Source organism: Gimesia alba (genome assembly GCF_007744675.1).
Lineage (GTDB): Bacteria > Planctomycetota > Planctomycetia > Planctomycetales > Planctomycetaceae > Gimesia > Gimesia alba.
This window is the reverse complement of sequence record NZ_CP036269.1, coordinates 922745-1005000: the sequence shown is the minus strand read 5'-3', so window position 1 is coordinate 1005000 and position 82256 is coordinate 922745. Positions and strand designations below refer to the sequence as shown.

At 51.3% G+C, this 82256-nt stretch carries 76 protein-coding genes (1 of these 76 cut by a window edge); 37 read left to right on the top strand and 39 right to left on the bottom strand.

What is annotated here, in order from left to right; translation table 11 throughout:
* Nucleotides 1-281 precede the first annotated feature (281 nt).
* From Pan241w_RS03860 to Pan241w_RS03840, 5 genes are all read left to right on the top strand, one after another.
* Nucleotides 282-1541 (top strand): PQQ-binding-like beta-propeller repeat protein, encoded by a 1260-nt coding sequence (locus tag Pan241w_RS03860; protein ID WP_232107348.1) that lies wholly within the window; start codon nt 282-284, stop codon nt 1539-1541.
* Nucleotides 1542-1688: 147 nt separating this feature from the next.
* Nucleotides 1689-2150 (top strand): ribose 5-phosphate isomerase B, encoded by a 462-nt coding sequence (rpiB, locus tag Pan241w_RS03855; protein ID WP_145211222.1) that lies wholly within the window; start codon nt 1689-1691, stop codon nt 2148-2150.
* A gap of 198 nt (nt 2151-2348) precedes the next feature.
* Nucleotides 2349-4592 (top strand): PSD1 and planctomycete cytochrome C domain-containing protein, encoded by a 2244-nt coding sequence (locus Pan241w_RS03850; RefSeq protein ID WP_145211219.1) that lies wholly within the window; start codon nt 2349-2351, stop codon nt 4590-4592.
* An 8-nt stretch (nt 4593-4600) separates the two neighbouring features.
* Nucleotides 4601-6064, top strand: coding sequence for a DUF1501 domain-containing protein (locus Pan241w_RS03845; RefSeq protein WP_145211216.1), 1464 nt, complete (start codon nt 4601-4603; stop codon nt 6062-6064).
* A 42-nt stretch (nt 6065-6106) separates the two neighbouring features.
* Nucleotides 6107-7294, top strand: a complete 1188-nt coding sequence (locus tag Pan241w_RS03840; RefSeq protein WP_145211213.1) for an ROK family transcriptional regulator — start codon at nt 6107-6109, stop codon at nt 7292-7294.
* 15 nt (nt 7295-7309) lie between these two features.
* On the opposite strand, the gene Pan241w_RS03835 is transcribed toward Pan241w_RS03840, so the two are convergent.
* From Pan241w_RS03835 to Pan241w_RS03825, 3 genes are all read right to left on the bottom strand, one after another.
* The gene (locus Pan241w_RS03835; protein ID WP_145211210.1) at nt 7310-7765 is read right to left on the bottom strand and encodes a transthyretin-like family protein; all 456 of its coding nucleotides are present in this window, start codon (nt 7763-7765) and stop codon (nt 7310-7312) included.
* A 109-nt stretch (nt 7766-7874) separates the two neighbouring features.
* Complete coding sequence (locus Pan241w_RS03830) at nt 7875-8819, bottom strand: DUF1559 domain-containing protein (protein WP_145211206.1); 945 nt, start codon at nt 8817-8819, stop codon at nt 7875-7877.
* Between the two features lie 466 nt (nt 8820-9285).
* Nucleotides 9286-10815, bottom strand: a complete 1530-nt coding sequence (locus tag Pan241w_RS03825; RefSeq protein WP_145211203.1) for a N,N-dimethylformamidase beta subunit family domain-containing protein — start codon at nt 10813-10815, stop codon at nt 9286-9288.
* A 323-nt stretch (nt 10816-11138) separates the two neighbouring features.
* Between Pan241w_RS03825 and Pan241w_RS03820 the strand changes: the two genes are divergently transcribed.
* The 4 genes from Pan241w_RS03820 to Pan241w_RS03805 all read left to right on the top strand — a co-directional run bounded on the left by Pan241w_RS03820 (nt 11139) and on the right by Pan241w_RS03805 (nt 15503).
* Nucleotides 11139-12416 (top strand): M20 metallopeptidase family protein, encoded by a 1278-nt coding sequence (locus Pan241w_RS03820; protein ID WP_198000311.1) that lies wholly within the window; start codon nt 11139-11141, stop codon nt 12414-12416.
* 4 nt (nt 12417-12420) lie between these two features.
* The gene (locus Pan241w_RS03815; RefSeq protein ID WP_145211199.1) at nt 12421-13536 is read left to right on the top strand and encodes a carboxylate-amine ligase; all 1116 of its coding nucleotides are present in this window, start codon (nt 12421-12423) and stop codon (nt 13534-13536) included.
* 76 nt (nt 13537-13612) lie between these two features.
* Nucleotides 13613-14989, top strand: coding sequence for an excinuclease ABC subunit UvrC (locus Pan241w_RS03810; protein ID WP_145211196.1), 1377 nt, complete (start codon nt 13613-13615; stop codon nt 14987-14989).
* The gene (locus Pan241w_RS03805) at nt 14982-15503 is read left to right on the top strand and encodes a hypothetical protein (protein WP_145211193.1); all 522 of its coding nucleotides are present in this window, start codon (nt 14982-14984) and stop codon (nt 15501-15503) included. The genes Pan241w_RS03810 and Pan241w_RS03805 overlap by 8 nt, the downstream gene beginning before the upstream one ends.
* A 71-nt stretch (nt 15504-15574) precedes the next feature.
* Here the strand turns inward: Pan241w_RS03805 and Pan241w_RS03800 are convergent, their stop codons facing one another.
* The 3 genes from Pan241w_RS03800 to Pan241w_RS03790 all read right to left on the bottom strand — a co-directional run bounded on the left by Pan241w_RS03800 (nt 15575) and on the right by Pan241w_RS03790 (nt 18105).
* Nucleotides 15575-15826, bottom strand: a complete 252-nt coding sequence (locus Pan241w_RS03800) for a hypothetical protein (protein ID WP_145211190.1) — start codon at nt 15824-15826, stop codon at nt 15575-15577.
* A 43-nt stretch (nt 15827-15869) separates the two neighbouring features.
* A complete protein-coding gene (locus Pan241w_RS03795; protein WP_145211187.1) occupies nt 15870-17585 on the bottom strand; it encodes a hypothetical protein in 1716 nt (571 codons plus the stop codon).
* 70 nt (nt 17586-17655) lie between these two features.
* Nucleotides 17656-18105, bottom strand: coding sequence for a sll1863 family stress response protein (locus Pan241w_RS03790; RefSeq protein WP_145211184.1), 450 nt, complete (start codon nt 18103-18105; stop codon nt 17656-17658).
* A gap of 301 nt (nt 18106-18406) precedes the next feature.
* On the opposite strand from Pan241w_RS03790, the gene Pan241w_RS03785 reads away from it, so the two are divergent.
* Entirely contained in the window at nt 18407-19834 is a 1428-nt protein-coding gene (locus Pan241w_RS03785; RefSeq protein ID WP_145211180.1) for a sulfatase, read from the top strand.
* A gap of 177 nt (nt 19835-20011) precedes the next feature.
* Here the strand turns inward: Pan241w_RS03785 and Pan241w_RS03780 are convergent, their stop codons facing one another.
* Entirely contained in the window at nt 20012-21136 is a 1125-nt protein-coding gene (locus tag Pan241w_RS03780) for a hypothetical protein (protein ID WP_145211176.1), read from the bottom strand.
* Between the two features lie 131 nt (nt 21137-21267).
* Here Pan241w_RS03780 and Pan241w_RS03775 point away from each other — a divergent pair, with 131 nt between their 5' ends.
* The 3 genes from Pan241w_RS03775 to Pan241w_RS03765 all read left to right on the top strand — a co-directional run bounded on the left by Pan241w_RS03775 (nt 21268) and on the right by Pan241w_RS03765 (nt 26571).
* Nucleotides 21268-22275 (top strand): endonuclease/exonuclease/phosphatase family protein, encoded by a 1008-nt coding sequence (locus Pan241w_RS03775; RefSeq protein WP_145211173.1) that lies wholly within the window; start codon nt 21268-21270, stop codon nt 22273-22275.
* Nucleotides 22276-23208: 933 nt separating this feature from the next.
* The gene (locus tag Pan241w_RS03770) at nt 23209-25323 is read left to right on the top strand and encodes a glutamine synthetase III family protein (protein WP_390621035.1); all 2115 of its coding nucleotides are present in this window, start codon (nt 23209-23211) and stop codon (nt 25321-25323) included.
* 126 nt (nt 25324-25449) lie between these two features.
* Nucleotides 25450-26571, top strand: coding sequence for a potassium channel family protein (locus tag Pan241w_RS03765; protein ID WP_145211168.1), 1122 nt, complete (start codon nt 25450-25452; stop codon nt 26569-26571).
* 21 nt (nt 26572-26592) lie between these two features.
* On the opposite strand, the gene Pan241w_RS03760 is transcribed toward Pan241w_RS03765, so the two are convergent.
* The 3 genes from Pan241w_RS03760 to Pan241w_RS03750 all read right to left on the bottom strand — a co-directional run bounded on the left by Pan241w_RS03760 (nt 26593) and on the right by Pan241w_RS03750 (nt 29361).
* Nucleotides 26593-26814, bottom strand: a complete 222-nt coding sequence (locus Pan241w_RS03760) for a hypothetical protein (RefSeq protein ID WP_145211166.1) — start codon at nt 26812-26814, stop codon at nt 26593-26595.
* Nucleotides 26815-26911: 97 nt separating this feature from the next.
* Nucleotides 26912-28099, bottom strand: coding sequence for an NAD(P)-dependent oxidoreductase (locus tag Pan241w_RS03755; protein ID WP_145211163.1), 1188 nt, complete (start codon nt 28097-28099; stop codon nt 26912-26914).
* Nucleotides 28100-28107: 8 nt separating this feature from the next.
* Nucleotides 28108-29361: a glycosyltransferase gene (locus Pan241w_RS03750; protein WP_145211160.1), complete on the bottom strand. Its 1254-nt coding sequence runs from the start codon at nt 29359-29361 to the stop codon at nt 28108-28110.
* Between the two features lie 528 nt (nt 29362-29889).
* On the opposite strand from Pan241w_RS03750, the gene Pan241w_RS03745 reads away from it, so the two are divergent.
* Complete coding sequence (locus Pan241w_RS03745) at nt 29890-30645, top strand: acetolactate decarboxylase (RefSeq protein ID WP_145211157.1); 756 nt, start codon at nt 29890-29892, stop codon at nt 30643-30645.
* A 41-nt stretch (nt 30646-30686) separates the two neighbouring features.
* Here the strand turns inward: Pan241w_RS03745 and Pan241w_RS03740 are convergent, their stop codons facing one another.
* Entirely contained in the window at nt 30687-31214 is a 528-nt protein-coding gene (locus tag Pan241w_RS03740) for an SMI1/KNR4 family protein (protein ID WP_145211154.1), read from the bottom strand.
* A 298-nt stretch (nt 31215-31512) separates the two neighbouring features.
* Between Pan241w_RS03740 and Pan241w_RS29975 the strand changes: the two genes are divergently transcribed.
* Nucleotides 31513-32601: a bifunctional transcriptional activator/DNA repair enzyme AdaA gene (locus tag Pan241w_RS29975; protein ID WP_145211150.1), complete on the top strand. Its 1089-nt coding sequence runs from the start codon at nt 31513-31515 to the stop codon at nt 32599-32601.
* An 86-nt stretch (nt 32602-32687) separates the two neighbouring features.
* Here the strand turns inward: Pan241w_RS29975 and Pan241w_RS03730 are convergent, their stop codons facing one another.
* Entirely contained in the window at nt 32688-33230 is a 543-nt protein-coding gene (locus Pan241w_RS03730) for a DUF1572 family protein (protein WP_145211146.1), read from the bottom strand.
* A 346-nt stretch (nt 33231-33576) separates the two neighbouring features.
* On the opposite strand from Pan241w_RS03730, the gene Pan241w_RS03725 reads away from it, so the two are divergent.
* Together Pan241w_RS03725 and Pan241w_RS03720 are read left to right on the top strand one after the other, a co-directional pair.
* A complete protein-coding gene (locus tag Pan241w_RS03725; RefSeq protein ID WP_145211143.1) occupies nt 33577-34122 on the top strand; it encodes a sigma-70 family RNA polymerase sigma factor in 546 nt (181 codons plus the stop codon).
* Nucleotides 34122-35831 (top strand): hypothetical protein, encoded by a 1710-nt coding sequence (locus Pan241w_RS03720; RefSeq protein WP_145211140.1) that lies wholly within the window; start codon nt 34122-34124, stop codon nt 35829-35831. The genes Pan241w_RS03725 and Pan241w_RS03720 overlap by 1 nt, the downstream gene beginning before the upstream one ends.
* Nucleotides 35832-36157: 326 nt before the next feature.
* Here Pan241w_RS03720 and Pan241w_RS03715 read toward each other — a convergent pair whose 3' ends face one another.
* The 3 genes from Pan241w_RS03715 to Pan241w_RS03705 form a co-directional block, all read right to left on the bottom strand.
* Complete coding sequence (locus Pan241w_RS03715) at nt 36158-37414, bottom strand: RNA polymerase sigma factor (RefSeq protein ID WP_145211137.1); 1257 nt, start codon at nt 37412-37414, stop codon at nt 36158-36160.
* A complete protein-coding gene (locus tag Pan241w_RS03710; RefSeq protein WP_145211134.1) occupies nt 37411-37767 on the bottom strand; it encodes a YciI family protein in 357 nt (118 codons plus the stop codon). The genes Pan241w_RS03715 and Pan241w_RS03710 overlap by 4 nt, the downstream gene beginning before the upstream one ends.
* Nucleotides 37768-37889: 122 nt before the next feature.
* A complete protein-coding gene (locus tag Pan241w_RS03705; protein ID WP_198000310.1) occupies nt 37890-38246 on the bottom strand; it encodes a YciI family protein in 357 nt (118 codons plus the stop codon).
* Between the two features lie 336 nt (nt 38247-38582).
* On the opposite strand from Pan241w_RS03705, the gene Pan241w_RS03700 reads away from it, so the two are divergent.
* Entirely contained in the window at nt 38583-39131 is a 549-nt protein-coding gene (locus Pan241w_RS03700; protein WP_145211128.1) for a DUF6939 family protein, read from the top strand.
* 24 nt (nt 39132-39155) lie between these two features.
* Here Pan241w_RS03700 and Pan241w_RS03695 read toward each other — a convergent pair whose 3' ends face one another.
* Nucleotides 39156-40271: a peptidase associated/transthyretin-like domain-containing protein gene (locus Pan241w_RS03695; RefSeq protein WP_145211125.1), complete on the bottom strand. Its 1116-nt coding sequence runs from the start codon at nt 40269-40271 to the stop codon at nt 39156-39158.
* Nucleotides 40272-40457: 186 nt separating this feature from the next.
* On the bottom strand, nt 40458-40919 hold the full coding sequence (locus Pan241w_RS03690; RefSeq protein WP_145211122.1) for a hypothetical protein: 462 nt from the start codon (nt 40917-40919) through the stop codon (nt 40458-40460).
* Between the two features lie 215 nt (nt 40920-41134).
* Here Pan241w_RS03690 and Pan241w_RS03685 point away from each other — a divergent pair, with 215 nt between their 5' ends.
* Entirely contained in the window at nt 41135-42604 is a 1470-nt protein-coding gene (locus tag Pan241w_RS03685; protein WP_232107347.1) for a hypothetical protein, read from the top strand.
* 273 nt (nt 42605-42877) lie between these two features.
* Here the strand turns inward: Pan241w_RS03685 and Pan241w_RS03680 are convergent, their stop codons facing one another.
* The 9 genes from Pan241w_RS03680 to Pan241w_RS03640 form a co-directional block, all read right to left on the bottom strand.
* Complete coding sequence (locus Pan241w_RS03680; protein ID WP_145211119.1) at nt 42878-43396, bottom strand: hypothetical protein; 519 nt, start codon at nt 43394-43396, stop codon at nt 42878-42880.
* 68 nt (nt 43397-43464) lie between these two features.
* Nucleotides 43465-44829 carry a hypothetical protein gene (locus Pan241w_RS03675; protein WP_145211116.1) on the bottom strand — a complete coding sequence of 455 codons (1365 nt, stop codon included), beginning with the start codon at nt 44827-44829 and terminating at the stop codon, nt 43465-43467.
* Between the two features lie 252 nt (nt 44830-45081).
* Nucleotides 45082-45312 (bottom strand): hypothetical protein, encoded by a 231-nt coding sequence (locus Pan241w_RS03670; protein WP_145211113.1) that lies wholly within the window; start codon nt 45310-45312, stop codon nt 45082-45084.
* Nucleotides 45313-45343: 31 nt separating this feature from the next.
* The gene (locus Pan241w_RS03665; protein ID WP_145211110.1) at nt 45344-46174 is read right to left on the bottom strand and encodes a tetratricopeptide repeat protein; all 831 of its coding nucleotides are present in this window, start codon (nt 46172-46174) and stop codon (nt 45344-45346) included.
* A gap of 191 nt (nt 46175-46365) precedes the next feature.
* Nucleotides 46366-46905, bottom strand: coding sequence for a hypothetical protein (locus Pan241w_RS03660; protein ID WP_145211107.1), 540 nt, complete (start codon nt 46903-46905; stop codon nt 46366-46368).
* Nucleotides 46906-46956: 51 nt separating this feature from the next.
* Entirely contained in the window at nt 46957-48720 is a 1764-nt protein-coding gene (locus Pan241w_RS03655; RefSeq protein ID WP_145211104.1) for an ATP-dependent nuclease, read from the bottom strand.
* 39 nt (nt 48721-48759) lie between these two features.
* Nucleotides 48760-50124 carry a hypothetical protein gene (locus Pan241w_RS03650; RefSeq protein WP_145211101.1) on the bottom strand — a complete coding sequence of 455 codons (1365 nt, stop codon included), beginning with the start codon at nt 50122-50124 and terminating at the stop codon, nt 48760-48762.
* 31 nt (nt 50125-50155) lie between these two features.
* Complete coding sequence (locus Pan241w_RS03645; RefSeq protein WP_145211098.1) at nt 50156-50443, bottom strand: putative periplasmic lipoprotein; 288 nt, start codon at nt 50441-50443, stop codon at nt 50156-50158.
* A gap of 720 nt (nt 50444-51163) precedes the next feature.
* The gene (locus tag Pan241w_RS03640) at nt 51164-52159 is read right to left on the bottom strand and encodes a sugar phosphate isomerase/epimerase family protein (RefSeq protein ID WP_145211095.1); all 996 of its coding nucleotides are present in this window, start codon (nt 52157-52159) and stop codon (nt 51164-51166) included.
* 245 nt (nt 52160-52404) lie between these two features.
* On the opposite strand from Pan241w_RS03640, the gene purE reads away from it, so the two are divergent.
* Nucleotides 52405-52899, top strand: a complete 495-nt coding sequence (gene purE, locus Pan241w_RS03635) for a 5-(carboxyamino)imidazole ribonucleotide mutase (protein ID WP_145211092.1) — start codon at nt 52405-52407, stop codon at nt 52897-52899.
* A complete protein-coding gene (locus tag Pan241w_RS03630; RefSeq protein WP_145211089.1) occupies nt 52896-54035 on the top strand; it encodes a 5-(carboxyamino)imidazole ribonucleotide synthase in 1140 nt (379 codons plus the stop codon). The genes purE and Pan241w_RS03630 overlap by 4 nt, the downstream gene beginning before the upstream one ends.
* Before the next feature lie 15 nt (nt 54036-54050).
* On the opposite strand, the gene Pan241w_RS03625 is transcribed toward Pan241w_RS03630, so the two are convergent.
* Nucleotides 54051-54731: a 7-carboxy-7-deazaguanine synthase QueE gene (locus Pan241w_RS03625; protein WP_145211086.1), complete on the bottom strand. Its 681-nt coding sequence runs from the start codon at nt 54729-54731 to the stop codon at nt 54051-54053.
* Nucleotides 54732-54891: 160 nt separating this feature from the next.
* Here Pan241w_RS03625 and rph point away from each other — a divergent pair, with 160 nt between their 5' ends.
* The 4 genes from rph (at nt 54892) to Pan241w_RS03605 (ending at nt 58172) form a co-directional block, all read left to right on the top strand.
* A complete protein-coding gene (rph, locus tag Pan241w_RS03620; RefSeq protein ID WP_145211083.1) occupies nt 54892-55632 on the top strand; it encodes a ribonuclease PH in 741 nt (246 codons plus the stop codon).
* Nucleotides 55633-55691: 59 nt separating this feature from the next.
* The gene (locus Pan241w_RS03615; protein ID WP_145211080.1) at nt 55692-56333 is read left to right on the top strand and encodes a DUF6985 domain-containing protein; all 642 of its coding nucleotides are present in this window, start codon (nt 55692-55694) and stop codon (nt 56331-56333) included.
* A gap of 88 nt (nt 56334-56421) precedes the next feature.
* Nucleotides 56422-57366 carry a DUF1963 domain-containing protein gene (locus Pan241w_RS03610; RefSeq protein ID WP_145211077.1) on the top strand — a complete coding sequence of 315 codons (945 nt, stop codon included), beginning with the start codon at nt 56422-56424 and terminating at the stop codon, nt 57364-57366.
* Nucleotides 57367-57530: 164 nt separating this feature from the next.
* Nucleotides 57531-58172 (top strand): hypothetical protein, encoded by a 642-nt coding sequence (locus tag Pan241w_RS03605; protein ID WP_145211074.1) that lies wholly within the window; start codon nt 57531-57533, stop codon nt 58170-58172.
* 353 nt (nt 58173-58525) lie between these two features.
* Here the strand turns inward: Pan241w_RS03605 and Pan241w_RS03600 are convergent, their stop codons facing one another.
* Both Pan241w_RS03600 and Pan241w_RS03595 read right to left on the bottom strand, forming a co-directional pair.
* Complete coding sequence (locus tag Pan241w_RS03600; protein WP_145211071.1) at nt 58526-58933, bottom strand: globin; 408 nt, start codon at nt 58931-58933, stop codon at nt 58526-58528.
* 141 nt (nt 58934-59074) lie between these two features.
* The gene (locus Pan241w_RS03595; protein ID WP_145211069.1) at nt 59075-59611 is read right to left on the bottom strand and encodes a DinB family protein; all 537 of its coding nucleotides are present in this window, start codon (nt 59609-59611) and stop codon (nt 59075-59077) included.
* 282 nt (nt 59612-59893) lie between these two features.
* Here Pan241w_RS03595 and Pan241w_RS03590 point away from each other — a divergent pair, with 282 nt between their 5' ends.
* Together Pan241w_RS03590 and Pan241w_RS03585 are read left to right on the top strand one after the other, a co-directional pair.
* Entirely contained in the window at nt 59894-60301 is a 408-nt protein-coding gene (locus tag Pan241w_RS03590) for a hypothetical protein (protein WP_145211066.1), read from the top strand.
* A gap of 67 nt (nt 60302-60368) precedes the next feature.
* Nucleotides 60369-61148, top strand: coding sequence for an ATP-grasp domain-containing protein (locus Pan241w_RS03585; RefSeq protein WP_145211064.1), 780 nt, complete (start codon nt 60369-60371; stop codon nt 61146-61148).
* 76 nt (nt 61149-61224) lie between these two features.
* Here the strand turns inward: Pan241w_RS03585 and Pan241w_RS03580 are convergent, their stop codons facing one another.
* Nucleotides 61225-61614: a hypothetical protein gene (locus Pan241w_RS03580; RefSeq protein ID WP_145211062.1), complete on the bottom strand. Its 390-nt coding sequence runs from the start codon at nt 61612-61614 to the stop codon at nt 61225-61227.
* 264 nt (nt 61615-61878) lie between these two features.
* Here Pan241w_RS03580 and Pan241w_RS29970 point away from each other — a divergent pair, with 264 nt between their 5' ends.
* Both Pan241w_RS29970 and Pan241w_RS03570 read left to right on the top strand, forming a co-directional pair.
* Entirely contained in the window at nt 61879-62877 is a 999-nt protein-coding gene (locus Pan241w_RS29970) for a toll/interleukin-1 receptor domain-containing protein (RefSeq protein ID WP_315940504.1), read from the top strand.
* A gap of 148 nt (nt 62878-63025) precedes the next feature.
* Nucleotides 63026-63604, top strand: a complete 579-nt coding sequence (locus tag Pan241w_RS03570) for a peroxiredoxin family protein (RefSeq protein WP_145211058.1) — start codon at nt 63026-63028, stop codon at nt 63602-63604.
* Nucleotides 63605-64066: 462 nt separating this feature from the next.
* Here the strand turns inward: Pan241w_RS03570 and Pan241w_RS03565 are convergent, their stop codons facing one another.
* The 6 genes from Pan241w_RS03565 to Pan241w_RS03540 all read right to left on the bottom strand — a co-directional run bounded on the left by Pan241w_RS03565 (nt 64067) and on the right by Pan241w_RS03540 (nt 69610).
* Nucleotides 64067-65452: a sodium/glutamate symporter gene (locus Pan241w_RS03565; RefSeq protein WP_145211056.1), complete on the bottom strand. Its 1386-nt coding sequence runs from the start codon at nt 65450-65452 to the stop codon at nt 64067-64069.
* Between the two features lie 348 nt (nt 65453-65800).
* Nucleotides 65801-66190 (bottom strand): hypothetical protein, encoded by a 390-nt coding sequence (locus Pan241w_RS03560; RefSeq protein ID WP_145211054.1) that lies wholly within the window; start codon nt 66188-66190, stop codon nt 65801-65803.
* A gap of 198 nt (nt 66191-66388) precedes the next feature.
* A complete protein-coding gene (locus Pan241w_RS03555) occupies nt 66389-68059 on the bottom strand; it encodes an FAD-dependent oxidoreductase (RefSeq protein WP_145211051.1) in 1671 nt (556 codons plus the stop codon).
* A gap of 117 nt (nt 68060-68176) precedes the next feature.
* A complete protein-coding gene (locus Pan241w_RS03550) occupies nt 68177-68653 on the bottom strand; it encodes a DUF1569 domain-containing protein (protein WP_145211047.1) in 477 nt (158 codons plus the stop codon).
* A 288-nt stretch (nt 68654-68941) separates the two neighbouring features.
* Nucleotides 68942-69325, bottom strand: a complete 384-nt coding sequence (locus Pan241w_RS03545; protein WP_145211044.1) for a gamma-glutamylcyclotransferase family protein — start codon at nt 69323-69325, stop codon at nt 68942-68944.
* Between the two features lie 9 nt (nt 69326-69334).
* The gene (locus Pan241w_RS03540; RefSeq protein ID WP_198000308.1) at nt 69335-69610 is read right to left on the bottom strand and encodes a TfoX/Sxy family protein; all 276 of its coding nucleotides are present in this window, start codon (nt 69608-69610) and stop codon (nt 69335-69337) included.
* Nucleotides 69611-69745: 135 nt separating this feature from the next.
* Between Pan241w_RS03540 and Pan241w_RS03535 the strand changes: the two genes are divergently transcribed.
* The 6 genes from Pan241w_RS03535 (at nt 69746) to Pan241w_RS03510 (ending at nt 75920) form a co-directional block, all read left to right on the top strand.
* Nucleotides 69746-70189 carry a hypothetical protein gene (locus tag Pan241w_RS03535; protein ID WP_145211041.1) on the top strand — a complete coding sequence of 148 codons (444 nt, stop codon included), beginning with the start codon at nt 69746-69748 and terminating at the stop codon, nt 70187-70189.
* Nucleotides 70189-71190: a hypothetical protein gene (locus tag Pan241w_RS03530; protein WP_145211038.1), complete on the top strand. Its 1002-nt coding sequence runs from the start codon at nt 70189-70191 to the stop codon at nt 71188-71190. The genes Pan241w_RS03535 and Pan241w_RS03530 overlap by 1 nt, the downstream gene beginning before the upstream one ends.
* Before the next feature lie 31 nt (nt 71191-71221).
* Nucleotides 71222-72022, top strand: a complete 801-nt coding sequence (locus Pan241w_RS03525) for a hypothetical protein (protein WP_145211036.1) — start codon at nt 71222-71224, stop codon at nt 72020-72022.
* On the top strand, nt 72019-72351 hold the full coding sequence (locus Pan241w_RS03520; RefSeq protein ID WP_198000307.1) for an NADH-quinone oxidoreductase subunit K: 333 nt from the start codon (nt 72019-72021) through the stop codon (nt 72349-72351). Before Pan241w_RS03525 ends, Pan241w_RS03520 begins: the two co-directional genes overlap by 4 nt.
* The gene (locus Pan241w_RS03515) at nt 72344-74230 is read left to right on the top strand and encodes a NuoL/Nad5 family protein (protein ID WP_145211030.1); all 1887 of its coding nucleotides are present in this window, start codon (nt 72344-72346) and stop codon (nt 74228-74230) included. The genes Pan241w_RS03520 and Pan241w_RS03515 overlap by 8 nt, the downstream gene beginning before the upstream one ends.
* Nucleotides 74231-74294: 64 nt before the next feature.
* The gene (locus Pan241w_RS03510; protein ID WP_145211028.1) at nt 74295-75920 is read left to right on the top strand and encodes a proton-conducting transporter membrane subunit; all 1626 of its coding nucleotides are present in this window, start codon (nt 74295-74297) and stop codon (nt 75918-75920) included.
* Here Pan241w_RS03510 and Pan241w_RS03505 read toward each other — a convergent pair whose 3' ends face one another.
* Nucleotides 75921-78515, bottom strand: a complete 2595-nt coding sequence (locus Pan241w_RS03505; protein ID WP_145211025.1) for a carboxylesterase family protein — start codon at nt 78513-78515, stop codon at nt 75921-75923. It abuts the gene before it with no gap.
* A gap of 276 nt (nt 78516-78791) precedes the next feature.
* On the opposite strand from Pan241w_RS03505, the gene Pan241w_RS03500 reads away from it, so the two are divergent.
* Complete coding sequence (locus Pan241w_RS03500) at nt 78792-79778, top strand: YHYH protein (RefSeq protein ID WP_232107346.1); 987 nt, start codon at nt 78792-78794, stop codon at nt 79776-79778.
* Between the two features lie 123 nt (nt 79779-79901).
* On the opposite strand, the gene Pan241w_RS03495 is transcribed toward Pan241w_RS03500, so the two are convergent.
* Together Pan241w_RS03495 and lgt are read right to left on the bottom strand one after the other, a co-directional pair.
* Nucleotides 79902-80486: an RNA polymerase sigma factor gene (locus tag Pan241w_RS03495; RefSeq protein WP_232107345.1), complete on the bottom strand. Its 585-nt coding sequence runs from the start codon at nt 80484-80486 to the stop codon at nt 79902-79904.
* 313 nt (nt 80487-80799) lie between these two features.
* Entirely contained in the window at nt 80800-81648 is an 849-nt protein-coding gene (lgt, locus tag Pan241w_RS03490; protein WP_198000306.1) for a prolipoprotein diacylglyceryl transferase, read from the bottom strand.
* A gap of 327 nt (nt 81649-81975) precedes the next feature.
* Here lgt and Pan241w_RS03485 point away from each other — a divergent pair, with 327 nt between their 5' ends.
* A protein-coding gene (locus Pan241w_RS03485) for a hypothetical protein (protein ID WP_145211022.1) crosses the window boundary here: on the top strand, nt 81976-82256 show its 5' end (the start). The gene runs 1216 nt beyond the window's last position; 281 of the gene's 1497 nt are visible here — the first part of the coding sequence; it begins with the start codon at nt 81976-81978; the stop codon falls past the right edge of the window.

Sequence of the window (82256 nt, the reverse complement as noted above, 5' to 3'; positions counted from 1 at the left end):
TCATTGATTTAAAACCTGTGTGCGAACGATTTTCGCTCACCGGAAATAAATCAGGTTCGTTAATCATATCCGTCCCTCCCAAAGAGTCAATGAACTAGGTTATGAAAAATTTGAATTCCCGGTTAAATCTTTTTTGGGATCACAATATCTTGTAATACAGACTGTTGTGATAGGCTCGAATACTTGTCAGACTCTTTCTATTCTGACAAAATTAACTCATCACCAAAAGCGTTTTAAACAAAAGTACAGATCCACCGCCTCAAACAGGAGGGCTTGCTGAAGTGAGCGTTTTCAAAATTACCAGCCTTTGCGTTCTATCAGTTGTTACTTATCTGTCATCACATCAATTGATGGCCGAGGAATGGTTTGAGTTTCGTGGACCAACCGGCCAAGGTCATTCCACAATCAAATCTCTGCCGACCGTGTGGAGCCCGACCGAGCATGTTCTTTGGAAAACGGATATCCCCGGCGTAGGCTGGTCATCTCCGATTGTGGTTGGCGACAAGGTCTATGTGACCACTGCGGTTCCCACAAGCGAGGATAAACTACCAGAGCAATCATTGCGCGTGGTTTGCCTGAATCTGGAGACAGGCGATATTCTGTGGGACAAAGAGGTCTTTCAGGAAACTAAAGAGACCGCACAACGGATTCATAAAAAGAACAGCCACGCCAGCCCGACACCGATTTCCGATGGCAAAGTGATCTACGTGCATTTTGGTACGTTTGGCACCGCCTGTCTGACACTGGACGGCAAAGAAGTCTGGAAAACGGACGAACTCAAATACGAAATGCAGCACGGCAATGGGGGCTCACCCATTATTGTTGATGATAAGCTGGTCATTATCTGTGACGGGAAAGGCTCCAATTTCATCGCCGCCCTGAACCGCAATACGGGCAAGATCGAATGGAAAGTCGACCGCAATGTAGAAGGCCGTAAAAAGTTTTCCTTCGGCACCCCTTTATTGATCACCGTGAATGGAGAAAAACAAATTGTGGCACCGGGCACCGATGTCATTTCCGGCCATTCTCCTAAGGACGGCAAAGAGATCTGGCACCTGAATTACACGGGTTACTCCGTGATTCCTCGCCCGGTCTTCAGTCATGGATTGATTTTCGTCACCACCAGTTATGACCGCCCTTCACTGCTGGCGATTCGTCCGGACGGCAAAGGGGATGTGACCGACACGCACCTGGCCTGGTCGAACAAAAGCCAGATTCCGCACACCCCCTCATTACTCGTTGTGGGTGATGAACTGTATGCGGTCAGTGACAAAGGGATCGCGCAGTGCTTCGATGCCAAAACAGGAGAACTCATCTGGAAAGAACGCGTGGGCGGCAACTACTCTGCTTCCCCCTTGTATGCGGATGGCAAGATTTATTTCCAGAGCGAAGAAGGCGAAACCACGATTATCGAAGCTGGCAAGAAATACAAAGAGATCGGCCGCAATCATTTGAAAGAACCGACACTGGCCTCGTATGCGGTCGCCGGCGATACCCTGTTGATTCGCACGAAAACACAACTCTATCGAATCGGAAAATAAGAACATCCTGTTCCGATCCCATTACTATTTAATGCGATTCTGAGTGCCATGCTGACTCTGTTTGGGGCTTGCTGCCTGAACCGGGTCAGCAGCAGAGGCACTCCAAGCGCAACCATTAATTTGAATCCACTCTAGAATTTGAAACGAATGACTTCACCAGCTCCTTCAGAACAACCTGTCAAAAAAATCGTGATTGCTTCAGACCATGCCGGTTATCGATACAAACGCCGGATCATTGAGTATCTCACAAAAGAAGGCTATCAGGTGGAAGACTTCGGCACTGATTCAACTGAATCAGTGGATTACCCGGACTTTATCTTCCCGGCGGCAAAAGCAGTCGCAGCCGGAGAATTCGATCGCGGGATTGTGCTGGGAGGGTCCGGAAACGGCGAAGCGATCGCCGCCAATCGGATCAAGGGCATTCGCTGTGCGGTCTGCTGGAATGAGAAGTCAGCCCGCCTGGCGCGGATGCATAATGACGCCAACATGATCTCGATGGGCGAACGGATGGTTTCCATGCACGATGTCTATGAAATCATCGACATCTGGCTGACCACCCCCTTCGAAGGGGGACGGCACGTCAGACGAATTGAGAAACTGGATCAGTAAGCGGATCGAAATCGGGAACATCCACCCGAAACACATATCCTGTTTTAAAATTTACACTTACAACAACAATCTCACACTAGACTAATCGCAGAGTCAGAAGCACTCTTTTGTAAACACCGTTGACTAAAAAAGAAAACACGGTAAGCTAGAAGCGATTTTCAGACCATTTGTGTTCTTCAGCATTCGAAAGCACACACAATGACTTACCAGCTTCTGTTCCCATTGCTGTTAACTGGTTTCCTGTCTCTTTGCATGACTCAGACAGGTGAAACGGCTGAGCGCCCGCCCGATTTCGAAACGGAAATCGTGCCGTTGCTGATTAATCGCTGCGTCGAATGCCATCAGGAACAGAATAAATCGGGAAGCTTGTCTCTGGTGACCCGCGCGGGTTTCATTAAAGGAGGCGACTCCGGTACCGCCGTCGATTTGAAATCGCCGCTGGAAAGCCATTTGCTCGAGCGCGTTGTGGATGGCGAGATGCCACCGGAGAAACAAGGACGACCGCAAAAGCTGCCTGACCACGAAATCAAACTGCTGGAACGCTGGGTTTCCGCAGGTTTACCGTGGCCTGAAAGTCGCAAGATTGATCTGTTCGAGCGAACCACAAACATGCGTGCGGGGCGGGACTGGTGGTCTTTACAACCGATCAAACGTCCTATCGTTCCAACGCTCAAAACAGAATCACAGCCAGCGAACCCGATTGATGCCTTTATTCTCAAACGGCTGGAAGAAAAACAGATCGCGCCGGCCCCTCTCGCTGACAAACGAACGCGTTTGCGACGATTGTACTACGACGTCACAGGACTGCCACCCACACTAGAGCAGATCACGCAATTTGAAAACGACCCGTCGCCCGATGCCTGGGAACGACGGATTGACGCATTACTGGCGTCTCCTCAATACGGCGAACGTTGGGCACGTTACTGGTTGGATCTGGTCCGCTATGCGGACACCAGTGGTTACGAGCGCGATCAGGAAAAGCCGTTCGCCTGGAAATATCGCGACTGGGTGGTTGACGCGTTCAATTCTGATTTGCCTTATGATCGTTTTATCCTCGAACAAATCGCAGGCGACGAACTACCGGACCGCAGCAAAAGTTCGGTAATCGCCACCGGCTTTCTGCGATTGGGAACTTGGAATGATGAACCCAATGATCCGCTCGATTATCAATACGATCGGCTGGAAGATCTGGTACATACAACGTCGTCCGCTTTTCTGGGCATGACTGTGAAATGTGCGCGGTGCCATTCACATAAGTTCGATCCGATCACGCAGGAAGACTATTACCGGATGGCGTCTGCATTCTGGGCCGGTCCCATTGCAGCCGGCGATCGGAAACTGCTGGGGGGACCGAAGCCCGAGCAGCTGGGTTTCCCGGATGTGCTGGGATGGACCGACTTGAGTTCGTCCCCTGCTCCCTTGCATGTTCTGAAAAATGGAGAGCGGGAACATCCGCTGCAGGCCGTCACGCCGGCCTCGCTTTCGATGCTTCCGAAACTCGAACGTCCTTTCACTTCCCAACCCAAAGACGCCGCCACCACACATCGCCGACTGCAACTGGCCCGCTGGATCACAAATCCAAACCAGCCCCTGACAGCGCGGGTATTTGTCAATCGCTTGTGGATGCATCATTTTGGTGAAGGCATCGTCCGTTCGCCGAACAATTTCGGGTTCCTGGCCGACCCGCCGACGCATCCGGAATTACTCGACTGGCTCGCGGCTGAGTTCCAGTCGGGAGGCAGAACAGTCAAACGCATGCACAAACTGATTCTGATGTCGCGCACCTGGCAGCAGTCGTCACTGCATCCCCAGGCGGAAGAATATCAATCCCGAGATGCGGGAAATCGACTCTGGTGGCGGGCAGAACGCCGGCGTCTCGATGCAGAGGCGTTGCGCGATTCCATGCTGGCGCGAACGGGTGAACTGGATCTGCGCCGCGGAGGCCCCGGCTTCCGTCCGACAATCAGTGCCGCAGCACTGGAAGGGCTTTCAACCAAATCTAAAGCCTGGCAGGCCTCTCCCCCGGAGGAACAGAACCGGCGCAGTCTTTATACGTATTCCAAACGGGGTCTGCTGCCGCCGATGATGACGACCTTTGATTTATGCGACTCGACTCAGTCGTGCGGAAAGCGTGATGTGACAACGGTTCCGACACAATCGCTGGCGATGCTGAATAATGAATTTGTGCATGCGCGCAGTGAAACTCTGGCCCGGGAAATCAGTCAGGCAACCAGCGAACCGGGGGAACAGGTTCGACAATTGTGGGAACGCGTTTTTGCCCGACCGCCGGCGGCGGAAGAAGAGACGCTGGCGGTACGACATCTTGCCGTTCAGGCGGCCCATTTTCAAAAATCACAACAGCCGACAACACCTGAAGTACTCGCGCTGGCTTCACTCTGTCATGTATTGTTTAACTCGAACGAATTCCTGTATCTAGATTGAGGCGTGTCATGATGAATCAACGGCGTTTCCCTTGTGGCAACTCGCGTCGCGAGTTTGTATGGGAAATGGGAGCCGGCTTTGCGGGACTGGCGCTGACAAGCCTGCTCTCGAAAGACGGCTTTTTCGCGCAACAGGCGATCGCAGAAGAACCGCCGCAATCACTCAATCCGACTGCACCGAAAGAGCCCCAACTGAAACCGCGGGCCAAGGCGTGCATCTTTCTGATGATGAACGGCGCGCCTTCGCAGGTGGATACATTCGATTATAAACCGGAACTGGAAAAGTACGCGGGAAAGCAACTGCCGGCGGACAAGAAATTCATCAATTCCGGCGGTCGAAAAATGGGCTATCTGACGCCGGCCTGGCGCAAGTTTCGTCCGGGTGGTGAAAGCGGTTTACTGGTCTCCGACTATTTCCCCGAGGTGCGCAAGCATGCGGATAAGCTGTGCGTGTTGAACTCATGCCATACTGACAGCCATGCTCACGGCTCCGCGCTGGTCGCGATGAATACAGGGAAAACATTAATCGGCCGCCCTTCACTGGGAAGCTGGTGCGTGTATGGTCTGGGAACAGAAAATGAGAGTCTTCCCGGTTACGTCGTCATGCTGGATAAGCGCGGCGGCCCGATCAGCGGACAGCCCAACTGGTCGAGCGGTTTCATGCCGGCAACGTATGCGGGAACCCTGTTTCGCCCGGTCGGGGATCCGATTCTTGACTTAAAAGGCCCGAAGCATATCTCACCGGCGGCCCAGCGCGAACAGCTCGACCTATTGGCAAGCATCAACCAGCGACACCTGGATGCCCGACCCGGCGGTCAAGAACTCGCCGCACGCATTAACAGTTACGAGCTTGCCTACCGCATGCAGACCGCCACTCCGGATGCCGTCGATCTGACACAGGAAACCGAGCAGACGTTGAAGATGTATGGCATTGGCGAGAAACCAACCGACGAGTACGGCCGTAACTGTCTGATCGCACGTCGACTTGTGGAACGGGGAGTGCGGTTTATACAACTTTATTCCGGTGGCGGCCATCTTGAAGAAACCTGGGATGCCCATGAAAGTATCGAGAAGAATCATGGACGACATGCGGGGGAAGTTGATCAGCCGATTGCCGCATTGCTGACTGATCTGGAACAGCGCGGCCTGCTGGACGAGACCCTGGTCGTCTGGGGCGGCGAGTTTGGTCGAATGCCGTTCAGTGAAGGAAAAAATGCGCCCGGTCGGAATCATAATCCGTACGGTTTCAGCATGTGGCTGGCGGGAGGCGGGGTCAAAGGAGGAACCACATACGGCGAAACAGACGAATTCGGTTTCGAAGCAGTACAGAATAAGGTGCATCTTCATGATCTACATGCTACTATTCTGCAAATGATGGGGCTGGACCATGAACGCCTGACATATTTTCATCAGGGCCGTGATGAAAGTTTAACAGACGTCGGCGGTCATGTGATCCATGATATTCTTGTCTGAAATCACATTTGACAATTTGAGACTTATTTTCAGAGGAACTCCATGAGAACACTGGTCTCTTCACAACCACAGATTCTGAGCCAGATGAATGAGCGGATGGTGTTACGCGTTCTGCGGTCAAACGGTCCCAGTTCCCGTGCTGAAGTCAAGCGCCTGTCGGGTGTCACGGCCCCCACCGTCTCCAAAGCAGTCTCTTCTCTATTGAAATCCGGCATGCTGGAGGAGTTTGATGAAGCAGCAACCTCGCGCGGGCGTCCTGCGAAAAAACTGCGCCTGGCAGAAGAAACCGCACAGGTGATCGGGCTGGTGATCGATACGCCGACATGTACTCTCGTCGCAACCGGACTGGATGGGCAGATTCGAGAGCAGAAACAGATCGAATTCAAAACCCCCGAGACCTATGAAGCGTTGCTCGATAAGGTGAGTGAAGAAATCAGCAAACTCAAATCGAACAATGGTGTGCGCACCTGGGGCGTGGGTATCAGCCTGCCTGGTCTGCAGGATTCGCGCGAAGGGCGTTCGATCCTGTCGCCCAATGTGCCGATTACGAATGGTCAATACGTCAGGAAAGACTTGTCGGAACGGACCGGCTTAGAATGTGTGGTGCTGCAAGAAACCGATGCGCTCTGTCTCGCGGAACGACACGCTGGTCTGGCAAGTGACATTGATGACTTCGCGATGCTGGATGCGAGCACGGGGATCGGCCTGGGTATATTTATCGAAGGCCGTCTGTTTAGAGGAAGCAGCGGCCTGGCAGGGGAAATTGGCCATTTGCCGATGGTCCCGGATGGCGTGCAGTGCGGGTGTGGCCGAATCGGTTGCCTGGAAACCGTCGCCAGCGACACCGCACTGGCACGGCTGGTTTCGAAACGGATTGGACGCGATCTCGACATTCATCAGATTCTGGAACTCGTTCAAGCCGGCGATTTAAATGTCACTGATGATTTAAACAATGTCTGCAGTCAGCTCACGTTTGCACTCGCAACCGTGATCAATTTGTTCAATCCACAAGTACTCTTCGTGCACAGCTACATGTTCGATATGGACTCCTCACTGTTGGATCGTCTGATCGAGAACACAGAAGCCAAGGCGCTCACTTCTTCATTTCGTGACTGCCGCATCGAGCGTGCTCGCAGCAGTAAGCAGGCAGGAGCAATTGCGGGAATCATCGAACATTTGACCGATTCTCGAATCTCGGAATCGAACCCACACTTCCTTAAAGTTTTATAACAGTGCTTCGCATGCCTACGGTTTGCTTTTGAGATCAAACTCAAATGTGGTGTGATTCGCATCCACCGTGGCTTCGAGCGTCGACTTTTTATTGTACTGTTCGGGAATTTTGATTTGTGGCTGGTTTGCTGTGCTACCTTCTCCTTCCGATTCTTCATCCGGATTTTCCGCATCCGTTTTGACCTGAATGCGGACGATTTTATCCCCCGGTAAACAGCCGGACTTTTCGGTGTTGAACATCAGCGTGAAGGCGCCATTTTCATCTGTCACACCAGAGGAAAATGTGCCATCGGGCGCTTCAAAAGCAACGGTTGCCCCGGATAACGGCTGGCCATCGAGAGTGACATTCCCTGAGACATCGAGCAGATCGAGTTTACTGTAGTCGGCATTAATCGAACCACCACAGCCGGCAGACAGAATCAACAGAGACAGGGATAAAACGCAGCGGGGAGAAAAAACGGATAATTTCATGCTCATACACTTTCAGCAAAAAAACGACTCACGCAAACAACTGCCATGCAATGAAGCGATGGCAGTTGTTTTGAATTTGAGACCAACCTGAGACAGAGGTTCGGAGTTCTTACGGTGTCACCACTTCGCGTCCAAAGCGGGTTGATAATCCCTGGTACACGGTTTGATCGATATTCTCGGAGATAAAGTGGACCGAACCATCGGCGTAGGCAATATGGCCTCCCCCCACGTGCCAGCTACCGTAAGAAAGCTCCATGATATGACCACTGGCAGAAGGATCAGTGCGGCGGGCATTCATTTTGGCATAAGCGGAGCCGACAAACTCGGTGAACTCGGTTCCTCCGGTGCCGTTATTACAGCCACAAGGATCGGTTTGCGGCGAGCCGATCACCCAGTGATCCATTGATTGACCATCTTTACCGAATTCAATATCCGTTTGCGCTTCACACAACATGAAAGTATTGGAAGTCCCGTCCTTGATATCACGCAACGTGACGCTGCTGCAGGCATAAAACAAGCCGTTCTGAATCACTTCTTCGAGCGACTTCGTCCCTGATACTTTTGTCGAAGCATCATCAGAAGTGGATTCCGATCCGGAATTTCCCAGGTAACTTGCGGTAGCACGATCAGGGATATTATTGAAGCTGTAATGTTTTTTAATGGGTGAACTGGGGCAGAACAGCACTGGAATATGAGTCGCCGCGGCATCGGTATTCGCAGAACCGGAATCCCAGTTGCCATTGCCGGATTCCTGAAAGATCAGAGTATTATAAACATTGGCTTGATCAATCATTGGCAGAATCATCGCACTCCAGGAAGCGCCGCGCTGATCCCAGCCAAAGGGGAGCACGCCGTGCAGGTCATGGTAGTTGTGCATGCCGATGGCAATCTGTTTCAGATTATTCTTACACTGTGATCGCCGGGCGGCTTCTCTGGCCTGCTGGACGGCGGGTAGCAGCAGTGCAATCAATATGGCAATAATCGCGATCACGACCAGCAGTTCGATCAATGTAAAACCGGAACGTCGCTTCGACTGGTTGTCTGTAAACAACATTATGTTTCCTTATGAGATAAAAAAGGAACGAGGTAGAACGCAAAGAAATTAGCCTCACCGTTCTGGTGAAAGCAGGTACGTTTCAAAAACGGTGTGTGAAACGTGCTCCTTTATACAATCCCATTTCGAAGTTTTAATGAAGTGATCGTAAATAAGGGGGAAGAGGTGGTCTGAAATTTTTCGTTTTTTTTTCAGACGGATCGGGGAGAGTTCAATCATCCCTCTCCGGAAACGGGGAGATGTGAATTGCAACTGAAACAGAAACATAAAGCGCCGGTCAAAACCATAGCGGGAGAATCTCACCGACCATCCTGACGCCGCCGTCTCTCCCTTTCCTCTCAAAAAGTTTTACAAAAACAGCCCATTAAGAAGTTTTCGTGAATTCATTTTGAAGATCTCAACAAAAAACGCCCCCCTGAAACAGGAGGGCGTTTTGATCGTTTGGAACGTCAAGTGCAACGTGACATCAGGAAATGGCACGCCGCATAATGTTATGCGTGATCTGCTGCACGCGCTCATCGGGGCCATGCGGCCGCGACCAGTGAGACCAGGGTAGCATGTGCCCGGGGGGACTGGCCAGATCCTGACACCAGAAGATGGTGGAGGCATTGAACACGAAGTTATCTTTCGGTCCGGGATAGATGGTCGCCGTCCACTGTTGTGGATTCACGCCGCCCTGTAGCGCCGTTCCTTTCGCCACGACTTCCAGACCGGGAATATCTTTGGGGGGATCGCCGTGATATTCCCAGCCGATCAAACCGGGAATCGAGTCTCCCTTTTTCATACCCGTGTTTTCAAAGATCCAGTGATCGGGCAACTCACAAACCCAGTCGCCGCCACCGTTGACCGGGTCGACATTACGGGAGCCCATCAGATAACCTTCATCCGGCCCCCGGAATGGAAATGGACCGTTATCCCGTTCGCGGTCTTCGGCGTATTTGTACTTGCCGCCATAGGGTCCGCCACGAAACATGATGCGCTTTGGTCGTCCGTCGGTGCTGTCGAGCAGCGGCGTCACCCAGCAAACCGAGTTACCGGAGAAGAACAATAGATTGACACCCGCATCGCGCATCTTCACAACCGATTCATACTGTTTGATGTCCCAGTATTCATCGTGACCGACCGAGAGGAATGATTTGCATTTCAAGCCGTGATCGGGCGTGACCATGTCACTGTTGGAGCAATAGGTCACATCATAGCCGTGCTTTTCCAGCCAGTAGGCAAACGGAAATTCAAAGCAGAGCCATTCCCCCGAACCGATCGATTGCGGGTTTTCATAAATCTGTGCGTACTTGGCGTACGGGCGATCAAAGCTGACGTCGGCCCAAGGTCCCTGATTGCCTTTGGGGTGCGTGTAAACCGAATAGTTGCTCGGCCACTTGTTGTAAGCCTGCCAGGTATTGTCGGAACATTGAAACAGAATATCCGCGGGCCGATCATCTTTGACAATGAACACCACATAACTCTGCCAGTAGCCATAGCCAGTTTTGTCTTTGAGCGTGGAAAGACGCCCGAGATAAACGCCACTCGGCCAGTCGTCTGGAATCGTCAGTGTGACCGCAGAGTCCCAATGGCATTCATGCAAATTTTTCTTGCCCGGCTTGGGAACGGGCTGCGCTTTACCTTGCAGAGGACCGATGGTTTTCATCAGGCGGGCACCACGCCCACCATAATAACCGGTGCGAAAGATTTCGATCTTGAATTCCTGCTCAGGACGCGTGGAGACTTTAATATCAATCGTATCGCCGGCAGCCACACTCTGTTTGGAACAATAGCCTTCAATCTTGGGAGAACGAAAACCAGCACGTTTATCAAGCTGCACGCGCGTCAGTTGCCAGTCAGTGGCGCCTTCTTTCAAGTTTTCGCGATGGATTAAATCCGGGTCCGCCTTGGCAGCATGTGCGTCTTCCAGAGAAAGGTTCCCTGCCAGTGACGCCAGCGACGTCGCCACGGCTCCTTTTAACAATTTGCGACGATCCGAGTTCATCTCTTTCATGGTGCCAGTTCCTATACTCAAAGGTGTCTAAGATGAGTGAACAATCTTCTGCTGTTTTGATCTGTTCTCTTTTTCTGCTGAACTCTCTAGAACGCGCCCATTTAATGATCGCATCCTTCGTGCTAATATACTCGATCCAAAAGGCCATGGAGACGCCATAAGAAACCTGGCCACAGGTTAGTTTATACGTTATCTCTCCATGATAACCTTAACTTTATTAAAATAATAAGTATAATTAAAGGATTTCCATAACAGTCTCTGATGAAATAGACTGTCGCGATGACGGTCTTTATTCATCATGGCTACCGCACCCGGAGTTGTCAGTGGCATCATTTTCGCTTGATCAGACAGAAATCAGGGCCTGCTATCAGGCGCTCTCAAAACAACTGGAACAGGAACTCAGCGAGCTGGAACCAGCGCTGATCGACATTCGGCGGACCCTGCATAAAAATCCGGAAGTCAGCGGCGAAGAAAAACAGACATCCCAATTCATCTGTAAAACCTTACGTGAAAACGGGTTAACGCCCCAGCTAATGCAGAACGAAATCGGTGTCATCGCCGACCTGACATTGGGAACGCCGGCCCCCGACGCCCCTTTGATTGCCATTCGCGCCGACATCGACGCCCTGCGGATTACCGATCAGAAAGAAGTGGACTACTGCTCGCACAATCCGGGAGTCGGACATCTGTGTGGGCACGATGCCCATACTGCGATCGCATTAGGCGCCGCCCTAAGCTCCCGCCGTTTCACTGAAATCTTCGAATCCGAGTGGCCCGATCAGGGGCTGCGGTTGCGATTCATCTTTCAACCGGCGGAAGAAATCTGCATGGGTGCCCGCTGGATGGTGGAACAGGGGGCGCTGGAAAATGTGGCGGCAATCATCGGCCTGCATATGGACCCCGAAATCGCAGCCGGGACGGCGAATATCCGCTACGGTGTGATGACGGCGTTCTGTGACGAAGTTCATTTTGAGATCCACGGCCTCGGCGCCCACGCGGCTCGCCCTCATCACGGCAATGATCCGATTACCACCGCCGCCCAGTTGATCTCCAGCCTGTACCAGAATCTGCCGCGCGCAATCGATTCGCGGATGCCGGCCGTATTTACCATTGGACAAATCACCTCAGGTCAGGCGCCGAATGTGATTCCCGAAACTGCCGTCCTCAAAGGATCACTGCGGTCTACCAACGACCATGCCCGCGATGTACTGCACCGACGCATTGATGATATTGCCGAGGGCATCGCCAAGAGTACGGGAACGCGAATCGAAACGCTGTTTAAATCTCCCCTGCCCGCGGTCGTCAATGACACGACGATTTCGGCAGCACTGGAACAGGCATCGCGCGATGTGCTTGGCTCCGAGCAGGTGGGACTCATCGATCAGCCCAGCATGGGGGGCGAAGACTTTTCGATTTACCTGCAAACGACTCCCGGTTCCATGCTGCGACTGGGTTGTGCGAAACCGGGTCAGAAGACGGCCTTTTTGCATTCGCCTTTCTTCGACATCGACGAACGCGTTTTGGCACTCGGCAGTCGCATTCTGCTGCAGACCGCATTATTGCTTTCACTGAATCCACAACTCATCAAAAAAGGGTGTTAGTCATATGGGAACAATTTCTTTCGCAAGAAATGATTACCCGACTCTGGGCGTGGAGCTGGAATTACAGCTGGTCGATGCCGAAACCTTTGCGCTCTCGAACTCGATCACAGATCTATTGGCAGGCCTTTCCGAAGAGATGCAAAAGTCCGTCAAACCGGAGCTGATGCAAAGTTATCTGGAAATCAATACGGGCGTCTGTCGTACCGTTGGCGATGTCCGCCGGGACCTGACCGCCAAACTGAAAGCGGTGACCGAAGTCACCGACAAGCTGGGCCTGAAACTGTTCTGGGCTGCGACCCACCCCTTCTCTTCGTGGCGCGATCAGCAAATCACCGTCAACGAACGCTACTACGAACTCGTCGACCTGATGCAGGATGTCGCCCGCCGTCTGGTCACATTCGGCTTACACATTCATGTCGGCGTCGATTCCGGCGATAAAGCCGTCATGGTCTGTGACCGCATGCTGCGCTACCTGCCGCTGCTGCTCTCGCTCTCTTCAAACTCTCCCTTCTGGGAAGGACGCAATACCGGCCTGCATTCGAACCGTTCGAAAATCATGGAAGGGCTGCCCACCGCAGGGTTGCCCCCCACCATGCGGAACTGGAGCGAATACACGTGGCTCATCAACCACCTGATCAGTACCGGCTTCATTAATACCATTCGCGAAATCTGGTGGGACATTCGCCCGCATCATAATTTCGGCACCGTAGAGATTCGCGTCTGCGATATGCCTGCCAATCTGGAACAGGTGCTCTCGTTAACTGCGTTCGTACAATGTCTCGTTAAATGCATCTCTGATGAAATCGATGAAGGCGCGTATCAACTGCAGCATCACCCAATGATGGTGCAACAGAATAAATGGCGGGCCACCCGCTACGGCATCGACGCCAGTCTGGTCAACAGCGACAGCTATCAACTCTATTCGGTCATCGACTCGACGAAACATCTGGTCGATCTGGTTGCCCCCATGTCGGAACGGCTGGAGTGTACAGACGAGTTAAACCGCATCTACGATCTGATCCATCATTCCGGAGCGAAACGGCAGCTGGAGATTATGGAGGCCACCAATGACAAACGGGAAGTCGTCAAACAGATGATTGAAGAAAATAACATCTTCTGATTTCACCCTGTCCCCTCTATAATTCAGTATCCCAGCGAATGAAACTCTAGTCGCGTTTTTTCAGGAATCTGATTCCGTGTCTGAAACGGGGCCTCTGCCCAACGATGATTCTTCCACGTCCGAACCGACGACTCCGTCGAACGAGGAAACTGCGCAGACACCCCAGGAAAAAGTCCGCACGTTTCCGACCACGCCGGGCGTCTATCTGATGAAAGACGCACAGGCCCGTGTGATCTACGTGGGTAAAGCCGTGAATCTGAAAAGCCGTGCGTCCAGCTATTTCACACAGGCGGCTGCCGTCGAACGCCGCACTGCCGAACTGGTCACGGAAATCGCCGACATTGATTTTCTGGAAACGGAAACCGAAGTCGACGCCCTGCTCCTCGAAGCCCGGCTGATTAAAGACATCCGCCCCCGCTTCAATTCAGAACTTAAAGACGACAAAACATTTCCCTATCTCGAAATCACGACCCGCGAAGATTTCCCCCGCGTGGAATTCACCCGCAAGCCGCACAGCAAGGGAACGAAACTCTACGGTCCCTTCACCAACGCGAAACAGCTCCGCGGCACGATCACCGTGCTGCAGAAAATTTTCCGCTTCCGCAATTGTTCGCTGGACATCGAAGAGGGGGACGAAAAGTGGCGCTGGTTCCGCCCCTGCCTCTTGCACAGCATCAATCAATGCACGGCTCCCTGTAATTTACGGATCAGCAAAGAAGACTATCGCAAGGACATCAACAAGCTGAAACTATTTCTGGACGGCAAGAAGGATCGGCTGCTCAACGAAATGAAAAAGGAGATGCAGGCGGCTTCGGAAGCCAAACTCTACGAGAAGGCGGCCCGACTGCGGGATGAGATCCAGTTGCTCGACAGTCTGAATCTCCGCGGCAATCTCGAAGACCATGCGCAGCCCGAAGTGTTTTATATCGATCCGAAAAAAGGGATGCAGGGGTTAAAGAAAGTCTTCGGGCTCCCCGAACTGCCGCGACGCATCGAAGGGGTCGACATTGCACACCTGCAGGGGGGTGAGACAGTCGCCAGCCTAGTGCAATTCATCGACGGCCTCCCCTTCAAGCATGGCTACAAGCGGTTCAAAATCCGCACGGTCAAAGGCATCGACGATTTCGCCTCAATCCGCGAAGTTGTCAGCCGCCGCATCCGGCGCCTGCATCAGGAAGGGGAAAGTTTCCCCGACATCCTGCTGATCGACGGCGGCAAAGGCCAGCTCAACGCCGCCATGACCGCCATGCGCGAACTGGGCGTCGAGCCCCCGTTTACAATCTCGCTGGCGAAACGGGAAGAAGAAGTCTTCGTCCCCGGCGAACCCGAACCCCGCCGCCTGAGCCGCCACTCCTACGGCTTAAGACTCCTGCAATACGTCCGCGACGAATCGCACCGGTTTGCCCAGCACTACCACCATCTGCTGCGAAAGAAATCGCACTTTGATGAGTGAGGAAAAAAGCCATCTGAGAGAAATAATCCGTCACATGAAAAACAGTAAAATTGTAAAACGCATTGTGATTTTAGCTTTGATGGGCCTCACTATCTTGCTGTTCTTTTTACTTTTATCAATTTCACACTTAAAGCAATCGCATCTTGTAATTGACTCTAAATATAAAAAAGAACTTGATGCACTGGCAACAATCGGAGCTGGTTGGACGAATGAACCGACTCAGAATTCTATGCTTGAGAGAGATAGATTACATACTCTTTTTTCCTCTTCCGACTTTTATTATGTCGGTTGGTCATATGATCGGAATCATGCTGGGAGATCTCTTAAAGGTTTGCCCAGTGAATCAGTTCAATCATATCGATTTATTTACTCGGAAAATGACAAAGGAGATCGGCTTTATTATGCTAAGTCCTCTGATGGTGTTAGATTATATTACTATAGAATACATCTACCAGATGCCAAAGTTGCAAAATACTTCACTGTGATGATTCGAAGAGATCGGGTAAAGAAGTGACTCAGACCTATGCCTTTTTAATCCGTGGATTTAACATTTCGTGTTCTCATTATTATTCACAGAGATTTTATTTACAAATCTGGCCATTCTAAAGTGTCTCCATCCAGCATCAGTGCTAATTTATCATGACATCCCAACGCTTTCTCCAGTACTTTGACAAAATACAGCAGATCGAAAGAAGAATTTGGCACTTCACCTGCAATCGCAGCAAATATCAATTTGCTAAAAGTGAACGAGACCAGTGACCAGGTCTTTAGATCCCTCTCTCTGAGTTCATTCAAAAATTCTTGCGCCTCGTCATAATTGAATAAAATATCTTGCATAGCGCGACTTTCTTAACAATGAGGGCTCAAAAGCTGGAAATTGTTATTTCTGATTGAGCACCTGCAGCAGGCGTGTGTCCCAGTCAGAACGTGAGCTTTGTTTCCCTTCCGTATACCCTTCACAATATTCGATAAAGCATTCGACACTATTGTAGCGAGGGGCTGACTGGCATAAGTTCAGCCAGGTGGCTCCCACTGATAATAAGGCACATCCTCTGCCTGCAGCGAAACCGGCTCCTCGGGCGAGGGTATTCAAGTCGGAACATTTGCGATACATGGTCAAAATCTGTTTGCCGTTTATCTCAGACTGTGCGGTCGTCGCCCAGAGCATACCGATTTCGTATTGCCCAAAAAGATACTTTTCGAATGTGTTTAGCGAAATTTCTTCATACTTTTTCAACCATTTAGGATCGATTGCAGCATCACTGAGCAGTTGACTCCAGTCTGATATGTCCGTGTGGTGAATAGTAAGAACGTTGTGGTAAGTTCCATCGATATCCGGATCAATCGAGAGAATCCGTTCCAGGAGTTTCTGCTGCAGTTTAGAGTCGTTTACGCGTTTGGCAGCCCGAAAGGCTGAATAATAAAGACAGCGGAGATCTTCGGCCATGTTTTCATCTTCTTCCCTTTTGAAACTGTAGAGCCGATCGCTCTGTTCCAGCAGACTGCGAGATGCCAGCTGCAGCAATTTTCGATCGGCGCGCAGCCGGGCAGTTTCCAGAGAGAGCAGTACACAAAAACGCCAGAGTTCGCTTTCCGGTTCCTGCAGCAGTTTGCTTAAGGCTTCCGGACTCTTTTGGTAAGTCTGGGTTCGCAACAAATTCAAACACGAATTCACACCAGCAACAAAATGATGTAATTTCGGAGCGGCTTTGTGACTCTCGGGTAAGAGCAAGAGGGAACTGTTTCTTACCATTTCCGGGTCTGTCAGAAAACCTGATTGCCACAACATCAAGGCCATTGATTCATCTTTTTTTGCCAACAAATCAATTCCCGTATTAAAAGCAGAAGTCCAACCTCGACGAATACATGACAGTCCGAACATCAATTCGACTTGTAGAGAAAGCGTACACAGCTCAGGCGGACGCTGATCCACAGGCACAAGTGTAAGCATGGCTAAAGTACACTGCGCCACTTCTGATTTGACAGGGTGATATAATAAAATATAGAATTTATCCGGCGGATATGACGTTTCTAAAAGCTGCAAAGCCTGCGGTGCCAACTCAATCGCGACCGGGACCAGGTTGTTCAATTCAGCTTCGCGATTTTCGCTTCTGAGAGCTTGATTATACCGGGCGGCGAATCGCATGAGTGACACCATGGACTGATCCAGCGGCTGTACAGGTTTCGTTTCCTGCGCCAACAGCTGTGTGATCAATCTCTCCGGCGGTGATTCCCCATGCCCTGCGAGGGAGGCCAGCTTTTGAGAGAGTGACAGACCGGACTCTTGCGCATAGCTCAGACCTGCCCAGTAAAGGCCATTTTCCCAACAGATCGATAGTCTGTTTTTTGCTTCGACTGGATTCTTTGCTGGCCAGTATTCTAGCTCTTTTTCCAATCTTAATCTTGCAAGGGCCTCTAAAACCTGTTTCCGTCGAAATGCAGGTACCTTCTCGCCCGTTCCAGTCTTTTCATTGAGTAAAGAACGTGCCAGTTGAAACAGAACTTCTTCACCAGCCTGCCCAACAGTCGGAACATTAAGTACAAAAAATACAATCAGGATCAGGGTTAGTGTTCTTCGGTGAATATGAAATTTCATAAAACGTTTTCCCTGATAATGACCTCATGAGTCAATCAGATTCTATCAAGCCAACACGTCTTCCCTCAACTTATTCTTTCACTTCTTCCGCCGTCTTATCGTAGGCTTGTTTTAAGTTAGTCCAGGCGATGTCCAGATCTCGCTTCAGGCCGTCCCAGGCGTCTGCTGATGACTTGTTGAATTCTTCCAGTTGCTGACTCATCTGGTCTCGATTCTGCTTGAGATTCTTCAGCCGCTCATTCCATTTTGTTTTGGCATCCTCTTTCAGCTTGTCACCTTTGGCCTCCAGTTCGGCGATTTTTTTATTCAGATCATCCAGCTTCTGGTTAATCTGTCTGGCGTACTCATCCCGTTTTTCTTTCGTGAATTCTTTTGTCGTATCAACGGCTTCGCCGATTTCTTTTTTCACATCTTCACTCGTCACCTTCTTTTCACTTGAAACCGGTGCCGGTGAATTTTGATTCTCACACGCGACCAGTAACAAACTCAGGCTCAAGAAACAGGGAGTCAAATTTCGCATGCTGTTCTCCTTTGTGTTTTCAACAGATCATTCGTAGCTCAATGCATTCGCCCATGATAACATTTCAACTCTATCAGCACGCAAAACACATACCAATCCTGCTACCACGGCTTGCGCAAAGGGCTTATGGTTTACCAGGGATTGAGAACCGGTTTCTGATCATGCAGACTGATGGCTGAGCAGTCAATACGGCTCCATGATCGAGGGGACCCTCGATTCCCGGGAAACGTTACGATAGAATACAGATTCGTGATCAACATAACTTAATCTCATTCATACTATATCAACTAAGGAGTTCCCGATGCAGCGCTTGGCCGGGAAAGTGTTCTGGTTTGTTCTGATTCTACTGGCCGTGCCAAAGGTTGTGACCGCGGCGCCGCTGAATGTCGTGTATATCATCGTCGATGATCTCGGAGCACATGATCTGGCCTGTTATGGCAATTCGCTGCATCAGACGCCACACATCGATCGGCTGGCGAATCAGAGTATGAAGTTCACCCAGGCCTACGCGGCTTCGCCGGTCTGCAGTCCGACGCGGGCGTCGCTGATGACCGGCAAGAACCCGGCCCGGCTCAAGATGACGGTCTGGCACGAACAGGCCAAGTCACAGCGCAAAACAAAGCGGCCGCTGATCGAGGGCAAATCGCTGCCGAACCTTTCGCACGACGAGACCACCATCGCCGAACGCCTGCACCGGGCGGGTTACCGGACGCTGCATGTCGGCAAATGGCATCTGGGGGAAGCGGGCTTTTACCCCGAGAGTCACGGCTTCGACGTCAACATCGGCGGCACACTCTGGGGCGCACCGCAGACCTTCTTTTATCCCTTCTCCGGATCGAAGCATTACGGAAACGAATTTCGCTATGTGCCAGGTCTGCTGGAGCGGAGTGAGAAGGACGACTACCTGACCGATCGGCTGACCGACGAAGCGATCCGCTTGTTGAAGTCTTCCACAGAGAAACCCTTTTTTCTGAACATGGCGTTTCATACCGTGCATACCCCCATCGAAGGCAAGCCGGCGGTGGTGCAGGCGTACGAGAAAAAAATTCAGCCGGACTCCCCCTGGCAGAACGCCGAGTACGCGGCGATGGTGGCCAGCCTGGATGAAAACGTGGGACGGATCTTACGCACGCTGGACGAACTGAAACTCGCCAACAAAACCGCCGTGATCCTGATGTCGGATAACGGGGGCTTCATCAACAAGTACAACGGAAAAACCGTCACCAGCAATCATCCGCTCCGTTCGGGGAAAGGGTCACTCTACGAAGGGGGCATCCGCATTCCTCTGTTGATCAAGTGGCCGGGCGTGACGACAGCGGGAACCGTCTCCGCCGAGCCGGTAGTGACGTCCGACCTGTATCCGACGCTGATCGACCTCCTGCAACTGGAAGCAGATCAGGGACAGAACCAGCGGGACGGCGTCTCATTGAAGCCACTGCTGACCGGTTCCCAAAAGAAATTAGCGCGCGACCGGCTGCATTTTCATTACCCGCATTATTATCCAACGACAACACCTGCCAGCGCGATTCGAGCTGGCAACTGGAAGCTGATTCATTACTACGAAGACGGCCGGAATGAATTGTATGATCTCAGCCAGGATCCCGCCGAAACGACCGATGTCTCAAAACAGAACCCCGCGCAGGCACAACAGTTGTGGGACGACCTACACGGCTGGTTAAAATCGGTGGATGCAAGTTTTCCACAGGAGAATCCGGATCGACGGAAGTGAGACGTAAGGGTTAAACCAGGATGGGGTGTTAAAAGGTGTCAGCTGCCACACGATGTAGAAAAACACCAAGGAACAAACGATCTGCAAATTCGTAGCTCTTATCAAAGTAACCAGCCACATCGATCCTGCCAGTCTGGCTCAATGCTGCTCGCACCCGAGATACCAGGAACCTTAATATTAAGGTTTTAACACTCTTTTAAAACCTTCCCCCTTGATAATCGAGGGACGGCGATGGTAGCGAAGCACGTTGACCAGTTCAAAGAAACTGTTGTGTTGTTCGATTAAGCCGGCTTCTCCATTAAACCCCGCAGCAAGTCCTCGATTTCTCATCAATTCCACAACGCGCATTTCCCAGACTTCGGTTTCCTCAGGATCGGGTACAGCAGGTTTAAATGGCATAACTCCATAACTGGAAATTGTATCCCACCGATGGTTGATAATCACGCTTTTGTCCAATTCCTGCCCGTCGATATGGGTCACATAGAAGCGATGGAATCGACGAATCCGTTGTCCGATGGTTGCTCGTTCTCTTTTCCACACACCACGGATTGTGGAGTATTCGCCCAGTGGCTTTCCCAGTTTGCCGATGATTTGATAGCGGTCGCGCAGATCGTAAAAGCCAATGTCAATTAGTACCTTATCCCGGTTTTCGCCAGTTTGATCGGAAGCAGGATTGATACTTGATTCTGCGGCCCTGCTTTCTGAGAACGTTGAATTTTCTAACTTTTCTTTGACTTCATTCTGTTTTAGAACTTTTGCCTTCACATAATTCAACTCACTGGTGAGTTCCAGGGGTATCGCTGCTTTTTTCTCCCTGCCTGCAAAACCGGGAAGGATACTGATTGAAGGGGGCAGTTTTGACTCGTCCCAGAAATCATCAGGAGTACCAAAATATTCCAGCGACTCCCAGACTCGGTATTCACAGATCGGAGAATGGTCGGGGTCAACATTCAGTTTCGAAGTCGCCCAGAGGTGTGCCAGTTTGAAGTGCCGTTCCGGATAGAGTTGTGGCTCAGGCAATTTCTGAAAATTCACGTGGGTAATTTGAAAGAAAAGCTGACGTCCGGAAAAATTGAAACGTTTCCAGGTTCCATGAATGGTATGGAACTCCCCTACCGGTTTTCCGAGTCGGCCGATGATCCGGTACTTCTTCTGCAGATCGTCAAAATGAATCTCGGTCCGTTTGGGAACGTTTTCATTATCATTCTGCTGCTGAGGCGGTTCGGCTGACAACTGCGGGCAGGCCAGCAGGCAGAACAGACAGATCCATCCAGATGATTTTCGATTTCGTTGCGGTCTCACTTCCCTGTCTCCCCCGTTCGATCCTGAAACTTCCTGATCTTCCTCTGGCAATTCAGTGCTGCGTATCATAGTTTAGATTCAGAGACTTGGCCAACACTTTTTAAAAAACCAGCAGCGCAGCAGGCAGCGAAATGAATCAAGATGATCACATACCTTCGGCAGGTCGACTCACAAATTTCATCGCATACCTCATCGCTGGCTTATCCCTGGTATTACTCATCGGATTGAGCCTCAGTTATGCATTTCAGTTTGATGCGTGTGTGGCGATTACCGTGTATCCTGTCTGGGTCTGGTTTACCGGTGGTTTGTTTCTGTCGCTGATTCTGTTCAAAACGAAAAGCCGATGGGTGGCTCTGACGACAATCGGTCTCTGGTTTGTGTTCCTGGTCGGTTTTGCAGATACGCCGTTGAGTTTGTGGCGCGGGCTGTGGGGCTCATCAAACTCCGAGTGGGTTGCGGCCCGAGAACAAGAGCGCGCCCTGCGTGTGATTACGATCAACTGCAGCGGCAGTCAGCAATCGATCCTTGCACTGAAACAAAAGAACCCGGATCTGATTCTGATTCAGGAGTCTCCCACAATCGAGAATTTGAAAACCATCGCTAACGAGTTGTTCGGTGGAGAAACGAATCTGCTGGCTGGCGTGGATGCCTCCATCCTCTGCCGGGGTGAAATCGAACCGATCGCAACCACGATGAACTGGTCGGTCGGAAAGCTGACACTTCCCACAGGCCGCCAACTTGTGGTTGTTTCACTGCGTCTCTCGCCGCCCCCGTTTCGTTTGGATTTGTGGAACCCCGCGTGCTGGCGCGATTTTCGTGACCATCGCATCAAGCAACGTGCCGAGCTTGCCACTCTCTCGCAAGCTTTAACAGAGATTCCTGCCAATCTGCCGCTGATCGTGGGTGGTGACTTCAACGCCAACCCGCAGGATCCGATCTTCCGGGAACTGCCGGCGTCGTTACAGGATGCTTTTTCAACCGCCGGTGCGGGCTGGGGGAATACAATTACGAACGAGCTGCCTTTTTTACGCATAGATCAGATCTGGAGCGATGATGCGTTTCAACCAATGCATGTCATTTCCGAACCCGCCATCAATACCGACCATCGCACGGTGATCGCAGATCTAATTCTGAAATGATACGCTTCATCATTTCTGGAATCTTTTATTATGTGGAAATAATTGCCCGGCTGGCTGAAATCGGTGGGCACGAGTTTTCCGCAGTTGAATCCGGGTCGACGGAAGTGAGGAGCAAATTCACTCCAGAAACGGTTCCCTGCTGAGGCCCCCGACGACATCCGGCCCGTTGGTTCTCGAAATCAGCCCGTTTCCCCTCATGAACCGGTCCACAGGTTGAACAAAATGCAGGCATTAATTTAACTATATTACTTAATTAAAAGTCAGACATAGTAAAGTTTGCCTTCTGCTTATGCCTTCCTAAGAGGCATACTGCTAATTATAGTTGCAGATCTTGCATAACGAATATGCAGCCAGAAGTGAGTCGCTTTGATATCGGGATTTACCCCTTAATTCTTGCAAAAAAACCGGGGGTCCCATCACAGATTACCGGGCTCCGAAATCGTTCAATTCAAGACTGAAAAACCATGTTTCGGTTCATTATTTCTGCGTGAATTCTTCCTCGATTTCCAGTCGAAGCGCATACTCGGACCAGTGATGCCCCACAAAGCTGAGATCAGCTACTAATTGGCACATATTCTGCTCAATAGAGATAAATCATTACTTTTATTCGGGAATTTCCAACCGTTTTGTGCTGGTTTCCATCGCAAACGACCAGTAATTCAAAGTAGCGATTTGAGCTGATTGTAAAAAACACAACCGATTTTCACATAAAAATAATCCAAACTGTTCTGCTTTAGCCACGTGGTTTCCCGCAGATGTACAACCTAAGTAGTATTTTCGCCCAAATGAAAAGGTAAAAAAATCGTGAACACTGCAACTTCGAGTGCTTCAACTTCGTTCTCCGCTGGCAGCAATGGATCTTCCGCTTCCAATGGTTCTCCGCGAACTTCCGCCATCGCTGCTGCCACCAGCTTTAAGCCCAGCTACCCTCCCATGAATTTCAAAGACGAACCGACGGCTCAGTTGTTCAACGCGAACGTCTTCTCTAAAGCAACGATGAAAAAACGTCTGCCTAAAGAAGTCTACAAGAAACTGGTACAAACCATCGAAGCGGGTGAAAAGCTCGACTGCTCGACGGCAGACGTTGTCGCCTCCGCCATCAAAGACTGGGCCATCGAAAAAGGGGCCACTCACTACGCCCACGTTTTCTATCCCCTGACCGGATCCACCGCCGAAAAGCACGACAGCTTCCTCTCTCCCGATGGAGACGGCAGCGCGATCGCGGAATTCAGTGGTGCCCAGCTGATCCAGGGCGAGCCCGATGGTTCAAGCTTCCCAACCGGTGGTATCCGCGTAACCTTCGAAGCCCGCGGTTACACCATCTGGGACGTCACCAGCCCCGCATACATTCTGGAAAACACCAACGGAACCACACTCTGCATTCCGACCGCTTTCGTTTCCTGGACCGGAGAAGCTCTGGACAAGAAAACTCCCGTTTTGCGTTCGATGCAGGCCTTGAATGCACAGGCTCAGCGAATTCTGAAACTGTTCGGTCACAACGACGGCAGCCTGGTTTCTTCTACCGCTGGTCCCGAACAGGAATACTTCCTGATCGATAAGAACTTCTATTACGCCCGCCCCGACCTGCTCAATGCCGGTCGTACCCTGTTTGGTGCCAAACCACCAAAAGGGCAGGAATTCGACGATCACTATTTCGGTGCGATCCCCGACCGCGTACTCTCCTTCATGTTTGAAGCCGAGCGTGAACTGTTCAAACTGGGTATCCCCGTGAAAACCCGTCACAACGAAGTGGCTCCCGGACAGTTCGAAATCGCCCCGCTGTTTGAATCTGCCAACATCGCCACCGACCACCAGCAACTGCTGATGACCACACTGCGACGGACGGCTGAAAAATACGGCATGGTCTGCTTGACTCACGAAAAGCCATTCGCCGGCGTGAATGGATCAGGTAAACACGTTAACTGGTCCATGGGAAGTTCCTCACAGGGTAACCTGCTGGATCCCGGTGACACACCTCACGAAAATGCTCAGTTCCTGTTGTTCTGTGCCGCCGTCATCCGTGCGGTTCACAAGTTCCAGGGTCTGTTGCGATCTGTAGTTGCTTCCGCCAGTAACGATCATCGCCTCGGTGCCAACGAAGCACCACCGGCGATCATCTCGGTTTTCCTGGGCGATCAGCTGACAGACGTCTTCGAACAGATTAAATCGGGTGGTGCCAACTCTTCCATTCCTAAGGGAACACTGACTGTTGGTGTCGACGTTCTGCCTCCGCTGCCGAAAGATGCGGGCGACCGAAACCGAACCAGCCCGTTCGCTTTCACCGGTAACCGGTTTGAATTCCGTGCCGTCGGTTCTAACCAGTCAATCGCCGGTCCCTTGGTCGCGATGAACACCATCGTTGCTGACTCACTGGATTTCTGTGCGACCAAGCTGGAAGAAGCGACTGGCGGAGATCCAGCCAAACTGCACGGCGAATTACAGAAACTGCTGACTGAAATTATGAACGAGCACGGAGCCGTCATCTTCAATGGCGATGGTTACAGTGATGAATGGCACGCTGAAGCGGAAAAACGGGGTCTGCTGAACCTCAAAACCACCGCCGATGCTCTGCCCATTCTGCAGACCGAAGAAGTGAAAGAACTGTTTACCAAGTACAGCGTCCTTTCAGAACGCGAACTGGAAAGCCGTCTGGAAACTTACCTCGAACAGTACGTCATGTCGATCAAGGTTGAGTACAACCTGACGCTGAAGATGGCCAAGACAATGATCTTCCCGGCTGTCATCCGCTACCAGGGCGAATTGGTTTCGAACTGTGCCAGCCTGAAAATGCTGGACTACGATTTCGACACCAAGACCTTGGACAAGGTCACGTTACTGGTCAAATCATTGCAGGACAGCATTGCGGAACTGGAAGAAGCGGGTGCCGAGAACGGATCGGAAGATCTGCTCGCCGAAGCCAACTACTACTGCCATACGATTCTGCCGCTGATGAACAAAGTTCGTGGCTTCGCAGATGAACTGGAAGGTATTGTTGCCGACGATCTCTGGCCACTGCCAACCTACCAGGAAATGCTGTTCATCAAGTAACAGTGACGAGTTAACAATTGAGTCTGTGAACCAGAGCCGACCGGAATTCCTATTCTGGATCGGCTCTGTTCCTGTGTGACGCATCAATAAATGGATCACTTCAGCACGGCGATAGAGAAAGCAACGATGACCGATTCTGAATCCTTAGTCTCTTCCGATGCGATTCAGCGAAACAGTCAGATGCATTCCAGACCATTCCGTAAGATCATCACCGGGATTGCGCTGTTCTTTTTCATTTGTCTGGTCGCGGTGATCGGCTACGTCTCTGCCGGCTGGAAACTGGAAGATTCGATCTACATGGTGATCATCACCATCTTTGGCGTCGGTTACGGTGAAGTGCAGCCCATCGAATCGTCTGGACTGCGGGCACTCACGATCATGGTCATCATCGCCGGCTATGGCGCCGTGATTTATACGATCGGCGGATTCATGCAGATGGTGATCGACGGAGAACTCAACCGGGCACTGGGAGCGAGAAGAATGACAAAAGAAATCGAACGTCTGCAAGGCCACACGATCATCTGCGGCGTCGGCCGCATGGGTTCGATCCTGGCCAAAAACCTGTTCGCCGCAAAGAAACCGTTTGTAGTCATTGACTGCGACGAACGCCGCCTGAAGGCAGCCGAGGATCAAGGTTACTGGGTGATTAACGGCGATGCCTCCGAAGAATACATCCTGGAACAGGCGGGCATCCGCCGGGCTGCGGTGCTGGCGACCGTGCTCTCGGCTGATGCCACGAACGTGTTCGTGACGATCACCGCCCGTGAAATGAACCCGGATGTGATGATCATTGCCCGTGGCGAAAATCCCAAGACCGAGAAAAAGCTGATCGGCTGCGGTGCAAATCGCGTTGTGCTGCCAACCGCCATCGGTGCCTCTAAAGTCGCCCAACTCATCATGCGGCCCACAACGGAAAACATGCTGGAACAGCTCACCAGCGAGGGCGCGATCAAAGACGAACTGGGCCACTTCGGTCTGCAGTTCGAAGAATTACAGGTGACGAAGGACTCCACATTCGCGAACAAAACGCTGGATAAGATCGAAGTCCGCAGCGATCGCGGCTTTCTGGTCGTCGCCATCCGCCGGGCCGACGGCGAAGTCGAACAGGATCTCTCCCCCGATACGAAATTGCTGGAAGGCGACGCGGTGATTGTACTCGTACACAACAACGACATCCCGCACCTGTCTGAAAAATTCGCCGCGAAGGGAATCAAGATTACGTACCGTGGTGTGACCGCGGAGATTTAGGGGCCGCGACCTTGAGCAACATCAAACAGGATTGACTGCCCGATTTTCAGGCATTGTCTCCACGATTGCTTTATTTTCAAGCGCATCCAGCCGTGATCGCAGTTCCGCGTTTTCTTTCTGGAACTGTAAGAGAAAAAGCGTTACCTGATTAAACAATACAAGCAAGCCAACCGCGAATAGTCCTCCGTCCCCGTCGCTAAAATAGATTGCAATTGAGAAGAAGACTGCGGTCACTAACAACATCCACGGATTCATTTTTGACATGCAATTGATAAAAGGTTTCAGAGAACCAATTATCACATCTCAGTGTTGCGACTGAACGGGGCGAGCGGTCTTCCGTTTAATGTGCCGCGGAATCGGAGAGTACCTCGGTCGTTTGGTTGAGGATCTCTCGATACAGGTCAAACGCGCGGGACTCGGGCAGTTCGATATCGTCCAGCATCAGCATTTCGTCAGCGGAGATGGCCCGTCGTACGCGGGCTCCCATCAACAGGCCGATGGGAACATGGTTCGGAAATTCGGCGATCCGAATGGTGGAACCACGGACGTCGAAACTTCCGATCCCGCGTTCAATCAGTGTGCCGGGCTGTAAGGCGCGCTTGCTGATGGCGGCGACGCTGACGGTCGGCTGTGACGAATTATTCAGTAACGGCTCATCGCCGGTCATGACACCTCGAATTGTCTTCATGATTTCAAGATGACACAAATGATAGTTGCGGACCAGAGTGTAATAAGGACCCGCCCCCAGTTTTAAGTATTCGAGATAAGACTGTTGCTCGGGATCGTGTTTCGCTGTAATGAAAACGCCGGCAGGCAACTTGACGCCATCAGCCAGAACATAGTCACTGATCGGATGCCCGAGCTGTTCGGCAACCTCGGCTAATTCGGCGCCCCCTTGTGCTACATCCTGGCATCGAGGACCGAGGAGTCCCGGCTGGGCAATTTTAGTTTGCAGACCATTCGCGATGAAGGCCTGTTCGATCTGCAGTTTCGTCCCATCGGTAAAGGAAACCACCTGATCCAGGCTGATGCCTTGCCGACGTGCCCAGTACTCCATCGAATCCCGCGGGGGATTGTGATCGAGAAAGCCTTTAATATTGCCATACACGAGCGGTTGGAAACCCATGCCGCACACCTCGTGATGCAGCGCGGCCAGGGAACCGGGTTGATCGCCTTCGGCTTCGGTCAGAAAACCCCGCTGGACAAAAGCGGACCCGGTGGTGACATGAAATTCGGAATTCATGGTCACGACGGGCATTCCGGCTTGCATTGCCTGTTCGATCACATACGTGGCATGGACCGGGTCGCCGCTGCACTCCAGTAAGACTTCGGCAGAGTTGATCGCTTCCTCTACAGAATTTGTCAGCAGATCACAATCGGGAAAATCGTTACAACTCTCAATATCGCGCCGCGTGAGAACTCGTCCGACTTCCAGATCAGATTGATTGTTCAGAGCATAGACCATGCCCCGTGCTAAAAAGCCGGACCCCACGAGGGAGACCCGTGTCGGATCGATCGAATTCTTCATTGATTTACTTAAGCTTTTGGGACGAGACTCTCCAACAGATCAGCGGCGGTAGGAATTGTGCTGCTGTTTTCGAGTCGTGATGCAATCTCCTGGCAGTTAGAATTGATCGTATCAGCCCCCAGAAGCACTCGCAACGATTGTTTTAGAGATTCCTCCCGCAAGGAAAAGGGGGAAATCATCCGCCCGACGCCCAGTCTCTCTAACCGTAAAGCAGTATCTCGATTGATGTGCATCGGCGGGATGGCAATTTGCGGCGTTCCCGCGGCCAGACAGAGCGCGGCGGTTCCGATGCCCGCATGATGCACGACCGCTGCGGCTCTATTTAACAGCGGGGTGAAGGGGATGAATTGAAAATGTCCGATCGTCTCCGGTAACTGTTTCGGGAGCAGACTGCGATTGGACGTCAGCAAGATCGCCCGCAGCCCCAGTTCTTCACACACGGGAACAACAATCTTGAACAGTTTTTCCGGAATGTTTCCAAAGCCGCCCGGAGAAAAGACAACGGGGGGCTCGCCGGCATCCAGGAATTCGGCCACCTCTTCCGGAAACTGCTGGTCGGGGTTTTGATCCCAGAGCGGAAAGCCAATCAGCTTTGTCTGCTGCGGCCAGTCCGGCTGCAGCGGTCCCCACCAGTCGGGAAAGAGACCGACAGTCAGGTCCGGTGAATGAATGCCTGCGTTCCAGAAATGCTGAATCTCAGGCAGAGCTAATTCGCGGCGAAATGCATTTACGGGTTCAAAGGCAGGGTCGATCAGCAGTTTGTCGAGCAGCCGGTATTGCATCCGTTTGAGCCAGGCAGGATTTGATTGAAACACCAGTGAGCGCCGGGGCATGGCGGCAGAATCAAAGGCCGTGCGAAATTTGTCCGGTTCCAGATGAAGCGTCGCGGCGGGAATGCCGAGTTTCTCACGGGCTACCAGAGCCGCCTGCGCGCCCCAGCTGCCGGCGAGAACCGTCTCGCCTTTTACAGCATGTTCTTCAATCAACGCGTAGGTTTGTTTGAGATAATTCAACGAGCCCAGCTTCAACCAGAGTGCCCAGCCTTTGCGGGGATGGGTGATGGAGGGATGACTCATCATCTGCTGATGTTCTTCCGCCGTCCCGATCGGTAATAACTCCGCACCGACCTGTTCGACATGTTTTGCATAAAAGGGATTCGCAATGACTTGCACGGCATGCCCCCGCGTGCGCATTTCTCGCGCAATCCCCAGCAGGGGAAACACATCACCAATACTTCCAACGGCTATCATGATGAGCCGCATGCGTCATCTCTCCGAAAAGTCTAAAACTGAAATGATTTTGGACCAGATTGTAGTAGTCGGTAGAGGGAGATACGACCATTAATATTCAATTCAGCAGCTGAAAGGGGATTTATATGGACGATGTTCCCGTAATTCCGCTGTAATCCATCTCGATCATTCAAAAAGTCGCCACCTGCTGAGCAGCTCAATGTTAGGTAGCGTTTATTTAATCGTTTAAGAGCGACTCTCAGGAAAGCAATCTTTATCGAGATTTGTATTAACCGCGGCTAACGCCGTGCGGCTGATCTTGTTTGTGGTAATTAGCCGAAGGGCATTAGCCCCGGTTCTTTCCCATTTGCAAAGACGAATTCGAATTAAGAAACACTACCTGGCCGCAGTGGAAGCTTTAAGGAAAAACCTGCTTGTCAATGAAGGTTTCATGAAACCTGATTTTCGGTGCTATTCCTCAAGTAATCAGCGGCGTATAATTAACGTATCTTCGGAGATTCAATTTCACTCTGAGTCATAATTAAATCGGGAGACGATGGGATGTATCAGTGGACACTGAAAAGTGGTTTCGTTTTTTTCGCCGTGATGATCAGTAGCCTCACTGGCGTGATTGCCGAAGAGTCCAAACAAGCAGGCATTGTTCAATACGGCAAGATGCATGAGGTGATCGGTCAGCAGCAACATCAGGGCCGCGTCAAATTTGCTGAGCTGATTCAGAAGCCGCATTTCTATGCCGTGGGCGCGTTGGAATCATTGGCAGGCGAGGCGACCATTTTTGACGGAAAAACCACGCTCACGCAGGTAAAACCGGATGGTACCCTTAGCCCGGAAAAGCTTTCTCCCAAAACACAAGCTGCCTTGCTTGTCGGGTCCTATGTGAAATCCTGGTCTGAGCATCCGGTTTCGCGCACGATTCAACCGGACGAAGTCGATTCTCTGATCGAGCAGGCGGCACGGAAAGCAGGACTGAATGTGGATGAGCCGTTCATGTTCGTCATTCAAGGTGACTTCAAAAATGTTCGCTTTCATGTAATCAACGGTGCCTGTCCGCTACGGGCCAGGATGCGAAAAGAGGTTCTCCCCAAAGAGAAACGACCTTATGAAGCAGACCTTTCGAACGTCAAAGGAAAACTGGTTGGTGTATTCGCCAAGAACTCTGTAGGAAACATCACCCACCCGGCTACCTCGGTCCATGTGCATCTGCTCTACAAAGATGAACAGAGTGGCAAAATGAGAACGGGGCACGTTGAGCAAGTGACATTACAACCAGGGGCAACCCTGTTGCTGCCTGAGTGAGGTGAGACGGAATAGGTGTCAGAAAACGAAAAAACACCATATCAGTCATACGATTCATACTGAAAAAAAGGGTCTTCAGGAAGATCACAAGGAAAACAATTCACATCAATCTTTTCAATGAGCGCGTTGACCAGGAATTCGGAAATGCTGAGGGGAAAGATTTGAAAATTCAGGCTCCTGGTTTCTCGGACAAGAACTTGCGTTTTATGATTAATCGTTCTCCAGTAAATTCGATCTCCGTTTACAGTTCCCGCCCAGGGAATCAAACCCTCCGGCGCTGGCCATAATACAATATCGCATAACTCCGTTTCGAACGACTCTTCCAGGAGTTCATTTTCTATCGCGAGATGTTCAAACAAATTCACATTTTGATTTTTAGAAAAGGGGGAAAACAGCCAGAGGTATTTATCGAATGCGCCGGAACGATAAGCTTCTAGAATCCGTTGATAGTCTTTGGGAATAGTTGTCTGTAATTTGATCTCAACCTCCACGAAATCGAGTGGTGTTAAGCTGGTTGCAGGTACATCCGTCGGAGGCGCCAATTCGAGAAGTGCTTCAACATAATCCATAAATCTTGTTTCTAGGTTATTAAAGTGGCTGAAGGATTTCTTACAAAGTTGGTCTTTCGACTTACGGTTTCGATTTACCTTACTATACTCTAGGCAGGCCTACACCGGAAACAAAACGTCTGGCAGGGATCATAAATAAAACTTCCAGATACCGAAAACGGAGTGATAATGCACGGCACTAGCCGCCGTTCTGTGAAATCCCACAAAACCCAATTCCCTGTTCCTTTCCCGGTTGTCGCTGATTTCTGAATGGATACCATGTTAATACAGACACCCGTATTACAGGGACATTCAGGAAATGAATACGACAGATAAAGCAACAAACCAGACGCAGTCGCTGCCTGACCGTGAGACCATGTACGCAGCGCTGGTCCAGCGGGACAGCCGCTTTGAAGGCGTCTTCGTGGCGGCGATTCGGACGACGGGAATCTTCTGTCGGCCCTCCTGTTCAGCGCGCAAGCCGAAGCCGGAGAATGTGGAATATTTTCCCGATGCGAAAACCGCGCTCGCCAATGGTTATCGGGAATGCAAAATCTGTCGGCCACTGGTGGCGCTGGGATCGACGCCCGACTGGCTGCAGCCGTTGATTGAAGAGGTCGAGCAGGATGCCACGATTCGATTGCAGGCCGAAGATCTGCGGGAGCGGGGTCTCGACCCCGTGCGTGTGCGTCGCTGGTTTCAGAAACTGCACGGCATGAGCTTCGCCGCCTATTTGCGCATGCGTCGCATCAACCAGGCTTTCAGTCAGATTCAACACAAAACGCCGGTCACCGACGCTGCTTTTCAGAGCGGCTACGAATCACTCAGCGGGTTCGGCGAAGGCTTCAAGAAAACCATGGGCGCGGCACCTGCCAAAAGTAAAGGTCAACAGGTGATTGCCGTCAGTCGGATCTTGACACCCCTCGGTCCGATGCTGGCGGGCGCAACGGAACAGGGAATCTGTCTGCTCGAATTCACGGATCGACGGATGCTGGAGACACAAATTAACCGATTGCAAAAACGATTGAAGGCCACAGCACTGCCCGGCGACAGCCCCTTTTTCGCTCAACTGGAGGGACAACTCCAGGCCTACTTTGCCGGTAAGCGAACGGAATTCGATCTCCCGCTGATTACGCCCGGCACCGAGTTTCAGCAGAAAGTCTGGGCGGCACTGCAAACCATTCCCTGTGGCGAGACCCGCTCATATTCCGAACAGGCGGAAATCATCGGCCAGACCACAGCAGTCCGCGCCGTCGCCCGCGCCAACGGCGATAACCGGATCGCGATTCTGATTCCCTGTCATCGCGTCATCGGAGCCGACGGAAGTTTGACTGGTTACGGCGGCGGTTTGTGGCGCAAGAAACGATTGTTAGAAATTGAAAACGTAAAAAAAGGACAACAAAAATGAGCGGAATGGCGCTAGCCACCGTTTGTGTGAAACGCAACATTGATCAAAAACGGCGGCTAGCGCCGTGCCGCTCATATTATGTTTTGTTATGCACTCGGTTTGCCCTCGCCCCAGCGTGCTTTATTAAATTGTTCCGATTGGCCGCGGGGGATCGTGAGTGTGTTCCAGTTATCGCCGGCCTGGATGCGGGCGACTTGCACGATCTGTCCCACGTGATAACAGGTGTGGCCGAGTGACCGTTGAATCGCCAACGGCACCGTATGTGCTTCGCCTCGAATAAAAACTGTTTTTTCCAGATCGTCCGGCGTCAGGCTTTTGAGCGAATCCAGCAAAGTTGACCAGCCCCGCTCCCAGTAAGCCAGCAACTCTGCGCGTTCGGAAAACGTATCGACGAATTCATCGTCCCGGTTGCGGTCCGGCTTCTCGCCGTCGGTCGTCAGAAAATCGGTCCAGCGCGAAATCAGATTCCCGGCGACGTGCTTCATGATCACCGCGATGGAATTTGTATGCTCATCTAAGGCAACGCGCAGACCCTCATCCGAAACCTGTTCCACTGCCCGCTCGGCCATCCGTTGATTGGATTCGAACGTGTTGATAACCGCTGACATAAACTGCGTGAAATGATCCATTCTGCGTCCTGTCTCTTTGAAAGCCTGGTTCGACTGTTTTGCGTTTCTGGAACCGATTATGATAGCCTGCGTTTTGATAGCAGTCTATCTCCCCTGAATACTGCTCGTGTTTCTATTTTTGTTTGCGCTTTGCACGAGTTGATTGACCGCAAAATGCTCTGACGCACACAATTTTCTGTTTTTTACTTGCATGATAACTAATCGTATGTATTGTATATGATATCTGAATGGTGAAGATGATCAAACCAAGTTAAAAATGGCACTATTTATCTTGATGACCTGAATTTGACATCATCAGAACAGGTTATTTTTCTGCCATTTTTTACAATCAGAGTTTCCGGCGATTATGTCGAATTTCATACCAGCGCTCAATCACAATTCACAAGGGCTCTTTACATCTTTGTTAAGTAAAGAACGCTTAAGGATCTTTGGTTACATCCGGGCATTAGTGCCTCATAACTCTGATGCCGAAGATATTTACCAGCGTGTCTGTTTGACGCTCTGGAAAAAATTTGATGAGTTCGACCAGGAACGCGACTTCTTTTTCTGGGCCTGTGGAATCGCTTTTTATACTGTTTGTAATTACCGTCGAAGCATACAGCACGATCGGCATTTTTACAGTCAGGAACTCATTGAAACAATGTCACAGAAACGAGAGCAGCAGTTAACTAATTACAATCTCCGACTGGAACTGCTCCATGATTGTTTAAACGAACTGCCCCCAGAAGATCGGCAGCTGTTGCAGAATGTCACCCTTAAAAATGAGCCACTGAAAGAAATGGCAAAGGCAGCCAACAGATCCATTCAGACTCTGTATAACCGCCTTTCACTCCTTAGACGTGAATTGGCAGATTGTATCTCCCGTAAGCTCCAAAGTGAGTCGCAGGCATAATGTCAGTCCAGGATCTCTCCCCTGAATTTGAACCGTTGCTAAACCAGCTGTTAAATCACAGCCCGGAGGGCGGACTTTCTGATTCGGAATTCGAACAGTTCCAGAGCTTTCTCCTCTCCGATCCCCGGGCGATACAACACTACTTTGAGTACGTCGATATCGATTCGGGAATCCAGGACGACATGTCAAAGCGTCTACTGGCACTGGAAGCGACTGCTATTGGCGAGACTGACATCAAGGAAACGGCACAGAAACCGCAGCTCTACCAGGAGCCTCAGGAAATCAAGCGGAGGTCTTCAGGCAGACGGTTGCTTTACATGCATTACTTCCTGGCGGTCGCTACTTCGCTGGTCCTGTTTCTGGCTCTGGAATGGATGACCTCAGGCGATTTCCTCTGGAAACAGACACCAGATTCGATCACAAAGGAAAAATTAACGGACCTGCCTTATATCGCCACTCTCACCCGTGCCACCGATTGCGTCTGGGGAGGAGAATTCCCTCCTGAATTCTCCGGACAGAGACTCTTAAGCAACGAACTGATTCTCGAACAGGGAGTCGCCGAATTTCGCTTTGATTCCGGAGTGCGCCTGATTCTCGAAGGGCCGACTAAAATCAATATGGTGACAGCCTGCTGCGCAAAGCTCGATTATGGAAAGATGGTTCTGCACGGGTATGAACCATCACCCGAATTTTCCTTGATCACCCCCCTGCTGACGTTTCATGATATTGGGACAGAATATGGTGCCAAAATTGACAAGGATGGTGAAGTGGACCTGTATGTCTTCGAGGGGGCGGTTCGAGTTGACCCCAATCAGAAGAACGAACAGTTTGCAGAATCGGTGATTATCGAGGCTGGTCAGGCCAAACATCTCAACGATCAGAGCATTGATGATATTCAGTTGCAACCGAATCTGTTTAACCGAGAAGTTCCGGGAGCGCCGAAAGATTTACAGGCACTGCAACAGGAATTACAAGTCTACGACAGCTTCCATCCCCCCGTGATCAGTGATCCGGAACGTTTTTCTGAATGGCAAAATACCGGAATCGGCTGGGAAAACCCGTGGCGGAAGCAGATGCACAGCGGCGCGCTTGCCAAATGCGACAGTCACCCCCGCCAGTCGCTGGCCAGAACCCAACTGGCAGAAAATCAGTTGGGTTTGATCGAACTTCGCAAGCCAAATACGACGGCCTGGCGTACCCTGGAAAAGCCAATCCGCATGGATACGAACGCCATCTATTACCTCAGCTTCTACATGCAGAAAAAACACAGTGACGCGGCTGGAAACAGTGAGCAATTTGGCAATCTTTCACTACAGACATCAGCCAAACTGGAACATGCTCGCAAAATCCTGTTTGGCATGAGTTCTACTAATTACGTCATCCTGCAAGCCGATATGCAGATCCTTGAAAAAGCACCTCCGCTGCAAACTGGAGAAACCTATTTCTTTGTCGCGAAAATTGTCGCCAGTGAAAAAGCCTCCGACCAGGTCTTTCTGCGCGCCTTTTCAGAAACAGAAGCCATTCCTGATCGCGAACCTCCTGTCTGGAGCTGTAACACAACCCCTTTTCAGGACTCAAATGTCTTCGATCTGGTTCGGATCAAAGTCGCACGCAAGGGCGACTTCCTGTTTGATGAATTACGCATTGGCACGACTTGGGACTCTGTGGTCAATCCCGATCTCCCCAGGCTGGTGCTTGAAAAGCAATAAGCGTGCCTGCCAACCAGCTTCAATTCAGACTGCATCTCAGTGCGAGACATTGAGCAGTATTTTAAACCACCGATCCCTCCCGGCATTTCCCTCAATCGATTCGATTTCTATTTTTTTGTTTTTTTACCCGTTTTCAACGGTAGAAATTCGTGTTCGTTTTACAATCACTTAACAGCAGGCAACATTGTAGCAGGCGGATCAACTGGCTCTGAACGGATTCGAGTCTTCCAGATTGCTAGTCCCTGAACGCAGGGGTCTGAGACGAGCTCAGACCCCTACTTTTCTTTCGCTTCGGTAGTTCAGAATCAACGGCATGCGAATTATCCTCAACGCTTTTCAGTAAGCTTAAGAAGCTTTCGTTCCAGCAGTTCTTTCTCATGCGGCGCAACTGCTTTGGACAACGCACGCAGACAGGCATCGATGGCTGACTGTGTGTTGCCATCCAGTTCATGAATCCGGGCAAACGCGCAATCAAGCAGCAGATAATTCTGCATCTCTTCTCGACTCTGTAACGATTCTAATTGCATCAATGCCTCACAAGTATCGCCCGCCTGGGCTAGGGCAATGGCCCGGTTCAATGAATAGACGGGCGACTCTCGCAGTTGCATCAGTCGGCTGTAAAGACGTACGATAGTCTCCCAATTTGTCGCTTCGACACTGGGGGCGATACAGTGCTGCATCGCGATGGCTGCCTCAAGATGAAATGTCGTGGGCTGATCGGTTTTTGATTGCGCCAACCAGCTTTGTGCGTTCATGATCAGACAACGATCCCACCTGGTGCGATCCTGATCTTCCAGCAGAATCACAGCGCCATCCTCATCAGTTCTCGCATCAAACCGGGCTGCTTGAAACAACATCAATGCCAATAAAGCCTTTGTGACAGGCAGGCAATAGGCACTTTCGCAAAGCAGATGACACAACCGTGCTGCTTCTTCGCAGATATCATCTCGGATCGGTTCGCTGCCCAGCGAGGTACTATAACCTTCATTAAACATCAGGTAGAGCACATCGTGGACCACGTCCAAGCGTTGCACCAGCCGATCATCAACTGGAAATTCGAGCGGTACATTTGCAGCAGCCAACGACTTCTTTGCACGTTGAATGCGTTTCTTTACGGTCTCTTCAGGCAGTAGCAGGCCACGCGCGATCTCAGAAACACCAAATCCGCAAAGCGTTTTCAGCGTTAATGCAATCTGTGTTTTTCGCTCAAGTGAGGGATGACAGCAGACGAAGATCATCCGTAGCAGACTGTCAGGCAAATGTTCTTCTTCCAGCCACTGATCGACAATCGATTCCTGGTCGCGTATCGATTGACCAGTAAACGAAATGGCTTTTTCATGTATCTTTTCACGGCGCAGCGCATCCAGAATACGATTCTTAGCCACACGGTGAATCCAGGCGGCAGGCTTGTCCGGAACACCGCTTTGCTTCCATGTATGCATCGCTTCCAGCATCGCCGCCTGAACCATGTCTTCGATAAGGTCCAAGCGGCGAATCCCAAAGGCACGCGTCAGCACTGCGACTAAATTAGCAGACTCATGCCGAAAGAAGTGTTCAACCAGCTGACTGGTCGAGTGCTTCATGAGCCTTCCATCCCCGGCTGCATGATTTGACGCACCTCAACCGTCCCCCCCGACTGGGGCATCGGAGACCCTTTAGCCAACTCGATCGCCGCAGCCAGGTCATGCGCTTCCACCATTGAATAACCACCAACGAGCTCTTTCGATTCTGTAAACGGCCCATCGATCACAGACAGGTCCGCGTTCACAATCGCACCTTCCGGCTTCAAACCATCACCACCATCCAATAACCAGCCGGCCTCGACACCACCCTGGATCCAATCCATCCACACCTGCATGACCTGCTGCATCTCTTCGGGCGTTGCGTGTTCCATGCCTTCATGGCCACCACGATATACAAACATAAATTTCGGCATTTTCAAACTCCTCAGATCCTTAGGAATATATTCTGACGATTGCCCCATGAACATTCGTCATTCATCAACCTGACGAATGACGCCACGTTTCTGGGACATGAATTGCAAAAGAATGAGACCGGTCATTCACAAAAGTTCGCGAATTCACGGACTTCAATCTTTCCACCGCCTGCCAGCTTCATGGTTTGCTTCGCCAATTCGCACGCTGCAGCCAAATCTGGAGCCTGGACGATACTGTATCCCCCCACCAGTTCTTTCGATTCTGTGAACGGACCATCTAGCACTGTCAAATCAGGTTGCACTACTGCTCCAGAACCATCTAAAGGGCTCCCGGGATCGAGTAACCAGCCTTCTTCGGTGCCATTGTTAACCCAATCCATCCAGGCCTTCATACCGGCTTGCATCTGTTCGGGTGTCATTTCAGGGCGATTTTCTTCACAACCTCCGCTGCTGCGCTGCAGAAACATAAACTTGGGCATCTGTTTGTCCTTTTCTGGAATCATAAATTTCGCTGATGCGAATGGATCGTACACAATGATAACGAACGACCAATAGACCAGGGGACAACTTTTTCTGCGTTTTTTTCTCCTCAGGTGGACCGTATTAATCAGGGCGGAAATCCTTAGTATGAAACACTTTGTACTAATCGCGTTTTCCACGAAGAGTCAGAAAATCAGCCGAATTCAGAAGTCATCATCTTTGTAAAAATCCTGGTTCAGACCAAGATTCTGAACCGAAGTGGAGAGAACGGTGTCACAGCTCCCATTGGGGAGATTTCGTAAGTTCTCCCTGACTCCAGCTTTGCCGAGATTGTGATGAAACCTGTAACCCCCTTTGCGCCCTGTGTCTTCCTGCCTTACTCCCACAAGGAAAATCTGCCTGCTGGGACCGTGGTTTATGATGTCAGCAGTTATGGCGATCCTCCGTTTTGCACGTTTAGTCCTCTCTGGCCGCACGGGGAGATTCCCATTCCCGGCATGCCCGGCAAGGTGAGCGAAACGGTCGAGGGCATCTGGCAGGGGCTCAAAGTCATCCGCGGCAAGACCGCGCCGCACCTGTTTCGAGGCCGCGGCAAGAAACGCGTGCAGAAGAAACCGGCGGGCCACCAGTACGGCAAAAAGTTGATCGGCTATCTGGAAGCCCGCTACAAGATTTATAAAGTCGCCTACGAATGGGTGCTGGCCAATCGCATTGATCCCGCGCTGCTGGAATCGCTAATCGAACGTGCATTTGACGGCGTGCCTCAATACTTCCACGACCTGGGCGATAACGGCGACATCAATAACCTCAACGAGGCCTGGGCACACGCGGCGCCGCTGGTTCAGTATTTGAATGGCATTTGCCGTGAGCGGGCGAAGCCGTAAAGCGATTTCGTGTTCCAGGAACCGTCATTTGTCGTTGGGTAAATCGTCTTCAGGAATCTTTTGTGTTTTTTTCTGTGGGCGACGCTGTCCTCGTTGTCGGTGAAATTTTTTGAGGTTCCCAAAACTCTCGGCTGCCAGTAGATCAATCACGCTGACTTTCCCATAGCCCGGCACCTCAACCTGATTTGCCCCTGTACTCCATGCACCTTCAACATAAGCACTCACCGGACGCTTTGGAGTCAGGCCCGTTAGTTCTGGCACCTTGATTTTGTTTTCCTCCAGAAACAAGGTGAGTTTCTCCAGACGGAGAATCGGATGATATTTCCCATTGCTCCATGCCGCATAGATCGGCAGTGTTGCCGGCTGATTCGAACCAATGACAAACGAGGCGCCTCCCATACCGGGACTATTATCATAGTTCAACAGTCCCGTATGTATGGTCGCACCTTTGGGTAAACCGATGAGTGTGACATACGAATCTTCCATCCTGGTAATGCCAATTAGCCCCGCGATGAATTCCTGCCCCCAGCCGACCGGCCCCAATACTCCCTCTCCCAATCGAGGATTACGACTGATCAACAAAAAATTGTGAGACTCCTGCGGGTCGGTCTCAATCCGCAGCATCTCTTCGCCCCACTGTCGCGGATAGGCCAGCGTTTTTTCATTCGCTTTCACCACGACCGAATCGGCAACTCCGTGCAGGATGATCAGCGAACTCGGTTCGTTCCCCGGATCGTTACGATTCGATTTGGGAAACGCACGGGGCACTCCCGAGATCCCGGCCCATGACTGAGCAACCAGCCGATACGTACCGACGGGAACATTCTTGAATTGAAAGTTTCCAATATCGCTGGTAACCGCGTGCCAATATTGATCAAAGCGAAGAACCCCCTCAGAGCCGAGATCAATAACTTTCCGGGTTTCAGGAGAATAGGGCATTCCACTTTTCGCGTCACAGAGAAAGACAGCGGCATGTCCGGTGTGAACTGCATGACCTTTCACATTCGTCAACTGCCCGTGAATGCTCCCTGTTTGATCCTCTGCTTCGCGACAGATGGCAACGGACGGCACGGCAAGCATGCATCCCAGCGGAACGACAAACAAGACGCTGATCATTTTAAGGAAGGATGTCTGACGCATTTTGAAACCTTTCACTTAACAGATAAACCTAGCCGAACCATTCCCTCATTCTACCCGATTCGACTGATTCCGAAACAGCATTTCAAGAAAGTGAGCGACGAAGCTTCACAAAAGAGACACATCCGGCAACGCAGCTTACCAGGCAAAGCAGACTTACAGAATTTCAGTCAAAAGCTTCTTTGATCTTCATGTTTCCTTTTCAACTGGAAGCGGCTCAGGGGCTTCTCGGGGTTCTGGCGGATCTTCTGAAGGGGATGCCTCTCCTTGAAATTTCAGTACTCGCCTGGCGCGATCCGAATCTGGAATGGGAACAGGTAGGGGCTCCTCGTCGATACCATGGCCGACGGCTTTAAAAGATGTGGTTTGCTCTGTCAAACCGGCCAGCCCATTTTCGAGACCAAAACTCAGCCCCTTCCAGAGTGCCACGACAATAATCACGGTCCCAAACAACGAGAAAAATGTCCCGGGGGCCGCCTGTTTGAGCAGGAGTTTCTTTTCGCCCCATGCGGCCTGTAGCTCCCCTGCCTTGTCGAAGACGCCATGCAGAAAGAGTTTATATCCCATGTAAGCGAAACCCAACCCCACGATTAAAGACACGATCCGATACGTGCTGATCATGAGAATGATCAAGACAATTTCTTTGCTCATGCGACAGGACTCCCGGTGTAGGTTTACTTTTGAAAAAAACACAACATGATTCAATTATGTATACATGTGACATTCTGAGTCAGAATCACGATTTCGCAACGAAATTCACGCAATTTTCAGCACAATTTGCAAAGTTTCAGTACCATGAAGGAGGCGTCGCACTGCTGATTCAGAAATTGATTCTCCCCATTGACGATTCTAAAAAGGGGCCGCTTATGTTTGTCGTTCGAAGTGCAATTCTGTTTTCTCTTTCATTCTCTGCGATCATCCTACTGGCCTGGAATGGTTTAGCAGCAGAGCCTGTAGACATCGGCACGCGGCGCGAGCTGTTTGTGGATGACCTGTTGATCGGCCAACTGAACGGCACCGAATTGAAAATGCACTCGCCCCAGTTGTTACGCAACCGACCACTAAGGCCATCAGGTCATTATGCGACCGTGCTCCAGGATGGTGACTTGCTTCGTTTTTATTATCGTGGCGATAAAGTCCCGGGAGTGCACTGGCGGAATGGCTGGGGTAAGTATCATGAAAATGAAGTCACCCTGTATGCCGAGAGCAACGATCAGGGCCTGCATTGGAATAAACCCAATCTCGGTCTGTTTGACATTCCGGAGATGCCCCAGGGTAATGTTGTAATGGCACTCTCCAACGATACCTTTCTCACCACTCACAATTTCACCCCCTTTATTGACACAAATCCGCAGACAGCAAAAGCGCAGCGGTATAAAGCCCTGGGCGGCGGACGCTACCCGGAAGCCAACTGGGGAGGCTGGAAGTCGCCCGACGAGCGGGCGCAACTACGCGACCAATATGGGCCCGGAGGACTGAAAGCATTCGCGTCGGCAGATGGAATCAAATGGGAATTGATGCAGCGGGAGCCCGTACTCAACGAAGATCTGGGGAGCTTTGATTCGCAAAATGGCGCCTTCTGGTCGGAGGCAGAACAGCAGTACGTGGTCTATTTCCGCTGGTTTGATCAGGGACGACGCGCCATCCGCCGCAGCACCAGCAAAAACTTTCTCGACTGGACCAAGCCAGTCGACATGCAGGCCAATGAACCAAAAGAGCATCTCTACACATCCGGCACACAACCCTATTTTCGCGCCCCGCACATTTACATTGCACTCCCCACACGCTTCCAGGCACGCAAAGGTGCGATTACGGATATCGCCTTCATGGCAACGCGCCCCGGCAGTGATCGCTACCACCGCCATTTCAAAGAAGCGTTCATCAGGCCGGGCCTCGGAGAACGGGGCTGGGGCAATCGTGCGAATTACATTACCTATAATGTGGTGCAAACCAGCCCGACCGAAATGAGCATGTTTATGTATGGCGGCGGACAGTACGTGCTGCGTCTGGACGGTTTCATTTCCATCCACGCCAGCTACGAGACCGGCGAATTCACCACGAAACCGCTCCAGTTCGCCGGCAACCAGTTGGAATTGAACTACTCCACCTCGGGAGCCGGTCGAATGCGCGTTGAGCTTCAAGACGAATCCGGCACTCCCCTTCCTGGATTTTCGCTGGAAGACTGCGACGAAATTTACGGCGATCACATCGCCCGCATCGTCACCTGGAAAGAGCAATCCGATCTCAGCAAGTTGATCGGCAAAACAGTCCGACTCCGATTTGTCATGAACGAAAGCGACCTGTATTCCATCCGCTTTCCAACGTCAAAAAAGTAATGAGAAACGCATCAGCGTGTGCTACTGTTGGCTTGCTACTTAGACCGGTGTGTGCCACTGTTGGCTTGCCCAACAGTGTGAAGAGATCGCCCCATCCTACCGTATTTTTCTACCATGGCGGGTGGCACTGTTGGCTTGCCCAACAGTGTTAAGAGAGTGCCCAATCCCACCGTATTTTTCTACCACGAAAAACACGAAACCACACGAAAAAAACACCCAGTAAGCGGATCGGCACTAACAGCCGGTTTCCCAACACAAAAAAGTAATGACCATTTATTTGCCTGCCTCGTCTTGTTTCGGAGCAAGATGCACCCGCTCAGATTCTTCCTTCCCCTGAATCATTACGTTTCCTGCAGACTTATAGCCATACAGCATGACAATCGGTTTGGCCTTGTCATTGAGAATGGAAATTCCGCCATCCTCCGCGCGACTTGCCAGCAGAGCGCGCACATAACCGTCCGGGGAATTCAACTGCACCGTACAACCATCGCTGTTGGCTTCTGCACGATAGACTGGTTGTCGCTTTTGATTGAAAATCGTCATATCGCCCCCCTGCTCTGAAGCTCCTGCTTCCCAGACGACCTTTCCCGATTCATCGACCACCTGCAGCAGCCGCGTTTTGACGATTGGGGGGATCTCGTTCTGGTGAGCGACTTGCGAAGCGAGTGCGTCGCGGAGAGAGACCTCATAAAACCAGGCGAGAACCGCCAGAATGAGGATCAGGCAAATGACAGCCTGCAACTGTGAATTTCGTCGTTCCAGATTTTCCAGACGTTGTTCCAGAGTGCTCATTAATATTCCTTGTTGATATCGATATTCGGTGTTTTAGAGAGTGTTCGTTCTGATAGAAGCTGCCGCACTTAAAATTTGTGTTTCGACTCGACCCGTGCAACCAATTTGGGGTCGATGTCTTTAATATGTTTGAGATAACTGCGCGCTTTGAGCAGTTGCAGTTTCGTCGGCTCGGGGAGGTTTTCCGCATTTTTCATTTTGTCCGAGTTCACGCAACTGAGCATATACACCACAATAAATTCACGAGCGACGGGAATGTTATACTCTTCCGTCGGCTCCTGTTTTGTACCCCGTGGTCTGATTTTTCGGTGCGTCAGGTCGCGGCCCAGGTTCGTCAACCATTGTCCCCCGTTAGAGGGGGGGCCCAGCAATCCTTGCCAGTCGTCCTTAATCTGCTCTCGTAACTGATCGTCAACCGTTTTGGGAACCGGATTCTTTTTTTCCTGCTCGCTTAATGTTTCAAATAACTGCATCAGCTGATCCAAAAGCGACCAGTCGCCGAGGGCACTGCCTGTAATGATGGCAAAGGCGGCGGCACCGGGTCGTTGCAAAATCAACCGATTCGTTTTCCAGAGCGCTTCCAGCGGAATCGCATTATCCAGTCGATAAACCGTCGGCAGAGCAGCGCTGATCTTCATCAATTGAACCGGAGGCGTCTCACGATTTTCGATCAGCTGTTGATCCAGATAAGTCAGTCCTTTGGTGCCAGACAAAATCAGCCAGGCAGCGACTCCCATTGCCGAAATTTCGTCCGTCGCGGTCGGCTTGAGCAACGATGCATCGTCAGGCGTTCCACAAAAAGAGAACAGCAATTTATAGGGGTCACGGCGCTGTGACGGAATCGATTGATCGGCGACCCATTTTCGTAATTTCTCAGCCGGTAGCTGATCGGCGTGGTCTTTGAGATATTCCAATTTCGTTTTTCCATCCGGCAGGGAACCTGCAAAGAGGTGCAACAACGCATCGTTGGCAATCACCGGATCGGCGTGTTCCAGGTATTTCAGCTGATACTGAAACTGGTCCTCAAAATCGGCACCCTTCTCCGGAAAATCCGTCACATACTCCACGACGGCTTCAGAGATCCCCTCGGGAGAAATTCCAAAGGGTAAATACCATTGGGCGTCCGGCTTGAGACTGCTGGTGACGACCAGTTGCAGTGAATCGGCTTTCGTACCAACCGACTTGCCGATCAGAATTTTGTCGCCGGTTTTCAACTTCCCGGACAGGTCTTTGACAACACGCACGACTTCCGCCTGCGCTGACTTCTCCCCCGGCACCGATTCTGACAACGGTCGAGCCACCACGGTCGCCGGCCAGTAATGAATCTGCTTGTACAACGTACGCGGATGAGAAAGCCCTTGCGCCTCAGCCGCCCCCGTCAATAACAGACACAACAACAAAACGTTCAACAGTAACAGCGAAACCGATTTCATTTGATGCCCCAGATAAGAAACTCAAAGTGGTATAAATACAGGCGATTCCATGATAAGAAAAACACATCGTTCATAAAGCTTAATCAGTTTCACCACAGGAGTTAAGGATTAAATACTGAGAAAAGCACTGATTGAGGCAGGTCAGTGAATTCATGTTTCACTACCACGAAAGACACGAAAAGTAAGCGGGTCGGCGCTAGCCGCCGGTGTGGGGCTCTGGTTGCTGTTCCTCAATCTTTCCGCAATGCTGTTTCATGTTCCTGAAACGATTATTTGCATGGTATCATCATTCGCACGATTGAAGAATCCACGAAAGGAAACAAAATAGACATGATCGAAACACTCAAACAAGACCTCAACCATGTTTGTGATTTGCAGGCGGCGGGTGGCGCTGTTGGCTTGCCCAACAGTGAAAAGTGAATGGCTCTGATTTGTGAGCAGCCCGGCACCAGCCACCGTTTTCCTGACAGGGATTGCAGCCATCTGGTTCAAGTCCTGAAACCTTGATTTGCTGTTACTCACCCCACAGCGCGTGATGGGGTTGCCCGGATTCAAACAGTTTGAGGCGTTTCTCGAACTTGGCTTTTTCCTGAGGGTCCTGGCACTGCTTGATCGCGCGCTTCTGAGTCTTGACTGCATTTTTAAAGTCGCCGACTTCTGCATACGCCGCTGCCAGATCTTCGAGGTGTTCGTTTCCCGAAAGGTCATTCGCCAGCTCGGCTAATTCCAGAGCCCGCGCGCCGTCGCAAATTTTTTTGTCCGGGCAGGTCGCCAGGAGCCAGGCCAGCGCTGACAGGGGGAACGGATAATCGTCTGCCAGCGAAATCGCCTTTTCGAAGTCCTGAATCGCTTTGCGGTAGTTCTGTTTTCGGCAATACGCGATGCCCCGAAACCCAAAAGCTTGCGAATCATCCGGGCGAATTTTCAGACACTTGTTCAAATCTTTGATCGCTTCTTCGGTCCGATTGTCATCACAGCGAATCCCGCCGCGATACCGATAAGCGTCTTCCAGAAACAGTTTGACACTGTCCGCCAGACGAATCGCCTCACTCAAATCCGCTTCCGCTTCGTCCGTCTGCCCGGTGCAAAAGTACGACGCGCCGCGCACGTACCAGGGAAGATAGGACTGGGGACACAGGGCAATCGCCTGCGTCGCGTCAGCGACAGCGTCGTCGAAATCATCCAACTCATAATGCGCCCAGGCACGAGCCGTCCAGGCTTTGGCCGACTTCTTGTCCTTAGCAATCTGCTTCGTCATCTGCGTCCGAATCTGCCGGGGTGACTTGGGATCGTCCCCCAGAAAATTCAGGAACACATCTTCCACTTCATCGGGAGTCTCTGCCATTTACTCTCACCCTCCAGCGCCGGGGACCAAGATCAATGTGTTCGTATACCATACAAATCGCTGGCAAGTTGCACAAGAAAAAAGTCCGTTCGGGTGGGGATGGTGCACTCCGAACGGGGATGCTGATGGAACCGAAGCGGCTTTGGTTCCTGGAACATTTAATTCATTTGAATGCTTCGAGTTTTTTCTTTTCAATAACCAATGAGCAATAATTTATACGGCAAGGTAAAACGAGAATGTCCGAATAATGCTTCGGCAACGTTTCTGGTATTAAAGAAATCACTACTGGAGGTCTCTCGACCACTAGATTTGTATTTGTAACTAAGAGGAACAGCGAGTGCCAGAACATCTACTTGAACCATGACCATAGCTTGCACTAAATCACGGTAAACAGCATTTCCCATCCATGCTCTTCCTGCTTCCACTTCGAGACCGCAACGCCAACCAGAATGATACGCATCTATTTCATATTTCAGAGTTGGTTGCCCTTGTTCACCATAGAATACTGGGCGTTCGATTTTTTGATCTCGAGTCTTTCCACTCTCGACTTCGAAACCAATTTCTATCAAATCGGGACGTATTTTTGCGAGCACTTCGTCACTAGTGAGTCCCTTATTTAATTGAACAGTAGATATTCCTGAAAAATGTTTCTCAAAAGCAGAAATAATTTGAGTTACAAAGTCGGGCGGCGGTTCCGTCCGAGGATAGAAATGATAATGGATGTTAGCCACGGTTTACTCAATTCATGTGTTTTTGGTTTCTGGAACCTTGTATTTGCCCTATTAGGTTTCTATGCCATTGCATTTTTTGATGAATTTGCACAGTTCACTAATTTGCTCTTCGAGATCAAGGACTGAAAAGCAATCACTCTTGTCTAAAAGTGGAACAATCGACTCAGAAAATGCTGCTTTTGATTTTAGTAGTTTACCTGAACCTTTTTTTGTAGCATCCAAATATTCTAGAAATTTTTCGTATCTCTCTACTTGATTTGCATTCACTCCCAAGAGCTTTTTAATGGATGAAACTGGTAAATAGTTTTCGATCTCTCTTCCATTTGTGACCCAAGAGAACCCTTCTGTTTCATCGATCTCTTCTCTTAGCCGTTTTTTGGTTTTATTTATATGTGCTCTAGCCGACTTCTTATCACTATCCATCACTAAACAACATTTTCGATTCACTCTAAGTAGGGCAATCCTTTCTTCAATTTCATCAGGTGAATCCGATGAAAGATGAGAAAGTAACTTACCTCCATAAAAAACACACTGAAAGTGAAACCCTTCTTTAAGATTTCCATCGGTAAATAGATCAATCCACCTGTTAATGTACGTTCTGTCTGATGGCCCCTCCACCCAAATTACACAATTTGATTGTAAGAGGTCACTCGCACGCACATCAAGATCGTCTAGAACTCCCTGGTTTTCAACATATGTCTTTACCGTGCGGCACAGAGCTTCTTGCCCATTATGAGTAACATGGATAATTTGTGCGTCTTTATTATGGCTAAAGGAATCAATTGCCACATTGGAGTGGGTAGTTAAGAAAAAAAGTGCACCTGTTTTTTTAGCATGTTCAAATAGATAGAGAAGCAGATTTCGTAATAAAGCCGGGTGCAAGTTGTTCTCTAATTCTTCAAACCCATAAATGAATACACTGGGGTCTTTATTCTTGACTTGTGGCATTAACAATATGTTAACAAGTACAATGATAATTGTTTTAAGACCGCTACCAGATTGGGAAAGAGGAATAAGCCCTTTATGTTCTTCATGTAAATAAATTTCCCATTTTGTATCTTCATGTTGCTGACAATCGATATCTGTAAATTTTAAATCAGGGGCGAAAATTTGATTCAAGTGAAACAAAAGCGTGATCTTAATTAAATCACGTGGCAAGTTTGATTTAGTTATATATTTCTGAATTATGGTCGTTACACCTGAACCATCGCTTTTGACAAGTTTTTTTATATCTCCGCTATCAGGTTCAGGTATTATGTTTCGCTCAGCCGTAATGCGTTGGAATTCTCGATTTGCAAAAGGGTTTGTCATAGCTTTGCTTAATTCACGTTCAAAATCATCCTGTGAAATAAAACTATCTAACATCCAGTTAATTTGCTGAAATTTGGGGTTTTCGCTTTCAACGGTACATTCATCTGACAGGCCCCCCATCCGCCACTCAATAACAGCGCCTTCATACTTCTGCATCATACGGTTTTCATAACTAGAATTGTTACTAATTTTCCTCGCATATTTTCGTACATGCTTTTCCAAAAGCTCACTTGGAATTGTTTGTTTTGCGAATATTCCAGGTGAATCATGATGGTGCCATAAAATTGGTAAGAACTCAAAATTATTTGTGACAAGACAAGGCATAATATCAAGCAGAGAGGACTTGCCAGAATTATTCTTTCCTATGATCAAATTGAATGGTTTGATTCGGTCAAAGCCCTGCGGTGTATCTCCGAAGCACTTGAAGTTTGCAATTTTTAGTGAAAACTGATCTAAGTCTAATTTAGTGTCTATGGTAGTAGATCCTTGTTGCTTGTGAGGCATTGTACAAAGAGGCAAAGAATTAAAATGGTATTTCTGCTACTAAGGAGGATTACACACTTTACAGGGTGAATATTGAGCCCTCGCTCTTTCCAGGGTGATCGCAATTTTACTCTTCTTTAAATGACGGCAACTGCCTCGATGATACTTCGTTCCTGTATTTGTAATATAGACGGTCACAGAATCGGGTTGGTTAATTGGCACACTCGCCTTTGTTCCATGTGACCCATCTCGAGAATTTAACGCCTCTTCTTTATTCTTACGGGCTATCTGCATTTTTTCTTTAGCAGCAGCAAGCTCGAGAAGTCTCTTCTCTTCACTTGCTTTTTGAGCGGCAATTGCAGCGAGTCGCTCACGCTCCCTTCGTTCCAGTTCGCGTTTACGTTGAGAGACAATTTCCTTAACATGAACTTCCGCAAGCTGGGCAATACGCGTATCGAGTTCTTGAAACCCCGATATGAACTGTTGTGGAAGCTGACCACTTTTTTGTAATTCCTGAAACTCTGCGTCTGATAGTTTCAAGACCCGGCTTTTGTTATACTTTGCGTCTGTAGCGTTGAGTATGTGATTGTCCAACTTTTTGACTTGGGAAACACTGCTTGCATGCGGCACAGCAAGAGCTTTTAAAACCACTTCTCTTCCCTTGTCGATATTTCCCGCTTTTATCAATTCTGTGGCTTCTGAAACCAAATCTTTGACTTGAGCGTCGGCCATCCGGTTACGAAGTTCCTGGATTGGTTGAAAGTTTGTTGCATGTGGAATGTTGCCAGCTGAAACAAGGGTCTCTTCAACTTTAGAGCTGTTATCGTATTGCCAGTAAATTTCTGCCGTTTTCACAGCAGAGACCACTCTTTCATTCGCTTTTTTTGTCAAGCGTTGAAGTTCTGCTTTTTTAACGGCTTCTTCTTCTGCCTTCTCTTCAGTCAATCGAGTGACTTCGGCTATGCGATCAGATCCAGCTTGACTGACAGAGATCAGAATCATTCCAATAAAAGCAAATACACCCAACTTGAGATTTGTTCGCCAATTATTGCCTTCATTAATTCGTAGAAACTGGAGCGAATGTTTTTTAACAACTGGAATCAAAGAGGCGACACATAGTACCAACAAGATCCGCCCCAACCATGCGGATGGTGTGGGAAACGCTTGAGATGTGAGCAGTGCCAATACAACAAGAAAAGAAAATCCAACCAGGTACTTCCGATCATTTGATCCAACGTCATCACAGTCGAAAAAAATGGGGGAATCATTCGAGGGGGTAGAAGAAGTAAGTGACTCTTTCGTTTCGTTTTGAATCGTTGGCACTTGCACTACGCGATTACAGAACTTACAGGTTCCCTTTTTCCCTGCAGCACCGTCAGGAACTCTGATTGCGAAATTGCAATGGGGACACTTGAAGTTAATCACGGCCCGGATCTCTCAATAAAGCGTGCCTGCTTTATTCTTTGGTGATACCGTAAATAACACTACTCGCGGCATCGTAATCGACTATATACGTTACGCCTTCACAGACAACTTTGTATTTGTAGCGGCGTTTATATCCCTCATTAAAATCAAACGGCTCATGCTCGGCCCGTTTACTCTCGTTGATGCATTTTTTCGTGGCATCACTAAGACCGGTTCCAGCCAGATCGAGTCGTAAAGGGGAATCGGAAGGCTCATCGGTATTTTGTGGATTACCAGAACACCCGGTTAATAAAACTGCGATGATCAATAGAGATTTCATAGAGATAGCGTACCAAACCGTTACTTGTGTTCAACAGCGAGATGGATCTACGAACCCTAAATTCTTTGATATTTCGTGTAGCATAGAGAAAATCGTGAGGACGAGCCCTTTGAATGTCATTTCAAAATTGAATCGGAGAATCGATCAGAATCTGCTGGGAAATGATTACTCATCTCCTGCTCTCCTTACCACTTACCAGTTTTCATCTCGGGGTGTGAGTGGCGATTTGGTAGAATTTGTTTTTCGTTTCGCTGCGGTTGGGAAAACGGCGGCTGGCGCCGTGCTGCTCACATGTTGGATTGTGTTTCGTGTGCTTTCGTGTTTTTCGTGGTAGTAAAAAAGAACGCTGAGATGAATTGGTTTTCGGGATACAAGATCTTTGGTTTTACCGGCAGCTAGCGCTTTGCCGCTCACTGTTAGGGAGGTTCCTCATCACTGTTGGGCAAGCCAACAGGTGGCACAGGCCGCTCTCATTGGAAGAGAACCCAATGGGCGTAGGGGCGGGTCTATGTGCCCGCCCGCCGGGAGACAAACAGCGTAATCAGACCGCACAAACGGAACTGGAAAACTCATTCGCCGGTTAATCCAGGATCAACCCGGAACTGGCGGGCAGCTACATAGGGCTGCACCTACAGGAAATCATTAAACCGCGCACGCAAACAGGGAGAACGAATTTCGCTCTCCCTGTTTGTTTTGACAGATCTTTACCGAAGCTCTGTTTCAGTCTCCGAAAGCGCCGTCGAAGGCGATGTCGGAGGGGGCGAAGTCGACGTTCTTGACGAATTGGCAGGCTTCGCGGGCACCTTGATCGCGGTTCATGCCCATGTCTTCCCATTCGATGGAAAGCGGGCCGCCGTAACCGATGTCGTTCAAGGCGCGGATGATTTCTTCAAACCGTACACCGCCTCGTCCGACGCTGCGGAAGTCCCAGCCGCGACGTTGATCGCCGAACGGCAGGTGGCTGGTCAGAATTCCCGTACGACCATTCAGTGTGACCGAAGCGTCTTTCATGTGCGCGTGATAAATGCGATCGGGGAAGTAACGGATGAATTCGACGGGATCAACGCCCTGCCAGATCAAGTGGCTGGGGTCGAAGTTGAAGCCGAACTCTTCGCGGTGGTCGAGGGCCTTCAGCGAGGCTTCCGCGGAATAAATGTCGAAGGCGATTTCCGTCGGATGAACTTCGAGAGCGAACTTGATGCCGCATTCCTGAAAGACGTCGAGAATCGGATTCCAGCGGTCGGCGAGTAGCTGATAGCCGGCGTCGTACATGGCCCGCGGCGTGGGCGGGAAATCGTAGAGTAGATGCCAGATGCTGGAACCGGTGAAGCCGTTGACCACGCTAACGCCGAGCTTCTGTGCGGCGCGGGCGGTGTTCTTCATTTCTTCAATCGCCCGTTCGTTGACGCCGGCGGGATCACCGTCGCCCCAGACGTATTCGGGCAAGATGGCTTTGTGGCGTTCGTCGATGATATCGAGCACAGCCTGACCGACGAGGTGATTGGAAATCGAGAACAACTGCAGATCGTATTTTTCGAGCAGTTCCCGTTTGCGGTTACAATAGGTATCGTCAGAGAGGGCTTTATCGACTTCGAAATGGTCTCCCCAGCAGGCAAGTTCCAAGCCGTCATAGCCGAAGTCTTGTGCTTTCTTACACATCTCTTCCAACGGGAGGTCGGCCCATTGTCCGGTGAATAATGTTACAGGGCGTGCCATAAGAAGATCCTTTCATATTGTCACATCTGGGAATGAATAAATCGTCTCTAACACTAGACCAGAGCCCCCGGAAAGTCAAACGAACACGCACTTGTCGGGAGCAGCCTGCAAAAAAAGGGGATGGCAGACTCCAATCAGGTAAGCAAATTGATTATTATCGGGACCACCTCGAACAGGAATAACACAATTATACTAAGAAATCGCCGCCCCGCGGTGCCAATCGCCTCGAACAGGAAAGTTCCATTATGTCAGACAAAAGTCCCCCGCTGGTGGGCGTGATCATGGGAAGTCAATCCGACTGGGATACGATGAAAGAGGCGGCTGCGATCCTGGAACAGTTCGGCGTCGCGCATGAGTGCCGCGTGGTTTCGGCACATCGGACTCCCGACTGGATGAACGAATACGCCAAGGATGCAGAAAAACGGGGGCTGGAAGTCATCATCGCAGGCGCCGGCGGCGCCGCCCATCTGCCGGGCATGGTCGCCGCGCAGACAGTACTCCCCGTACTGGGTGTGCCGGTCAAAAGCCGGGCGCTACAGGGACTGGATTCGCTGCTGTCGATCGTACAGATGCCGGGAGGCGTGCCGGTGGGAACGCTGGCGATTGGAGAATCGGGCGCGAAGAACGCGGCCCTCCTGGCGATTCGCATCCTTGGCAATTCGCGTCCCGAGTTACGAACCAAGATGCATGAGTTCTGTCAAAATCAGACCGACACCGTACTGGAAAATTCCGAATTATGAGTGAGTTGATCGCCCCCGGCGCCACGCTGGGTATGCTGGGCAGCGGCCAGTTGGGTCGGATGTTTGCCATCGAAGCCCGCCGCCTGGGTTATTACGTGCACGTGTTCTCGCCGGAGACCGCTACGCCGACCGGTCAAGTTGCGGACCTCGAAGTCGTCGCCGAGTACGATGACCTGGACGCCGTCGCGCAGTTCGCGAAACAGGTGGATGTGATTTCGTTCGAGTTCGAGAATGTTCTCTCAGAGACAACGGAAACGGCATCGAAATATGCTCCCGTGCGGCCCGGCGCGCATGTGCTGCACGTCGCACAGAACCGGATTCGCGAGAAGTCGGAATTGCGAGACGCGGGCATTCCGGTGACGCCGTTCGCGGTCGTGCGTTCGGTCGATGAGTTGCACGCAGCGATTGAGGAATTGGGTACGCCCGCCGTGTTGAAGTCGGCTACCTCCGGCTATGACGGCAAAGGGCAGGTGAAGATCGATTCGCCCGATGAAGCGGAAGCGGCCTGGCAGGAAGTGGGAGCCGATGAAACGATTCTGGAAGCATTCATTGATTATACGTGCGAAATCTCGGTCGTCGGCGTGCGCGGGCTGGACGGTGAATTCGCGTATTACGGGCCGATGAAGAATGACCATGCGAATCATATTCTCGATATCTCGGTCTTTCCATCCGGTCTGGAAGATGCGGTTAATAAGGAAGCGGTGGAAATCACGCGAGCCGTGTTTGAGCATCTGGATGTGGTCGGCGTGTTGTGCGTCGAATTCTTTCTGACCGCCGATCAGCGGTTAATGATCAACGAGATCGCACCGCGGCCCCATAATTCGGGGCATCTGACCATCGACGGGCACGTCTCGTGTCAGTTCGAGCAACAGGTGCGAGCGATCTGCGGGCTGCCTTTGGGTTCGACTGAATCACTCAAGCCGGCCGCGATGGCGAATTTGCTCGGCGATCACTGGGAAGCGGGGCCGCCCGACTGGAATGCGTTACGACAATTTCCCGATGTGAAAGTGCATCTGTACGGCAAACGGGAGTCGCGCATTGGTCGCAAGATGGGCCACCTGACGGTACTGGCAGAAACGTCCGAGGCGGCAGTCGAACGCATTCAACAGGCGCGGGCAGCCATCTTTCACGGCTGAGCTTCTTCGCTCGGACTATTTTCCCCGCACGTTGCCCCAGAGTTCAATGTGCATCCGCCGCGTGACCTGACAACCAAGTTGTTTGGCGACCTCTTCGATCCAGGGCATGCGATCGGCCAGCATCTCGGCCGTAGTGCCTTGCGGCATCAGATAGACCTGTTCGCGTTTGATTTCCGGATAGCGGATCAGATAATCCTCAATCTCGCTGACGTCTTCGCGGCGGTCGACGACGAATTTGATCTGATACGGATGGCGTTTGATCAGTTCGTGAATCACCGTGGGCTGATCGCGTCGGGCGTCGTGGCGATGTGCCCATTCGGGGTCTTTGACGGGAATCGAATTCGAGAGTTTGGGGCTGATCGACATCAGGTCGGCGTGGACGTCTGCCAGGATCGTGCCCGCGGTTTCGATGGTGATGACCTTGCCGATCGTATGCAGCCGGAGTGTGAGCGATTCAATCTCGTGACTCAGCATCGGCTCGCCGCCAGTGACGACGACGTGTTCACAATCGTATTGTTCGATGTGTTCCATGATCGCATCGACCGACATCTTCTCTCCCTCCGGGTTCCAGGAGGTGTAAGGCGTGTCGCAGAACCAGCAGCGCAGATTGCAGCCGCTGGTGCGAATGAAAATCGAGGGGACCCCGATCCATTTGCCTTCGCCTTGGGGCGAGTGAAAGATTTCTGAGATCAGCACGAAAACGGTTCCTGAAATAATTGAGAACGGACAATGATCTCTATCTTAATAGAAAGCGTAAGGTCTTGCATTGAAATGCACGGTCAAAGCGTGGTAACTTTGACGAAAATTTGAAACTCCCTCGATAACGATTTGACTTAATAGAATTTAGGACAGCACCATGCGTCACGATTCCCGCCAGAACGATCAACTTCGCCCCATCAAAGTCCAACGGAGATATACCAAAGCCACCCCGGGCAGCATCCTGATTTCCGCCGGTGATACGGTGGTACTCTGCACGGCCAGTCTGGAAGATAGTGTGCCCCCCTGGAAGAAATACGACGAAACCCCGAGCGGCTGGGTGACCGCAGAATACAACATGCTGCCCGGCAGTACGTCTCCCCGAAAACGAAGAAAACCAGATGGACGTTCGAGCGAAATCCAACGACTGATCGGCCGCAGCTTAAGGGCGGTTGTTGATTTCGCAGCGCTCGGACCACGCACGATTACCGTCGACTGTGATGTGCTGCAGGCAGACGGAGGCACGCGGACGCTGAGTATCACTGGCGGTTTTCTGGCGTTACTCGATACCGTGTTGGCGATTCCCGAAACGTGCCAACTGGCCGAAGGAGAAATCTTCGATCCGAAAAAAGTGTTTTCTGACAGTGTGGCCGCGGTGAGCGTGGGTGTGGTGAGTGGTGAGCCGGTACTCGACCTGGATTACATTGAAGACAGCACCGCCGGCGTGGACATGAATGTGGTGATGACGGGCAGCAGCGACTTCGTCGAAGTCCAGGGAACCGCGGAAGGCCAGACCTTTAACCGAGGCATGCTCGACGCCCAACTGGAACTGGCGACACTGGGAATCAAACAGCTGACGAAAATTCAACGAGAGTGCTTCGGAGCCGACTGGCCTTTGTGAGGTTTTGGCTACGGCTAACAGTGAGCCAGCAGCAGGAGCAAATGATGGAGTCATACGTCATGAATCAATTTCTGCTATATGTTGTCATACTCGTCATGATCCCTGCAGGCTGTAGCCGAGATGTGCCACCTCCCGATGATGTGATGAATGTCTCTTCCATGTTAGAACTGACGGATCCCGAAGCCATCGCACAATGGGAGGCAAGTGCTGATAACATCAGTCATTCAAAAATTGAAGTAGTCGAGCTGTCTTACTTATACGACACTCTTGGAAACACCGAACAGAAATCTCCTCGCGCGGTCGCTGTCGAAATTTGCGAAGCCAGGCAAAACGGTATCACTCCGGAACAGCAGCAGGCGCTTGATTTTTTCGTGACTAATGAAAAAGAGATTCATACCACAGTTCGCAAAGCCATTTACCAGCAATATCAGGAGTCCTATCCTGACTACAAGGAAGCATATCAGCAGGCAGCTGAACTCTATGGTGGCCCAAACAATATCGAAGAGGAGTTACCCCCGATCATCTCAGGAACCGAACTGGATCAGCTGATCGACTTTGCCGCAATAAGAATCAATCCTGCTAAGGACGGTAAAGCAACAATCGGCATCACCGCCTTTGGAGAGTGGGATATTAATGGTATCGGAATACGCTTGCTGGATGGTAAAGTGATAGAAATCGGCAATGCGTATGTTGGTCTCTAGGTACAACCGGACGTCTCTATTAAAAATCACGGATTGTTTAGCTACCACGAAAAGCACGAAAGCACACGAAAAGAAGTGGGAATAAGATATGAACAAATCCCGACCGGAAATTCTTCGTGGAATTAAACGCTATCATCTGGAAGAATTTCAGGATCACATTCTGGATGGGCTGTTACCGGCCGTGGATCTGGTTCCGGGAAAGTCGGTGAAACGCAAGCTGCCTGCTGGACGTTCTAAATTTGGTGGCGAGCCTGACCTGCATGATCCTGAAGACTGGCCCTACGAACCTGCGGGACGACCGTTACACTTCCTGGCTCAAATTCGCTTAAGTGACCTGCCGGCAAAACATATTCCCCGTTCGATCCTGCCGGCAAAAGGCTGGCTCTGGTTCTGGTATGACAGCCTGGGAATGTGGGAAGAACTTTATTCGCTGCGGACTGACTGGATGACGCACGGTTTTCAAGTGACCTTTTCGCCTTCTGAGAGAAAACCGGTGCAACGCTGTTCCTTTCCAGATTTTTTAGAGCGGAAAATTCCGAAAGCAATCACCCGGAAAGGATACTTCAGGCCAGCGGCGGAAATTTATCGGCCTGCCCCTGAAGCATCGCTCCGTTTCAAGCCTATGTATTCCTTGAATATCCAGACACTGGATACACTTTACGATGCAGCAGATGACTGTGAAACAGAAGAGCTTGAGAATCAGATTTTCGAGTTTATCCATCATTTTTTTAAAACCAATCACCAGTTGTTTGGAGATTATGACGACCGCTTTGATGGAGACTGCCGTGAAAGTTGTCATCTGGCTATGAAAGCAAAATCCAAAGGAGAAAGCGTGCTTCATTACCGTCAAGATCCTGAAAAACCAGTCACCAACAGACAAAAAAAAGACTGGCGGTTACTACTGGATTTAGGTAGTGATAACCAATTCAACTGGTGCTGGAGTGATTTTGGTAGTTTATTATTCTGGATCCGAGAGCAGGATCTGGCGAAGCAAAATTTTTCCAAAGTGCATGGTATGATCTGCTCGAGCTGATTCGGTACAGGAGAATCTTGAGCTATATTTGTGATCTGCTAGCACGAAAGCACACGAAAAAGATTGATCTTTGGGGAAGTATCCCCCGTTAGAATCAGGGTGAGAAGGAACTGAAACTCTATCCAATTGTCCCCTGCTACTGATTTTTGTGGGGAGGAAGTTCTATGCTGTTCACGCTGGGGAAACGAGTTGCACAGGGTTATGGTCTGCTATTGGCGATGGCCATCGGCGGACTGGTATTTGCCAATCTGTTTGGGTTTGGTGCGTTTCTGGTTCAGGAAATCAGTTCCGATCATCAACGTGCCCCTGCTACGGAACCAGTCCAATGGTGGATACATTGCGGCTGGCTGGTCGGTGTGGGTCTGGCGCTGGCAGGAGCGTTCACAAAAAAACGGGCTTCCAAAAAACGCGCTGCTGCCAGACAGGCGGAGACTGACAATGAGCCGAAAGATCTGGCGACGCCGGAACCGGGAAACTGGAACACGATCGGCAAACGGAGCAGTATTTTTTCCTCGATCGGCTTCTTCGGTTTCGCCGGTGGGTTTGCGGGATTGATGCTGGGGGGCTCGCTGCTGTTGTTCTGGTTCTCGCTCGCATACAGTCCATTTGCTCCGGCTGGCTGGGCTTCTTCCGTCAACGTTGAACAGAGGGCCGATTCGCTGTTAGTCGAGAATCAAGAAGTCATGACAACGACTCACCCGGTCGCCCTGTATGCGTTTGGGATTCCGATTGCGCTGGGAGTGACCGGCGGTGCGGTACTGGGCGGCGTGGGAGCCGCGATGGGGAAAGTGGAAGATGTGGAATGAATTTTTTCTACCACGAAAAGCACGAAATTTTTCAGATGAAATGTAGGGGCTGGTCTATGTGCCAGCCCGCCTGGCGAAATTCAATCCGGTATCACGTGCTTGCAAAGGACCCAGCGAAAACTTTCGCAAATCATCATACAAATCACATTGAAACCGCGGGTAGCCCCATGCATCTACCCTACGATTATTTATTCGATTCGTTGTTACGAGATTACGCGTGGTCTCTGCGACCTCCTGTTGCCTACGGCAATCCCGAATTGCATTCGGGACCATCCAATCTTTTCTTTTTTTCGTGTGCGTTCGTGTTTTTCGTGGTAGTAAACAACAATAGACGGAGCGTTCTCTTAGCACTGTTAGTACCGTTTGACCATATAGCTGATGACGTAGCCGAGGATGGTGCGCCAGGTTTTCTCGACGGTTTCGTCCCATTCCCCGTCGAATTCCTGGACCGTTTCGATGACCGCTTCCAGCCAGACATCATACAGGGGGGGCTCAATATCCAGATGATCTCGGTCGTGCGTTCGGGCGCGTTCACGGAGTTCTTTCAGTGAATCGGGATCGCCGGCGGTGGCACCGGCTGCTAATCGGAGCGAGCGCAGCAGCATCTTGTTCTGCTGCTCAAAATTCGTATGACGGAACTTATCACGGATTTCCTCGGACGTTGACAGAAACCGATCATAAAACGCAGGGATGAAATCTTCATTTTCCATGCACCGGCCAAGGCTTTGCAGAAACTGATCTTTCGGCGTCATCGCTTCCATAGATTATCCACTCGAAACAAGATGATTCACTGCGCGCTCACTGGTTACTGTACTAACAGTTTTCACAGTGGAAATCAATGTGGCAAAATGAAACTTCCGATGCATATCAAGAACTGAAGTGGGATTCATGTCGTGACGAAGTCATTTCTCGAAACGATTCCAGCGTGCCTTGAGGGAAGAGATTTGAAAGGCGTGCCCTGCCTCGTGCTCGATGAGATGGAAGACCGCCCATTCGGGTGTAGTCTCGTAAGGTTGATCATTCACGGGAGGCCTCAACCGCCGCCATTCTTCGAGTTCCATTTTTTGAAACATCGAAAGTGCGATTTCCCGCGTCGCCTTGAGCCGCTGGATGTGATCTGCGAGAGACATACCGGCCACGTGACTGACTTTGCCGGCTTCGTCTGCCATCGGAATCGGAAACCATTCGCTGACTTCGGGTGGAAATTCCTGCTGCAACAGATCGAGATAGAGCCATGACATTTCGACAATCGCGATATGATAAAGCAGAGAGCTGATGGAATTTTCGCCGCCATCCGCACCCCGCCAGTCAAGTAAAGATTGATCGATGTCGCTGACGAGACGGAGCGTTCGTTTGCGAACTTCTTCGAGTCCCCACAGCCAACAACCGATTTCCGGATCGGATGCTGCAAACGGATCGATTTTCAAATAGTTAGTCATGGGGCTTTCGCTGAAAGTATCGAGTCAGTTTGTAAAGTTTCTTTCACGTTCATGTGATTCTACCACGAAAAGCCATTTTGAGCATGGTCAGTTTTTTGCTACCACGAAAAGCACGAAAGTCACGAACGGACTGATTCATGAAATATTGAACCCGAACAGCTCCTCTGGTGTCGTCCTCTCTGACTGAAAACAGGAACAGACACTATGACACTGCAGCATCGCACCAGATCTGATTTTCAAGATCAGATCTGGAATCGTAAAATTTACCTGACGGAAATATTATTGCTTGATTCAATTGACGATTGGGCGCGATCTGATGAAGATTTTCCGGTCAAGGATGTCGTTTCAGGAATCCTGCATCTATTTTCGTCACGTTGTGAACCAGAGAGTATCAATGATCGGCAACTTCAAGTATACCTTCATAAGCATGTAGAATCTCCTGAAGTGGAGTATTCTCTGACCTGGCCGAAACGAACTGCTACTGAAGGGCAAGAGTTGATTGACCTGATTTCACAAACGTTGTCTTCAGCAATCGCAGAATGGAATCATCACGGTAGTCACAATCTCACTGTCTCTTCTGTGCTGGAGCAAATTGTGGATCAGATCATGAAACAACAATATGTTGTTTTCCATCATCATGAAACGACCACTCGAGACCAAGGTGGTTTTAACGGCAAGGTTAAATCCTGAGTGACGCCGAGTTCAGCAAACTCAACTCAATCCTGTGATTGAATTTTTCAATATTTTGGAGTTCACAATGCGTGCCTATGTGCAACAGGGACAGAAAGGTGATCCGAATTATCTGAATCTGGAACGTATCGCGTATACCTTCTGGGAACGGGGTTATGAGATGCTGCGCTTCGATTACCCTGAACTCTGCGAGGGGGCTCTGGATCGTGGACTCCTGACGTATCCTGAAGAAACGATTGTTGCGGGCGGCGTGGGAACCGTACGTGAAGCGATCAAACGGGCGAACCGTTCTCTGCCTGATTTACAGGAACTGCCAGACTGTCTGGAACCGTGGATCGGTCGCAAGCACTGGACCTCCACTCTGGATGAGGTGCGTCAGCCGTTCGAGAAAGAAGTGCCTACACAACCGGTCCACGTGAAGCCTCTGCACGAACACAAACGATTCACGGGAACTGTTTTCAAGGAATTCCGCGACCTGATTCCCTCTGCAACGGTCGATGGTGCGACGGAAGTCCTGGTGCAGGAAGTGGTCGAATTTGTCTCGGAATGGCGGGCGTATCTCTTTCGTGGACGCATCAAAACGGTTGCGAATTATCAAGGCGATCCGCTGGCGTTCCCCGACCCGACTCGGATGCAGGCGGCTCTGGACGCATTCGAAAGCTGCCCCATCGCCTGCAGTATGGACTGGGGAATCACGTCTACCGGTGAAACACTGCTGGTGGAAGTGAATGACTGCTATGCCTTAGGAAACTACGGCATCAATATGTATATTTACACGGCGATGATCGAAGCCCGCTGGCGAGAGATCATGGAGCTCGAAGACAACGGAATTGGTGTGCTGCTCTAAACCGGGACCAGAGATCGGCTTCGTGTTTTTCTACCACGAAAAACACGAAAGCACACAAACGGGCTTGCTGGCTCACTCATTCCGTTTCTTCGTAGGTGCCTGCGACCGATCTGCCCCAGAAGGGGACTTTGGAATGATAGCCGGGGCACCAGAAGAAGTAGATACGCTGGGCTGACCACCAGATATCACAACCTCTCATATCAATCTCCAGACTGACAATCCCCGGGAACGGTGCATGAGGATATCCAACCAGGCACCAGTTGCTTTCAAGATCCGCGGGACGGTGGTCGTCATAGACTTGGGCCTGTGGTGGCAGACCCTGCCGATTCAGATCTACATAATATTGATGAACCTGAGTCATTCCCCACGTCCAGGTCATCCACCAGTAAACCCCCAGAACAACAGCGGTGATGGCCAGGCCCCTGCGATGTCGCCGGAAGAAATTTGGTTTCGATTGGGAATTCATGGATTCATTCCGCTCTGGAAATTGCGATCCGCGGTTTTCTCTGCTTCCCTTTTATATGCACTCAGGCAGGGATGCAAACAGAATTCGGTACAAATTAACCGCAGAGGCGAATCTGTGCGGGACTTTTACTGCTTTTGAAAGAAATCCCACCAACATGGTATCAACTTAGTTGGCAGATCGGTCGTGCAGGCAATTGCATGAATTGGGTTACGTTGTCAGAATGGGAGCCGATTTTGATTTTCATTAGGTCCGGGGAGAGTGTTTGTGGCGAATTCTGAGTATGTGGAAGTATTTAACTCCGGCGCCGTGGCCATTGATCGCTGGCGGACTGAGAACGCCGATGTCAAACCGGATTTGAGTGGCGCGGATCTGAGCGGAGCCGACCTGACCGAGACGAATCTGGTGGGCGCGGATTTGAGTGGTGCCAATTTAGTCGGCGCTGACTTGAGCGGCGCGGATCTCGTGGGTGCGAATCTGGTCGGCGCGAATCTGGAACAGGCGGACCTCTGCTTTGCCGATTTGAGTGGAACCGACTTGAGCTGGGCCAATCTGCATCGGGCGAATTTAAGACAGGCCATCTTCAACGGTGCCCACTCGCGAAATACGCTCTGGGTCGAAGTTGATTTATCCCGCGCCGTGGAGCTGGAGACCGTCATTCATTGGGGGCCGAGTTCTCTGGGCGTCAACACGATCCTGAATTCCAAAGGGAACATCCCGGTCGAATTTCTGCGTGGTTGCGGTCTACCGGATGATATGATTGCCCGCGTTCCCGACTATTTTACTGAGATCACTTCCGAATCCTCTTCCTGCTTTATCAGCTATAGCCCGGAAGATGCCGCGTTCGCACTGCGATTATATGAAACATTGCAGGCACGAGGAATCCGTTGCTGGCTGGATGAAAAGCGGTCGCAGGCCGGAGTGAATGTTCCCACCGATCGGGGACTCAAAATCTGGGACAAGGTGCTCTTGTGTGCTTCGAAACATTCCCTGACCAGCGACTGGGTGAATCAGGAAATAGAGATCGCATTCGAAAATGAAGATCGGCAATACAGACGGGATACTGATGTCATCCGTTCGCTGCTCCCTTTGAATCTGGATCAGCATCTGTTCGATCACTGGGAGCATCAAAATAAACAGACACTCTGCGATCGCGTGGCCGCCGATTTCAAAGGCTGGGAAACGGATCAGAAGACCTTTGATTCGCAAGTGGAACGCGTGATTACCGCGCTGCAGACAGATCATTTCGGTGAGGCACCGGCTTAGAAATTGCCGGCAATGAACCACCCTGCCTGAATTTTCAGATTTCATGCTGCCAAGCCAGCCTGGATTGCTATGATAATAATGCGAATCCCGTTTCGGGTAATCGTATTCTTGACATTCTAATGTTGATTCCCTCTCAGGAGCCACTCTCATGGTTACGATCAAAACCGTACGGCGTTTTTTCCTTTTCTCACTGGTCCTTTCATTATTCATCCTTAACGCAGAAGTACATGCAGCGAAAGATTCTGCACTCCCCGCCGTAGGAGACAAGGCTAAGGATTTTGAACTGGCGAATCTGAAGGGGCAGAAGATCAAACTCTCGGATGAGTTGAAAAAAGGGCCTGTCGTGCTGCTGGTGCTGCGTGGATATCCGGGTTATCAATGCCCGATCTGCACACGGCAGGTGGGACAGTTCATTACAAATGCCAAGAAACTGAAGGCGGCGAAGGCAACCGTGATCATGGTCTATCCCGGCCCGTCGAAGGAACTGGAAAAACGTGCCGACGAATTTATTCACAATCAAAGTCTGCCGGACCATTTTCAGTTCCTGATCGATCCGGATTATAAATTTACGAACGCCTACCATCTGCGGTGGGACGCCAAACGGGAAACCGCGTATCCGTCCACGTTCGTAATCGGCAAGGATGGTAAGATCAAATACGCGAAAAGCAGCATGACACACGGCGGCCGAGCGAATGCGAAAGAGGTTTTAAAAGCGCTCGGTGAGTGAATTTTTGTAGGGGCAGGTCTATGTGCCTGCCCGCCAAACGGCGTTCAATTCCAAAACACACTTTGAACGGAACCGGAAACAAACGCCGGAACTCAACACACAAACAACGTCGAGACCGCGGGCTGCCACATAGGGCAGCCCCTACATTTAACAGAGCAAACGCGTCTTTCATTCAACGGCTTCCTCATGGATGGCACACGCTACCGTGATCTAGTTTGTATTTTTCTACTACGAAAAACACGAAAGGAGTGAGCACGGATGGGATCCGGACCGAGCGTAGCGAGCAGGAGGTTTTAGAGAAAACGTTTGTTCTGTTCTATTCGCTACTCATACCCCAACGTAGGTGTCGACTCGCCTTGCGATTGACAACATGATAAGAGCGTGCAAAGGAAGCCGAAATCTTCGTTCGTACGTGAATTCAAAATCAACCCGTACCCTGTGGGCTGCCACACAGGGCGGCCCCTACATCTCGTCGATGATTTCCTGTTCGCCCGGGCGGCACTGATCCGGGGGTGTGCGGAACCAGCCGACGAGGTAGGCGGAGAGTCCAAAACAGAAGATCGCCAGTAGCGTGATCACAATCGCGGGGGCGAGAATAATCTGTTGGGCAACCAGTGGAGGCACTACGACAATCAACAGGATCTCCAGCGGAGAGATGCCGACAAACGCCAGGCCGTAATCCTGCAGGGTTTTGGATCTCAATTGCGGATCGACAATTCTGAGGAGTAACACACCGATCCCCACCACGCCTGTCATCCAGCCGTAAGCAAAGATACTGCGCTCGAACCAGAAATTGTGAAACAGGTGGCGTCCCAGAAACCAGAGCATGGCGAGAGCATAAAGAAAACCGACCAGCGACATCACGATCAACGGGACCATGTATTCCACCACGACACTGATTTTGATCGAGGCGACGCCGAAGGCAATCAGATAATCGGAGACCGACGACCCGATGCGCGACATGATCTGGCGATCCACGTATTTCCCCAGCTGACAGAATTCCAGCACGACCTGCAGGACCGCACTTACCAGCAGTGCCACCGCAAACAGCGGCAGGATTACTTTGACTTCCAGCACATGCCGAAAACCATAATCAATGGCATGCGCGCCGCCGAAGGCCGCCAGTACCAGAGCCAGATGCCAGGTCAGTGGATCGAGGGACATGGCACTGACGGTATTGGTTCCCATGGAGGACTGCTCTTCAGGAGGCAGAAAACCGGATCGGGCGCTCTCGGGAAGATCCTGAGCTGACTTGACCAGATGGCTCCAGCCCAGTCGGGTGGCGATGTTGATTAATGTCAGCCCGCCGAAAATACCGGTCAGCAGTCCGATCGTCGCGAACGTGTATCCCAGACTGAGTGCATCGTCAAAGCCTCCCGCGGTGAGGGATTCACTCACCGCCGTCGCCGTCCCGTGTCCGCCTGCAAAACCGGCGGGCATCAAGAGTGCAAAGCCGGGATTCAGATCGGGAAACAGATACGGCAGGACAAACAGGCCGAACAGCAGAGCAATCCCGAACTGACCGATGTAGGCAGCGAAGTTATAAAACCAGGTATCGCCGACTTTTCGCAACATCGTTTGCAGCGAAGGCCGACGGGGTTGATGTCCCAGAAAGAGCGTGGCGAATAGAATCGCGATGAGTTCATAAGGATAACGGTCCATCGCGGTTTTGCCGTCAGCGGTCAGGCTGAAAGGCAGCAGGTCCAGCAGTTGCGGGCCGCCCGCCAGTCCCAGAAAACCAGCCAGAATGGGAGCGGGGATCAGCAGGTGTTGCAGAAAGCGAATCCGCGATCGTAGTAGATGTGCAATCACCAGCAGGATCGAGATGATGGCAAAGTCTGCAAACATTGTGTTGAGCGAGTTTCTATTTTCAGCTTGACGGTTAAGATGAGAAACCTGATTTGAAATAGCGTAACAGGCTCTCCCGTGATTCACCAGTTAGGGGAACTGGAATTCAAATGAAAGCCGTGCGTCATTAATATCGATCAGACGACTTGTTGAGCGGCACGGCGTTTGCGATGTAAGAATACGTCTTGTCCGACAATGTGATGTCGCCCTTGTTTACTGGACTACGACCGCAGAAAAGACCCATTAGCCGCAGGGCGTTAGCCCCGGTTGTGCGTCTTTGGTAAGGCCCGTTCGAATTAAGAAACCCTACCTAGCGCCATGCCGCTCGTTTTTGGAGTATCGAGACGATCATTCGGACGGTTGATCAAGGACTGTTGGGTCAGCCAACAGCTCCCTCTCTCTTTCTTGTTCCCTCTTTCGTGCTTGTTCCCTCTCTATCTCCTGTTCTACCAGTGCGGCAAGCGTGGAAGCATCCAGATAAGTTTGTCTGTTCTTAATATAACAGCGTTCGATCTGCTGTATCTCGACATCTCTGTCTTTCATCCTTAATCTCACCAGGGTGTCTATCAGCAATTCTGGTGAATGCCCGCGCAAACGGATCGCAATGATATTCAGGATGCTGACATGAGAGTGGCACAATAAGGCACGACGCCACGGAAGAAAAATGCGAAACAGGAAAGACAAACTGATCATCACGACCACTCCTGCCACAAATCCCAAAACGAATGACTGGTTCATTGATTGATACTTTCATTCCGTTTTTGACGATTTCTTTTCAGTAGCGACATACAGACTGAATTTGATTCAGTTCGACTATCACCGTTCATAACAGAAATCAGCAACCGGTGGCTAGTATCGAGACGATCATTCGGATGGTTTCTCGCGCACTGTCGGGCGAGCCGACAGTGGCACACGGAGGCTGTAACACTGGTGTTTTTACTCGAACATTTCCGGGCGGGCGTGGCGTTGCATGAGCATGCCGCCGGTGAGGTTCTGGACGTTTTCGAAACCGGACTGTTTCAGAATGCGGGCGGCGACGTAAGCACGTAGTCCGGTATGGCAGACGGTGATGAGCGGCTGGGAGGCGTCCAGTTCGTGCAGGCGACCGCGGAGTTCGTCGACGGGGATGTGTGTGATCTCGGGGAAGCGGAAGGTATCGACTTCCTTTTGAGAGCGGACATCGAGAATCTGATAGCCGGAGAGGTCGGCGTCGACTTCGATGATGCTGGTCAACTGATCCAGATCATTGCCGGCAACGAAGGCGGCCATGTGGATCGGGTCTTTGGCAGAACCGAAGGGGGGCGCGTAAGCCAGATCGAGGCCGGCGAGGTCACGGATGGTCCCTTTGAATTTTAAGGCGGTGGCAATGACATCGATGCGTTTATCGACGCCCTCTTTGCCGACAGCCTGGGCGCCTAAGATCTGCCCGGTTTCCGGGTCGTAGGTCAATTTGAAAAACAGAGATTCGGCGCCCGGGAAATAGCCGGCATGATGTTTGGGGATGACAATCACCGAGCGGTTTTTGCGCTGGGATCGTTCGGCTGTTTTTTTACTGAGACCCGTGACTGCCGCGGTCAGACCAAAGACGCGGACGATGGCGGTTCCCATCGGTGCGATCATCGCATGCGCACTGTCAGTGACGGCGTGCTGTCCGGAAATACGGCCCGCGCGATTCGCGGGACCGGCGAGGGGGATGCGCTGTGGCTGTTCCAGAACGCCGTGCGTGTATTCGACGGCATCGCCGACCGCATAGATATGGGAGTGCGAGGTCTGCATGAATTCGTTGACGGCAATACCGCCACAGTTGCCGATCTCAATACCGGCTGCTTTCGCCAGCTCGATGGCGGGGGCCACGCCGATTCCCAGAATCACGATGTCAGCTGTGATGGAAGTTCCATTGCCAAGTTCGACGCCGACCGCCTTGGAGTCTTCCACGTTCACGGCTTCGACGGCGGTGCCGAGGTGCACTTTGACGTCGTGCGCGGTTAGTTCATTCTGAACGAGCCGCGCCATTTCGGGATCCAGAGGAGGCAGGACCTGTGGCTGCAGTTCGACCAGTTCGGTTTCAATCTGCAGGCAGTGCAGCTGTTCGACCATTTCCAGGCCGATAAAGCCGGCACCGACGACCACTGCGCGCTGGCAATTGTGCTGTTTGATATATTCCTTAATCGTGTCGGCGTCATTCAGGTTGCGGAGCGTGAAGACATTGCCGGCGTCAATGCCGGGAAGTGGCGGAACCAGCGGTGCAGCGCCCATCGAGAGAATCAGGCGATCCCAGCTTTCTTCCGATAGTGCCCCCGTTTTCTGGTTGAGGACCGAGACCGTTTTCTGTTCCTGATTGATCGACTGCACCAGATGTCGGGTGCGGACATCAATGTTGAAGCGATTTTTGAAGAGTTCGGGAGTCGCGACGAGCAGCTTGTTGCGTTCGGCAATTTCCTCGCCGATATAATAGGGCAGACCACAGTTGGCAAACGAGACGTATTCGTCTTTCTCGAACAGAATGATCTCGGCTGCTTCGTGACAGCGTCGAGCCCGTGCTGCGGCACTCGCGCCGCCGGCGACGCCGCCCACGATGATGACTTTCATGGCCTCTGTGTCTGACATCTCACGCCTTTCCTGTTGGTCTCGGAACAATCAGCTCTGACATTCAGAGCGGCATTATAGGAAGGTTTGATTCGTTCGACTACTGACAGGCATTCCCAATCGGAGATGTCTTTTCGATCAAGGTGTTTCCGGTTCGGCAATGAAACTCATGTGCAGTTCCGCGTGTCGGCGGTGCAGCAGGTCCCATTCATCGCGGGTTAATTCACCAAAGACGGGGCTGGGATAGCGCTGGCTTTCCGTTTCAAGACGCTGGATGGATTTTTTTAAATGTTCCAGGCCGGACTGATCTTCGAGCGGATTGGGCGCTAATGCCTCTTTTGTTGCCCCTTTTAATTGAAAACCGGGAGACATGCCGTGCTTGAAGATACGGTGCTTAAAATAATAGATTCCAATCATTCTGATCGGCCAGGCAATCTTGAAGTCAAAGCCATCGAGCGAACGATCCATCAAGCGGGCCAGATGTTCGAAGATCTGCCCTTTAGACCAGCCACCGGTTGTGGGTGCGTCAGACGCGGTCAACCGTGTGGCGTCGTCAACGATTTCCTGTAAAGACGCGTACGACAGGCTTCTTCTGGCGGCAGTTTGTGCAGACATGGATTGTTCCCTTTTCGATTCGGGTTTGATCAGATCTTGTAAGTTAAGGAACTTCGTTTATTTCCGGTTCCATTCCAAGAGTATTTTAGGATTGCACGTCGTTCGGCGGGCTGGCACATAGACTAGCCCCTACAATGGCTTGCTTCGTTCCGGTATTTTGAAATTGCTCGCATTCTCTCTCGCCATGTGCTACTTCCAGCGGGCCCGCGGGATCGACATTGTCCATGAAAGGATGATGGTTTATTTTTGGAATCCGGATCTGGAATAACAACCCTCTCAATCTGAGTTTTATGTTTCTTTGATCCAATTGTCGCCGTAAACGGGCAAGCGTGTGACGTCGCCTGCAAAGTAATAGGCGTGTACCGTTTCCGAAACGGCAGGATGCTGCAGTTCGATTTTCTGGCGCGAAAACCAGTTTTCGGAGACGCCTTCGACTTCATCGAGACGTGCGATACCCGCTCCGTCGACGCTCCACAATTCTCCTTGAATGCTGACTCCATTTCCGGGATCAATCACAAGGCCGGGATAGTCGCCGCAATCGTACATCGTGTAACCGGGAATCGTGTGTGCTGTTTCGAGAAAAATCTGATCTGCCAGGTGATGGGAACGACAGAAGCCGCGTTTTAAGGTTCCATAGACAAAAATCAGCGTGCGGGGTTCCGGGGACATCATCTTTTGTTTCTACTCACTATGGGCTTCTGCCCTGAGTTGTTGTCTGGTTTTCTCAGTCAGTTGATTCCAGTGAACACCGGTCAGTGCCCCCTGTAATGCATAGAGCAAATTCAGACTGCACCGCGGCTGTTGCTGCTTGACCATCAGATAAGCGGCAACGGCACCAGTCTGCTTGAGATCACCGCAGGTCCGAATTCCGGCCTGTTCCAGCCAGTGAGCGCTCTTCGGTCCCAGATTTCGTAATTTTTCTATCGGAATAGAATCCTGTAAAGCATCAGCGGCCATTACTTTTCCTCAATTGAAAGATTTGCAGGCATGTAGACACTTCGCAGCAGAAGCGAATTCACTTAAAATTTGCTCTGATGTGGTATGCCAACCCTGACATGACATTATACACACTCACTCCTTTGAAAGTCCGCCATGGAATGGTCTGCCTTTCTGATTTATCTTCTGATCGCGGTCTGCTGCGCACTGCTGGTATGGTTTGGGATCAAAGTCGGCTTTCGGACTGACTCTGAACCGGAATCGATGATCCGTGAGCCTGAAGCAACGAACGCCGCGGATTCGCTTCCTGATACAGCACGTAAACTGCACTGGAATTTCACGGCGGCGTTAATCGTCGTGCCGACGCTGCTGCTGGTGCTGGGGATCAGCATGCAAACAGCGTCCTGGCGTCATCCCGTGACAGGCACTCTGGCGGGGATGCTGGTTTTGATCTGGGGTATGGCGGTCTGCTCGGGCATGTTGTCGTTTCCCAGGCCGACTGTGGAAACCATCGACTCTTCGCTGCCTGATTTTCCGGTGGTTGATCTCAACGATGCCGGATTGACGGAACGGCCCCCAGAGACAGAGGAGCTGTCCTGATGCTGATCGCGATGTCGTTGATACTGTTGGCTGTGTTGCTATTCGCTTCACTCATCCTGGCAGAATCCGCTTTTACGGACGAACCACGGAATCTGAAAACGCGTCTGCTCGATTCAATGCAGCGTATTGCCTGGGGACAACGTCACCCGCAAAAGCGATCTCAGCGTGGACTGCTGTTGTTTTCGCTCTGCTGTTGTCTGCTGTCGATCGGCCTCATTCCTCAGTTGGCGACTTTGCTTTCACCCTTTCATTCCCGTTTGCCTGCCGGTGCTTTCCTCGTGTCTGGCTCGTTTGCGCCATTGATACTCTTGGGACTGATCGCCTTGCTGCAGGTTTCCGGCGAAATCAGTCTGGCGTTGACGGAAGGACGACAGAGTTCTTCGGCGGCGTTGTTACTCAACAGTTTTTTCTGGCTGCCGCTGTTACTGGCGTGGGCCGCGATTGCCGCTTATCTGCCCGTTGATTCTCCGCAAGCTGCGCACGGCGCGGTCACGTCCATGTGGCTGTTCGTGTTGCAGCCGCTGGGTTGTCTGGCGTTTATACTGGCTTTGCTGGGCCCTTATCTGTTGATCAATGCCTGTCCCACTCATCGCGTGAGCCCCGTTCAGAACTGGATTCGTGAATTGCGAATGCTGACCGGCGTGCTGCTGATTGTCTCACTGATCGGGGGTCGCAGTTGCTTTGCGTCAAGCGAGACAGTGAATATGCCTCTGGACATCGGAGGGGCAGTGATGCAGGTGGTGTTGATCCCGGTTTTGATCTGGATGACGTTGCGACTAAAAACATTTTTGCGGCGACGAAGCCTCGACCCGACACAACTCTGGCAAATGTTACTCTGGCTGGCTTTGATCGCGGTAACTGCATCGTTTCTTGCCTTTCATATACTGGGGATGTCGGATCATTTAATGCATGTGTTAATGAACTTCAGTCTGCTGGCAATCTGGGCCGGATTTATCGTGCCGAAATATCCGCTCAGATCGACGCCGACGGCTTCGGATTAATTTTTAACTCTCATCAGAAATCAAACGTGGCATGAACGACCTCACCTTTTACCTGCCGGGCACTGCGGATAACCTGCTGTTTCTGACGCTGGCAGTGCTGGTACTGCTGATGATGACCGGCATCTATGGTTATCTGAATGTGGATTCGCATTCAACGGCAGACAATCCACGCAAAATGCGCGGGGGCTGGCCGGCGTTGTCGTTGTTCGCGCTGGCGGTGTTATTTTTCTGGTTTGGCCGGCCGCTGTCTGAAGAAACCGGAAGTCGCGTCCAGGAGCTGTTCGTTCTGATTAGCCAGTTTGCGACGGCATTCATCGTACTCGGTTTTGGCGCGGCGGCAGTGTTGTCGTCCGATTTGAAATGGTCACTCACCGCGGCCACGATTTCGTTTCTGACCAGCGGGCTGTTATTGCTGCAGGCAGAGCTGCTGCCGCTGGTGCTGCTCTGCTGGATGATTCTAGGAGGAATGGTACTGCTGTTTCTGTATCGCGGTATTTTCACGCCGGACGCACACGTGGACGATTCGAGCGACGAAGGCCCTTTTCGCGAGCCGTTTCTGTCCTGTCTGGCATGTGGGCTATTGCTCTGCTGCTGCCTCTGGGTGGTGCATCGGGAATGGGGGTCAATCACGGATCAACCGACAGCGGAGACGGAACCGGCGGCGCACGTCGAAGACCTGACGCTGGTACAACAGTTTTTAACCGCACATTCTCTGTTGTTTAATTTACTGCTGATTTTTGTTGCTGTTGCATTTATAGGCATCACGCGCCTGACGGCGGAGCAGCGTAAAGTGGATTTCACACATTCAGATGAATGGGGAGTACAACCATGATCCTTTCGCAATCTGCCCCCCTGCTGCATAACTATCTACTGATCGCGGTGACGCTGATCGTGCTCGGTTTTCTGGGCATGTTGCTACAACGCAATCGTCTGGCGACCCTGTTTTCGCTGTTACTCTGGCTGCAGGGCGCCGGTCTGGTGTTTGCCGCTTATGGACAGTTTCAGAGTTCGCAGAAGGGGAACTTCTATTTCCTGATTGTGGCGTTAATCGTGATCACGCTGCTGTGTACTCTGGCCGCTCTGATTTTTCATGCCCGACGATATTTGAAACAGGAGCAGGTCGAACCGGAACCGCGGGAAGGAACGAACGCGCGTGGATAAAACGATCACGCTGTTACTTCAACTGAGTCTGATTACGCCCTTCGTGATGGTGCTGGTGGCTGCGCTGGTGGGATTCCGAATCTTAAAAGGCCGTCCACACTGGCCTGCACTGATTGGTGTCGTACTGACCACAATGGTTGCGGTCACGTCCGTCTTTTTTTTCCGTTCCCGGCTTCAGAGTCAATCTTATTCACGGACGTTGATTGACTGGCTCTCATTGGGAAGCGGAGAGGAAAGCCGGCTCTCGATTGGTGTCTTGTTTGACCCGCTGAGTCTTGCGTTTTTCCTGTTGATCTCGCTGGCATCCCTGTTTTATCTGCTGCTCGACCATTCCTTCTCAGTGCTGCCTGCTCCCCGATCCCGCCGGCAGTTTACTTCACTGCTGTATTTACTCTGCTTCTTCGCAACAGCGGGCATCGTACTGGCGACCAATTTTTTGCAGTTATTCCTGTTCTGGCTGATGTTGTCGATGAGCATGAATCTGCTGCATGAACTGAATCTGCCCGACGAGAGTTCACCGGAAGCACCACACCGACACTGGTGGGGCTGGAATGCGTTCTCTGACGCGATGCTGCTGCTGGCGATTTTTTTAATCAGCGTCAACTTTAAATCGTTGAATTTCCTGACCTGTCTGCAGCCGGATGCGATTCAGGCAGCGTACACACAAAACCGGGTCGCTTTGCCCGGAATCGGGGCGGCACTCTTTCTTGCCGCCCTGCCTCGCCTGAATCTGTTTCCGGCGTCCGCACTGATTGTCTGCCGTAAAACGCCCTGGAATTCATCCTCTTTAGCAGCACTCAGTCTGCTCTCACTTCCCGCAGGTCTGTTTTTGCTACTGCGTACGGCTCCCTATTTTTTCGCGATTCAAGCCAACCAGCGTCTGCTGCTGCAGCTGGGAACCCTGTCTGCGTTCCTGACGCTGTTCTCCGCGATCAGTCTCACGCGCGGTCAGCAGCGAGACCGCGTGTTGTATTGGCTCTCTGCGACGATGGCGGGCATGACGGTTGCCATTCTGGGCATGAGTCGCGGTTCTTCGCTGCATCTGATTCTGGCGCTGGTGCTGCTGCAGACCAGTCTGTTTGCCGTGCTGATCCCCATTCAGCATCGGCTGCAGGAGGGAACGCTGCCTCCGCAATCGATGGGTTCGATTCAAGTCTGCGTGCTGCTGTTACTGACCGCGTCCGTCGCTGGCCTGGGTACGATGTTGAACCCCCTGATCGCGGCCCGAGCCGCCGCACAGAATTTGCGGTCGGAGTTGATGGTCTGGCTGATGCTGTTGATTCTCGCCGGCTATGTCTTTGGCCTGGCCCGGTTTTATTTTTTCCTCAATGCCAGATCCAAATCAGCCGACAGTCGCGCGAATTTTCCTGTGCTGCCGCTGTGGGGCATCACGGTTTTGATTTGTTTGACGAGTGTTTCCGTTTATGTGCGGCTGCCGTTTTTCCCGCAACTCTGGCCGGCGTTGATGACGGGCGACAGCGAGAATCCCTTTGATCGTGACTGGTTGTTCTGCAGTCTGTTTTGTGTGATGCCGCTGGTGGCGCTAGTTCTGGCCTGGATGACGGCGTCGAAAACAGATCGCCGCAAACCCGATGCATCCCCGGAGCCGGCACTGATTCAATTAGGACAGTCGCACTATTATTCGCTCACGTTGTTGAACCGGACGTTGATTCACCCCCTGCAATTTTGTGCGAAATTCGTCTCTCTGTTGGATGAATGGATTCTGGCACTGGGCAGTCGATTTTCTCTGGAGACGCTACCAAATTACTGGGGCCAACTGTTGAAACAGATGCAGAACGGCCAGGTTGCCTTTCAGACGCTGGTTTTGCTGTTCACGCTTTCCATTTTAATTTTCGTGCTGATGGTGTTGCAGATCTAAACGTCGTTTCCTGTTTCCCGTCTTTTGATTCCAGTCCCTTCAATGTGATTGCTTCGAGCCACTCATGAACTCATTCCTGAATGCCATCATTCCCCTGTCGCCTGTATTACTGGTTGTCATGCCAGTCATCGGTGCGTGCTTTGGGTGGGGTGCGTCGCGGCTGGGGCTGGAGTTTACTCGCTGGACCGCGTTTTCCAATTCGCTAGTTTCCTGTCTGATCCTGGCTGCGGTGATGTTCTCTCCTTTCCTGCAGGACGACGAAGACAACCGCCCAACCCGGGCAATTTCCGTCACGCTCAAACTTCCTGCTGCCGAAACGGCGACAGCGGAGGAACGGAACGAGCGGGTTATCAAATGGGCCCTGGATGCGACGGCTGTCTGGTTTCTACTGCTGCCAACCTGCTTGTGGCCTGTGCTGACACTGTTGATTCATCGGATGACGGACGTCTCGCAACAACACTATTTTCTATTAATGTTGTTACAGGCGCTGCTGGCGGGGCTGTTTGTCTCTTTCGATTTGCTCAGCTTTCTTACGTTCCTGATGCTGACGACGTTTTGTCTGCTGTGCCTGATTCGACTGGCCAGCGGCAGCCGTTCGCGTTCCGTTTTTGAGAGTACGATGTATCTGCAATTTCTGGGAGACGGCCTGATCATGGGAGGCCTGATACTGGCGGCGACCGGACATACCTGGATGCAGGGCGTGCTGTTGGAAGGGCCGCAACCTCTGACGCTGCAGTTTGAATCGATCCTGCAGGGAACAGTCAGCGATGTTTCGCTCTACCCAGTTGCCCAAGCGTATTGGAGCACTGTGTCTCCCTGGATTTTTCTGATGTTGCTGTCGGGTTTTGTCATCAAAGGCGCCTTGTTTCCAATACACTATCAGTTGACGCAGTGGTTGAAGTTGCTGCCTGCCCAAGCGGGTTCCGCGCCCGAGGGAATCGGCTGGTATCTGGTACTGCTGACATTGATCACCAAGGTCAGCATTTACGGAATGGTTCGCTTTCTGGTTCCGTTAACGTTTACGGTGGGTGCCAGCCTGTCTTCGCTGCTGACGTTGTGGGGAAGTTTCGGTTTTCTGGTCGCGGCACTGATTGCCAGTTTGAGAAAAGATCTGCTTGGGATTGTGGTCTGGTTTCTGATCGGGCAGACTTCGCTGGTGTTGACGATCTTATTTGCCGCCGATTCGACAGCAGTTTCCCAATACCTGTCATGGAATCTGATTCAGGGGCTGGCATGCTGCCTGCTGTTTCTGGTACTGCCTTTGATTGCTTTAGAAAAACAGAAACGCACTCACAAGCTGTTCATGGGAATCGCCGGCCTGTCTTTATTGACGTTGCTGGGTGTGCCGGGACTGGGAGGATTTACGACGGGATTCGCATTGCTGTGGAGTCTCGCCAATCAGGGCGTTCTGCTCGCGTTGAGTTTTCTGTTGGGAAGCCTGCTGTTTAACCTGGTGCTGATTCGCAGTTTCTGGCGGTTGATGAAAACGGATCTCCCAACGGAACTACCTATAGCCAGTGCAACGCCGGTTCGTTCGCACGAATATATCGGACTCACCTGGCTTGCGTTCAGCCCTGTGGTGTTGCTGATTGTCGTGCTCGGCATCGCACCCGCCACGCTGCTGGAACAGACGCTGCTCCCGCTGATCTCGGTCAGCGAGAGCGTGACTGAAGAACCCGCGGAAAATTGATCAATTGTCGGCGGCTTCAAACAGGGTGCCACTCTGATCGCCATTCTGCGGATCGAATTCATAATGGGAACCGGCGGCTAAGGTGTAAACCTGCAGGCGGTTATTTACCTTGCGTCGGTAAATCAGCGGAGTTGCCGCATCGAAGGCGTGCGATTCACCCGGCTTCAACGTGTAAGGGCCGCCCCAATCGCTGTAAGGACTTTTCAGTTCGTACTCCATATCGATTTTCGTATTATTGGTAATCTTCAACTCGGGCACCGTAAACGTCGCCAGTAACTGCGGAGTGGACCAGTTGACTTTGTTGACGCGGTACAGGCCAAAACCGAGTTCGATATCGGGGATCTCGGCAACGGACGCGGGGCCCTGCTTTGTCCAGCCATCCCAGGCGGACTGCACCAGAGCCTGGAATTTTTGCTGGTTGATTTTGGCATCCTGCGGTTTGTACTCGGGTGCAAAGCGAGCTAAGCCGCCGATGTGTGAGCCCCCTTCCCAGTTCAAGCGCAAGGCACGCTTGGAATAGGTGCGGTCAACAATTTGCGGTTCGACATCCTGACTAACCGAGAGTGAATACTCGGCGTAAGGAATCCAGTCTTTATTGGCAGCCGATTTTTTGATGGCCATCGAAATGGCTGCTTGAGGCACCTCAAATCGGAAGAGATCTCCGTTTGTTTTTTTTGGTTGGCTGGCATCTTCGACCTGAATCGGTTTGGTTAAGACAAGTTCCGACCAGATTTTGACGTCATCGCCGTACTGTTTCAGATCGGGAAAGACCTGCTGCAGTGTTTTGGAATCTGCCAGTGGCGCGAACGAGTGGCCGGGGACATCCTGAACGGGAATGCGGGCGACATCGGCTTCGACCAGCATCTCGGTTAACGGTTTGAGCATGCTGGGCGCGACGCCGACCTGAAGGTCGATCACTTTAGGAATGTCGTTGACCGATCTGCCCAGCGAATTCAGTCGTTTGACTTTGCCGTCAAACTTATCAGGCTCCAGAGCGGCAACACTGAGGCCGAAGCTGATTGAAACGCCTTTTTTGTCCGTGACGACTTCTCGCGGCGCAAGTTTCATCCGCGGTTGATACACGGGTAACGGCCAGATGGCATTGACGACCTGACTGGCTTCGTCGAAGTTGAGTTGTTTTTCCAGTTCTTCCACAAGGCCGGGCACGATCGCCTTCACTTCTGCTTCGATGCGTCCCTTACTGCCGTAGATGCCATCGACGAGGCCGCTGGATACTTTTTCTGAAGTCATGCCGATGCCGCGTGTGGAAACACCGGCGGGACCGGAGACATACCAGTTATCCTGCGGAATGTTGAATCGTGTGCGTATGAGCCGGAGTTTGAGTTGATTATCTTTGATATACGGTTTCACATCAAAACTGAGCCAAACCGGTTTCTGGTGACCGACGCTGACGGAAATCGGTCCCGCAACAGCGGAATGCCGATTACCGGTGACATAGGTGCTACTGATATAGAGATCGACATTCTTAATGCCGAGTTGAATATTCAGAGTGTCGGCTGCATAAGCTTCGACGGCCGCGCGGGCCAGTTCGCCTTTATATGAGATCCCCGTGAATTGCACATCGAAGCCACGGCCTTGCGCGACGGTATAGTCGTAAATGTCGTTGATTGACCCTTCCAGCATATCTGCGGGAACCATACTGGGAACCGCATCGGCCAGTGACTGCAGGAACCGATTTCCCAAACGCACTGAAACGGCGTTATCGATCACCAGGGCAGGCACGAACGGACTGTTGGTATCAGCCTCGGCTGGCAGTTTCAGATCGGGTTTGACCAGAAGCGGCGCGGAATGATCCATGGCGCGACCGGGGTGCTGCATCCAGTCAAACAGAGGCTTGGAATAAGCGACCTTCCAGACATCGTGACCGACGTCGGGTACTTCGGTAAAACGGGGTGTGCCGCCCGCCTGTTTCACTGCGTTGATCATTTTCTCTGATTCTGCGGGAAGAATCGCACGATCATTGGCGCCATGAAAGGCCCAGATTGGCACTTCTTTGAGCTTCGCCGCCCAATCGGTTTTTCCGCCGCCCGCGATCGGAGCGACTGCCGACCAGCGAAGTGGATCTGCCGCCGCCAGACTCCAGGCGCCGTAGCCCCCCATCGACCAGCCGGTTAAGATCTGCTGCTTGCTGTCGACCGAGTAATCTTTCATCACGGTATCAAGAATTTTCAGTGCCCGTTTCGAGTCATCGGTGTTGGCCAGCCAGCCGCCGAGCAAGCTCTCTTTCATGTTTTCTGCCTGAGGGAAGACGACAAGAAAGGGAAACGTTGAAGCCTGCTGTTTGACGATCGGGCCTAAACCGACCTGGGTCTGCTTGAGACCATCGTTGCCCCGTTCGCCCGCACCGTGGAGAAACAGAATCACGGGATATTTTTTTTCGGGTGAATAGTTCTTGGGAACAAAGACCACATAGCGATGTTCGCCGGCCGCGTCCTTATAAACGGCGTTCACAAATCCGGTCTGGGTCGGCTTCGTTTGCGCCGGGAGGGTTGTGGTGATTCCCAGAAACGCCAGAGTGAGTAAAAGCAAAGAAAACCGGTACGCAAACATCGATCGAATTCGTGTCGTTTGCATCAATACAATCCGTTTCCAGATTCCGCAGAATCAATTCAGGGGAGTGGTTCAATCCGTGAGTGAGAGAAACCCGTGTCGTTCGTTTTTGAGCCGACAGACTATCCATTACGTCGATTTTTGTTCGGCACAGCCTGACTGTCAACAGAACGCGGGTTTCCACTGGCGATCTTAGACGCGACGTGAACACGACACCTGGGATCATTTTTTTAAAAAACGTCAAAAACCCGGTGGAATCTCTGCTCTCTGACTCGTTATGAACTTAGATACGAAGAATTTGTGAATTTTTTTGACGGGATCAAACCAACAACAGATTGTGAGGCTGCTTTGAAAATTCGACTGCTGACACTCTGTTCTCTCGTTCTGTGTGGGAGTGCTGCACCACTGTCGGCATTTCCCCCGCCGGGATTTGGTCCTCCCTCTTCCGGCCCTCTGCCAAAGAGTCAGATACAGATTACCGTGAAAGACGGTTATCGCTATATCAGTTCGAACGGGATTCCCGATCATCAACCGGGGCGATTTCCGAATCGAAATAATCCGAATACCATCCGGCCGCAGCGTTACCAGTTCCGGGTTCCCGCTGAACCGAAAATAGCCCGCAACACCACCGCCAATTCTCATTCACCGTTTGGCATTGCGATCAACGGGGTCGTGTTCGATGCAGAGACAGCGGAGTTCTGGAACCGCGATCGTCGCTCCGGCTGGAACTATGAAGCCAAGTCCGGAAAGATCAATCTGGGACTCGATCAGAGTAATGCGCATGTTCAACCCACGGGCAGTTACCACTATCACGGCTTACCGACTGGTCTGATTTCGAATTTGAATAAAAGCAAAGCGGTGACACTGATCGGCGTCGCCGCAGACGGATTTCCGATCTATGGGCAGTATGGCTACACGGATGCGAAAGATGCTTCAAGTGAAGTACGAAAAATGAAATCCAGCTATCGAATCAAAAAAGGGACTCGCCCGAATGGTCCTCGCGGAAAATACGACGGCACCTTCGTGGCCGATTACGAGTACGTGGAAGGTGCCGGCGATCTGGATGAATGCAACGGCCGATTCGGTGTGACACCTGAATATCCCGATGGCATTTACCATTATTACATTATCGAAGAGTTTCCGTTTATTCCCCGCTATTTTCGCGGAACTCCCGACAGCAGTTTCCAGAGACGTGGTCCTAGACCGGGGGGGCGTGGCCCCGGACGCGGCGGTTTTGGTCCACCAGGACAAAGTAGACAGCGAGGTGGTTTCGGCCGTAGTCAATAACAAGGAGGAGGATTTGACAGAGCGGCGTATGTCATCCGAATCCCTCTCGGTCAGGAAGCGCCTGCGACTATTCTTCCTGGCCGAGATGAATTCTCATTCAAATCGAAAGGAACAAACAGATGCTTAGAGCGTACGCGTTTTGGATTTGTCTTCACGCATACGGTTACGTGCCCGTGAGAGTGTCGGCCCGATCGAATTCTCGGGGATATCCAATTCGCTACTGATCTGCTGGTAGGACTTTCCCTGCAGATGGTATTGCTCCACAATCTGTGCATCTGCGGGCGGCAGTTGCTTGATCATGTTCTGGATCTCTTCCTGATCTTCCAGCGCCTGTTGATGCCGCGTTTCTTCAGAGATTGATTCCAGTTTGGATTTGGTGGAAACATGCCCCAATGCTTCAGCCATCCGGCGTTCCACCATTTTTTTTACCACAACACGACGAGAGACGACCGTGAGGTAGGTCGCCAGTGAACTGTTACCCCGAAAGTTTCGCAGGACGCGGTAGTCATTCGCCAACAGAACCAGAAAGACTTCTGAGAGCAGATCTTCGACATCGTTGTCGGTGACACGAATACTGCGGGCATGGGCAGTGTGATGAATTACATGCGTGAACAGGCCGATAAACCGGTCAACGAAATCCTTCCATGCACCCGGCTCTTCCGCCAGACAGCGTTTGAGCAAATTTTTATCAATATCCGTGAGAGCCACAAATCGCCTCAATTCATTAAAACGGCTGCCAGCTGGCAGCAAGCGAGTTAAGCCTGCACCTCATTATACACCTGAGTCAAAGATCCGTGTTGCAAAAAAACAACCGAATTCCAAAAGCGGAATAGACCTGATCACTAGTAGTAAAATCTGAGTATTTTGCTCGCGAACTTTACTAGGATCTATGATTTAAGGCAATACGATCCCTGAAATAAACAAAAGCACACATCTTTGCCTGCTATTTGCCTACTTATAAAGACGTCTGCGACGACAATTCCTAACCCAGAAAAGTGAACACAAACTCAGTAAATGTCGCTTATTTCTTTTTTTCGGGGGCCGCGATACTCTCTGTCGATGCGACAGGTCTGCGATAAATCAGCAGGAGAACACCGGCGATGACCAGCGGAATACTGAGCATCTGCCCGACGCTGAGGGGTAACCCTTGTGCAAATTCGGCTTGTCGCAGCTTGAAGAATTCCAGCACAAAGCGGGCGGTAAAGACCAGAACAAAGAACAGACCAACCAGTAAGCCGCCAGGGGTTGCCGCACGATACTTGCGGTAGAGCAGATAGAGAATGAGAAAAATGCAGCCGTAGCAGAGTGATTCATACAGCATCACCGGATGCCGGGGCGTCATCTGAGCTTCTTTGTCGAGTTCCAGACCATTCACAAAGATCACCGCCCAGGGAACATCGGAAGCGCGTCCCAGAATTTCGGAATTGAAAAAGTTGCCGATGCGGATGAAAAAGCCGGCCAGTGCGACGGGAATCGCTAAACGATCCATCAGCCACAACAGGGATTGATCCTTGTGTTTCCGTGAGTAGAGCCAGGCGGAAATGGTAATGCCGACGGCGGCACCGTGACTGGCCAGGCCGCCTTTCCAGATTTCCAGAAAGCGAATTGGTTTCTCAAAAAAGTAAGCGGGATGATAAAACAGGCAATGTCCTAACCGGGCACCGACAATCGTTCCGATCACCATATAGATCAGCAGCGAATCGACATCGTCGACGTTTTTGTTTTCCGTGCGATACATCCAGCGGAGCAGAAGATAGCCGCAGATGAAACCGGCGGTGAAAAAGAGACCGTAATAACGGATCTTAATCGGGCCGAATTCAAACAGGATACGGTTAATGTCCCACGACAGATGGGCGATCACTGAATACACGTGACTCATTACTCCCGAATTCAAAAATGGGCGTTCTGATTAATTCTGTGATTTCAGAACGGCTCAAATATGCTATGCTTATCAGACCGAAAGATAGACCATTCGTCACTTTAAGCCTAGTCCGAATTCCGTTTTATTAGCCTGTTTCGGTTTTTATTAACCTGTTTCAGGACGACCTCTAGTGCTTTGTCAAGCTAGAAATTGAGGGTTAGGAGTGTTGTTTACGTGCTCCGTTGTCGCACTCTCGTGATATCTATCAACCCAAAATTTAAAAATGACACTCCACTAGTATATTCGCCCGTCGACTTCAGAAAGGTTGCTTGCCTGATGAACACCCTCGTTCCCAGACTAGTATCCGGTGCCCTGGCTGGCATCTCCGGTCTGGCATTATGGGAGATCGTGCAACTCAAAGGGGCGGTCCTCGTAGAGCGCCCTTCCCTGGCTTCGGCAGCAGCCGCCTGCTGCGTGGTGTCTGCTCTGATCGGAGTCGCCGGCTGCCTGGTGCCCAACCGCTTTTGGGAACAGGTTCTGCAAAAAGCAAAAAACGGATGCCGCATTTTTTCTGAGGCGACGAATCCCGCGGATCACTGGCTGGGCAGTCTGTTGCT

Bases quoted from the DNA above. Each gene is read 5' to 3' on its own strand.
- Pan241w_RS03685 (WP_232107347.1), top strand. From the start codon at position 41,135: ATGTTTGTCGTTCGAAGTGCAATTCTGTTTTCTCTTTCATTCTCTGCG.
- Pan241w_RS03800 (WP_145211190.1), bottom strand. From the start codon at position 15,826: ATGCAAGATATTTTATTCAATTATGACGAGGCGCAAGAATTTTTGAAT.
- rph (WP_145211083.1), top strand. From the start codon at position 54,892: ATGCGTCACGATTCCCGCCAGAACGATCAACTTCGCCCCATCAAAGTC.
- Pan241w_RS03750 (WP_145211160.1), bottom strand. From the start codon at position 29,361: ATGCGGCTCATCATGATAGCCGTTGGAAGTATTGGTGATGTGTTTCCC.
- Pan241w_RS03630 (WP_145211089.1), top strand. From the start codon at position 52,896: ATGAGTGAGTTGATCGCCCCCGGCGCCACGCTGGGTATGCTGGGCAGC.
- Pan241w_RS03510 (WP_145211028.1), top strand. From the start codon at position 74,295: ATGAACTCATTCCTGAATGCCATCATTCCCCTGTCGCCTGTATTACTG.
- Pan241w_RS03845 (WP_145211216.1), top strand. From the start codon at position 4,601: ATGATGAATCAACGGCGTTTCCCTTGTGGCAACTCGCGTCGCGAGTTT.
- Pan241w_RS03695 (WP_145211125.1), bottom strand. From the start codon at position 40,271: ATGCGTCAGACATCCTTCCTTAAAATGATCAGCGTCTTGTTTGTCGTT.
- Pan241w_RS03655 (WP_145211104.1), bottom strand. From the start codon at position 48,720: ATGCCTCACAAGCAACAAGGATCTACTACCATAGACACTAAATTAGAC.
- Pan241w_RS03725 (WP_145211143.1), top strand. From the start codon at position 33,577: ATGTCGAATTTCATACCAGCGCTCAATCACAATTCACAAGGGCTCTTT.
- Pan241w_RS03795 (WP_145211187.1), bottom strand. From the start codon at position 17,585: ATGAAATTTCATATTCACCGAAGAACACTAACCCTGATCCTGATTGTA.
- Pan241w_RS03830 (WP_145211206.1), bottom strand. From the start codon at position 8,819: ATGTTGTTTACAGACAACCAGTCGAAGCGACGTTCCGGTTTTACATTG.
- Pan241w_RS03530 (WP_145211038.1), top strand. From the start codon at position 70,189: ATGCTGATCGCGATGTCGTTGATACTGTTGGCTGTGTTGCTATTCGCT.
- Pan241w_RS03740 (WP_145211154.1), bottom strand. From the start codon at position 31,214: ATGGATTATGTTGAAGCACTTCTCGAATTGGCGCCTCCGACGGATGTA.
- Pan241w_RS03665 (WP_145211110.1), bottom strand. From the start codon at position 46,174: ATGGCAGAGACTCCCGATGAAGTGGAAGATGTGTTCCTGAATTTTCTG.
- Pan241w_RS03535 (WP_145211041.1), top strand. From the start codon at position 69,746: ATGGAATGGTCTGCCTTTCTGATTTATCTTCTGATCGCGGTCTGCTGC.
- Pan241w_RS03520 (WP_198000307.1), top strand. From the start codon at position 72,019: ATGATCCTTTCGCAATCTGCCCCCCTGCTGCATAACTATCTACTGATC.
- Pan241w_RS03720 (WP_145211140.1), top strand. From the start codon at position 34,122: ATGTCAGTCCAGGATCTCTCCCCTGAATTTGAACCGTTGCTAAACCAG.
- Pan241w_RS03775 (WP_145211173.1), top strand. From the start codon at position 21,268: ATGAATCAAGATGATCACATACCTTCGGCAGGTCGACTCACAAATTTC.
- Pan241w_RS03825 (WP_145211203.1), bottom strand. From the start codon at position 10,815: ATGAAAGAGATGAACTCGGATCGTCGCAAATTGTTAAAAGGAGCCGTG.
- rpiB (WP_145211222.1), top strand. From the start codon at position 1,689: ATGACTTCACCAGCTCCTTCAGAACAACCTGTCAAAAAAATCGTGATT.
- Pan241w_RS03710 (WP_145211134.1), bottom strand. From the start codon at position 37,767: ATGCCGAAATTTATGTTTGTATATCGTGGTGGCCATGAAGGCATGGAA.
- Pan241w_RS03815 (WP_145211199.1), top strand. From the start codon at position 12,421: ATGGGAACAATTTCTTTCGCAAGAAATGATTACCCGACTCTGGGCGTG.
- Pan241w_RS03560 (WP_145211054.1), bottom strand. From the start codon at position 66,190: ATGAACCAGTCATTCGTTTTGGGATTTGTGGCAGGAGTGGTCGTGATG.
- Pan241w_RS03565 (WP_145211056.1), bottom strand. From the start codon at position 65,452: ATGTTTGCAGACTTTGCCATCATCTCGATCCTGCTGGTGATTGCACAT.
- Pan241w_RS03640 (WP_145211095.1), bottom strand. From the start codon at position 52,159: ATGGCACGCCCTGTAACATTATTCACCGGACAATGGGCCGACCTCCCG.
- purE (WP_145211092.1), top strand. From the start codon at position 52,405: ATGTCAGACAAAAGTCCCCCGCTGGTGGGCGTGATCATGGGAAGTCAA.
- Pan241w_RS03555 (WP_145211051.1), bottom strand. From the start codon at position 68,059: ATGTCAGACACAGAGGCCATGAAAGTCATCATCGTGGGCGGCGTCGCC.
- Pan241w_RS03570 (WP_145211058.1), top strand. From the start codon at position 63,026: ATGGTTACGATCAAAACCGTACGGCGTTTTTTCCTTTTCTCACTGGTC.
- Pan241w_RS03730 (WP_145211146.1), bottom strand. From the start codon at position 33,230: ATGGATCATTTCACGCAGTTTATGTCAGCGGTTATCAACACGTTCGAA.
- Pan241w_RS03615 (WP_145211080.1), top strand. From the start codon at position 55,692: ATGAATCAATTTCTGCTATATGTTGTCATACTCGTCATGATCCCTGCA.
- Pan241w_RS03645 (WP_145211098.1), bottom strand. From the start codon at position 50,443: ATGAAATCTCTATTGATCATCGCAGTTTTATTAACCGGGTGTTCTGGT.
- Pan241w_RS29975 (WP_145211150.1), top strand. From the start codon at position 31,513: ATGAATACGACAGATAAAGCAACAAACCAGACGCAGTCGCTGCCTGAC.
- Pan241w_RS03545 (WP_145211044.1), bottom strand. From the start codon at position 69,325: ATGATGTCCCCGGAACCCCGCACGCTGATTTTTGTCTATGGAACCTTA.
- Pan241w_RS03755 (WP_145211163.1), bottom strand. From the start codon at position 28,099: ATGAAGAATTCGATCGATCCGACACGGGTCTCCCTCGTGGGGTCCGGC.
- Pan241w_RS03790 (WP_145211184.1), bottom strand. From the start codon at position 18,105: ATGCGAAATTTGACTCCCTGTTTCTTGAGCCTGAGTTTGTTACTGGTC.
- Pan241w_RS03670 (WP_145211113.1), bottom strand. From the start codon at position 45,312: ATGGCTGCAATCCCTGTCAGGAAAACGGTGGCTGGTGCCGGGCTGCTC.
- Pan241w_RS03595 (WP_145211069.1), bottom strand. From the start codon at position 59,611: ATGACTAACTATTTGAAAATCGATCCGTTTGCAGCATCCGATCCGGAA.
- Pan241w_RS03765 (WP_145211168.1), top strand. From the start codon at position 25,450: ATGACCGATTCTGAATCCTTAGTCTCTTCCGATGCGATTCAGCGAAAC.
- Pan241w_RS03610 (WP_145211077.1), top strand. From the start codon at position 56,422: ATGAACAAATCCCGACCGGAAATTCTTCGTGGAATTAAACGCTATCAT.
- Pan241w_RS03550 (WP_145211047.1), bottom strand. From the start codon at position 68,653: ATGTCTGCACAAACTGCCGCCAGAAGAAGCCTGTCGTACGCGTCTTTA.
- Pan241w_RS03715 (WP_145211137.1), bottom strand. From the start codon at position 37,414: ATGAAGCACTCGACCAGTCAGCTGGTTGAACACTTCTTTCGGCATGAG.
- Pan241w_RS03770 (WP_390621035.1), top strand. From the start codon at position 23,209: ATGAATTTCAAAGACGAACCGACGGCTCAGTTGTTCAACGCGAACGTC.
- Pan241w_RS03835 (WP_145211210.1), bottom strand. From the start codon at position 7,765: ATGAAATTATCCGTTTTTTCTCCCCGCTGCGTTTTATCCCTGTCTCTG.
- Pan241w_RS03525 (WP_145211036.1), top strand. From the start codon at position 71,222: ATGAACGACCTCACCTTTTACCTGCCGGGCACTGCGGATAACCTGCTG.
- Pan241w_RS03680 (WP_145211119.1), bottom strand. From the start codon at position 43,396: ATGAGCACTCTGGAACAACGTCTGGAAAATCTGGAACGACGAAATTCA.
- Pan241w_RS03705 (WP_198000310.1), bottom strand. From the start codon at position 38,246: ATGCCCAAGTTTATGTTTCTGCAGCGCAGCAGCGGAGGTTGTGAAGAA.
- Pan241w_RS03850 (WP_145211219.1), top strand. From the start codon at position 2,349: ATGACTTACCAGCTTCTGTTCCCATTGCTGTTAACTGGTTTCCTGTCT.
- Pan241w_RS03605 (WP_145211074.1), top strand. From the start codon at position 57,531: ATGCTGTTCACGCTGGGGAAACGAGTTGCACAGGGTTATGGTCTGCTA.
- Pan241w_RS03690 (WP_145211122.1), bottom strand. From the start codon at position 40,919: ATGAGCAAAGAAATTGTCTTGATCATTCTCATGATCAGCACGTATCGG.
- Pan241w_RS03840 (WP_145211213.1), top strand. From the start codon at position 6,107: ATGAGAACACTGGTCTCTTCACAACCACAGATTCTGAGCCAGATGAAT.
- Pan241w_RS03505 (WP_145211025.1), bottom strand. From the start codon at position 78,515: ATGCAAACGACACGAATTCGATCGATGTTTGCGTACCGGTTTTCTTTG.
- Pan241w_RS03785 (WP_145211180.1), top strand. From the start codon at position 18,407: ATGCAGCGCTTGGCCGGGAAAGTGTTCTGGTTTGTTCTGATTCTACTG.
- Pan241w_RS03700 (WP_145211128.1), top strand. From the start codon at position 38,583: ATGAAACCTGTAACCCCCTTTGCGCCCTGTGTCTTCCTGCCTTACTCC.
- Pan241w_RS03760 (WP_145211166.1), bottom strand. From the start codon at position 26,814: ATGTTGTTAGTGACCGCAGTCTTCTTCTCAATTGCAATCTATTTTAGC.
- Pan241w_RS03745 (WP_145211157.1), top strand. From the start codon at position 29,890: ATGTATCAGTGGACACTGAAAAGTGGTTTCGTTTTTTTCGCCGTGATG.
- Pan241w_RS03585 (WP_145211064.1), top strand. From the start codon at position 60,369: ATGCGTGCCTATGTGCAACAGGGACAGAAAGGTGATCCGAATTATCTG.
- Pan241w_RS03600 (WP_145211071.1), bottom strand. From the start codon at position 58,933: ATGGAAGCGATGACGCCGAAAGATCAGTTTCTGCAAAGCCTTGGCCGG.
- Pan241w_RS03675 (WP_145211116.1), bottom strand. From the start codon at position 44,829: ATGAAATCGGTTTCGCTGTTACTGTTGAACGTTTTGTTGTTGTGTCTG.
- Pan241w_RS03580 (WP_145211062.1), bottom strand. From the start codon at position 61,614: ATGAATTCCCAATCGAAACCAAATTTCTTCCGGCGACATCGCAGGGGC.
- Pan241w_RS03805 (WP_145211193.1), top strand. From the start codon at position 14,982: ATGAGTGAGGAAAAAAGCCATCTGAGAGAAATAATCCGTCACATGAAA.
- Pan241w_RS03540 (WP_198000308.1), bottom strand. From the start codon at position 69,610: ATGGCCGCTGATGCTTTACAGGATTCTATTCCGATAGAAAAATTACGA.